A 112766-nucleotide genomic window follows, 5' to 3' on the forward strand; every position below is an offset into this window, starting at 1 on the left:
GGGCTGGGTTGCGCGAAGCGCAATTCCAGCCCCGCCGGCGTTTGAGGCGCGGGGGTCCGGGGGCGGAGCCCCCGGTGCACGGTCCGCGGACGGCTACAGGGCTACGCCCAACAACGCGTCGACCGTGCGGGAGACCAGGCCGGGGGCCGATTCGTCGTCGCCGTCGGAGGCGTTCTGCGCGTCCACCCAGCGGTCGACGGCCGCCAGCGCCGCGGGGGCGTCGAGGTCACGGGACAGGGCCTCGCGGACCTCCTCGACCAGGGCGTCGGCCGGCAGGCCGTCCGGTCGGGACACCGCCGCGCGCCAGCGCTCCAGGCGGGCCTGCGCCTCGGCGAGGACGGAGTCCGTCCACTCCCAGTCGGCCCGGTAGTGGTGCGAGAGCAGTGCGAGGCGGATCGCCGCCGGGTCGACCCCGGCCCGCCGCAGGGCGGAGACGAAGACCAGGTTGCCCTTCGACTTCGACATCTTCTCGCCGTGCAGCGCGACCATGCCCGCGTGCACGTACGCCTTGGCCATGGGGAACTCGCCCGTCAGCACCTGCGCGTGCGACGCGCCCATCTCGTGGTGCGGGAACGCCAGGTCGGAGCCGCCGCCCTGGATGTCGAAGCCCATGCCCAGGTGGTCGAGCGCGATGGCGACGCACTCGATGTGCCAGCCGGGCCGGCCGCGGCCCAGCGAGCCGCCGTCCCAGCTCGGCTCGCCGGGTCGGGCGGCCATCCACAGCATCGGGTCCAGGGGGTTCTTCTTCCCCGGGCGCTCGGGGTCGCCGCCCCGCTCGGCCGACAGGAGCCGCATGGCCTCGACGTCCAGGTTGGAGACCTGGCCGAAGTGGGCGTCGGACTCCACCGAGAAGTAGACGTCACCTTCGAGCTCGTACGCCGCGCCGGCGTCCCGCAGTCGCTCCACCAGGGGCACGATGCCCGGTATGGCCTCGACGGCGCCGATGTAGTGCTGCGGGGGCAGCATCCGCAGGGCGGTCATGTCCTCGCGGAAGAGGGCCGTCTCGCGTTCGGCGAGCTCGGTCCAGTCGTGGCCGTCGCGCAGCGCCCGCTCCAGGAGCGGGTCGTCCACGTCCGTGACGTTCTGGACGTAGTGGACCTGCCGCTTGGTGTCGAGCCACACGCGCTGTACGAGGTCGAACGCGTTGTAGGTCGCCGCGTGACCGATGTGGGTCGCGTCGTACGGGGTGATGCCGCAGACGTAGATACGGGCGACGGGACCGGGGGCGAGGGTGATCGTCCCCTGGGTCGCGGTGTCGTGGATCTGGAGGTCGCGGCCCTTGCCAGGAAGGGCGGGGACCTCAGAAGCGGGCCAGGCATGCATGTGTCGAGCCTAACCGGACGGGTGTTCCGGAAACGAACCGGACCTGCACTGTTGTCTTGATCGGCACTCTTGTGCTCTGGCCGATTCTGTGCGTGTCGTACTGGCCGGTTCAGACCGGCGGCCAGGGGATCGACGGCCACTGCCCCGAGGGCTGCGGGTGGATGCCGGTGCGCAGCAGCCGGTCCACTCGCTCCCGTACGGCGGCCAGCTCGACCACGGTGATCAGTTCGGCCAGCCGGGTGGCGAGGGGGGCTCCCTCGGCCAGTCGGCCGGTCAGCGCGGCCAGCACGTCGCGGGCCTCGTCGGTCAGCGGCTCCCCGGCCCAGCCCCAGAGCAGGGTGCGCAGTTTGTCCTCGGTGTGGAAGCTGACGCCGTGGTCGATGCCGTAGAGCCGTCCGTCGGGCGCGGGCAGCAGGTGGCCGCCCTTGCGGTCGCCGTTGTTGATCACGGCGTCGAGTACGGAGAGCCGGCGCAGTCGCGGGTCGTCGGCGTGTACGAGCAGGGCGGTGCGGCCCTCTCCGACGTCGGCGAAGGCGACGGGCTTCCAGCCCTCCCCGGCCTCCTCGCCGTCGACGAGGGCGAGGAGCCCGGCGGCCGGGTTGTCCTCCTCCGCCGCTTCGATCCACTGCTGGACCATGCCCTCGCCGTACGGTCCGTCGCGCAGCACGGTGGTGGGCACCAGGCCCCAGCCGGTGGCCTCGGAGACCAGGTAGGCGGCGACTTCGCGCTGGGCGAGGTTGCCGTCGGGGAAGTCCCACAGGGGCCGCTCGCCCTTGACGGGCTTGTACACGCAGTCGACGCTCACGCCCTCGTGCGTGACGGTGCACAGCAGGACGGCGTTGGACGCCTCCCGGATCCGGCCGACGACGCTCAGCTCGCCGTTGGCGAGCAGTTCCTCCAGCTCCCCCGTGGTGCTCACGCCTGGCGCCGGTAGCCGTTCTGGCGCGGGCACACGTGGCCCTCCGGGTCCAGCGGCAGACTGCACAGCGGGCACGGCGGGCGGCCTGCGTTGACCACGTCCAGGGCCCGTTTGGCGAAGGCGCGGGCCTGGGCGCCGGTGAGGCGGACCCGCAGCATCGGCGGGCCGTTCTCCTCGTCCTGGAGCAGCCGTTCCTCCGCCTCGGCGAGGTCCTCGTCGGAGTCGGCGTCGAGTTCCACCAGAGCCTGGGCCTCGACGATCATCCGCTGTTCCTCGCCGTCCCAGGCCAGGGCCATGGTGCCGACGCGGAACTCCTCCTCGACGGGGACGTCCAGGGGTGCGGTGTCGGCGGCCTCGGCGGGGGCGACGGCCGGGACGGGTGCGTTGCCCCCGGTGCGCCGTACGACCTCGTCCAGCAGCTCGTCCATCCGCTCGGCCAGTGCCGCGACCTGGGTCTTCTCCAGGGAGACGCTGGTGACGCGGGGGCCGGCGGAGGCCTGCAGGAAGAACGTACGGCGTCCCGGCAGACCGACCGTGCCGGCCACGAAGCGGTCCGGGGGGTCGTAGAGGAACACCTGACGGGGCACGTCCAGTCTCCAAGTCTCGGCGGCAGGGGGAGCTCGGCGCGTGGCTGTGCTCTTTGTTATGGCCAGTCCACCCTACTGCGCCGTTCGATCACGCCGCGCCCGCGCCGCCGCCCACGACGGCGTTCCCGGCGTCCTCGGCGGCCTTGTCGGGCGTAGGGGCCTTCTCGCCGGGCACGAGCGACCCGAAGTCCCCGGTGTCGCCCAGCCGGAACACGAACGGCCGGGTCGGCGTGTACCGGATCGCGGTCACCGAGCAGGGGTCGACGTGGATGCGCTGGAAGAGGTCCAGGTGCATGCCGAGGGCGTCCGCGACAAGGGACTTGATGATGTCGCCGTGCGAGCACATGAGGAAGATCGCGTCGCCGCCGTGCTCCTGCTCGATGCGCGTGTTCCATTCCCGTACGGACTCCACGGCGCGGGCCTGCATGGCGCGCATGGACTCGCCGCCGGGGAAGGCGGCCGCCGACGGATGCTGCTGGACGATCTTCATGAGGGGTTCGTCGGCGAGTTCGGAGAGTTTGCGGCCCGACCAGTCGCCGTAGTGGCATTCGCCGATGCGCTCGTCGGTGTGCAGTTCCAGCTCCGGCCGGGCGGCCATGAGCGGCGCCAGGGTCTCCCGGCAGCGCTGCAGCGGGCTGGTGACGGCGGCGACGAGCGGCACGCCGACGAGCCGTCCGGGCAGCGCGGCGGCCTGCCCGGCGCCGCGCTCGTCGAGGGCCACTCCCGGGGTCCATCCGGCGAGCAGCCCAGCGGTGTTGGCGGTGGACCGCCCGTGTCGTACGAGGATCAGCGTGGCCATGGGGTACAGCCTAGGCTAGGTCGTCTCTTTCGGATCTTGCCGGTCAAGCCGGCGAGACGGCCTGGGCCCCGGCGGGAACGGCGCCGCGCGGTGTCGCCGGAGTGCGGGCGGGGCCCGGGCAGGGAAGAATGCCCCGCGTGATAGTGGACTGCGCGATTTACCGGGACGGCCGCCGCACCGAGGGACCGGAGGACTTCTCCGACGCGCTCGACGAGGCGCGGGCGACCGGTGACGCCTTCCTGTGGGTCGGCATGTACGAGCCGACGGAGAAGGAATTCGACCACGTCCGCCAGGAGTTCGGCCTGCACGCGCTGGCGGTGGAGGACGCGCTGACCGCGCACCAGCGCCCGAAGCTGGAGGTCTACGACGATTCGCTGTTCGTCGTTCTCAAGCCGGTGATGTACGACGACGACACGGACACCGTGACCGCCGGCGAGCTGATGGTGTTCATCGGCGACTCCTTCGTGGTCACGGTCCGGCACGGCGAGGGGGCCCCGCTGGCCGCCGTGCGGCGCCGGCTGGAGCAGGAGCCGGACGTGCTGCGGCACGGTCCGACGGCCGTGCTCTACGCGGTGTCCGACGCGGTGGTGGATCACTACATCGAGGTGGCGGCCGAGCTCCAGGGGGACCTGGAGGAGCTGGAGGCCGAGGTCTTCGCCCCGAACGCCTCGGACACCAAGAACACCGCCGCCCGGATCTACGGTTTCAAGCGGCAGGTGTTGGAGTTCCGCCGGGCGACGAGCCCGCTGCTCCAGCCCATGGACCGGCTGGCGTTCGGGCAGGTGCCCTTCGTCCACGAGCACTCGCAGCCGTTCTTCCGCGATGTCGCGGACCACCTGACCAAGGCCAACGAGTACATCGAGGGGCTGGACCGGCTTCTGTCGGACGCGCTCGCCGCGCATCTTGCGCAGATGGGCGTCCGGCAGAACGACGACATGCGCAAGATCTCGGCCTGGGCGGCGATGGCGGCCGTCCCCACGATGGTGGCGGGGATCTACGGGATGAACTTCGACGAGATGCCCGAGCTGAAGCAGACCTGGGGCTATCCGGCGGTGCTGGTGGTCATGGTGGCGGCGTGTCTGGGCCTGCACCGGATGTTCAAACGCCGGGGCTGGCTGTAGCGGGCCGCCTCCCGGGGCCCGCTCCGGCTAGGCGAATTCGGGTGCGGCGGTCGGTGCGCCGCCGAGTGCGTCGCGCCGTTGCGGCATCTGCAGGCCGACCATCCGGTGCCAGCCGCTGAAGCGCTCGTACGCGTGCATGCCCCGGATGCCCGCGGCGAGTGCGGCCGCCTTGGGCGCGGGCCAGTTCAGCAGGCGTCCCATGTGGGACATGACCGCGAGGCTGACGTCTCGGTACACGCGGATCTCGACGAGCGCGCTCTCCCGCAGCACCTGCTGGATGGTGCGGCCGTGCCCCTCGCGGGCCAGGCGCAGCAACTCCTCGTGGCAGTACGCGAGGTGGTTGTCCTCGTCGTGGCTGATCATGCGGATGGCCTTGCCCAGTTCGGGGTGGTCCCCGAAGTTCTTGACCAGCATGTCCATCTGGTCGGCGGCGCGCTGTTCGGTGACGCGGCTGTGCGAGAGGTAGACGACGATGTCCCGCTCGGTCAGCGGCTCGTCACGGCGCAGCTTCTCGTGGGCGAGGCCGATGCCGGCGCGTTCCAGGAGCATCGTGTAGTCGGTTTCGGGCGGCACGGGGACGGGCGGCAGGCCGCGCTTGCGGAGCAGGGCGTTGAAGATCCGCCCGTGTTTGTCCTCGTCGGCGCCGTGCCGGGTGATCTTGGGCGCGAGGTCGCGCATGCCGTCGGGCACCAGGGCCGCGATACGGCTGTTCTCCCAGCCGCCCTGGGTCTCCCCGCTGGCGGCGATGGAGCAGAACAGCTGAAAGGTGTCGTCGTTGTCGACGATCTCCTGGAACAGGCTGCGGGCAGAGAGCATGCATCGAGTCAAACCCCGGTCGCGCGGGCGGGCAACCGAGGGCTCCCGCTACTCGTCCGAATGAACGAAACGGGGCGATGGCCCGGGGTGCGTAACCCGACGGGCGCCCGGAGCGTTGATGGCGGTGTCGGCCGTGGCGGGGAAGACCCCCCGAGCCCCCACCACGGCCGCAGGCGTTTCAGTCCGGATCAGGCCAGTCCGGCGAGCTCCATGGCCTCGGTGCCGGCGCGCAGGGCCGCGATCCGCTCGTCGAGGGTGAAGCCGGCCGGGGCGAGGGTGAGGGTGGTGACCCCGGCCTCCGCGTAGGCCCGCATCCCGTCCGCGATCCGCTCGACCGGGCCGAGCAGCGTGGTCGAGTCGATCAGCGAGTGCGGGACGGCGGCGGCCGCGCCGGTCTTGTCGCCCGCCAGGTACTTGTCCTGGATCTCGGCGGCTTCCTTCTCGTAGCCCATGCGCTGGGCCAGCTGGTTGTAGAAGTTCTGCTTGCGGCTCCCCATGCCGCCCACGTACAGGGCGGTGTACGGGCGGAACATGTCCGCGAGCGCGTTCACGTCGTCGCCGAGGGCCAGCGGCACGGTCGGGCAGACGTCGAAGCCGTCCATGGTCAGCCCGGCCTTCTCGCGCCCCGCGCGGATGTGGCGCAGGGCGGTCTCCTCCAGGTGCTCGGCGGCCGGGAAGATCAGCAGCGCGCCGTCTGCGATCTCGCCGGTCTGCTCCAGGTTCTTCGGCCCGATCGCGGCGATGTAGAGCGGGATGTGCTCGCGCTCCGGGTGCACGGTCAGCTTGATCGGCTTGCCGGGGCCCCCGGGCAGGGGCAGGGTCCAGTGCTCGCCCTCGTAGCTGAGCCGCTCGCGGCTCATGGCCTTGCGCACGATCTCGACGTACTCACGGGTGCGCGCGAGGGGCTTGTCGAACTTGACGCCGTACCAGCCTTCGGAGACCTGCGGGCCCGAGACGCCGAGGCCGAGGCGGAAGCGGCCCTTGGTGAGGGAGTCGAGGGTGGCCGCGGTCATGGCGGTCATGGCGGGCTGGCGCGCGGGGATCTGCAGGATCGCGGAGCCCACGTCGATGCGCTCGGTCTGGGCGGCGACCCAGGCGAGCACGGTCGGGGCGTCCGATCCGTAGGCCTCGGCGGCCCAGCAGACGTCGTAGCCGAGGCGGTCGGCCTCTTGCGCGACGGCGAGGTTGTCGGCGTCCATGCCCGCACCCCAGTAGCCGAGATTGATGCCGAGCCGCATATGTCGTCCCCTTACCGATTTACCGATCAGTAACGTGCATGTGCGGGGACTGTAGCGCGCCCGGGTCCCATTCGTCAGCGCCCCAGTAGTCTCAGCGCTCATGGAGCAGAGGCATCTCGGCCGCACCGGACTGCGCGTCTCCCGGATCGGCCTCGGCACCCTCACCTGGGGCCGCGATACCGGCGAGGAAGCCGCCGCCGAGCAGATGAAGACCTTCTGGGAGGCGGGCGGCACGCTCGTCGACACGGCGGACGTGTACGGCGGCGGGGAGGCCGAGTACCTCCTCGGGCAGCTGGTGGGCGGGCTGATCCCGCGCCGGGATGTGGTGATCGCGACGAAGGCGGGCAGCGTGCCCGACCCGGACCGGCGCTTCGACGGCTCGCGCGGGCACCTCCTCGCCGCGCTCGACGCCTCGTTGGACCGGCTGGGCACCGATTACGTCGACCTCTGGCAGGTCCACGCCTTCGACCCGGCGACTCCGCTGGAGGAGACCCTGCACGCCGTGGACCTGGCGGTCAGCAGCGGGCGGGCCCGGTACGCCGGGGTGTCCAACTTCAGCGGCTGGCAGCTCGCGAAGGCGGCGACCTGGCAGCTGGCGGCGCCCGGGGCGCGTACCCGGTTGGCGTCGACGCAGATGGAGTACTCCCTCCTCCAGCGGGGCGTGGAACGCGAGGTGCTCCCGGCGGCGCTGGACCTGGGCGTCGGGCTCCTGCCCTCGTCCCCGTTGGGGCGAGGGGTCCTGACGGGCAAGTACCGCTCCGGCATCCCGGCGGACTCCCGGGGCGGGTCGGAGTCCCTGGCCGCCTTCGTGGCCCCGTACCTGGACGACGCGGCGGGCCGCATCGTGGACGCGGTGGCGACGGCCGCGCACGGTCTGGCCGTGACCCCGCTCCAGGTGGCCCTGGCGTGGGTCCGCGACCGGCCGGGGGTGGTCGCGCCGATCGTTGGCGCGCGGACGTCCGCGCAGCTCGCGGCGGCACTGTCGGTGGAGGCGCTTAGTCTTCCGGAGGAGATCTGCCAGGCGCTGGACGACGTTTCGGCGCCCGTGCACCGCTACCCCGATCAGGACTGGAGCACCCTGTGAGTACGGACCGCCAAGCCGAAGCCGCTGACGCGGAAGACCCCGCAGCCGAGCGGCCGCACGTCGGCGGGCCGGACGCCGCGGGCGACGGCACGGCTGAGGACGGCGGGCCACAGGCCGGGCCGGACGGCGAAGCCGCGCACGGCGGACCGCAGGCCGGGGGGCCGGAGGCCGGGGACGGGCCCAACGGCGAAGCCGATGCCGCCGGGCCGGAGGCCGCGGGCGACGGCACGACCGAGAACGGCGGGCCGCGGGCCGAGGACGGCGGCGAAGCCGCAGGGCCGGAGGCCGAAGCCGCTGGGGCTCAGGCCGAGGACGGGGGGCCGGGGGCGGAGCCACCGGTTTCGGGAAGGGGCGGGGTGGGGGAAAGCCCCGCAGGGCCCACCCCCGAGCCCGGCGAGCGGCTCACGGCAGACGCGCCGGAGGGCGCCGACGGAGCCGGGGAGCCGGCCGGGGAGGCGGGCGCCGAGTCCGCGGACGCGGCGGGTCCGGACCCGGAGACCACGGGTGCGGAGCGCGAACCGGGCACCGAGGCGGAGGCCAAGGACCGCGACACCGGTTCCGCGGGCGCGGAGGGGGAAGAGAGCGTGGCCGGCGAGGCGGCAGCGCCCGCTTTGAGCGAGGCGGCAGCCGAGTTGGCCGCGCAGAAGATCGAGCGCGAGCGCATCGCCAAGCGCAAGGCCGAGCGCGGCGGCCCCGTGGAGGCGGGCGCGAAGCTCAGCGGGAAGGCCGCCGACCTGCTGGCCGCCGTACGGGCCGTGGAGAGCGGCGCGAAGCCCCCGGCCGTGTACTTCGACGAGGCCCCCGCCGCAGCCGCCCCGCGCAGGGCGGCCCCCGCACCCGCGCCCACCCCACCGCAGCGGCCCGCACCCGCCGCGGCCGCGGCGACACCCGCGGACGTCGACGCCGTACGGGCCGTGCTGGCCCGCGGCGGCGCCCCGGAGGCACTGGCCGCGCCCGCGGCGACCGCGCTCGGCGACGGCGCGGCCGAGCAGCTCGCCGAGAACCCCTGGCGGCTGCTGGCCGCCCCCACCGTCCGCCCGACCCAGGCCGACGGCTTCGCCCGCGCACTGCTGGGCCCCGAGGCCGGTCCCGGGGACGAGCGCCGCACCACCGCCCTGGTGGGCTGGCTGCTGGCGCAGGCCGGGCTCAAGGGCCACACCGCGTTGGAGGCCCCGGTCCTGGAGAAGGCCCTGGTCCAGTACGGCGTGCCGGATCCGGCCGAGGCCCTGGAGCAGGCCATCGCCGAGGGCTCGGTACTTGTCTTCCACGAGCCGCTGGGCCCGCCCGCGAATGAGGACGAGGAGCCGCCCGTACGCGTGCTCGTCGGCCTGGAGGGTTCCGCCATGGCGGAGGAGAGCCTGGCCGACGGCCTGGCGCGGCTGGCCAACACCTTCGACAGCCCGGCCGATTGGGAAGCGGCCGCCGCCGGCCAGGGCACCGGCGCCGACCTGATCCGTGCCGTCGCGGGCCACGGCCTGGTCACCCACACCGGCGGCGAGGCCGCCCGCGCCGAACCGCTCGCCCTGCTGGCGGCGGCCCGCGAGCTCGGCCTGCGCGCCTGCCTCGCCGCGCACGCGCCCACCCCGCGGGGCGTGACCGTCGCCGGCCTGCTGTCGGGCGCGGAGGGCCCCGGCCGGGACGCGGACGGGCAGTTCGCGCTGGACCTGCTGGTCGTCCTGGACGCCCCGCAGCTGGACGTGGAGACGGCCGCCGCACTGGTGGAGTCCGTCCCGGACGGCGCCCGGCTGGTCCTGTCCGGCGATCCCGGCGTGCTCGGATCGGCCGGGGCCGGGCGGGTGTTCGCCGATCTGCTCGCGGCCCGGGTCTGCCCCCAGGTGGTCTCCCGCGTCCCGGACCCGGGCCCCCTCGGCGAGCTCGTCTCCGGGATCGGCATCGGCGAGCTGGCCCAGGTCGACGCCCCCGGCAAGGAGGTCGTCATCGTCCCGGTGCGCGACGCCGGGGAGGCGGTGCACCGCTCCGTGCAGCTGGTGGCCGAGTCCGTGCCGCGGGCCTTCGGGATCGCGGCCGACGACGTGCAGGTGATCACCCCGGGCCACGGCGGCTCCGCCGGCACCCGTGCGCTGAACGCCGCGCTCAAGGAGCGGTTGAACCCCGGCCCCGGCCGCTTCGGCGGCTTCGACCCCGGCGACCGGGTCGTCCACGTGCCCTCGCCCGGGCGGGCCCTGCCGGCCCGGGTGGTGTCGGCCGACGCGGCGGGACTGCACCTGGACCGCGCCGGCGCGCGGGTCGTCGTACCGAAGGAGCTCGTGGAGTCCCAGGTGCGGCACGGCTGGGCGGTGACGGCGCACCAGGCCGTCGGGGCGCGCTGGCCCGCGGTGGTCGTCGTACTGCCGGGTGATGCGGCACAGGCCCTGTCGCGGGACTGGGTGTACACGGCGTTCGGGCGCGCCGAGCGGCACCTCTCCGTGGTGCACGGCGTCGACCAGGCACTGCCGCGAGCGGTCGCGGAGGTGCTGCCGAAGCCCCGTACGACGCGTCTGACGGGCCTGCTGGCATCGCTCGCGGCGGCGTCGGCGGCGCAGCCGGAGTAGCGGGAACGACCGGAGGCCGCGGCTCCGCCGCTCAGGGCGGGGCCACGGCCTCCGGTACGGATCGAGCGGGGATCAAGCCGGGGTCAGCCCGGGCTCCTCGTCCTCGTCGAACTCGTCGACTTCCTCGTCGAAGACGGAGCTGACGTCGAACCGGTGCAGGACGTCTTCGGGATCGGTGTGTCCGAAGGGCGAGACCAGCCACTCCCCCGGCTCCGCCATCTCCTCCGAGGCCGCGATCCAGAGCGTGGAGTCGCCTTCCTCCAGCCCGAACTCCTTGTAACGGGAGGCGATCTCGTCGGGTTCGTACTCCCCGAAGAGCACGCCCAGCGCGCCGGCGGTGCCGCCGTGGACGAGTTCGGCGTCGCGGTCGTGCGCGGCGACCCGTTCGGCCTGGGCGATCAGCCGCGGCGGTTCGACGACGGCGTAGTCGCGGCGGATGAACACACTGAACGCGGCGGGCTCGGCGGGCCCGCCGTACGGGACGCCGTCCTCGGGGGTCGGGATCTCGAACGGGGTGACCTCGTCGTAGCGGTCGTAGAGGAGTTCGTCGTACTCCTCGGCGGCGGCGGCGAGTTCGTTGAAGGCGGCGTAGACCTCGGGGTCCTCGTCCCCGGTCCTGCGCTCGACCGCGGCGAGGTGACGGTCGAGGGCGGCCTTTACCGCCTCGGCGGCGGCACGTACCTCGGCAACAGTGGGCAGAGCGGCATCAGACATAGAGCAGACGCTATCCGTAGCAGGGCTCTGCCCGCACAATAGATGCGATGCCGGAATACGAATTTGTCGACGTGTACGTGCCTCGCGGGGTGCCCCGCCAGGAGGCGACCCGCCTGCTGACCGATCATGCCGAGTACGGGAACTGGGAGCTCGACCGGCTGACTCTGCACCGGGACGGCAGCCGCCGTGTGCGATTGCGCCGCCGGATCATCCGTCAGGTCCGCGCGACCTGGTGACGTTCGGTGACGCGGGCCCCGGGGTCGGGGCCCGCGTCGCGGACGGTCGTGACCATCCGTCAGGTGGCGTTGCGGGCCCGCCGGTAGAGCACGGACCCGGCCAGCAGCAGTCCCCCGGCGAGCGGGAGGCCGGCCGTGAGGACGTCTCCGGTGCCGGTGGCGGCCAGGCTCGTCCCCGGCGGTGTGGCGGGTGTGACGGAACCATCCGCTACGGCGCCACTGGTGGAGGAGGCGTCGCTACCCGGCGTGCCGGGGTTGGCGGGATGACCGGGCTGGTTCGGGGTCCCGGGGGTGCCCGGGGTGTGACCGCCCGGCGTGCCGGGATTGCCCGGGGTGTGACCGCCCGGCGTACCGGGATTGCCGGGCGTGCCCGGCTGACCGGGCTGACCCGGCTGACTTGGAGTGCCGGGATTCCCCGGGTGGCCCGGCGTCCCCGGGTTCCCCGGCTCGTGGTCGTCGCACGGCGGCTCACCCGGCCCGCCCGGGTGCCCCGGCTTGCCCGGCGCCGGCTTGCCCGGACCCGGCTTGCCTCCCTGGTCCGAGTCGTTGGAACAGTGGTTCCCGAAGGCCGGGTTGAGCAGTCCGATCACGGAGATCGTGTTGCCGCAGACGTTCACCGGTGCGTCCACGGGCGCCTGCACGTTGTTCCCGGACAGCACGCCCGGAGAGTTCCCGGCGTGCCCGGAGGCGCCGGAGTCCGCGTGCGCGTACCCCCCGCCCAGGGCGAGGACACCCCCCGCGGCAGCCATGGTGATCAGGGTCTTCCTGGTGGCCTGTGCCGGTCGTCGTCGCATTTGTACTCGTCCCCTGGTGTGTACGTTTCGGCCAGGCTCCCCTGCCTGTTCGCGCCGAAGATGAGAAGAATCGGGGCCTGAAAGCCCGGTGGCCCCGGAGCGCTGGAACGCGCTCCGGGGCCCAAGACTTCAGACGCGTCAGGCGTTGACGCAGGTGTTGCCGAAGGCCGGGTTCAGCAGGCCGATGACGTTCACCGTGTTACCGCACACGTTCACCGGGATGTGGACCGGAACCTGGAGCACGTTGCCCGACAGGACACCGGGCGAACCGATGGCCGCGCCCTGGGCACCGGCATCGGCGTGGGCCAGGCCCGCACCCGCGAGAACCAGGCCACCGGTGGCAGCCGCAGCGGCGACAACCTTCTTGATCATTGTTCCTCCTAGTAGGCAAATGCGGTCCCAGCCGCGGACCGCAACACCTGTAACGAGGAGGGATCACCGGGGCTACGAGCGTATGAGCGCATTCACTCTTCTCAGTGGAATCCGCACACCTTCCCGATTCTTCGCCGTCAGGCGTTGTCGATGAATCGGTCGAGTACCCGAACACCGAACTTCAGACCGTCCACCGGCACCCGCTCGTCCACGCCGTGGAACATCCCGGCGAAGTCCAGCTCCGGCGGCAGCTGCAGCGGCGCGAAGCCGAAGCAGCGGATGCCGAGGTCGTCGAAGGACTTGGCGTCCGTCCCTCCGGAGAGCATGTACGGGACCGCGCGCGCAATCGGGTCCTCGGCGCGCAGGGCGCCCCGCATGGCGTCCACCAGCTTCCCGTCGAAGTCCGTCTCCAGGGCCTTGTCCCCGTGCACGTCCTCCCGCTTCACGCGCGGGCCGAGGATCCGGTCGAGGTCCGCGAAGAACTCGTCCTCGTAGCCCGGCAGGAAGCGGCCGTCCACGTGCGCGGTGGCCTGGCCGGGGATGACGTTGACCTTGTAGCCGGCGCCGAGCATCGTCGGGGCGGCCGAGTTGCGCAGCGTCGCGCCGACCATCTTGGCGATGCCGCCCAGCTTGGCGAGCGTGGCGTCCATGTCGTCCGGGTCCAGCGGGGTGCCGAGCGCGTCCGAGAGCTCGTCCAGGAAGCTCCGTACGGTCTTGGTCACGCGCACCGGCCACTGGTGGCGGCCGAGCCGCCCCACGGCCTCGCACAGCTCCGTGATGGCGTTGTCGTTGTTGGTCATGGAGCCGTGGCCCGCGGTGCCCTCCACCGTGAGCCGCATCCAGTGCATGCCCTTCTGGGCGGTCTCCACCAGGTACAGGCGCAGGTTCTCGTTCACGGTGAAGGAGAAACCGCCGACCTCGCCGATCGCCTCGGTGACGCCTTCGAACAGCCCCGGGTGCTTGTCGACGAGGTGCCGGGCCCCGTAGATGCCGCCGGCCTCCTCGTCGGCGAGGAAGGCCAGCACGATGTCGCGCGGGGGCTTGCGCCCGCTGCGCATGCGGTCGCGCACGACGGCCAGCGTCATCGCGTCCATGTCCTTCATGTCGACGGCGCCGCGTCCCCACACGCACCCGTCGGCGATCTCGCCGGCGAAGGGGTCGTACGTCCAGTCGGCGGCATTGGCCGGAACCACGTCGGTGTGCCCGTGGATCAGCAGCGCCGGCCGTGAGGGGTCCTCGCCCTCGATCCGCGCGACCGTGGAGGCCCGCCCCTTGTGGGACTCGAAGATCTGGGGCTCCAGGCCGACCTCGGCGAGCTTCTCGGCGACCCACTCCGCCGCTTTGCGCTCGCCGGGGCCGGAGTGGTCCCCGTAGTTGCTGGTGTCGATCCGGATGAGGTCCCGGCAGAGGTCGACGACCTCGTCCTCGCCGGAGACGGTCCTGCCCGCGCTCGACTCGCTCACGCTGCTTCCTCCCACTGATCAGTACCGAACTGCCCCCATCCTCCCGCTCCGGGCCGCTCTGCCCAAGGGAGATCCCCGGCCACGGGGGGTGTGATCGAGGACCCCGGAATGTTTGGTAATGTTTTCCACGTCGGAACGGCCCGCGAGGGACGCGAGACAGACACCTTGTCCGGGTGGCGGAATGGCAGACGCGCTAGCTTGAGGTGCTAGTGCCCTTTATCGGGCGTGGGGGTTCAAGTCCCCCCTCGGACACAAGAGCAAGAACCCCACTTCGGTGGGGTTCTTCGCGTTTACGGCATCATGGCCCCTGATCGGCGGACAGGGGGAAAAGGCGTGGCGCAGGACGGGCCGGGCAACAGCACGGTGATCGGTGGCCGTTACCGGCTTCAGGAGCGGCTGGGCCGGGGTGGCATGGGGACCGTGTGGCGGGCCGTCGACGAGCGGCTCGGGCGGCCGGTGGCCGTGAAGGAGCTCCATCTCGACGCCGGCACGCAGGCCGTGGCCCCCCTGCGGGAGGCGCGGGTCGTCGCGCAGATCAGGCATCCGCACGTCGTGGTCGTGCACGACGCCGTCGAGCACGACGGGGTCCCCTTCATCGTGATGGAGCTCGTCGACGGCGGTTCGCTGGCTGACCGGCTCGCCGCCACCGGGCCGGTGGCCCCTGCCGAGGCCGCCGGGATCGGGCTGGCGCTGCTCGGGGCCCTGAGCGCGGCGCACGCCCGCGGTGTGCTGCACCGGGACGTGAAACCGGCCAATGTGCTCCTGGAGGCGGGGACGGGTCGGGCCGTGCTCACCGATTTCGGGATCGCGCGGCTCGCGGGGGCCACGACCATCAGTGATTCGGGGGCCTTCGTGGGCTCGCCCGAGTACACGGCGCCCGAGCGGATGCAGGGTGCGGAGGCCGGTCCGGCGGCCGATCTGTGGTCGCTCGGCGTCCTGCTGTGCGCGGCCGTGAGCGGTGAGTCTCCGTTCCGCCGCGATTCGATCGGCGGCGTGCTGCACGCGGTCGTCTTCGACGAGATCCGGCCGCCCGCCCGGCTGGGGCCGCTCGGTCCGGTCGTACGAGGTCTGCTGGAACGCGATCCGCAGCGGCGGCTGGACGCGGCGGAGGCGGCGCGGCTGCTGTCCGCCTGCGCGGCGGACGGGGCCGTGGGCGGGGACGGGTCGGCGCCAGCGCCGGCCGGTGGGTACACGCCGACCGAGCGGGCCACCCGGCCGGCCGAGGCGCTGCCCGCGGAGTCCCGGCGGCGCGGGGCGGCGTTCCGGGTGGGGCTGATCGCGGCGCTGCTCGTCGCGGCGGTCGGCGGCACGGTGACCGCTACCTCGCTGCTCGGTGACGACAAGAGGGCGGGTGCGACGGCGGGCGCGACCGGATCGCCGGCCTCGGCTCCGGCGTCCTCGGCCCCGGCCTCGGCCCCGGCCTCGGCCCCGGCGTTGTCGGCCGCGCCCTCCCGGTCCGTGAGGCCCGCGCCCGCCGGGTACCAGGTCGTGTCCGACGCACGGGGCTTCAGCCTGGCCGTACCGGCCGGGTACCGGCGCACCACCGACGAGCAGCGGGTGTTCTACGGGTCGCCGGACGGGGCCGTGCGCATCGGGATCAAGACGGTGACGCCGGCGCCCGCGGGCGGTCCGCTCGCCGTGATGCGGACCGCCGACGGGAACGGCGCGCAGACCAATCCGGGCTACCGGGAGAACAAGGTCGTGCCGACGACCCACGACGGGCAGCCGGCCGCGCTGTGGGAGTTCACCTGGGACGGTTTCACCCGCGCCGAGGGCGCGCGGCACACCTTCGACCTCTGCTGGGAGCAGGGTGGGGTGCTGTACGACGTGTGGGTGTCGGCGCCCGTCGGGCGGGCCGGTGAGGCACGCGGCCACTTCGACGCGGCGCTCGACTCCTTCGTACCGGCGTCAGGCGCGTGACGCGGCGATCTCGGCGACCCGGCGGCGGACCAGGTACCAGCCGCCGACCAGGGCGGCGGCGATGACGGGGACGAAGAGGACCGTGGTGCGGCCCACTCCCCCGTCGCACCACATCAGGATCAGGACCGTGACGAGGAAGGCCAGCGTGACGAGCTGGGTGTACGGGGCCCACGGCAGCCGGTAGGCGGGGCGTTGGACGCGGCCCTGCTTGGCGCGGCGCCAGAAGTGGAGCGAGCAGAGCATGACCATGGCCCAGGTGCCGAGGATGCCGAGCGAGGCGAAGTTGAGGACGATCTCGAAGGCGTCCTTGGGCATGTACTTGTTCAGGGCGACGCCTGCCAGGCCGAAGGCGGCGGTGAACAGGACTCCGCCGTAGGGGACCTTGCCCTTGTTCATGCGGGCGGTGAAGCGGGGCGCGGAGCCGGACATGGCCATGGAGCGCAGGATGCGGCCGGTGGAGTAGAGGCCGGAGTTCAGGCTGGAGAGGGCCGCGGTCAGGACGACCAGGTTCATGATGCCGGCGGCGCCGGGGATGCCGAGCTTGTCGAAGACGGTGACGAAGGGGCTCTGGTCGGAGCTGTATTCGGTGTACGGGAGCAGGAGCGCGAGCAGGACCACGGAGCCGACGTAGAAGAGGCCCACGCGCCACATGATCGAGTTGATCGCCTTCGGCATGATCTTCTCGGGGTTCTCGGTCTCTCCGGCGGCGACTCCGCACAGCTCCACGGAGGCGTAGGCGAAGACGACGCCCTGGATGACCAGGAGCATGGGGAGCATTCCGGCGGGGAAGATGCCGCCGTTGTCGGTGATGGTGGCGAGGCCGGGGGTGTGCCCGCCGATCTCGTGGCTGGTGGCGACGAGCCAGATGCCGACGATCAGGAAGATCACCAGGGCGGCGACCTTGACCAGGGAGAACCAGAACTCCATTTCGCCGAAGTACTTCACCGAGATCAGGTTCGCGGTGAGGACGACGGCGAGGGCGATGAGGGCGAGGACCCACTGGGGGACATCGGTGAACATCGACCAGAAGTGGGCGTAGGTCGCGGCGGCCGTGATGTCGGCGACGGTGGTCGTGGACCAGTTCAGGAAGTACAGCCAGCCGGCCGTGTAGGCGCCCTTCTCCCCCATGAACTCACGGGCGTAGGAGACGAAGGCTCCGGAGGAGGGGCGGTACAGGACGAGCTCACCGAGGGCCCGGACGACGAAGAAGGCGAAGACGCCGCACACCGCGTAGGCGATCGCGAGGGAGGGGCCGGCGCCGGCGAGGCGGCCGCCGGCGCCGAGGAACAGGCCGGTGCCTATCGCTCCGCCGATCGCGATCATGTTGATGTGGCGGGACTTGAGGTCCTTGCTGTAGCCCTCGTCACCGGCGTCGGTGTGACGCGGGGACGGCTCGGCGGGGGCCTCGGCCAGGGTGCGGTCGGTCATGTACGACTTCGCCTTCGTGGGGTGGACAGGCAGCCCGGACCGGCGGGCGGGAGAGCGGGGTGGTGTCCCCTGTACGACGGTCCGGGTGATTTGATCGCCCCAGGAGACCATGAGGGTCCGCCACCCGCCAAAAACGCACCTCTACGCACCGAAGCCCCCGACGACCTTGGAAAGGGACGTCGGGGGCTTCGAAGGCGCTGGAAAGCCAGGCGGCGAGGCTAGTTGCCCGGGGTGGCCTCCGAGGCGGCCTGGTCGAGGCGGAAGGCCTCGTTCCCCAGGCCGATGCGGGCGTGCACCTCGGGGCGGCCGCGGCGCAGCGCCACTCCGTACAGCAGGCCGGTCACGGCTGCCGCGCCGATGATGCCGGGGAGGATCCAGCTGAGCGCGGAGCCCTCCTCGGCGCCGACCAGGACGCCGAAGTCCTTGACGGTCCAGACGGCGATGGCGAGCAGGGCGAGACCGGCGGCGCCGGCCGCCACGAGCCGCCAGACCTGGGCGCCGGCGGTGCCGCGGCGGACGAAGAAGGCGATGACGGCGAACGAGGCGGCGGCCATGAGGAGGGTCACACCGAGGGCGCCGACGCTGCCCATCCAGGTGAAGAGGTGCAGGACGGGCGCGGTGGGGTCGCCGGTCGGCATGTCGTCGGTGACGGCGAAGGCGATCACCACGACGACGGAGACGGCGGTCTGCAGGAGGGAGCCGGTGCCGGGGGCGCCGGTGCCGGCGTTGGTCCGGCCGAAGGCGGCCGGGAGCAGGCCCTCGCGGCCCATGGCGAAGGCGTAGCGGGCCACGACGTTGTGGAAGCTGAGCATGGCCGCGAACATGCCGGTCACGAAGAGGACGTGCAGGACGTCGGTGAAGGCGGTGCCGAGGCGGTCGCCGGTGAGCTGGAAGAGCAGTCCCGGGCCGGCCTCGGCGGAGGTCTTGACGACTTCGGAGGGGCCGGTGGCGACGGTGAGGGCCCAGGCGCTGAGGGCGAAGAAGAGGGCGACGAAGCCGACGGCGAGGAACATCACCCGCGAGACGACGATGTGCGGCCTGCTGGTCTCCTCCGCGTAGACCGGGGACTGCTCGAAGCCGACGAACGCGGCGATGCAGAAGCAGAGCGCGGTGCCGAGGCCGGCGCCGCCGAGGGTCTCGGGGTTGAAGGCGTGGAGCGAGAGGCCTTCAGAGCCGGGCTCGGCGAGGGCGGAGACGTCGAAGATCACGACGAGGGCGCACTCGATGAGGAGGAGGACGCCGAGGACCTTGGCGTTGAGGTCGATCTTGAGCCAGCCGAGGGCGCCGGTGATCGCGACGGCCGCCAGGGCGGGTATCCACCAGGCGAGTTCGATCTCCAGGTAGGTGGCGAAGAGGCCGGACACCTCGAAGCCGAGGATTCCGTAGACGCCGACCTGCATGGCGCTGTACGCGACGAGGGCGACGAGGGAGGCTCCGGCGCCGGCGGTGGGGCCGAGGCCGCGGGCGATGTACGCGTAGAAGGCACCGGCGTTGTGGACGTGCCGGCTCATCTCGGCGTAGCCGATGCTGAAGAGGGCGAGGACGACGCCGAGGATGACGAAGAGCAGGGGCTGACCGACGATGCCCATGACCCCGAAGGTCGTGGGCATGACACCGGCGACGACCATCAGGGGCGCGCTGGCGGCGAGTACGGAGAGCAGCAGGCCGGCGGTACCGAGGCGGTCGGCGCGCAGGGCGCGGTCCGTCCCCTTGTACGTTCTTATCTCGGCCGGGTCCTGGAGCGTGGGGGAGCTGCCCGTCGGCATGGCGGGGTCCTTTCGGAAGGGGGCTTGGCGGGGCGGTCGGGCGGTGCGGTCAGGTGGAGCGGTCGGGCGGGGCCTTCAGGCGGTGCCGAGCGCGGCGCCGCGCGCGGCGAGGAAGGCCTTGTGCGGGTCCCGGTCCGGATAGGACCAGGGGGCGGGGGTCGCGTGGCTCCCGATGCGGTGGAAGAGCGCGGCGGCCTCGGCGGGGCGGCCCTCGCAGAGCTTGGCGTGGGCGAGGAAGTTGAGGTCGACCCGGTTGCGGGGGTGGTCCTCGCGCTCCCATTCCAGCCACCAGTCGAAGGCGGCGCGCAGCACCTGGCGGGCCCGGCGGCCGGACCAGTGCTGAGTGGCGCTGCCGAAGGTGTGGCCGTGCGTGGCGGCGAGCACCCGGTAGCGCTCGGCGTGCGCGATGACGGGCAGGACGGCGAGCGGGGAGTCGGCCGGGGCCTCCTCGGCGGCCCAGGACGCGAAGTCGTAGACCTCGTGGAGCGGGTCGTGGCCGGCGCCGGGGGCGCGTTCGGCGAGCTTGGCGACCATCAGGTGGTGGGCGTGGTGGTGCTCGCGGTGGCGCGCGCGGACCTGGTCGAAGTGGCGGCTGAACTCCTCCTCGGTGCCGAAGACCCGGGAGAGGAGGAGCAGTCCGAGCCAGGGGGTGGGGTCGGCCGGGAGCAGGGCGGCGGCGCGCCGGCACGCCTCCTCGGCGGCGGCCGGGGTGTCCTTGCGGCGCAGGGCGCGGAAGACGGCCGCGCAGGCGAGGAGGGTGGCCGCGTCGGCGCTGCCGGGTTCGGCGAGCAGCCATTCGCGGGCCCAGGCGGTGGCGGCGGGGGTCTCGGCGAGGACGACGACGCGGTGGCCGCGGCGGTCCCAGTCGTCACCGGTGTTGACGAGGAGGGAGCGGGCCTTCGCCCAGCGGCCCTGGGTGAACTGGGTCCGCACGTCGACGAGTTCGGCGTCGCAGAGGGCCGGGTCGAAGAGCTGGGCGTCCCGCTTGCGGGCGCGGCCGAGGGGCGGCGGAGGCGGGGACATCCGCGGTTTTCCCTCCAGGACGCGGGCAGTCGGGGGATCACGCCGGTGAGCGAGCCCGTGATCACGCACAGCAAAGCGGTAGGCCCAGCTCCGCGTCAAGGTCCAGTCCACCGCGTGGCGGGTTTCAACTGCTGTGACGGTGGTGCGAGTTGGGGTGGTTGTGCCGGTTCGGGGACGTCCGTACCGCCCGGTCGTAGGGTGGGCCCATGACGAACTTCGACGATCTCCCGCCGTACGAGCTGGGCTTCCCCGGGCCGCTGCGCGACAAGCTGGTCGCAGCCGTGCTGAGCGGGGCGAAGACCGCCACGACGGGGCTGCTCGCGGCGTACCAAATGGAGGACGAGCCGCTTCCCGAGGTGGGGCAGCGAACGGCCCTGGTGGACTCCGCCGAGTGCCCCGTGGCGGTCCTGGAGGTGACGGACGTACGGGTACTGAGTCTCGGCGAGGTGGACCTGGGGCACGCACTGGCCGAGGGCGAGGGGTACGCCTCGGTGGCCGAATGGCGTGCCTCGCACGAGGAGTTCTGGCACGGCGCGCAGTCGCGCGCGTTCCTCGGCGACCCCGGGTTCACGGTCAACGACGACACGCCGGTCGTGACGGAACGCTTCCGCCTCGTGGAGACGCCCGCCGGGCACTGAGCAGGGGGCCGAATCCGCTGCCGCGGGCACGGCACGGCCCCGCTCGCGGGCACCGGCGCCCAGGCTGCGGGCAGCAGCCCGGGGCGCCACCGGGGCCGGGCCCCCGCCACTCGGGACACGGGGCGGGCCATGGCCCCGCGGGCGGGGGATGGTCAGGCGGTGGCCCGCGCCGCGGCGCGGCCCGCCGCCCGGCCCGAGAACAGGCACCCGCCGAGGAAGGTACCTTCCAGGGCCCGGTAGCCGTGCACCCCGCCGCCGCCGAACCCGGCCGCCTCGCCCGCCGCGTAGAGGCCGGGGAGCGGTTCGCCGGCCCCGGTCAGGACGCGCGAGGAGAGGTCGGTCTGCAGGCCGCCCAGGGACTTGCGGGTCAGGATCGAGAGCCTCACGGCGATCAGCGGGCCGGCCTTGGGGTCCAGGATGCGGTGCGGGGCGGCCGTGCGGATCAGCTTGTCGCCCAGGTACTTGCGGGCTCCGTGGATCGACATGACCTGGAGGTCCTTGGTGAACGGGTTGGCGATCTCCCGGTCGCGGGCCACGATCTGGTCGCGCACGGTGGCCTCGTCGAGGAGGTCCTCCTTGGTCACCGCGTTCATCCCGCGCACCAGGGCCGACAGGTCCCGCTCGACGACGAAGTCGGCGCCGTTGTCCATGAAGGCCTTGACCGGGCCGGGGACGGCCTGGCGGGCGCGGTCGATGACGTCGCGGACCGACTTCCCGGTCAGGTCGGGGTTCTGTTCTGAGCCGGAGAGACCGAACTCCTTGCCGATGATGCGCTGGTTGAGGACGAACCAGGTGTGGTCGTGGCCGGTCTTCATGATGTGGTCGAGGGTGCCGAGGGTGTCGAAGCCCGGGAAGAGCGGTACGGGCAGCCGCTTGCCGGTCGCGTCCAGCCAGAGGGAGGACGGGCCGGGCAGGATGCGGATGCCGTGCCGGGCCCAGATCGGGTTCCAGTTCTCGATGCCCTCGGTGTAGTGCCACATCCGGTCCTTGTTGACGTGACTGGCGCCCGCCGCCTCGGCGATGCCGAGCATCAGGCCGTCCACGTGCGCCGGGACCCCGGAGAGCATCCGGGCCGGCGGGGTGCCGAGCCGGGCGGGCCACTGGGCGCGTACGAGGTCGTGGTTGCCGCCGATGCCACCGCTGGTCACGATCACGGCCTGGGCCCTGAGGGAGAAGGACCCGGCGGTCTCGCGGCTGCTCGCGGCGCCCCGTACGGCGGTGGAGGGTTCCAGGATCTCGCCGGTCACGGTGTCCAGCGCGCCGGCGGTACGGGACAGGCCGGTGACCCGGTGGCGGAACTTCAGGCGGACCAGGCCGCGGGCCACTCCGGCCCGGACCCGGCGCTCGAAGGGCTCGACCAGGCCGGGGCCGGTGCCCCAGGTGATGTGGAAGCGCGGGACGGAGTTCCCGTGGCCGTTGGCGTCGTAGCCGCCGCGCTCCGCCCAGCCGACGACGGGGAAGAAGCGGACGCCCTGGGCGTGCAGCCAGGGGCGCTTCTCGCCGGCCGCGAAGTCCACGTACGCCTCGGCCCAGCGGCGGGCCCAGACGTCCTCCTCGCGGTCGAAGCCGGCGGTGCCCTTCCAGTCCTGGAGGGCGAGGTCGCGGTTGTCCTTGATCCGCATCCGGCGCTGTTCGGGCGAGTCCACGAAGAAGAGGCCGCCGAAGGACCAGTGCGCCTGGCCCCCGATGGACTGCTCCGGCTCCTGGTCGAGCAGGATGACCTTGCGGCCCGCGTCGACGAGCTCCGCGGTTGCCGCGAGGCCCGCGAGCCCGGCTCCGATCACGATCACGTCTGCGTCGTACGTCATGCGTGTACCCGTCCTCCGTCGGTGGTGGGGCAGATCCTTGGCTACGGAGCGGTAACCAGTCAACAGCGGTGGTTGGATGACCCGTGTGAGCGCAGCTGATGAAGTACTGGACGTGGTGGACCGGGACGACCGGGTCGTCGGGCAGGCCCCGCGCGGCGAGGTGTACGCGCGAGGGCTGATCCACCGCTGTGTGTTCGTGCAGGCGACGGACGCGGAGGGCCGGGTCTTCGTGCACCGGCGGACCGCCTCGAAGCTCGTCTTCCCCTCGTACTACGACATGTTCGTGGGCGGGGTGCTGGGCGCCGGCGAGAGCTACGAGGAGGCCGCGCTCCGCGAGGCCGAGGAGGAGCTGGGCGTCCACGGACTGCCGCGGCCGGAGCCGCTGTTCAAGTTCCTCTACGAGGGCCCGGGCGGGGCCTGGTGGTCGTACGTGCACGAGGTGCGCTGCGAGCTGCCGGTGTCCCCGCAGGTCTCGGAGGTGGACTGGCACACGTACCTCTCGCGGGAGGAGCTGGACCGGCGGGTCGAGGACGGCGAGTGGCTCTGGGTGCCGGACGGGCTGGAGGCGTACCGGCGGCTGCGGGAGTTCCGGGGGCTCCCCCAGTAGATTGGGCGGGTGATCGACTTCGTCAAGGACGTGCGCCTCTGGTTCGCACCATCGCGGCTGAGGGACGAGGGCGAGACCCCCGACTACCGCTTCTCCCTGGCCAACGAACGGACCTTCCTGGCCTGGATCCGTACCGCGCTGGCCCTGGTGGGCGGCGGTTTCGCGGTGGACCAGTTCCTGCCTGACCTGCGGTGGGGGGTGCGGATCGGGATGGCCTTCACGCTGCTGGCGGTGGGCGCGGCGTGCGCCCTGCGGGCGGTGAACCACTGGGTGCGGTGCGAGCGGGCGATGCGGCGGGGCGAGGACCTGCCGCTGTCGCGGTTCCCCGTGGTGCTGAGCGTGGGCGTGGGGCTGGTGGCGGTGGCGATGGTGGTGGTCGTGCTGCTGGGCTGGACGTCGGGGCGGTGAGTGCGTGAGCGCGTACGGCGAGGGGCGCGACGCGGGTCTCCAGCCGGAGCGGACCCGGCTCGCGTGGCGGCGTACGACCCTGGCCTCGTCCGTCGTGGTCGTGCTGGCCCTGCGGCAGGCGCTGCGCGGGGCCGGCGCACCGGCCGAGTTGGCGGGGGCGGCGGTGATCGCGCTCGTCTGGCTGCTGTTCCTGTGGGTGGCGCACCGGCGGATCCGGGCGCTGGCGACGGACCGGCCGCGGACGCTCGCACCGCGGGCGGCACTGGCGGCGGTGGCGTGCACGGTGGCGCTCGCGGTCTTCGCGATGGCCGTGATCGTCTAGGACGCTTCCCGTGTGTGCCGGTCCGATCATCCGGCTTCTTCCGCGTCACTGCGACACAACGGGCGATACGGGATGATCCGCACTAGCCTCGGCGCCATGACGACCATGCACCAGGAACACGCCACGCACGAGCACACGCACGGCGCGGGCTGCGGCCACCAAGCGGTCTCGCACGGCGACCACGTCGACTACGCGCACGACGGTCACCTGCACCGGGAGCATTCCGGGCACTGGGACGAGTGCGAGACCACGGGCCACAACACCCACGAAGGCCACGCCCACGCGCACGGCGCGGACTGCGGGCACGAGGCGGTGCGGCACGGGGACCACGTCGACTACCTGCACGACGGCCACCGGCACGCGGAGCCCGACGGCCACTACGACGACCACTGACCGAGGGGCCTGAGGGACACCGAGGGACACCGAGGGGTACCGACCTGGCGGACGGTCGGGAGCGGTACCCGCCCTCCCCCGGCGCGGCGGCTGCCGGCAGGATGCGTGACGTCTGTCAACGCGCCCCGGGGAGACCGCAGATGACCGTCGACGCTCCGTACCTCGTCCAGCCCGCGCCGGGTGTGTACGCCTACGTGCAGCCGGACGGCGGCTGGTGCCTCAACAACGCCGGTTTCGTGAGCGACGGCGGCCGCACCCTCCTCGTCGACACCGCCGCCACCGAGCGCCGTGCCCTGGCCCTGCGCGAGGCGGTCGTGTCGGCCGGGGTGCCGCTCCCCCGCACCGTGGTGAACACCCACCACCACGGCGACCACACGTACGGCAACAGCCTGTTCGCGCCCGACGCGCTGATACTCGGACACGACAACGCGCGGGCCGAGCAGCTCGCCGCCGGGCACCAGCTGGAGATGATCTGGCCCGCGACGGACTTCGGCGCGATAGCCATCACCGCGCCCGACCTGACGTACAGCGACCGGACGACCCTGCACGTCGGCGAGACGGAGGTGCGGATCGTCCACCCCGGCGTCGCGCACACCACCGGGGACTCGATCGTGTGGCTGCCCCGGCAGCGGGTGGTGTTCACCGGTGACCTGGTCTTCGCCGAGGGGACCCCGTTCCTGGCGATGGGCTCCCTGGCCGGCTCGCTGCGGGCGCTGGAGCTGCTGCGCTCGCTGGACGCGGAGACGGTGGTGCCGGGGCACGGCCCGCTGACCGACCCTTCGGCGTACGAGTCCACGGAGCGCTACCTGCGGTACGTGGCCGAGCTGGCCCGGGAGGGCCGGGACAAGGGGCTGACCCCGCTGGAGGCGGCCCGACAGGCCGACCTCGGCGAGTTCGCCGGCTGGCGGGAGAGCGAGCGGCTGGTGGCGAACCTGCACCGGGCGTACGCCGAACTGGCCGGGGAGCCGGAGGGCGTCCCGCTGGACATCCCGGCCGTGCTCAGGGACATGACGGTGATGAACGGCGGGGCGCCGATCCTCTGCCACGCCTGATCGGGCGGGCCGGGGGAGCACTTCCTTCGGCCGCACTCTGGACGGCATACCGACTGGTCGGCATGATGGGCCCCGAACGGCGAACGCCCGAACAACCGAACACCGAACACCGAAGACCTGACGTCAACCCCCGCACGGAGGTGCGCACCATGAGCTCAGCCCCAGCCTCGGCCGAGGCCGATCCGCGAGGCCTGGACCTGGAGCGGCTGCGCGGCCATCTCGACCAGGAGCGCCCGGGACTGGTGGCCGGGGCGCTGCGCGGCCGACTGATCGAAGGCGGCCGCTCGAACCTCACGTACGAGGTCACGGACGGGACCGCCCGCTGGGTGGTGCGCCGGCCCCCGCTCGGGCACGTGCTGGCCACCGCGCACGACATGCGGCGCGAGCACCGGGTCATCGCGGCGCTGCACGGCACGGCCGTGCCGGTGCCCGGGACGGTGCTGCTGTGTGAGGACGAGTCCGTGCTCGGGGCGCCGTTCTACGTGATGGAGTACGTGGACGGGGTGCCGTACCGGACGGCGGGACAGCTCGCCGCGATCGGGCCGGAGCGCACCCGGCGGGCGGTGCTGGGCCTGGTGGACACCCTGGTCGAGCTGCACGCGGTGGACCCGGAGTCGGTGGGTCTGGGCGACTTCGGCCGACCGGAGGGCTTCCTCGACCGGCAGCTGCGCCGCTGGGGCAAGCAGCTCGCGGCCTCGCGGGGACGGGAGCTCGCCGGGATCGACGAGCTGCACACCTCGCTCGGCCGGGCGCTGCCCGACTCCCCCGCGCCGACCGTGGTGCACGGGGACTTCCGGCTGGACAACGTACTGATCGGCGGGCCGGACGACACGATCCGGGCGGTACTGGACTGGGAGATGTCCACGCTCGGGGATCCGCTGACCGATCTCGGACTGCTGGTGATGTACAGCTCGGACCTGGGGCTGACGGAATCTCCGGTCAGCACGACGAGCGGGGCGCCTGGGCATCCGACGCCCGCCGAGCTGATCGAGCGGTACGCCGCCCGCTCCGGCCGGGACACCGGTGCCATCGCCTGGTACACGGCGTTCGCCTGGTTCAAGCTCGCGGTGATCCTCGAAGGCATCCACTACCGCTACACGCTCGGGCAGACCGTCGGGGCGGGCTTCGACCGGATCGGCGAGCTGGTGCCCGTCTTCATCGAGCACGGACTGACCACCCTCCAGGAAGGCTGAGGAGCCGATCAGCATGGACTTCGCATTCGACGCCCGGACCGAGGAACTCCGCGAGCGGCTGCTCGCGTTCATGGAGGAGTACGTCTACCCGGCGGAGCCCGTCGCCGCCGAGCAGCGCGCGCGGCTGGCCTCGCCCTGGGACACCCCGGCCGTGTTCGGTGAACTGAAGGCCGAGGCGCGCCGTCAGGGCCTGTGGAACCTCTTCCTGCCCGATGAGGAGTACGGCGCCGGGCTGACCAACCTCCAGTACGCGCCGCTCGCCGAGATCACCGGCCGCAGTCCGCACCTGGCGCCGATGGCGACCAACTGCGCGGCTCCGGACACCGGGAACATGGAGCTGCTCGCGCAGTTCGGGAACGAGGAGCAGAAGAAGCAGTGGCTGGAGCCGCTGCTGAACGGGGAGATCCGCTCCGCCTTCGCGATGACCGAGCCCGAGGTGGCCTCCTCGGACGCGACGAACGTCGAGACGCGGATCGAGCGCGACGGCGGCGACTACGTGGTCACCGGCCGCAAGTGGTTCATCTCCGGGGCGATGAACCCGGACTGCAAGATCTTCATCGTGATGGGCAAGACCGACCCGGAGGGCGCCGATCCGCGCCGCCAGCAGTCGATGATCCTGGTCCCGCGGGACACCCCGGGGGTCGAGGTGCGCCGGGCCATGACGGTGTACGGGTACGAGGACCACGACCACGGCGGCCACGCCGAGGTGGTGTTCGACGGGGCGCGGGTCCCGGCGGCGAACCTGATCGGCGAGGAGGGCACCGGCTTCGCCATCGCCCAGGCGCGGCTCGGCCCGGGCCGCATCCACCACTGCATGCGGCTGATCGGCATGGCGGAGCGGGCCATCGAGTTGATGTGCCGGCGCGCGGTGGAGCGTACGGCCTTCGGCAAGCCGCTGGCCGCGCAGGGCGTCGTCCAGAACTGGATCGCGGACGCCCGGGTGACGGTGGAGCAGTTGCGGCTGCTGGTGCTGAAGACGGCCTGGCTGATGGACACGGCCGGCAACCGGGGCGCGCACACCGAGATCCAGGCCATCAAGATCGCGACCCCGCGGGCGGTGGTGCGGATCCTGGACGACGCGGTACAGCTGCACGGCGCGGGCGGGGTGAGTCAGGACTTCCCGCTGGCCGAACTGTGGGCGGCCGCCCGCACCCTGCGACTGGCCGACGGCCCGGACGAGGTACACCAGCGCTCACTGGCCCGGCGGGAACTGAAGCGGTACCAGTAGCCTCCGGCGGGGGGCGGCGGCCCGTGCGGCGCGGCTGCCGGGGGCGCTGCCCCCGGACCCTCCCCGGCTACCACTGGGGGTACCCCCAGCCCCTCAAACACCTCGCCGACGTTTGCGGCGCACCCACCCGGCCTCGCCGGCGTTCGAGGCGCGGGGTCCGGGGCGGAGCCCCTGGGAACGGTGGAAGGGCGGGCAGGGGACGGCTCCGCGCGGCGGCCCACGCAGGGGGTTCCGCCGGGGCCGGGCGGGCGCCGAACGTTTCCAGGGGTCGGAGGGCCGAGGGTGGCCCGGTTCGGCGCCCTGCGGGGAGGCCCCGGCACCCACCCGTCCCCGTCGGAACGCGGGCTAAGTGAAGCCACCGGGTGAGGGCCGCGAGGTCCTCCCGCTGGGCTGGCCTCAGGGACGCAGCGCGCGCAGCAGCAGGTCCGCGAGGTGATCGGCGACCTGCTGCGGCGTGAGCGGACCGTCCGCCCGGTACCAGGTGGACAGGTGGTGCACGGAGCCGAAGTGGTAGTCCACCACCAGGTCGGCGGGCGTGGCGGTGGAGAACACGCCCGTGCGCTGGCCCTCCTCCACCAGGGCCCGGAAGCGCTCGTGGTAGCGCCGGCGCTCCGCGCGGACCTGCTTGAACTTCTCCGGGCTGAGCTGGTGCATCGACCGGAAGAAGATCATCGCGTCGTCGAGGTTCTCGATGGTGGTGACCACCACGTCGGCGGCCGCCGCCCGCAGCCGCTCCTCGACCGGCGCGTCGGATTCGGCCACCGCGTCGAGCCGCTGCTGCTGGAGGCGCAGCATGCGCGCGTACACCTCGTGCAGCAGGTCGTCCTTCGACCCGAAGTAGTGGTACAGCGCGCCCTTGGTGACCCCGGCCGCCTCGACGATCTCCTGGACCGACGTACGGTCGTAGCCGCGCTCGGCGAACAGCCGCGTGGCGACGGCCAGCAGCCGCTGCGGTACCGGTGCTTCGTGCGTGCCCTCGGGCTCCGTGGTCTTGGCAGCCGCCATGGCGCTGACCTTCCCTTCGCTGTCCTTCGTACGACCGACCGACTCTTTTCAGCCGTGGCGGTCGCGCAGTTCCCGTCGCAGGATCTTGCCACTGGTCGTCTTCGGAAGGACAGGCAGGATCTCCACCTGGCGCGGGTACTTGTACGCGGCCAGCCGCGCGGCGCAGTGGGCGGACAGTTCCCCCGGTTCGACCGAGGCCCCTGGGCGCAGGCTCACGTACGCCTTCACGCTCTCCCCGCGGTACGCGTCCGGGACGCCGACCACGGCCGCCTCGCGGACGGCGGGGTGGGTGTAGAGCACGTCCTCGACCTCGCGCGGCCAGACCTTGAAACCGGAGGCGTTGATCATGTCCTTCTTGCGGTCGACGACGTAGAGCCAGCCGTCCGCGTCCATGAACCCGACGTCGCCGGTGCGCAGCTCTCCCTCGGGGAAGGCCTCCGCCGTCTCGGCGGGCAGGCCCCAGTAGCCGGGCACGACCTGGGGGCCGCGGACGGCTATCTCCCCGGTCTCGCCGAAGGGGACCTCCGCGCCCTGCTCGTCCAGGACGCGGACGACGGTGTCGGCGCCGGGCAGGCCCACGGAGAGGGTGCCGGAGGCCGGGTCGACGGGGGCTTCGAGGTGCGTGGGCACGGAGGCGGAGGCGGCGGTGGTCTCCGTGAGGCCGTAGCCGTTGCGGAGGTAGAACCCGAAGGCGCCGCGCAGGCGGCCCACGAGCGCGGGCGGGAGGGGGGCGCCGCCGGAGGAGATCACCTGGAAGGAGGCGAAGTGGTCCCGGGTGACTCCGGGGTGGGCGGCCAGGGCCATGAATGCGGTGGCGGGGCCGACGGTGTAGGCGGGGCGGTGTTCGAGGAAGGCGTCGAGGACGGCTCCGGCTTCGAAGCGGTGGGCGAGCGCGAGGGTGCCGGCGTTGGCGAAGCAGGCGGAGAGCTCGCACACCATGCCGGTGATGTGGAAGAGGGGCGCGAGGGCGAAGTAGGTGGCGCCCTCGGGGATGGGGTGGCCGGTGACCTGGCGCACGGCGTTGTGGGTGAGCGCGCCGTGCGGGTTCATCGCGCCCTTGGGGGTGCCGCTGGTGCCGGAGGTGTAGCTGATGAGGGCGGTGTCGGCGGCGGTGAGCAGCGGGTCGGGCGGCACGGGGTGGCCCTGGCGGGCCACGGTGAGCAGGTCCAGCGCCGCCGGCGCCTCGGCCGACCCCGGCGTCCGAGGCACCCCCGCCCCTGGCGCCGCCGGCTCCGCGCAGCGGGAACCGGGGCCGGCGGCCGGGCCGGGGAAGACCCTGGGGTCGTTCCGGGTCTGGAAGTCCTGGTCCCGCGCGGTCAGCACGACCCGCACACCGGTCCCCCGCACCGCCTCCCCCACGTACGCCTCCCACGCCCCGCCCTCGCAGACCACGGCGCCCGCGCCCGAGTCGCGCAGGATGTGCCCGACCTCGCCGGACTTGTACATCGGGTTGAGCGGGACGACCACCGCCCCGGCCTTCCAGGCGCCGAGGACGGCGAGCACGAAGTGCGGGGTGTTCTGGAGCATGACCGCGACCCGGTCCCCTCGGCGGATGCCCCGCGCAGCGAGGTGGCCGGCGACCGAGTCGGATAGCGCGTCGGCCTGCGCGTAGCCGATCCGGCCGTCGAAGTAGGCCAATGCGGTGCGCTCGGGGGCCCGGGCGACGGCTTCCCGGAAGGCGTGCAGCACGGTGGGCGGTGGCGCGAGGGGGGCGCGCTGCGCCGGGCTGAGCAGCCCGAGCCAGGGTTTGGCCGCGTAGCGGGAGCTCACCTGGCTTCCCATTTCCGCTGGAGGTGGTTCATACCGCTCAGCCAGTGATCCGGGTCGGTGGCGCGGGCCGCGTAGTAGTCCGCCACCTCGGGGTGCGGGAGGATCAAGAACCGGCCCTTCTCCATGCCGTCGAACAGCGCGTCCGCGACCGCGTCCGGCTCGATCGCGGTCGGCGCGAGGACGAGATCGCCCGCCGAGCCCGCGGCGGTCAACATGTCGGTGCGCACTCCCTGCGGGCAGATGGCGTGGACCTGGACACCGCGGTGGCGGTAGGTCAGCGAGAGCCATTCGGCGAAGGCGAGCGCACCGTGCTTGGTGACACTGTACGGGGCCGCTCCGATCATGGTCAGCAGCCCCGCTGCCGAGACGGTGGACACGAAGCGGCCGCTGCCCCGCTCCAGCCAGTGGGGCAGCAGCAGCCGGGCGGCGCGGACGTGTGCCATGACGTTGGTGTCCCAGGCCGCCTCCCAGACGGCTTCGTCGGCGAAGGCGTCGCCGCCGGAGGCGAGTCCGGCGTTGGCGCAGTAGATGTCGACCGTCCCGCCCAGTGCCTCCCGGGCTTCGGCGACGATCGCCGAGGCGTCGCCGGGTACCGCGATCGCCCGGGCGCCGATCGCGCCGGCCACCGCGGCGGCCTTGGCGGGGTCGAGGTCGTTGACCACCACGGTGGCGCCCTCGGACGCGAAACGGTGGGCGAGGGCGGCTCCGATGCCGCCGCCCGCTCCGGTGACGACGACTCGCTGGTCCTGGTACGCGCTCACGGGATCACCCTTCGGGGACGGATCTCGACTGCCGGTCCCGGGCAGACTAACCAGTCGGTATGTCGAGGCGGAAGGGGGACGACGCCTAGCGTGGCCCGATGAGTCTGTCGCGACGGGGGTTGCTGGGACTGGCGGGGACGGTGGGGACGGCGGGAGCCGTGGGGACGATCGGTGCGGCCGCGATCGGTGCGGCGGCGCCCAGTGCGGAGCGCGTGCGCACCGGTTTCGAGCGGCTCGCCGCGGACGGGTACGCGGAGCTGGCCGGGCAGAAGGTGGGGGTGGTCACCAATCCCACCGGGATCACCGCCGACGCCCGCCACCTGGTCGACGTACTGCACGCGGACGAACGGGTGGACCTCGTCGCGGTGTTCGGGCCCGAGCACGGGTTCCGGGGGACGGCCCAGGCGGGCGGTTCGGAGGGAGCCGGGCGCGATCCGGCGACCGGGCTGCCGGTGTACGACACGTACGACAAGAGCGGGCAGCGGCTCGCGGACGTGTTCACGACGGCCGGGGTGGACGCCGTCGTCTTCGACATCCAGGACGTCGGCGCGCGCTTCTACACCTACATCTGGACCCTGTACGACTGCATGCGCGCGGCCGCCCTCGCCGGCAAGACGATGGTGGTGCTGGACCGGCCCAATCCGGTGGGCGGTCGGCGGGCGGCGGGGCCCGTGTTGGAACGGCCGTACGCGAGCTTCGTCGGCCGGGAGCCGATCGCGCTCGCGCACGGGATGACGGCGGCCGAGCTGGCGCGGCTGTTCAACGGGGAGTTCCTGGCGGCCGATCCGGTCAGGCTGCGGACGGTGGCGATGACCGGCTGGCGCCGGGAGTCGTTCTTCGGGGAGACCGGGCTGCCCTGGGTGCCGCCGAGCCCGAACATGCCGACCCCGGACACGGCCCTCGCGTACGCCGGCACCTGTCTGTTCGAGGGGACGAACCTCTCCGAAGGACGCGGGACGACCACGCCCTTCGAGGTGGTGGGCGCGGAGGGGATCGACCGACGGTGGGCGGAGGCGGCGAACGCGCTGGGGTTGCCGGGGGTGTGGTTCCGGGAGGCGTACTTCACCCCGACGTTCTCCAAGCACGTGGGGAAGGTGTGCGGCGGGGTCCGGCTGATCGTGCACGACCGGGAGGCCTTCGAGCCGGTCCGGGCCGGGATCGGGCTGCTGGTGACCGCGCGCCGGGTGTGGAGCGGCTTCGGCTGGCGCGCGGACCACTGGATCGACCGGCTGACCGGCTCGGACCGGGTGCGGACGATGGTGGACGCGGGGGCCGGGGTGGAGGAGATCGCGGGCGACTGGGCGGCGGGGCTGGCGCGGTTCGAGGCGGCGCGCGGGGAGTACCTGCTCTACGGGTGAGCCGGTGGCGTCGCGGGTCTGGCCGGGCGGGGGCGGCCGCAGGATGCTGGCTCCACGGGATGCACGGGTGCACGGAATGGAGGGGGACCTCATGGCGGAGAGCGTGGCCGGGATCGGCGTCGGGCCGTACGCGGAACTGACCTTCGACTCCGAAGGGGACGTGGACCGGGCCACGTACGGGCCGGTGGAGCGGATGGAGGCCACGGACCTGCTGGTCTTCGCGCACGGCTGGAACAGCGATCGCTCCACCTCGACCCGGCTCTACGACCGGTTCTTCGCCCCCTTCCCGGGTCTGGTGGGGCCGGGGGTACGGCTGGGGTACGTGGGGGTCGTATGGCCTTCGATCCGGTTCGCGGACGAGCCGATACCGGACTTCGACTCGCCGGGCGCGCTCGCGGAGCCCGGCTTCGGCGCGGCGCTCGACCCCGCCACGCGGCGTGCCCTCGGGGAGTTCTGGCCGGGCCGCGAGCCGGAACTGGACCGGGCGGCGGAACTGCTGGAGGAGCGACCCGAGTCGGAGGCCGCCTTCGCCGAATTCGGTGCGCTCGTACGGCGGCTGGCCGGGGTGGACGGGCTGTCCGCGGCGGCGGCTCCGGAGGTTCCCGCCCTCTTCACGGAGGAGGTCGTGGAGGTGTGCCGGAGGCTCGCCCTCGCGCTGGTCGAGGCGGGCGCCCCGCCCGTGGACGGCTTCGGCGGGGACGAGCGGGGCCTCGCCGTCGGCGGCGGGCTGCGCGGCCTGTGGGGCGGCGCGAAGGAACTGCTGCGGCAGGCCTCGTACTACCAGATGAAGAAGCGGGCCGGGGTGGTCGGCGAGCGCGGCCTGGGCCCCGTACTGGCGGAGCTGGCGGCGCGCCGCCCCGCCCTGCGGATCCACTTGATCGGGCACAGCTTCGGGGCCCGCCTGGTCTCCTTCTCGCTGTGCGCGGTGCCGGACGGGGCGCGGTACACCAAATCGCTGACGCTGCTCCAGGGCGCCTTCTCCCACTACGCGTTCTGCGACCGGTTGCCGCACGACAAGGGGCACGGGGGCGCCCTGCGCGGCCTGCAGCGCCGGGTCGACGGACCGGTGGTCGCCTGCCATTCCCCGCACGACTCGGCCCTGAAGGTGTTCTACCCGCTGGCCTCGCGGATGGCCCGGGATTCGGCCGGTCTGCTCGGTTTCGACGAGCGGTGGGGCGCCATCGGCCACGACGGGGTGCAGGCGGTGCCGGGCGCGCCGCGACTGGGGCTGGACGCGGCGCTTCGCGAGGGGGTGCCGGCATCGGGATGTGTCAGTGTGGACGCCGGGTCCGTGGTGCGGCGCGGCGGGGCTCCGTCGGGGGCGCACAGCGACATCTGCCACGCCGAACTGGCCGAACTCGTGGTCTCCGCGGGGCGCATGGGGCGCTGAGTTCCGGCCATGTGCCACCCGCACGCCTCGTCCGCCCCGCATGCGCCTGCCGCGGGCAGGGCATGTTGGGCACGTCGGCGCAGGTGGAGGTGAAGGTGTGATGGCGGGTTTCCGGAGTCTGGCCTACCAGGTGCGCGACGCGCGCAACGACCGGGCCCTGCGGCGCCATTCGCTGCGCCGCTGCCTGGAGCGATTCGCTCCGTACGGGCACCGGGCCACGTGGTGGCACCTGTGCGACCGGCACGGGATCGCCCCCGAGGACCGGGGGGCCGATCCGCTGCGGCTGGTGGCCGCGTTGGAGGAGCTGGAGGACGCGCGGGCGGTGTGGCTGGAGTACGAGCGGCAGTTCGCGGAGCGGCGGCGCCGGGAGAAGCACCACGGGCTGCGCCGGCCGGAGTGGGCGTGGGGCGGCAGCGGGGACGCGGTGGTGCGGTGCGCGGATCCGGGGGTACGGCCCGAGGGGACGCTGGGTGAGGTGCTGCGGCGGCTGGTGAACGCGCTGGAGTCGGAGCCGGGGACGGGGTGCCCGGTCTGCGGGGAGAGCGAGCTGCGGTGGCCGGCTGCGCTCCGGGGCCGGGCGGTCGGCGCCTGGGAAGGAGCGTGGGCGTGGGACGGACCGGTGTGCGCGGGCTGCGGGATCGTGGTGCCCAGACCGGCCCTGGCGGAGGCCCCCTCGGCTTCGGTGCGGGCGGGGGCGGCGTGAGGGCGACGCCGGTGGCGGCAGGGGCTGCGTGAGGCCGGCTCCGGTGGCGACGGGGGCGCATGAGGGCGACGCCGGTGGCGGTGGGGCCGCATGAGGGCGGCTCCGTTGGCGGCGGGGGCGGCGCGGTTGCGGGCTGGGGCTGCGTGGGGCCGGCGCCGATGCCCGGCGGGAGCCGCGTGAAGCCGGCGCCGTTGCCCGGCGGGGGCCGCGTGAGGCCGGGGCCGGTGCTGTCGGCTTCGCTGAACGGTGCCCGGAGCGCCGCCGACGGCCCGGCCGTGCCCATGTCCCCGGCGGATCTGGCCGACTCGGCTGTGGCGGCGGTCGCCGCGGGGGCCGGGGAGGTGCTGGTCCACCCGCGCACCCCGTGCGGGCGGGAGAGCCTGTCGCCCCGGGTGGTCGGGCCGCTGCTGGAGGCGCTGCGGGGCGCGGGGGTCGGCGTACCCCTCGCGGTGTCGGTGAGCGTCGGGGCCGAGCCCGATCCGGCTGGGCGGCTGGAGCGGGTGCGCTCGTGGACGGTGCTGCCGGACCGGGCGGCCGTGCACTTCGCGGAGCCGGGGGCCGAGGAGCTGGCGCGGGCGCTGCTGGGGCGAGGGGTGGCGGTGGACGCGGTGGTGCCGCTGGGCGGCCCGGCCGGGCCGGATCCGATGGCTCGGTTCCTGGCCTGGCCGGTGCGCGAACCGGGCCGGGTCCGGCTCGTGGCCGAGCTCGCCTCGGCCGATCCGGCCCTGGTGGCCGGGTTGCGCGGACTGCCTCCGGTCGCGGTGTTGCTGTTCGGGCGGGAGGCGGCCGCGTGGCCGGTGCTGCGGCTGGCCGCGCGGTGCGGGACGAGCGCGCGGACCGGCGTGGGGGACGTACTGCACCTGCCGGACGGGCGGCGGGCACGGTCGAACGCCGAACTGGTGGCGGCGGCGCGGGAGGCGGTACGGAAGGCGGCGGCAGCGGCTACAGCCGGGAGCCGGTGACCCGTTCGCCGATGAAGTCGTCCGGATTGGACAGCGCGCAGGTCTCCATCGACAGGCAGCCGCATCCGATGCAGTCCGTCAGATGGTCGCGCAGGCGGCCGAGTCGACTGATCCGCTCGTCGAGCTCCTTGCGCCAGGCCTCCGATAGCCGGGCCCAGTCCTCGCGGTTGGGGGTGCGTTCCTCGGGGAGTTGCGCCAGTGCGTCACGGATGCTGGCGAGCGGGATGCCCACGCGCTGGGCGGCGCGCACGAAGGCGACCCGGCGCAGGGCGTCTCGGGTGTAGCGGCGCTGGTTTCCGGCGGTGCGGCGGCTGCTGATCAGGCCCTTGGCCTCGTAGAAGTGGAGCGCGGAGACGGCCGCGCCACTACGGGCGGACAGCTGGCCGACGGTGAGTTCGTGGACGTTCTCGGGAATCTGCGGCACCCGGCCGAGGGTAGTCGGAGGTCCGTTGACATACACATACGAGCCCCAGCATGCTGAGCAAACGCTTATTCGTCTGTTCATGTGCACGATTCACCGCGAGGTAGGAGCAGGGCATGGTCGAGCCGAGGGTCTTCACGTCCGCCGAGGAGCTGCGCGCCGGGATCGGCGAGCCGCTCGGCCCGAGCGGGTGGCTGGAGGTGGACCAGAAGCGGATCGACCTCTTCGCGGACGCCACCGGCGATCACCAGTGGATCCACGTGGACCCGGTGCGGGCGGCGGACGGCCCCTTCGGCTCCACCATCGCGCACGGCTATCTGACCCTGTCGCTGCTGCCCAGTCTGGTGCCCCAGATCATGCGGGTCGAGGGCATGAGGATGGGCATCAACTACGGGACGAACAAGGTGCGTTTCCCGGCGCCGGTGCCCGTCGGCTCGCGGCTGCGCTCCACCGCCGTGATCACGGAGGTCACGGAGGCGGGTGGCGGCGTACAGGTCACGGCGACCGTCACGGTCGAGCGGGAGGGCGGCGACAAGCCGGTGTGCGTGGCGGAGTCGGTGTCCCGCTACTACTTCTGAGGGGTGGGCCCGGGGCGCGCCCCCACCATGCGGAGCACGAGGTCGGCGTAGAGCGCGCCGACCTCGTCGGGGGTGCGGTGCCCGGTCACGCTGAACCAGCGGGCGACGTCGATGCAGAGCGACAGGACGGCGAGGGTGGTGCCCGGCACGTCGGGGACGTCGAACTCCCCCGCCGCGACCCCGTCGGCCAGGATGCGGCGGACGGCGGCGTCGCTCTGCCGGCGCAGTGTCACGATTTCGGAGCGGTGCTCCGGAGCGAGAGCGTCGAGCTCGTACTGGACCACGCGCGCGGTCGTGTGGTGCGCGGCGTGCCATCCCACGAAGGACCGTACGGCGGCGTCGAGCCGCTCCGCGGCGGAGCCGGAGCCGTCGGCGGCCGAGGTCAGGATTTCGAGGGCCTTGTCGTGGCCGATCCGGCTGATCCGGTGGAGCAGCTCTTCCTTGGTCTTGTAGTGGATGTAGAGCGCGGCCGGGCTCATGCCCGCGCGGCCCGCGATGTCACGCGTGGTGGTGGCGTGGTAGCCGCGCTCGGCGAAGGCGTCGACGGCGGCCACGAGGAGCCGCCTCGCGGCGTCGGGGGTGACCTCCGACCACGGCCGGTAGCCTCCGGTCTCCGCGCTGTCCATCGCTCGCTCACCCTCTTCGCCTTGTAGGAATGAACACCTTACCGGAGGGTGAGCAAGCGCTTAGGGCTTCGGTTGGTACGGGTCGTACTCGGCCAGGATCTTCTCCATCCGGGCCTGGTCCACCCGGCTCACGATCTGGCCCGCCTCCTGCCGGTCGCGGACCACCTTGGCGAGGGTGAAGGCCGAGGTGGTCAGGTACAGCACCGCGATGCCGAGGAAGGCGCGGACCCAGCCGTTGGTGTCCAGGTTGTAGATCCCCAGCGCCACGGCGGCGATGGCGATGCCGAAGGAGGCGACGGCCTGGCCGTAGTAGGCCCCCGTGTTCTGCTGCTTGACCGGTGTCTCGTTCATGGGTCCAGCATCGGTCCGGGCGGCCGCGGCCACATGGGCGCGCGTACTCACGCACGTACTCAGAAATCAGAGGTCGGGGGTTGGGGGTTGGGGGTCGGGGGGCGGGGGGCGGGGGTCAGAAGGCGGAAACTCCCGTGCGGGCACGGCCGATGAGCAGCTTCTGGATCTGGCTCGTGCCCTCGTACAGGGTCATCACGCGGGCGTCGCGCAGCAGTTTCCCGGCCGGGTACTCGTCGATGTAGCCGTAACCGCCGTGGACCTGGAGGGCGTTGCTCGCGGCACGCACGGCGGCCTCGGAGGCGAAGAGCTTGGCGGTGGAGGACTCGGTGGCGAAGGGTTTCCCCCGGTCGATGAGGTCGGCGACGCGCCAGGTCAGCAGGCGGGCCGCGTCCACGTCGACGGAGATGTCGGCGATCAGCTCCTGGACCAGCTGGTGGTGGGCGATGGGCTTGCCGAACTGCTCGCGCTGGGCGGCGTAGGAGACGGCGGCGTCGAGGGCCGCCTGGGCGATGCCGACGCAGCCGGCGGCGACCGACATCCGACCCTTGGCCAGCGCGGACATCGCGACCGAGAAGCCCTTGCCCTCGGGGCCGAGCATCGAGGAGGCGGGGACGCGGACGCCGTCGAGGGTGAGTTCGGCGGTGGCCTGGCCGCGCAGACCGAGCTTGCCGTGGATCTCGCGGCGGGTGAGGCCGGGGGTGTCGGTGGGCACGAGGAAGGCGGAGATGCCGCGGTGGCCGGGCTGGTCGTTGGTGCGGGCGAAGAGCAGCGCCACGTCGGCCCAGGTGCCGTTGGTGATGAACGTCTTGCCGCCGGTGACGACGTACGAGTCCCCCTCGCGCACGGCGCGGGTGGTGAGGTTGCCGGCGTCGGAACCGGTGCCGGGCTCGGTCAGGCCGAAGCAGCCGAGCGCCTCGCCGGAGCACAGTCGGGGCAGCCAGTCGTTCTTCTGATCCTCGGTCCCCCAGGCGGCGATGGTCTTGGCGACCAGGCCGAGGGATACGGAGACGATGCCGCGCACGGCGGAGTCGCCGCGGCCGAGCTCCTCGGTGACCAGGGCGTAGGCGAGGTGGTCGCCGCCGGAGCCGCCGTACTCCTCGGGAACGGTCAGGCCGAGGAAGCCGAGGGCGCCGAGCTTCTTCACGATGGCCCGGTCCACGCTCTCGGCGCGGTCCCAGTCGGCGGCGTACGGGGCGACCTCGCGCTCGGTGAACTCGCGGGCGAGCCTGCGTACGGCGGTCTGCTCCTCGCTCAGCTCCATGTTCACCGGGCACCTCCGGGCGTCTCGTCCGGGGCTTTAACTAGCACCGGTAGTTTATGGCGGGCAGGCCCTACTATGTGGCGCATGGCCAGACCGCGCAAGCCCCTCCTCAGCAGATCCGGCATCGTCGAGGCGGCGGGTGCGCTGGTGGACGCGGAGGGACTGGAGGCGGTGTCGACTCGGCGCCTGGCCGCGGCGCTCGGGGTCAGCGGGCCCTCCCTCTACAACCACTTCCGCACCAAGGACGAGATCCTGGAGGCGGTGGCGGACGCGGTCAGCGCGCGGGTCGACTTGTCGATGTTCGAGCCGGAGGCGGGCCTGGACTGGCGGGGAGCGCTGCACGCGTGGGCGCACTCGTACCGGGACGCCCTGTCCGACCATCCGAACATCGTCCCGGTGCTGGCGCGGGGCCCGGGCCGCCGCCCGGCGGGCCTGCGGCTGGCGGACGCGGTGTTCGGCGCGATGACGGAGGCGGGCTGGCCACCGGCCCACGCGACCCGGATCGGCGCCCTGATGCGGTACTTCATCCTGGGCTCGGCGGTGGCCTCCTTCGCCGGAGGTTTCGTGGACGACGAGACGGCGTACGACCCGTCGGACTACCCCCACCTGGGCCAGGCCCACCTCCTGGCGGAGCGCCGGCGCGAAGTGGACGAGGGCGCCTTCGAAACGGGCCTGACGGCCCTCCTGGACGGACTGACCCTGCAGTACGAGGCGTTGAAGGAGACGGCGTGATCGACGAACCCGCGCTGATCACCGCGGTCCGGGCGGGTGACGCGGCGCGCGTACGGGCGCTTCTTCTGAACACCGACGCCGATCCGGACGTCCTGGGCGCGGACGGGCGCTCGGCGCTGGACATGGCGGTGGCCATGGCCTCGTACGAGATGACCGGCGCCCTCATCGACCACGGGGCGAAAGTCGACCGCCGGAGCACCGACGGCTGGACCCCGCTGCTGCGGGCGGTCGACGCGGGGGCCTACTCGATCGCCTGGCGTCTCCTGTCCGCCTCCGCTCCGACCTGGCCAACGGGTCCCGACGGGCGGACCGCCCTGGAACTGGCCCGGCACTGGCACGAGTCGGGTGCCGAGAACGAGCTGCGGCGCCGGACGGGTTCCACCGGGCCGGCGGAGCTCAGCCGCGTCGCGGACGGCGAGTTCAGCTCCACCACCGGACTGTTGCGGCTGGGGGACGCACAGGTGCGTACCGGGCACACGGCGATCCTGTGCGACCTGGAAGAAGCTCACCGGATACGAACCCCCTTCGCGGAGCTGCTGGCTCGGGCCGAGGCCGAGGAAGATCTCCGGCATGTGACGCGCTCGGCAGCCGTGGACGTGCTGTACCGACGCGCGGACCGGGAGACCTGGGAGGCGGCCGCGGCCTTGCGGACCCATCCACGGGCCTCCGTACGACACTTCGGCGCGGATGTGATCCGGTGCATCGCCTTCTTCGACGGGTGCGGCGGCAGCGAGGGCTGCGTGGAAGCGCCCGGCTGCCCGGCGCCGCCCTCGCGGGAGCTGTTCCTCGGATGGCTCGCCGAGGAGACGGACCCCGAAGTGCTCGCGATGGTGATCGACGGGCTGTCCCACACCGTCCGGTCGGGGATCCTGGACCTCGTACTCCCCCACCGCGGGCATCCGTCGGCCGTGGTCAGGCGAGCCGTCGTGGTGACGTTCCGCGGGCAGCCGGAGAACCCCGTCGTCGGCGATCGGCTGCGACCGGTGCTGCTCGCCTGTCTCCGGGACTCCGACGCGTTCGTACGGCAACGGGCCTGCGAGATCCTGGCGGAGCGCAAGGAGCGGTCCGCGGAGGTGCGGGACGCCGTGGCCCGCCTGCTCGACGATCCGGAGGAGCCCGTCCGGGTGGAGGCCATGAGTACGTTGACCCTCCTCGATGACCCGAGGGGCGAGGAGGCGTTGGAGCGTTTCCCTCATCCGTACGACGAGGACGCGCCCTACTTCGGGCAGCTCTACCTCGCGCGCAACCACCTCTGGCGGCGGAGGGCGGCGGCAGGCCGCGCGGCCGACTGAGGTCGGCCGCGCCGGGCCTGACCCGGTTTTGGCTAGAACACGATCAGCGAGCGGCCGCCCTTGCCCGCCAGCATCGCGTCGAAGGCCGCCGGGATGCCGTCGAGGGTGATGCGGTCGGTGACGAGGGCGCCGAGGTCGAGGCGGCCGGCGCGGACGTGTTCGGCGATCACCGGGAGGTCGCGGGCGGGGTCGCTGTTGCCGTAGACGCAGCCGGTGAGGGTGCGGGCGAAGTGGAAGATCTCCAGGGCGTGGAAGGTGACCTGCTGCTCCTTGCCGCCGATGCCGACGACCGTGGTGCGACCGCCGCGCCGGGTGGACTCCCAGGCTCCCCGAATGGTCTCGGCCCGGCCGACGCACTCCACGGCGACGTCCGCGCCCCGTCCTCCGGTGAGGCCGCGGATCTCCTTCGCGGTGGTGTCTGAGGCGAGTACGAACTCGGTGGCCCCGGCCGCCCGCGCCAGCTCCTCCTTCGCCGGGGAGACGTCCACGGCCACGATCGGGCCCGCCTCGGCGATGCGCGCGGCCTGGAGGGCGGCCAGGCCGACCCCGCCGACACCGAAGACGGCGACGGACTCGCCCGGGCGGACCTGGGCGCTGTGGTGGACGGCGCCGTAGCCCGTGAGCACCGCGCAGCCGAGCAGGGCGGCCTCGGCGAGCGGGATCCCGGCGGGCGCGGGCAGCACGCAGTTGGCCGCGACCACGGTCTCCTCCGCGAAGGCGGCCACGTTCAGCCCGGGGTGCAGCGGGGCGCCCTGCGCGTCGTGCGCGTAGACGGCTCCGACCCCGGTGAGCGCGTTGACGCAGAGCCACACCTCGCCGATGGCGCAGTGGTGGCACTCGCCGCAGGAGGGGGCCCAGTTGAGCACGACCCCGTCGCCGGGGGCGACGTGGGTGACGCCCTCGCCGACCGCGAGGACCGTGCCCGCGCCCTCGTGCCCGAGGACGGCGGGGACGGGGACCCGCATGGTGCCGTTGGTGAGGGAGAGGTCGGAGTGGCAGACCCCGGCTGCGGTGAGCCGTACCCGGACCTGCCCGGGGCCGGGATCGGGCAGGACGATCTCCCGTATCTCCAGCGGAGCTCCGACGGCGGGCAGGATGGCGGCGCGGACCATGATCTTCGTCTCCGTCTTCAGAACTGCAGGGACTTGGTCTGGAGGTACTCCGCCAGGCCGTGCGGGCCCAGCTCGCGGCCCACGCCCGACTGCTTGTAGCCGCCGAAGGGCGCGAGCACGTTGAAGCGGCCTCCGTTGATGTCCACCTGCCCGGTGTCCATGCGGCGGGCGAACGCCACGGCCGTCTCGTCGTCCTCGGCCCAGACTGCGCCGCCGAGGCCGTAGACGGTGCCATTGGCGATGCGCAGGGCCTCCTCCTCGTCCTCGTACGCGAGGATCGACAGCACGGGGCCGAAGATCTCCTCCTGGGCGATGGTCATGTCGGGCGTGACGTCGGCGAACACGGTCGGGGCGACGAAGTACCCCTGCTCGTGCGGGGCGTCGGGGCCACCGGCGACGAGGCGGGCGCCTTCCTCGATGCCCTTGGCGATGTAGCCGCGGACGCGTTCGTGCTGCTTGGCGTTGACCACCGGGCCGAGGCGGGTGTCCGGCGTACGGGGGTCGCCGGTGGGGTACTTGGCGACGGCGTCGGCCGCGAGCGAGACGGCCAGTTCGTAGTGGTCCCGGTGGACGAGCATCCGGGTGAGCGCGTTGCAGCTCTGGCCGGCGTTGTTCATGACGTGGCCCACGCCTGCCGCGACGGCCTTGGCCAGGTCGGCCCCGGGCAGGATGACATTGGCCGATTTGCCGCCCAGTTCGAGGGCGACCCGCTTGACGGCCGCGCCGGCCGTGGCGCCGATCTTCCTGCCGACGGCGGTGGAGCCGGTGAAGGAGACGAGGTCGACGTCCTCGTGCGCGGCCAGGGCCTGACCGGCGACCGGGCCCGTGCCGGTCACCAGGTTGAAGACTCCGGCCGGGATGCCCGCCTCGTGCACGGCTTCGGCGAAGAGCTGTGCGGTCAGCGGGGTGTCCTCGGCCGGCTTGAGGACGAGGGTGCAGCCGGCGGCGAGAGCGGGTGCCACCTTTGCAACGACTTGGTGCAGCGGGTAGTTCCAGGGCGTGATGGCGCCGACCACCCCGACCGGCTCCATCAACACCGTGGAGTTCCCGATCCGCTCCTCGAAGGCGTACGAGGCCCCGAGCTCGGCGTAGGAGGAGGCCACGGCGATCGGCGACCCGACGTGGACCATCTCCGCGAAGCCGAGCGGGGAGCCCAGTTCGGCGGTGATGGTCTCGGCGATCTCGCTCTTGCGGGCGAGCAGTACGTCGCGCAGCGCGCCGATCAGGGCGGCCCGCTCGGCCGCGGGCGTGGCCGCCCAGCCGGGGAGGGCCGCGCGGGCCGCGCGCACGGCCGCGTCCACGTCCTCCTCGGTGCCGGCCGGCACCGAGGCGATGACCTGCTCGTCGGCCGGGTTGACGACCTCGATGCGGTCGCTTCCGGCGGCGGGCCGCCACGCGCCGCCGATGTACATCCCGTCGTGGGCCTTCATGTCATTCCTCCCGAGCACGCACGAGCGCGTAGACCAGACCTCGCGGACACCCTACAAACTAGCGCCGGTAGTTTTCTGCGCGCCAGGGGCGGAGGGGATCAGATGATGCCGAAAAGCATCCCCGCCCCGAGGACGACCAGGGAGGTCAGGGCCGCCCATTTCACGGTGAAACGGGTGTGGTCACCGAACTCGACCTTCGCCATGCCGACGAGGACGTAGACGGCCGGAACCAGCGGGCTGGACATGTGCAGGGCCTGGCCGACGAGGGAGGCGCGGGCGATTTCGAGCGGGGAGACCCCGTGGGCGGCGCCCGCTTCGGCGAGGACGGGCAGGACGCCGAAGTAGAAGCCGTCATTGGACATGAAGTAGGTGAGCGGCAGGCTCAGCAGGCCGGTGACCAGCGCCATGTGCGGGCCCATTCCCTCGGGGATGGCGCCGACGAGCCAGTCCGCCATGTGCTTGACCATGCCGGTGCCGGTGAGGACCCCGGTGAAGACGGCGGCGGCGAAGACCATGCCGGCGACGTTCAGGACGTTGTCGGCGTGGGCGGCGATGCGAGCCTTCTGGTCGGGCATGTGCGGGAAGTTCACGGTGAGCGCGAGGGCGGCCCCGAGCAGGAACAGCACCGGGATGGGCAGCAGCTCCATGATCATCGCGGTGAGGAGGGCGACGGTGAGGCCGGCGTTGAACCAGTACAGGCGCGGTCGCAGGGTGGGGCGCTGGGGGTCGAGGCCCTGGAAACCGTCCTCGGGGGCGGCGCCGCCCGAAGCGGCCGATGTCCCGGCGGAGCCGCCGGAGGCAGCGGTGCCGGCCGAGCCGGCGGAGGCAGCGGTCGCGGCCGAGCCGGCGGTGCGTGCGGTGGAGCCGGTGACAGGCGCCGCCGCCGTCCCCTGACCGGAGGCGGCCGAGACCAGCTCCTCCTGCCCCTCCTCCTCGTCTCCCGGCAGCGAGAGGAGCCCGACCCGGCGGCGTTCCTTCAGACCCAGCACGTACGCGAGGACGAAGACGAAGAGCAGTCCCACCGCGAGGGCGGGGATCATCGGGACGAAGATGTCGGCGGCGTCGAGCTTCAGGGCCGTGGCGGCGCGGGCCGTGGGGCCACCCCAGGGCAGGGTGTTCATGACCCCGTTCGCGGTCGCCGCGACGCCGGTCATGACCACCAGGCTCAGGCCGAGTCGCTTGTAGAGCGGGTACATGGCCGAGACGGTGATCATGAAGGTGGTCGACCCGTCGCCGTCGAGCGAGACGATCGCCGCGAGGACGGCGGTGCCGACCACCACCCGTACGGGGTCGGCCTTGCAGAAGCGCAGGATGCCCCGGACGATCGGGTCGAAGAGGCCGACGTCGATCATCACGCCGAAGTAGACGATGGCGAACATCAGCATGGCGGCGGTCGGGGCGAGCTTCCCGACCCCTTCGATGACGTAGTCGCCGAGATGTGCGCCCTGTCCGGCGAAGACGCAGAACAGCGCGGGGATGAGGACGAGCGCCGCGATGGGCGACATTTTCTTCATCATGATCAGGACCAGGAAGGTCGCGATCATGGCGAAGCCGAGGAAGGTCAGCATGGGGGGAAGGTAGGTGCCGCCTCCTTACGCCAACAAGACGTCCAGCCGTGAGCAATACGAGCAAAACCCCAGCTCAGGGCAGTGGTGTGAGTGCGACGGGGAATCCGTTGAGCACTGCCGTGCCGGACAGCGGGTCGAGCCGGGTGCCGTCGAGCAGCTGGTTGACGTTGACGCCGGGCACGGCGGAGGCCACCGAGAGCCGGGCACCGGCCCGGTCGTGCCCCCAACCGTGCGGGAGGCTCACCACTCCGGTGCGGACGGCGTCGGTGATCTCGACGGGAACCTCCAGGCTCCCGCCGTCGGCGGTGATCCGGGCCCGGCCCCCGTCGGTGAGGCCGAGCCGGCCCGCGTCCTCCGGATGGACCTGGAGGGTGCAGCGGTTGGAACCTCCGGTGAGGGCCGGAACGTTGTGCAACCAGCTGTTGTTGGACCGCAGGTGGCGGCGGCCCACGAGCACGAGGGCGGCGGGTCGGTCGGCGAGCGCCGCGCGCAGCCTGGGGAGCTCGGCCGCGATCGGGTCCGGGAGCAGCTCGATCCTGCCGCTGCGGGTCCTCAGCACGCCCGGGAGCCTGGGGCGCAGCGGGCCCAGGTCGATGCCGTGCGGGTGCGCGAGCAGCCGCTCCAGGCTGAGCCCCTCCCCCTCGGTAGCGGCGCCGAACCGCTCTCCGTACGGGCCGAGTCGGAGCATCAGGTCGAGCCGGCGCTCGGGGCCGCTCTCGCCGGTGAGCAGGCCGGCGAGGCGGGCCGGGTCCTGCCCGTGCAGCGGCGAGTGCGGGTCGGAGGTCTCCCTGGCGAGGGCGCCCTGGATGGCGAGTTCGTCGACGGCTTCCGGGCCGGCGGCGCCGTGCATGCCGGAGACGGCGAGGACGAGGCGCGCGTGGATCTCGCACTCGTTGAGACGGCCCGCGTCGAGGGGGACGGCGGCGCGGGTGTACCGCGCCTGGTTGCGGATGGCGAAGCCGTTGAAGGCGAAGTCGTGGTGCGCGCTCTGCGAGGGCGGCGGCGGGGGCAGCACCACGTGCGCGTGGCGTGAGGTCTCGTTCAGGTACGGGTCGATCGAGACCATGAAGTCGAGGCCGGCCAGCGCCCGGTCGAGCCGGTCGCCGTCGGGTGCGGACAGCACCGGATTCGCCGCGATGGCGATCAGGGCGCGGATGCGTCCCTCCCCCGGCGTCTCGATCTCCTCGGCCAGGGCGGCGGTGGGCAGTTCGCTCTTGACCTCGGGGTGGCCGCTGACCCGGCTGTGCCAGCGGCCGAGCGCGAAGCCCTTGCCCGGCCCGGCGGGGCGCGGCCGCGGGCCGGCGGCCGGGAGCGGGAAGAGGGCTCCGCCCGGCCGGTCCAGGTTGCCGGTGAGGATGTTGAGTACGTCGACCAGCCAGCTGGCGAGGGTGCCGTACTCGACGGTGCAACTGCCGATGCGCCCGTAGACGGCTGCGGTGGGCGCGGCCGCGAGCTCGCGGGCGAGGGTGCGGATCTCGTCGGCCGGGAGGTCGCACGCGGGTGCCACGGCCTCAGGAGTGAAACTCCCGAGCGCTGCCGCGAGTTCCCCGAGTCCCTCGATCCGTTCCGCCGGCTCGCCGGGGGTGGCGAGTTTCTCCGCGAGCAGGGTGTGTGCGAGGGCGGCGAGGAGCAGGGCGTCGCTGCCCGGCCGCGGCGCGAGGTGGCGGTCGGCGAGGGCGGCGGTGCGGGTGCGGCGCGGATCGACGACGACGAGAGTTCCACCGCGGGCGCGCAGCGCTTTGAGCCGGCCGGGGAAGTCGGGGGCGGTGCACAGGGAGCCGTTGGACTCCACCGGGTTGGCGCCCAGGAGCAGCAGGAAGTCGGTCCGGTCGAGGTCGGGGACCGGGATGGCGAACGGGTCGCCGTAGAGCAGACCGCTGGAGACGTGTTTGGGCATCTGGTCGAGCGTGCTGGCGGTGAAGAGGTTGCGCGTGCCGAGGGCCTTGAGGAGCAGCGGCGGGTAGAGGGCGCCGGCCATGGTGTGGACGTTCGGGTTGCCGAGGACCACACCGACCGACTGGGCCCCGTACTCCTGGACGAGTGCGGGGACGGCGGCGGCGATGGCGTCGAACGCCTCCTCCCAGGTGGCCTCCTGGAGTCGGCCGTCGCGGCGGACGAGGGGGCCGCGCAGCCGGTCGGGGTCGGCGTCGAGCTGTCCGAAGGCGGCGCCCTTGGGGCAGATGAAACCGCGGCTGAAGACGTCCGCGCGGTCACCTCGGGTGCCGGTGACGGCGGTTCCCTCGATGGTGAGGGTGAGCCCGCAGGTGGCTTCACAGAGGGGACAGATGCGCAGGGCGGTGCGGGGCATGGGCCCTCCAGGGCGGCAGGCTGCGGCACGGACACGCGGGCGCACCGAGCATACCGACCGGTTGGGACGGTGGGGAGGGTCCTGCGGGATCGAACCCGCACCGCGATGGGCCGAGCGCGTCAGTCCAGTACGCGGGCCAGGTAGGCGTGCATCATCGCGCGGGTCTCGGCCACGATGGCGGGGTCCCCCGCCGGGTCGGTGCGGAAGGCCAGTTGGATCAGCGCGTCCGTGGCTTCGACGGCGACGAGGACCGCTCGCTCCAGGGCCGCGCCGGGGGTCAGGCCGAGGTGCGCGCAGAGCAGTTCGGTGAGGCGGGCGGCGACCAGGTGGTTGGGGTCGGCGCCCGGGCCCTCGGCGGCGGGCGCGGGCACGCCGAAGTCGACGAGCGCGAAACCGGGGACGGTGCGCTTCATGGCGAGGTACTCGTCCAGCACGGCGTCGACTACTGGGCGCCAGTGGGTGGCGGGGAGCTCGGCGAGGCGGTCCGCGATGCCGTCGACGTAGGTGTCGAGGTTGCGGTGGGCGAGGGCCGTGGCCATGGCCCGCTTGTTGCCGAAGAAGCGGTAGACCGAGCCGATGGGCACGCCGGCGCGCAGGGCGACGGCCCGGGTGCTGAGGTTCTCGTACCCGGTCTCGTCCAGGAGTTCCGCGCAGGCGTCGAGGATCCGGGCGAGCCGGTCGGCGCTGCGCTGCTGGATCGGCGTACGGCGCATGGGGTGGGCAGGAGGCACGGGGTCCATCATGCCGCTCCTCGCTTCTCGGTTCGGCGGGGGCCCGGACTCGCTCGTCCGTCTGGTCCGGTCACAGCACTAGTTCAGCAGGAGACTGAGCCCGCCGATGGTGTACGTGATCATCAGCGCGAGCAGCGGGAGTTGTCCGGCGACGGCTTTCGCGGGCGGGAAGAGGCGTACGGAGCGGTCGTGGGCGGCGACGACGCCGAGCACGTGGCCGGTGACGACGGCGATGACCTGGAGGGCGGCGAGGCCGCCGGAACCCAGTGGCGGCAAGGGTTCGGGGGCGTTGTCAGTGCCGAGTGCCATGCTTACTGTGCGTGGTCCTTCGACTACCAGGAGGGAGAAGTAGTGGGCGATGAGATAGCCGAGGGCGATCGGCACGAGTGAGTGCGCGAAGGCGGTCAGCGGGCCGGGGTGCGGGCCGCTGACGAGGCGGGTGGCCGCCGCGCACAGGCAGTACAGGGTGGCGACGAGGGCGATGGAAGCGAGTAGTCCGAGTGTGGCCGTGGGGGTGCGGCCGAGGGGGGAGGTCTGCAGGGTGTCGATCCACGAGGGGTTGTCGGAGTAGCCGTCGTAGGCGGTCGAGCCGAGGAGGACGCAGACGGTGGCGACGAGTCCGGGCCGCTCGGGTGTCGCGTCGAGTCCGTGGAAGGGGTTGCGCAGGACGAGGCGGCCGTCGTTGCGGCGGCCGAGGGGGGAGAGCCGGGCCAGGAGGGCGGAGTACGCCTCGAAGGCGTCTCCGTCGTCGAACCAGCGCTCGCCGAAGCGGGCGGCGAGCAGCAGCTGGACCGTGGTGTAGAGGGCGAGGGCGATCAGGAGGGTGGTGGTCGATGCGGGATCGGGAGCGACGAGTTCGAGCCAGGTGAAGGCGAACAGCCCGGCGACGGCCGGCCATTGGCCCAGCCGGGCGGGGAGGGGGCGGTCGGGTGCGTGACGGCGCAGGGCCCGGGAGAGCAGGCGGTGCAGGGTGCGGAGCGGGTTGAGGGGGCGCCAGACGGGCCCGAGGAGGAGGGAGGCGGGGACGAGTCCGACCCAGAGAAGTACGTAGACGGCGCCGGGAGCGGGGTTGTGCGCGGGGTCGTCGGGACCGAGAAGGAGGTGGAGAAGGACGGCGAGCGCGGCGGCCAGGCCGAGTGCGCGCAGGGCGGTGCGGGTTCCGGGTGCGTCGACGGCCCGCTGGAGGCCGGCGGGGAGGGCGAGCCCCGACCGGTCCCCGCGGAAGCGGGAGGTCGACCACAGCAGGCCGAGTGCGAGGAAGGAGACGAAGAGCGCGGCGAAGGCGCCCGCGAAGGCATAGAAGGGCGAGATCGGCAGGTCGTGCCGGGAACCGATCCCGTGCGCGAGCGCGGTGAGCGGATCGGCCGGGTGAAGGACCACGCCCTGGCCGGCGCCGCCACCGCCCGCTCCCGGGGCGGGCCCCGGCCCGACGGGGCTCACCACCGGCCGGCCGGGGTCGGTGTCCCGCCGTCGGCGCGCCCTGACTTCCCGGACTCGGGCCCGAGTCCGGGCAGCGGGACGGCGGCGACGGACTGCTGCGGCGTGTGCGGCGGCTGCGGGTGCGGCTGCGGCTCCTGGTGCGGCTGTGGCCGGGTCATCGGACGAGGAGCTGGGTCAGGACGAGGCCGGACTCGTGGGTCTCGACCTCGAAGAGGCCCCTACGGTCGACCGTCAGGATCAGGGTGGCCTCCTGGCCTGCGGGCAGGGTGAGTTCCTTGTCGTAGCCGTGGACGTGCAGGGTGTCCGCGCGGTCGCTGGTGACGCGCAGGGCGACTCGCTCGCCGCGCCGCAACTCGGTGCGGGCGGGGGCGGGGCTGACCTTGCCGTCCCGGACGGTGACGGTGACGGTGCGGTCGGCCTCCGGCGCCGCCGGTGCCGCCGGTGCCGTCTGGGACGGCGCCTGGGTGTGGCTGTGGCCGCCGGGCCCGCCCGGGGCGGCGGCGGTGAGCTGGAGCGTGCCCTCGACCGGCTTGCCGGACACCGCCCAGGCGGTGTGGTCGTCCGCGTAGAGGCGGACGGTCAGCGTGTGCGCGCCCTCGGGGACCTGTGCGGCGGGCAGGTGGAACCACGGGCCGTACAGCCGGGCGAGTTTGCGTCCGTCGAGCTCCAGGTGTGCGTGGCCGGCGCCCGGGAGGGCTGCGCCGCCGGTGCTGTCGGGGGTGAAGCGGTAGTTCTTCACGGTCAGTTGGAGGTTCCAGCCGTCCTCGGAGTCCGGGCGGGCGGCGAGCTGAACCTCCGGCGCGCCCTCGGCAGGGACCTCTCGGAGGCGGTGGCCCGCGCCGTCGTCGGTGGTGAGCAGGGTGCCCACGCTGCCGGAGGCCTGCTCGTGGCTGGTGCCGGGCTTGTGGTGGGTGGTTGCCCGCCCGCCGCAGCCCGTCACCGCGCCGCCGGCCAGGAGCAGCACGAGGGCGAGCAGGGCCGCGGTCCGGGCTGTCCGGCCGCGCCTGCGAAGCCCTCCGGGCCCGCCGGGCGGGGCCGCGCAGACGTCGCACCGGATCCGCTCGGCGGAAGGATCGTCGCTCACCTCGTCCCTCCCCGGGCACGGAGGGCGTGGGCCGTCGCGGTCCCGTGGGCGCCGCCGGTCGGCAGGGTGGTGCGCCGGGCATCCGCGAGCGCCGGGGCGCGTCGGGACGCGCGCGCCGAGCATGCCGTCGCGGCCGGGTCGGCCCGAACGGCCCGAACGGCCCGGTCGGCACCGCCAGCCCGGTCGGCCCGTTCGGCACCGCCGGCCCAACCGGCCAGTCCGGCCCGGCCGGCCCCGCCGGCACCGCCCGGCGGGCGGGCGGTGCTCCTGGCTTCGGCGGCCTCCAGGGCGGGGCGGGGCGCTCGGGCGGGGGTGGGGGCTGTCCATGCGGGGTGGGGGGTCATGCGGTGGCCTCCGGGGTGGACCGGGGTTCGGGGGCTGCCTCGGTCAGGGACGGGGAGGGGCCGGCCGGGACCGGCGCGCGGTCGCCGGCCGGGTCTCCTCCCGGGCCGGAGGGGCGGGCCGGGGTGCCGGGGCGGGCGGAGGCGACGACTGCCCACAGGACCCAGACCACGGCCACCAGGGCCCGCACCCAGGCGGGGCTCAGGGGGGTCCAGGGGATCATCAGGACCACCTTGTCGAAGGCGTCCAGCAGGGTCAGGCCGGCCAGCAGCAGGGTCAGGCGGGCAAGCCAGGGGCGGGTGGGGCGCAGGGCGATGCCCACGCCCGTCCACCACAGGCCGAGCAGGAGGAGGGCCAGGGCGGGGACGAACGTCGCGGTGAGGGACATGGTGGAGCCGGCCACGTCGAGGGCAAGGCCCGCCAGGCCCGACAGCGAGGCCACCGTGCCCAGGCGGGAGCCCCGCAGGCGGCGCCACCACAGCACCCCGCCGACCAGGAGCAGCACCACGGCCACGGCCAGCGCGATCTGGGTCTCGACCCGCTCCAGACCGCGTGCGCCGTACCAGTCGCAGCCGGCCGGGAGTTTGCGGGCCTGGACGCTGTAGTCCGCGCAGACGAGGAGCTGGACCAGCTTGACCGGTTCGCCGACCAGGCGGGCCGAGGCCCCCGAGACGTCGCCGCGCGCTCCACCGCACTGCGGGACAGTGGCCGGGGTGGAGCCGTCGGGTCCGTCCTGCCAGCAGTTGCCGCGGCCCTGGCCGTCCCACCACACGTCCATGCCGTTGGGGCGGGCGGCGCCGGACTTGTCCTTGCCCATGACGTTCCCGGCGTACCGGTTGTGGTGGGAGGTGTCCGCCTGCTTGGACCACTCCTCCTCGCCCCGGATGAAGGCGGGGACGGCGCTGAGGAAGAAGCCCGCGCGCTTGTGCCCGTACACCCAGTTGTTCTCGTAGAGGTTCCAGTTGCCGCCCGCGGTGATGATGCCCGTGCCCGGGGGCATGGAGATCTGCGGGCAGACCACGCCCCGCTCGTAGCCGCGCTCGATCGGCGGTTTGGCGCAGGTGCCGTCGGCGACGTAGCCGTAGTAGTCCTGGTTGTTGTCGTGGATCAGGTTCCGTTCGAACTTGGCGTGGTTCTGCGGGAGTCCGGGGTGGCCGGGGAAGGCGCTGTCCATCGAGGCGCCGCCCATGTTCTGGTCGAACTCGTTGTCGTGCACCCACACCGAGTCGCCCGCGGTGCCGGAGTAGCCGACCATGTTGTGGTGGCTGTGGCAGCCGGTGATCTCGATCGAGTACCGGGGGACGTCGTAGCCGCGGCCGTCGTTGATGTTGGAGGCGCTGCCGGGGTAGATGCCGGAGTCGCCGTTCCCGTACGACTCGCAGTTCTTGTAGAGCCCGTGGTCGCTGGCGAAGGTCAGGAAGCCGTACTCGTCGTTCCAGCGGGTCAGCACGTCGTCGATGACGAAGCCGTCGCCCGCGAGGACGTACAGCGAGTTGAAGGTGGTGCGCTGGGCGGTGAAGTTGCGGAAGTAGATGCCGTTGGACTTGTCGGCGCGGATGCCGTTGAGCTTCTGGTACTTGGCGTCGATGACGACGTCCATGCGGGAGGCGCCGGTGCCCTCGATCTGCAGGTTCGTCTTGCCGAGGATGGCGACGAGGTTCTGGTTGTGGCGGCAGGCCAGCTGCTGCTCGTAGCTGAGGATCTGGTAGCCGAGCGAGGAGTTCGGGGCCTTGAGCGCGGCGCACTCCCCCGTCGGCTTCCCCAGTGAGGGCTCTTCCTCGTACAGGCCGGGAAGGATCGCGATGTTCACCCCCGGCCGGTCGACGGCGTCGACGGCCTCCTGGAGGTGGCGGTAGCCGCTCTTCTCGCAGCGCTCGAACAGGGCGAGGTTGCGCTGCTTGAGCTCCTGCGGGAAGCCCGATATCCGGCGTTCGAAGTCGGGCCGGTCGGTCTTGCAGACCACCAGGTCGGGCTCCGCCTTGCGGTATTCCGGCACGGATCCTTTGCCGTCGGGGAAGGTGACGGGGCGCTCCTCGTGCGCGCTCGCGGTGGGCGCGGCGACGAGGAGGGACAGGAGAGCGAGGAGGGCGGCGAGGAGCGCCGCCGGCACGGCAGGAAACCTGCGGGTCCACGACATGCGCGTGAGAGTAGAGCATTGTTCATCTTTTGGGAGCCCCCTCCGCACGAATCCGATCAACGTCCGCGCGAATGCGATCCGCAGCCGATCACCGTTGACGAGCGGGCCGCGGAATCCTACTGTCGACCATAGGATTCCTTCGACGGAGCGGGAGCAGCAGATGAGCGAGCAGGCCAGGAAGACGGCGGAGGCACTGGAGTACCTCACCGGCTTCGGGAACGAGCACAGCTCGGAGGCCGTGCCCGGCGCACTGCCGCACGGCCGGAACTCGCCCCAGCAGGCCCCGCTCGGCCTATACGCCGAGCAGCTCAGCGGCAGTGCCTTCACCGAGCCCCGCACCCACAACCGCCGCTCCTGGCTCTACCGGATCCGCCCCTCGGCCGCGCACCCGCCGTTCACCCGCGTCGACAACGGGGCCCTGCGCACCGCCCCCTTCACGGAGGCCGTCCCGGACCCCAACCGGCTGCGCTGGAACCCCCTGCCCGACCCGGCCCCCGGCACCGACTTCCTGGCCGGGCTGTGGACCCTGGGCGGCAACGGCGACGCCACCCAGCGCACCGGCATGGCCGTCCACCTCTACTCCGCCAACGCCGACATGACCGACCGGGTGTTCAGCGACTCCGACGGCGAGCTGCTGATCGTCCCGGAGCGCGGCGGCCTGCTCCTGCGCACCGAGCTCGGACTGCTCAGCGCCGGCCCCGGCGAGATGGCCCTGATCCCCCGCGGCGTCCGCTTCCGCGTCGAGCTCCTCGGGGACGACGCCCGCGGCTACGTCTGCGAGAACTACGGCCAGCCCTTCGAGCTGCCGAACCTGGGCCCGATCGGCGCCAACGGCCTCGCCGCCGCACGGGACTTCCGGGCGCCGGTGGCTTCGTACGAGGACGTCGAGCGCCCGACCGAGGTGGTCAACAAGTTCTGCGGCAACCTCTGGTCGGCCACCTACGACCACTCCCCGCTGGACGTCGTGGCCTGGCACGGCACCCACGTCCCGTACGTCTACGACCTGCGCCGTTTCAATGTGATCGGGTCCATCAGCTACGACCACCCGGACCCGTCGATCTTCACCGTGCTGACCGCGCCCACCGACACCCCCGGGCTCGCGGGCGTGGACTTCGTGGTCTTCGCCCCGCGCTGGCTGGTCGGCGAGGACACCTTCCGCCCGCCCTACTTCCACCGCAACGTGATGAGCGAGTACATGGGCCTGATCGAGGGCGCCTACGACGCCAAGGCCGAGGGCTTCGTCCCCGGCGGCGGCTCGCTCCACAACATGATGTCCGCGCACGGTCCGGACCGTGAGACCTTCGACCGGGCGAGCGCCGCCGAGCTGAAGCCGCAGAAGATCGACGACGGCCTGGCCTTCATGTTCGAGACCCGCTGGCCGATCACCGCCACCGCCCAGGCGGCCGGCGCGGACCACCTCCAGCGCGCATACGACGACGTCTGGCAGGGGCTCCAGCGCCACTTCCGCGCCTAATATGCGCAGGACGCCGCCCCTGTCAGCCCTACGGAGACCCCACCCGTGACCGCCTTCGCCCCCGACTCACTGGTCCTGAACCGGAAGCTGCCGCTCTGGTACCAGGTGTCACAGTCCCTGCGCGCCTCGATACTCGGGCGCACGCCGGACGCCTCGCTGCGGCTGCCCACCGAGGAGCAGCTCGCCGAGCACTACGGGGTGAGCGTGCTCACCATGCGGCAGGCGCTCAAGGAGCTGGAGGGCGAGGGGCTGATCAGCCGGCACCGGCGGCGCGGCACCTTCATCGAGCCGGGGGCCCGGCGGGCGGCCCCGGTGCGGCTGCTGGGCTCGGTCGACGCGATCGTGGCCCAGCAGTCGGGCGAGCGGACGACGATCCTCGGACACGGCCGGACGACGGTGTCCGGGGAACTGCTGGAGCACTTCCCGGACACCGCCGAGGTGGTCACGTACCGCAGGCTGCGCCACGACCGCGAGAGCGGCGAGCCGAGCAACTGGGTGGAGAACGCGGTCCTTCCGGAGTTCGCCGAGTCCGTGGAGCTCGCCGATCTCGAACGGTGGCCGATGACGAAGGTGCTGCGGGACGTCGTCGGAGTGCGCATCAGCCGGATCACGGACACGGTCGAGGCCCGGCTCGCGGACCCGGAGACGGCCGAGCTGCTCCAGGTCCCGCTGCTCAGCCCGATCCTGCACTACACGGGCGTGACGTACGACGAGGACGGCCGGGTGGTGGACGTGGCGCGGATCCGCTACCGCGGCGACCGGTTCTCCTTCACGGTGACGGTCGACGCGCACTGAGCACGACGCCGGTCGCCACCGGTGGTAGCGCTACCGCTTCTCGTCGTCCTCCGCGGACCGCTCGCCCTCGGCCTGGGAGGGCGTGGTGCGCATCGTCTGCGGGTGGTGCGTCTGCTTCATCTGGCTCTCGTCCATGTCCTCGTCGAGCCGCTCCCCCTCGGCCTGCGACGGAGTCGAGTATTCGTCGTACTGACTCATGACGTCTCCTCGGTCGATTCAGCACATACACGCCATACGCGTACATAAGGAGCGTAGCTCTTCGGCCTGGGCGCAGCCCGGCCGCCGGGTCCCGTCGCTACCATCGGCGGCGTGAGCGAAGACGTACCGCTGCTGGACGATCTGATGCCCTGGTCCGTGGGCGGCCTGCGCCTGGGCCGGGACTGGGTGGCCGCGCCCGATCCGGCCGCCCTGCGCACCCGATGGGCGGCCCTGACCGGCGCCGAAGACGCCGAGCGGGAGCGGCTGTTCCGGCCGAGCCGGCTGCGCACGCCCGCCGCCGGGGCGGCCGCGCTGCCGGGGCAGCGCTCGGCGGCGACGGCCCGTTTCGCGGACGAGCCGGGTTCTTGCCCCGAGCCCGTACGGGTGCTCCGCGAGCCCTTCGACGAGCAGTGGCTCCTGCCCGACCAGCGACTGATCGACTCGGCCCGCCCCGAGCTGTGGCGGGTCCTGGACGAGCACCAGCTGTTCGTCGTCGAGATCCCCGAACTGCTGGTCACCGCGCACCTCCCGGCCGGCCGGCTCGGGCGGATCCGCCCCCTCCACCGGCGCCCCGGCGGCGCGGAGCCCAATGTCGCCCCGGGCCTGCTCCCCCTGCTCGGCGAACGCTACGGCGGCTGGGTCACCCCCGAGGACCTGCTGTGCTGGGTCCTCGCGGCCGGCCGCCCCGGGCCGCAGGGGTACGAGGTCCCCCTCGCGGCCGACCCCGACCGGTGGCGGGCCGGGCTCGAGCTGGGGCACCGGCTGCTCACCGTCCAGCTGCGCGGGGCCCGCGGCGGCGAACCGCCCCGGCTGCCCGGCGGGCGCCGGCCGTACGTCCGCTCGGCGGTCGGGGCGTGGCCGCACGAGCTCTCGTACGACGCGGAGAGCGAGACCCTCGGCCTCGGTACCGGCACCGTCTCGCCCGTGCCCGCCGGGGCCTGGGAGTACGAGGCGCAGGGCGTCCGGGTGCTGGAGGCCTGGTTCGCGGCACGCACCCGGCACCGCGCCCCGGATGCCGACGGGCTGGCGGCGCTGGGGCCGGCCGAGTGGCCACAGGCCTGGACCTCGGAGCTGCTGGCGCTGGTGACGACCTTGGCCCTGCTGGCCGCCCTGGCGCCGGAGCGGGCGGCCTTCGAGCCGGGCCCGGGCCCGTCCGCGGCCGAGCTGCGAGCGGCCGGAGTGCTGCCGCCACCGCGCTGGGCCCGGCGCCCGGCCTCGGTGCTGGACCACCAGGAGGAGGGCCCGGGCGGGCAGTTCGCGCTGCTCTAGGAACGGGTTGCGTACCCCCGATCACCCCCCATTCCCCCCCCATTCCCCCCGATTACGCCCCCGGTTACGAGCCCCAGGCCCCCAGCAGCCGGGACACCGACCGGTCGAACACGGCGGCCATGTCCAGCCCCGCGTCCGGTACGGGCGGAGCGCCGCCCGCGAGCGCCGCGGCCAACCTCGGGTACTGCCCGGTGGCCAGCCGAGAGCCGAGCCAGGAGGCCCGGACGCCCGCTTCGGCGGCCTCGCTCCAGGGCAGCGAGCGGGCGCGCTCGGCCAGTGCCAGCTCGCCCGCCACGTACGTGGACACCATGCCGTTGATCGCCGCGATGAGCTCCAGCTTCTCGCCGTCCGGAGCGTCCAGCGGGGCCAGGCAGTCCAGGTTGTGCTCCAGGTACGCCAGGGCGTTCGGGCTGAACCCGTGGACGGGGCTGAGAAGCCGCGGCAGCCACGGGTGGCGGTGCATGAGCGCCCGCGTCTGGCGGGCCAGCGCGAGCAGGTCGGCCCGCCAGTCGCCGGTCGGCCGCGTGAACTCGTACTCGCCGCCGACCGCGTCGACCATCAGCTCGTACAGGTCGTCCTTGCGCGGCACGTAGTTGTACAGGGACATCGTCCCGGCGCCGATCCCGGCGGCGACGCGCCGCATGGAGACGGCCTCGATCCCCTCCTCGTCGGCGATGCGCACCGCTTCGGCGGCGATCGACTCGCGGCTGTGCGCGGGTCGGGGGCCTCGACCGGCCCGCTGCGGGCGGGACCAGATCACTTCGGGTTCAGCGGGTCGCCCGCCGGCTGTCATCGCTCGGATCACCTCGTCGTCTCGCACACCATCTTAGTTACGTACGCCGTACGTAGTGGGGTAGGGTGCCGCACATGACTACTACGTACGCTGTACTTAGTGAGGGTTTGGAGAAGACCTACGGGGAGGTACACGCCCTGCGCGGCCTCGATCTCGCCGTGCCCGAGGGCGCGGTCTGCGGTCTCCTCGGCCCCAACGGCGCGGGCAAGACCACCGCCGTGCGGATCCTGACCACCCTCACCACGCCCACCGGCGGCCGCGCCCTCGTCGCGGGCCACGACGTCACCCGCGAGCCCGCCGCCGTCCGCCGCGCCATCGGGGTCACCGGTCAGTACGCCTCCGTCGACGGGGACCTGACCGGCCGCGAGAACCTCCGGCTCTTCGCCCGCCTCGCCGGACTGCGCGGCTCCGCCGGCCGGGCCCGCGCCGACGAGCTGCTGGAGCGCTTCGCGCTCGACGAGGCCGCGGACCGGGTGGCGTCCGGCTGGTCCGGCGGAATGCGCAGGCGCCTCGACCTGGCCGCCGGGCTGATCACCCACCCCCGCGTGCTGTTCCTCGACGAGCCCACCACCGGCCTGGATCCGTCGGCCCGCGAGCGGATCTGGACCGCCGTTCGAGAACTCGCCGACGAGGGCACCACGGTGCTGCTCACCACCCAGTACCTGGAGGAGGCCGACCGGCTCGCCGACGACATCGTGGTCGTCGACCGCGGCCGCGCCGTCGCGAACGGCGCCCCCGCCGAACTCAAGGCCCGGATCGGCTCCTACGCCGAGGTCACCGTCGCCGAGCCGGCGGCCCTCGCGGGCGCGGCCGTCGTACTGGACCAGCTCACCGGCGGCCGGCCCGCGCTCGACGAGGACCGCCTCACCGTCGGGGTGACCGTCCTCGACACCGGGCTGACCCTGCCTCGGATCATCCGCGAGCTCGACACCGCCGCGGTACCCGTCACCGACGCGAGCCTGCGCCCGCCCACCCTCGACGAGGTGTTCCTGCGCCTCACCCGCACCCCCGTGACCCAGAAGGAGAACGCGGCATGAGCACCCTGCTGTCCGACGGCGGCGCCATCCTGACCCGGCAGCTCCAGAAGGCCCGGCACGCCCCGACGCTGCTGATCCTCACGCAGACCATGCCGATCACGATGCTGCTGTTCTTCGGCTACGTCTTCGGCAGCGCGCTGGCGATGCCGGGCGCCGAGTACCGCGAGTTCCTGGTCCCGGGGCTGCTCGCCGCCACCGCCGCGAACGGCCTGATGACCGGCCTGTTCACGGCCGCGCAGGACGCCCATCGCGGGGTGACGGACCGCTTCCGGACCCTGCCGATGAGCCGCGCCGCCGTCCCGCTCGGGCAGACCGCCGCCGACCTCCTCACCACCGCCGCCTCGATGGTGCCGTTGATGCTGGTGGGGCTCGCGATGGGCTGGCGGGTCGAGACCGGCCTGCCGGGCGCGCTGGGGGCCCTGGGCGTGCTCCTGCTGTTCCGCTTCGCGAGCGCGTGGGTCGGCACTTACCTCGGCCTGCTGAGCAAGAGCGAGGAGGCGGCGGGGCAACTCGGTGGCGCCACCTTCGTGCTGCCGATGCTGTCGAGCGCGTACCTGCCGACGGCCGGGCTGCCCGGGTGGCTGCGCACGCTCGCCGAGTGGAACCCGATCAGCGCCGTCGCCACCGCCGTGCGCGAGTTGTGCGGAAACACCGGGGGCGCGGCCGGCGAGGCCGCGGCGGGCGCCGCCTGGCCGGCCGCGCACCCCGTGGCGGGGGCCGTCGTCTGGTCCCTGGTCCTGCTGGCACTGTTCGCGCCGGCGGCCACGCGCCGGTTCGCGCGCGGCCAGGGCTGAGGACGTTCCGCGGCGGGCACGACCCGGGAGGGTGACAGATCCCGGTCCGACCGGGTAGGCAGGGGCCCATGACCACCGAACCGCTCCCGTTGGACGGCATCACCGTCGTCGCCGTCGAACAGGCCGTCTCGGCCCCCTTCGCCACCCGCCAGCTCGCCGACCTCGGCGCGCGGGTGGTCAAGGTCGAGCGCCCCGACGGCGGCGACTTCGCGCGCGCCTACGACACCACCGCGCAGGGCCTCGCCTCGCACTTCGTGTGGGCCAACCGCGGCAAGGAGTCGATCGCGCTCGACCTGAAGGATCCGCGCGGCCTGGAGATCCTGCACGGGCTGCTCGCCGGCGCGGACGTATTCGTACAGAACCTCGCGCAGGGGGCCGCCGCCCGGCTCGGCATCGACTCGGCCGCACTGTGCGCGCGCTACCCGCAGCTGGTCGCCGTGGACGTCTCCGGCTACGGCGCGGAGGGCCCGTACGCCCACAAGCGCGCCTACGACATGCTCGTGCAGTGCGAGGCGGGGCTGGTCTCGGTGACCGGCACCCCGGAGCAGCCCGTCAAGGCGGGCATCCCGGCGGCGGACATCGCGGCGGCCATGTACGCCTTCTCCGGGGTGCTCGCGGCCCTGCTGCGCCGCGGAGTCACCGGGCGCGGGGGCAGGGTGGAGGTTTCCATGCTCGACGCGCTCGCCGAGTGGATGGGGCATCCGCTGCACCACACCATGCACGGCGGGGAACAGCCCGTACGGACCGGACTCGCGCACGCCGTGATCGCGCCCTACGACGCCTACGCGACGGCCGACGGGGACCGGGTGCTGCTTTCCGTGCAGAACGACCGCGAATGGCGGCGGCTGGCCGAGCAGGTGCTGGAGCGGCCCGAGTTGGCCGAGGACCCGGCGTACGCGACGAACGCGGCGCGCACCGGGAACCGGGAGAAGACCGACGCGGTGGTGGCCGAAGCGCTGGGCCGGCTGGGCGCGGACGCGGCGATCGGGCGGCTGGAGGCGGCGGGCATCGCCTGCGCGCGGCTGAACTCGGTGGCCCAGCTGGCCGGGCATCCGCAGTTGGCGGCCCGGGACCGCTGGCGGGAGGTGGAGTCGCCGGCCGGTCCGCTACGGGCCCTGTTGCCGCCGATCGGGCTGCCGGGCGGCGCGGCACCGCACATGGGTGCGGTGCCCGCGCTGGGCGAACACACCGAGGCCCTGCTGCGCGCCCTGGGGATGGCGGACGCACAGATCTCGGAACTGCGCCGGGACGGCGTGGTCGGCGTGCTCGCGTAGGTGCTCGCGTCGAGCGGGCCCGGGTGGGGCCTGCTCGTGTAGGGCCGGGGAACCGGACGCCGGGACGGCGAACGGCTGCGGTGCGGGGACGGTGGGGGCAGTTACGAGCGGCGGCTGCCGAAGAGCGTGCGACGCAGACGGCGCAGCGGCGCGAAGAGCGAGACGCGCGCGCTCCGGCTCCGCAGACGATGCGTGTGGTCGCGCGAGGTGAGCTCGCGCATCAGCAGGGTCGCCTCGGCGGTCTCCCGGTGCGGGACGGCGGGTCCGCCCAGCACGGCGAGGTGACGGTCGAGGCGCGAGCTGGTCGCGCTACTGCCGCAGGTGATGGCAGGCACGCGTGGCGGCCTGCTGCGCATTGCTATCTGTTCCATGATCTCTCCCCACCCGTACGAGGGCACCCGGCCCGGGCAGGTTAACCCTATCGTCCCCGCGTCGCCCTCGGGTATCCCGGTGGTGTGAATTACCCCTGTGGCGACGGGGAGTTGACGATTACTCAGCGGAGTCGACAGTCACTCTCCGCACAGGCTCGCCGAGTTCGGAGGGGTCCGCCGCGAGTCACGTCACGACAGGGGTCACCTGGCAGGCTCTGCGCTAACTTGGAGTGATCGCCTGATGACGCATGGGAGGCTCGCGTGAGTGGGAACGTGGGTGAATTGGGTGACGGGGGTGGGGAATCGCACTCCGATCGTGTCATCTCCGGTCGCTACCGGCTGCTGGAGCCCATCGGCCGCGGCGGGATGGGCATCGTGTGGCGGGCCCGGGACGAGGTGCTGGCCCGCGACGTCGCCGTCAAGGAGGTGCTGGCGCCGGCCTGGATGGAGGCCGGCGAACTCGCCCGGATGTACCGGCGCCTGGAGCGGGAGGCCTGGGCTGCGGCCCGCGTCGCGCACCGCGGGGTCGTCACCGTCTACGACGTGGCCTCCGAGGACGGCCGGCCCTGGATCGTGATGGAGCTGGTGCGCGGCCTCTCGCTGGCCGACGTACTGGAGGCCGAGGGGCCGGTGTCCCCGCAGCGCGCCGCGCACGTCGGGGAGCAGGTGCTGGCGGCGCTGCGCTCGGCGCACGAGGCGGGGGTGCTGCACCGGGACGTCAAGCCGGGCAACGTGCTGATCGCCAATGACGGCCGGGTGGTGCTGAGCGATTTCGGGATCGCGAGCCTGGAGGGCTCCTCGGCGATCACGATGCCGGGCGAGGTGGTGGGGTCCCCCGAGTACCTGGCCCCGGAACGGGCGCTCGGGCGCGAACCCGGCCCCGAGTCGGACCTGTGGTCGCTCGGGGTCATGCTGTACGCGGCCGTCGAGGGGGTTCCCCCGTTCCGGGGCGAGACCCCGCTGGACACCCTGCGGGCCGTGGTGGACGGGGAGTTGCCGCCGCCGCGCCGGGCGGGGCCGCTGGAGCCCGTACTGGAAGGGCTGCTGCGCAAGGACCCGGCCGGCCGGCTGCCCGCGGCGGAGGCGGCCCGGATGCTGCGGGTGGTGGGTGCGGGTGGGACCGTACGGGCCTCGGGCGGGCCGGTGTCGGGGCCGGACTCGCCTACGGCCGTAACGCACCATCACGACGACCGCGCCGACCACCGAGCCGCCCCTCACGACCGCCCGCACCAGCCGCCGCCGGCGCCCCTGCCCGAGCCGGAAGCGGCGCCGCGCAGCGGTGCCGGCGCGGTGCTGACCGCCGGGATCGTGGTGCTGCTGGCGGCGCTCGCCCTGTTGGCGTGGCTGGTGCTGAAGGACCGCGAGGGTTCGGGCGGCGGCGACAGCGGGGGCGTGGGCCCGACGGCTTCGGCGACCAGCACGCGGACCGCCACGACGACGCCCTCGACGGGGCCGTCCGCATCGGGTTCCGCGTCCGCGTCGGCGTCGCCTTCGGGCCCGGCGGGCCAACAGGTGCTCGCGTACGTGGACACCGTGCGCTCCACCTACACCGGCCCCTGCCCGCCGCCTTCGGAGCGGGCACCCGCCTTCACCGCCACGGTCGAGGTGGAGCGCACCCCGGTGACGCTGGAGTACCGGTGGGCCACGCGGAGCGGGACGAGTTCCGGCCCCGGTTGGCAGTCCCTCACGTACGAGGAGGGTGGGCCGAGGAGCCGACGGCTGGAGCACACCGAGCTCACGTACGCACCGGACGCGGACCGGGACGACGCCGTGCGGCTGGAGGTGCGGGGGCCGGCGGAGGTGGCCACGCAGTGGGTGGACATCTCCGTGACGTGCGAGAAGGAGACCCCGACGAGCGGGGCCTCCTCCCCCGTTCCGAGCCCGTCGCCGGTGTCACCGGGTCCGACGGCGAGCCCTCGGGCCGCCGATCAGGCCGCGTTGGTGAACACGGGCAGGTAGCCGCTGGACTGCCCGGCGGCGGTCGGGTGGTACGACTCGCCGATGTTCAGCCAGTTGACGCTGTGCAGCCACGCGCTGCCCGAGCAGATCTCGTGGCCCGTGAAGGCACCGGCGACCGAGGCGAAGGTGAAGCCGTGGTCGGCGGCGCGTTTGGCGATGGCGGCGTTGAGGTAGTCGGCCGCGCCGTTGATGGCGGAGCGTTCGCCCTCGCTCAGCCCGGCGGTGCAGGTGCCGTTCAGCTTGTAGAAGCGGGGGTAGCCGAGGACGACGACGCGCGCGGCGGGCGCGCGACCGGAGATGGCGTTGTAGACCTGGTCGAGCTGGCCGGGGAGGGTGGAGTCCACGTACGCCTTGGCCTGGTTGACGCGGGCGACGCAGGTGGCCTCGGACTGGAGCACACAGGTCGTCATGACGTCGGAGAATCCGGCGTCGTTGCCGCCGATGGTGATGCTGACCAGGTCGGTGCCGGAGTTGAGGGGGGCGAGCTGGCCGGACAGGACGTCTCCCGTACGAGCGCCCGAGCACGCGGCGAAGGAGAAGGTCTGCGGGGCGTGGGCGGCCGCCCACAGGGCCGGGTAGGCGCGGGTGGTGCGCTTGCAGTTGCCGCTCGCGCTGTCGTAGTTGCCGGCGCCGACACCGGAGGAGTACGAGTCGCCGAGGGCGACGTAGCCGAAGTCGGCCTGGGCGGCGGACGCCTGGCCGGCCCCGAACAGGGCGGCGCCCGCGGCGAGTAACAGCGAGGACGTCAAGGCGGCGAAACGCGTCATTCTCTTGCTCATGGGGGTGCGGCTCCTTGTGGGGGTTACTCCGGGGTTACTCCGGAGTTACTGCTGAGTCCGTGGTACAAGGAGCCGAGGTCCACTGGAAGTGTTCATGCCAAGAATTTTCGGAGCAGAGTTGCGGGCCGAATCTTCACCTCCGATGCGTTTGAAGAGGGAACTTGGGCACCCGAACCGGGGAAACACGGGTGCACGAGGGCACGGTGTGCCGGATCATGGGCGCCATGCCAGCCAACCCGTATGACGCGCTGCCGATCCGGCTCAATGTCGACGACAGCGATTCGCCGTCGGATGTCGTGGACGCGTTGTTCCTCGGTCGGTTCGCGTCCGGCGAACAGCCGTACTCGCACAGCCTGTCGATCGACCGGGTGAAGGCGGAGGCCACCCTGCTGCCGCCCGGCGCCGCCGTCCTGCGCTCGGCGCGCGACAGCGACCGCAGCGCCACGCTCGCGGAGGGCGAGGGCTGGACCGTGCTCGTCTCCCGCTGGAGCCGCGGCGCGGACGTCACGGTGACGGCGGTCAGCGACGAGCTCGCGCAGAGCGTGCTGGGCAAGGCCACGGAGGACGCGCAGGACGAGCCCGAACCGCAGCCGGACAACGTCACGATGGGCTTTTGGTACGTGTCCCCGCGCCGCGGCCCGTACCGGACGACCCGCCAGATCGCCGCCGGGACCTGGGCGGAGGTGCGGGCGAACTACACGGCGCCGGTGGCCGGGGCGATGGACCGGCTGATGAAGGTGACCCCGGACGACATCGCGGGCCGGCTGCTGCTGCTCCACGGGCCGCCCGGGACGGGCAAGACCTCGGCGCTCCGCACCCTCGCCCGGTCCTGGCGGGACTGGTGCCAGGTGGACTGCGTACTGGACCCGGAGCGGCTGTTCAACGACGTCGGCTACCTGATGGACATCGCGATCGGGGAGGACGAGGGCACGGCGAAGGGCCGTTGGCGGCTGCTGCTGCTGGAGGACTGCGACGAGCTGATCCGCGGCGAGGCCCGCCACACGGCGGGGCAGGCCCTGTCCCGGCTCCTGAACCTGACGGACGGACTGCTGGGGCAGGGCCGCAACGTCCTGGTCGGGGTCACGACCAACGAGGACCTCGAGCGCCTCCACCCGGCGGTGGTCCGCCCGGGCCGCTGCCTGGCCCGCATCGAAGTCGGCCGGCTGACGCACCGCGAGGCGGTGGACTGGCTGGGCACGGACGAGGGCGTGTCCCGCGAGGGGGCGAGCCTGGCGGAACTCTTCGCCCTGCGCCGCGGGACGGGCCCGGCCATGCTGCCGCCGCAGGCCCACTCGGAGGCGGGGCTGTACCTCTAGCCTCCGGCGGGCGGGCTGAAAGATCCAGCCCCGCCGGCGTTTGAGGCGCGGGGGTTCGGGGGCGTAGCCCCCGCAACGGCGCCGCGCCGGCGAGCGCTGCGGGGGCTACTGGGCGTACCGGGCCCGGAGGGCTTCGGTGGCGGCGGCCACCGCCTCGGCCTCGGTCAGGCCCAGCCTCCGCACCCGTTCCGCATACGCCTGCGCGGCGGCCGCGGCCTCGCGGGAGGCGCCCTCCCCCGCCGCCGCGACGAAGGTCCCGTTCCGTCCCCGCGTCTCGATCACCCCGTCCGCCTCCAGCGCCCGGTACGCCTTCGCGACGGTGTTCGCGGCCAGCCCCAGTTCCTCCGCCAGCCCCCGCACGGTCGGCAGTTTGAATCCCGCCGGCAGTTTCCCGGACCGGGCACGGTCGGCGATCTGCGCGCGCAGTTGCTCGTACGGGGCGGCCGAGCCGGTCCGGCCGTCGATGGTGATCTTCAGGTTCGTCGAGGTCACGGGGGCGATTGTCCCCCATCGCCGGTTAATTGGGGGGCGCTCGGCCCGGGCCCGCGCGTAGCGTCGGCCACATGACCGTTTTGATCCGCGACCTCCGTCCCGGCGACCCTGCGGACGCGGAGTCCGTCGTACGGGTACGCCGGCGCGCGCTGCCCTTCCTGCTGCACACCGCCGAGGGCGTGGCCTTCGAGCTCGCCTCCGCCCCTCCCGCCCAGCGGTACCGGATCCTCGTCGCGGAGACCGCCGACGGCCTCGTCATCGGCGCCGCCCAGGTCGGCATCGCCCATGACAGCCCCGAGCCAGGCCAGTCGAAGGTCAACCTCTACGTCGACCCCGCCCACCGCGGTCTCGGCGCGGGCACCCGGCTGCTGCGCACGGCCGAGGAGTACCTCGCCGCCGAGGGCGCGCTGGAGACGTACGCCTGGGTGTTGGACGAGCCCGTCCACCGCGCCTTCGCCGAGCGCCGCGGCTACCGCCCGAGCCGCTCCTCGCACTTCCTGAGCCTGGACCTGGCCGCGGCCACGCTGCCGCCGCTCCCGCAGGTGCTCCCGGCCGGCGTCGAGGTCCGCCCGGCTTCCGCTTTCGCCGCGGACCCGCGTCCGCTCTTCCTCGCCGACGCGGAGACCACCTCCGACGAGCCGAGCGACGTGGGCGTGGAGTTCGACGACTACGAGGAATGGCTCGGGCACACCTGGAACAACCCGGCGCTCGACAAGGAGCTGACCACCGTCGTCCTGGTCGACGGCGCGGTGGCCGCCTTCACGGCCGCCAACACCGACGGCACCACCCGCTACTCCTCGGGCATGACCGGCACCCTGCGGGCCTTCCGCGGCCGCGGGCTGGCCACGCTCGCCAAGATCATCTCCCTGCACCGGGCCCGCGCGGCGGGGTACACGGAGGCGATCACCGGCAACGACGCCGACAACACCCCGATGCTCGCCGTCAACAGGCGGCTGGGATACGAGATCCGCGTGACCGAGACGCGCTACGCGAAGAAATTGGAGGCAGTGTGAACGTGCAGGAGCTGACCGTGGCCCTGGTCAAGGCAGGCCGCGTGAAGATCCGCTACCCGGCCGCGCAGGTGGCCGACGACGGCGACCGGATCTCCGTACGCGCCCCCTGGGCGGCCGAGGGCGTGCGCGACTTCGGCTTCGTGCGCTTCGAGCCGGGCGACGTGTTCGTCGAGCACTTCTGGCGCACCCGCTGGTACGCGGTCAAGGAGGTGTGGACCGGCGACGGCGTCCTCAAGGGCTGGTACTGCGACGTCACGCGCCCGGCCGTGGTGCAGGGCGGGGAGATCACCGTGGAGGACCTGGACCTCGACCTGTGGGTCTCGGCGGACGGGACCTCGGTACTGCGCCTGGACGAGGACGAGTTCGCCGAGAGCGGCCTCGCCACCACCGACCCGGAGGCGGCGGCCCAGGCCGTCCGCGCCCTCGACGCCCTGGACCACCAGGCCCGCACCCCGGCCGGCCTGCCCGCGCTGCTCGTCTGAGCGGGGCCCGAAGCCGACCTGCGGCCGGCCCTCCCTTGGCCCCCGCTTACCGCTTCCTCAAGCACGACCCCAACCGGGCAGGACACCGGCCGGCCAAAGCCTCTCCGCCGACCTCATGGCCGACCAGCCGAACCGGCGGCAGTGGCGATTCGTTCGGTCGAGCCTCCGTGGCAAGAGCAAGAACCGACTTGAGGATTCTCCTACTGGATCACCCCAGCCACGCACGTCCGGCAGCGATACCCGGCCGGAGCACGAGACCCGCCAACCGTCCCGGGAGATGCGCATGCACACCACCCGGGACGAGTGCACCCATGTTCCCGAGCGACGTGAGAATACGAAGTCGAAGCGGGCACGTCAGTTGCGGCGCGCATGGGTGGTCGGGGCCCTGGCCGCACTGTGCACCGCACTGCTGCCCAGCGTTACCCCGCATGCCTCGGAAAACGAGTACCCGGGCCGGCAGCGCGACACCGCCTACGTGACCAACGCCGGCGACGACACCGTGTCGGTGATCGACACCAACAACGACAACAACCAAGTGATCGCCACCCCCATCGTCGGCAACAACCCGTACGGAGTCGCCGCCTTCTGACAGCCGCGGCAGAATCCACGACGAATCGCCCCCAGCAGAGCAAGACGAGGCTCTGCTGGGGGCGAATCATTTGCGTCTCGGCGACGGCAGGTCGCTGACATCAACGACGCCGGCCCTGGTGACGCCGAGAGGATTGCGGCACCGCTTGGGGAGCCGATCAGGGAGCCACCGGAGGTGCGGCGCATCCCGGATCTGCCTGGACTGCACGGACTCTCAGGAGCCGGAACCCTTGGGCTGTGAGGGCTCCGCAACGCCGATTCCTTGGCCCTCTCTTACCGCTTCCTTAAGCGGAGCCTAAGGATCAGCCCGTGCGGGCCGACGGCGGCGAAAGCGGTGGTGCGGGCGGTTAGTTTGGCTGGGCCAGGGAGGGCCGGAGTGGCGCCGTCGGGGGGCGGCGCCGCACTGCCCGGGTCCTTCTCCTCGGCTCGCCCCTGCCTTGCGCCCTAAGGAGATCCACCATGCCCGCACACCGCCCCCGCAGCGTGATCCGCATCGCGAGCGTCGCCCTCGCCCCGCTCGCGGTGGCCGCGTACGCCGCCGCTCCCGCGGCCGCGCACGGCTCGATGACGGACCCGGTCAGCCGGGTGGCGGCGTGCTACGCGGAGGGGCCGGAGTCCCCGAGGTCGGCGGCGTGCAAGGCGGCCGTCGCGGCGAGCGGGGCGCAGGCCTTCTACGACTGGAACGCGGTGAACATCGCCAACGCGGCGGGCAACCACCGGGCGTTGATCCCGAACGGCCAGCTGTGCTCCGCGGGCAACGACAAGTACCAGGGCCTGGACCTGGCGCGCGCCGACTGGCCGGCGAGCCCGATGACGGCGGGCGCACACACCTTCCGCTACAAGGGGACCGCCCCGCACAAGGGTTCCTTCGAGCTGTACGTGACGAAGGACGGGTACGACCCGTCGCAGCCGCTGAAGTGGTCCGACCTGGAACCGGCTCCGTTCGCGAAGGCCACCGACCCCGGCATGCAGAACGGCGACTACGTGTTCTCGGGCACCGTCCCGCAGAAGTCCGGCCGCCACCTGATCTACAGCATCTGGCAGCGCTCGGACAGCCCGGAGGCCTTCTACACCTGCTCGGACGTGGTCTTCGGCAAGGACAGCGGCAGCACGGCCAGTGCCCAGCCCACCACCAAGGCCACGGCCACCGCCAAGGCCGGTGCCGGGGCCGGTGCCGGCACGGCCCCCTCGGCGCCGACGGACAAGCAGATCGCCGACGGGGCGGACAAGTCCACGGTGGAGCACAACGGCCACGGCGACAACGACCCGAAGACGAACGGGAACTCGAGCACGGTCCCCACGACCACCACCGCCACCGCCGCCCCGGCCCCGACGCGCGGCACGAACAACCTCGCGGAGACCGGCGGCAACAGCGCCACCCCGACGATCGCGATCGCCGGGGCCGGTGTCCTCGCCGTGGGTGCGGCCGTGCTGTTCGGACTGGCCCGCCGCCGTACGTCGACGACGGGCCGCCACGGGCGCTAGCCCCTGGCCGTCAGTCGAAGACCGAGGCGCAGGTGGTCCGTTCGGCGTGTGCCGGGTCGAGGGCGTTGAGCGCCTCGTGCCACGCGATCCGGTCGGTGAGTCCGATGGCGACGTGCTCCGAGAGGTCCAGGACGCAGAGGTCCTGGAGTACGACGTTGCGGACGTTCGGGCCGTCGAGGAAGGCGCTCCGGTACGGGGTCACCACCTCGTCGTACTTGGTCGCGATCACCGTGTACTTCACACCGGGCACGGTGTCCCCGCCCGCGTTCAGCTTCTGCTGGAAGGCGGATCCGGCGATCTGGTCGGCGAGGCCCGGCGTCGCGGTGCTGATCAGGTGCTCGGCGCCGGGGAAGTACGGGAGGAGTTTGGTGAAGCCGAGCAGGTCGGTGCCGTGGTTGTCGGGGGCGAGCCCCACCAGGGCGTTGACCTTCTCGGCTCCGCCGAGGAACTTCAGGTAGTAGCGGGGCATCATGCCGCCCTGCGAGTGCCCGATGATGTCGGTCTTGGCGGAGCCGGTGGCGGCGAGCACCTTGTCGACGAAGACGTCGAGCTGTTCGGCGGACTTGTCGATGGGGCCGAGCCCGTTGAAGAGGGGCACGCCGGGCAGTTGCCCGTAGTCGAGCGAGTAGACGCAGTAGCCGCGGTGCACGAGGTACGGGGCGAGGCCGAGCCAGTTGTCCCACGAGTTGCCGAAGGTGCCGTGCACGAGCACGACGGGGCGCGGGTGCGCGGCGGACGGCTTGCAGGACCAGTTGTTCCAGCCGCTGGTGGGGGCGGTCTGGGCCTGTGCGACGCCGGTGGGGGCGACGAGCGCGGCGGCGGTGAGGGTGAGGACGGCCAGCTGGCGGAGCAGTCGTCTCCAGGGCAGCATCGTGTGATCTCCTTGCGGGTCGACTCAAGGGGATGGGGCGTGGGGGTTCGTCCCGTGATCCGGATCACAAGGGGGCGCTGCTGCCGCTAAATTACGGGCGGGTAGCAAGACTTGGAAGTTACGCGTCGGTAAAAATTCGCGTGTCGTGCGGGCGCGCGGCCCGGTGGCCCTCCGCGGGCGCGCCCTCAGGCCGCGAGCGTGCCCCGCGCGATGACGTGCGGCCCGAAGCGTGCACGGACCCGGTCCGTGACGGCCTCCAGCCTGCGAGCCTTCTCGTCGTCGGGGTCGAGGCTGAGCTGCCGCGCGGCCCCTTCGGCCGGGCCCAGGTCCTCGGCCCGCAGGGACAGCGCGCGGACCCTGGCCCGCTGGAGGCCGAGGCCCTCGTACAGGGCGTAGGCCGTGGCGGTCAGGGTGGGGGTGTGCGCGGTGGGTTCGCCGAGCGTGCGGGTCCGCGTGAGGGTGGTGCGGTCGGCGCAGCGCACGGTGAGCGAGAGGGTGCGGCAGACCTGGCCCCGGCCCTGTTCTCGTGTACGAAGCCGCGCGCCGAGTTCCTCGGTCAGCGAGAGCAGCGCCCGCCGGTGCCGTGCCGGATCCAGCTCGTCCAGGTCGAAGGCCCGCTCGGCGGCGATGGTCCGGGCGGCGGCTCCCGGCCGGACGGGGGTCCGGTCGATGCCCAGGGCGCGTTCGTGCACCTCACGGCCGAGCCGGGCACCGAGGATCCGCCGCAGCGCCGCGGGCGGTGCGGCGGCGACCCGGCCGACGGAGTCGAGACCGTAGGAGCACAGTGTGCGGGCGGCCTTGGGGCCGACCCCGTCGAGGGCGCCGACGGGTTTCCCGGCGAGGAACTCCCGTACCGCGGCGGGTTCGTCGGGGACCAGCAAGGTCCCCCCGGGCCGGGCCTCGCGGGCCGCCGCCTGGGCCAGCATGGGGTTGCCGGCCACGCCGACGGCGGCGTCCACCCCATACAGGGCGAGGGCCCGCACCCGGATCACGGCGGCCAGTTGGACGGCGTCACAACCGAAGTACCGCAGCGCGCCCCGGACATCGGCGAGGGCGGCGTCGGGCGGCAGTGCCTGCACGGCCGGGGTCAGTCCGCCGAGCAGCCCGAGCACCCCGGCGTACGCCTCGGCCCCGAGCGGCCCCCCGCCGACGGGGTACAGCCGCAGGCACATCACGGCCCGGCCGACCGCCGCCCGCGGGGAAGCCGGGGGGACCACGGATGCGGCCGGGCCGGGGGGCGCGGCTGCGGGGTCCGGCCCCCGCAGACCACCGGCAGCGCCCGCTCCCGCGGTTGCGTCTGCCGCTGCCACCACCCCTGCGACCGCGCCGGACCCGCCCCGCGCGTCCCTGCCCCGGCCGGTGGTCATCCCGCGCTCCCCGGGCTGGAGTGCCACAGCTTGCGGCCGGTCGCGGGGCCCTCGCCCGGCGGCTGGAGGTCGGCCCAGGGGTTCATCTCGTACCCCGTGGACATGCGGATCCGGCGGCCGGGGCCCTGCGCGCCCGCCGTACCGTCGCCGTCACTCCCGCCGGAGGCGCCGTCGCCCTCGCCGGTGGCGGCCAGCCGGGCCGCCACCGCGTCCAGGCCGCCCGCGGCCCGCAGTTCCACCAGCTCCGCCAGGTTCCACGCCGCCGCCCCGACCACGCTCAGGCTCTGCGGGCCTCGCCGCTGCACGACACCCCGGACCAGCAGCAGGAAGGAGTGGAAGACGGTGTGCGCGCAGCGCTCGTGGCTGTCGTCGAAGAAGGCCAGGTCGACCAGGCCCGTCCCGTCGTCCAGGGTCGTGAAGATGACCCGCTTCCCGGACCGGATCGGTGGGGTCTGGGTGGCCGCCTTGGCGCCCGCGACCAGTACGGTCTGCCCGTGCCGGGTGTCCCGCAGCCGCCGCGCCGGGATCGCTCCCAGTTCGGCCAGGAAGGCGTGGTGGTCCGCCATCAGGTGCCGCGAGGCGTCCATGCCGAGGACGCCCAGCTCGGCGCTGAGCCGTTCCGCGTCGGAGAGATCCGGCAGCCCGACGGAGGCCGTGGACCGACCGCCCTCCAGCGGGAGTTGGGCACTGCCCCGGCCGCCTCCGCGCACCCCGGCCGCCCGCTGCGCACCGTGCAGTTCCGTCAAGTGCAGCAGCAGGTCGCGGCGGTTGGCCCCGAAGGCGTCCAACGCCCCGACCTGTGCGAGCCGTTCGGCGATCGGGCGTCCCGGGTGCGCCCGGTCCCAGAAGTCGCGCAGGGAGGCGTACGGCTGCCCGGCCTCGATCCGGTCCGCCTCGGCGCCGCTGATGCCGTGGACGTCGGACAGGCCGAGGCGCAGCCCCCACACCGCCCGGGGCACTCCGTCGGACACCAGTTCGATGCGATGGGCGACCGCGGACCGGTTCACGTCCAGCGGCAGCACCGGCACGCCCCGCCGCCGCGCGTCCGCCAGCAGCAGCCGCTTCGGGTACATCCCCGGGTCGTGCGTGAGCAGCCCGGCGTAGAAGGCCGCCGGGTGGTGCGCCTTGAGCCATGCAGACTGGTAGGTGGGCACCGCGAAGGCCACCGCGTGCGCCTTGCAGAAACCGTACGAGCCGAAGGCCTCCACGATCTCCCAGGTCCGGGCGATCACCTCCGGCGGGTAGCCGCGTTCCCGCGCCGTCCCCGCGAACCAGGCCTTGATCCGCCCCTGCGACTCGGGGTCGGACAGCCCGCGCCGCACGCGGTCCGCCTCGTCCCGCCCGCAGTCGGTCATGACGTGCACGATCTCGATGATCTGCTCGTGGAAGACCACGACCCCGTACGTCTCGCGCAGCGCGTCCGCGAGGTCCGGGTGCGGGAAGCGCACCGGCGCCCGCCCGTGCCGGGCCTCGATGAACGGCCGCACCATGTCGGCGGCCACCGGTCCCGGCCGGAAGAGCGAGATGTCCACGACCAGGTCGTGGAAGGTCGACGGCTGGAGCCGCCCCACCAGGTCACGTTGGCCCGGGGACTCGATCTGGAAGCAGCCCAGCGTCTCGGCCGAGCGGATCAGCTCGTACGTGGCCCGGTCGCCCGGCGGGACCTGCGCCGGGTCGTCCAGGTCGAGCTCCTGCCCCGTGCCGCGCCGGATCTCGGCGACCGCGTGCGCCATCGCCGACTGCATCCGCACGCCCAGCACGTCGAGTTTGAGCAGCCCGAGCTCCTCCACGTCGTCCTTGTCGAACTGGGACATGGGGAAGCCCTCGCCGCTGGTGGGCAACACGGGCGTGCGGGCGAGCAGGGAGGCGTCGGAGAGCAGCACCCCGCACGGGTGCATGGCGATCCCGCGCGGCAGCGCGTCCAGCGATTCGACGAGCTCCCACAGCCGGCCGTACGACTCCCCCCGTACGTCGCGCAGTTCGGGGAGCTCCTGCAGTGCGGCGCGGGCGTCGCGGGCCCGGATGTGCGGGAAGGCCTTGGCGAGCCGGTCGACGGCGGCCGGGTCCATGGACAGAGCGGCGCCGACGTCGCGGATGGCGTGCCGAACCCGGTAGGTCTCGGGCATGGAGACGGTGGCGACGCGCTCGGCGCCGAACCGGCCGATGATCCGCCGGTAGACCTCCAGCCGGCGGGCGGACTCCACGTCGATGTCGATGTCGGGCAGGACGCGGCGGCGTTTGGACAGGAAGCGTTCCATCAGCAGTCCGTTCGCGACGGGGTCCGCGTGCGCGATGCCGAGGAGGTGGTTGACGAGGGAGCCGGCGCCGGAGCCGCGGGCGGCCACCCGGATGCCCATCTCCCTGACGTCGTCGACGACTTGGGCGACCGTCAGGAAGTACGAGGCGTAGCCGTGGTGGGCGATGATGTCGAGCTCGTGGTGCATCCGCTCCCAGTACGCGGGGTCGTCCGCGTAGCCGCGCAGCACCATGCCGGCCGAGGCGCGGGAGGCGAGGACCCGCTGGGCGGTGCGGTGGGCCGCACCGACGAGCCGGGCCTCGGGGAAGCGCACGGAGCCCATGCCGAGGTCGTCCTCGGGGTCCACGGAGCAGGACCCGGCGGTGCGCAGCGTCTCCGCGATCAGGCGGCGCGCGTCGGCGGGGCGCTGGCCGGCGGCCTGCGCGATCCGGTCGGCGGCCTCGGCCATGGCGGCGGGGGCCTTGAGCCACCGCTCGCCGGTGTCGAGGGGCCCCCGGGGGTCGATGGGGACGAGCCGGCGGGCGGCGTCGAGGATGTCGGCGACCGGCCCCTGGCCGGGGTCGGCATAACGCACGGCGTTGGTCAGCACGGCCGGGACGCCCTGCTCGGCGGCGAAGCCGACGGTACGGGCGGCCAGTCGCAGGGAGCCGGAGCCGGTGCCGGTGCGGCCGTGGTGGACGGCCTCCAGGCGGACCGCGTCCCCGAACACCTCCCGCCAGGGCGCGAGCAGCCGCGCGGCCCGGTCGGGCCGCCCCGCGGCGAGCGCCCGCCCCACGTCGGACCCGGGCCCGAGCAGCACGAAGAGTCCCTCCCCGCGCAGCACCTCCCAGGGCACCACGGGCTGTCGCCCCGCGTCCCCGACGGGGGCCGCGTGGGCGGCGGTGATCATCCGGCACAGCTCGGCCCATCCGGCGGCCCCGTCGCGGGCGAGGAAGACGGCCCGCGCGGCGGACTCGTCGACGAAGGCCCCGCCCTTGACGGGGGTGCGCCGCCGGTACGAGGCCTCGCCGGCGCCGGCCGAGCCCCCCGACCCGGCCGACCCCGCCGGAGGCGACACGGCCAGGTCGGCACCGAACAACGGCCGGATGCCCTCCTTCGCGCACGCCTTCGCGAACCGCACCGCGCCCGCCAGGGTGTCGCGGTCGGTCAGGGCGAGGGCGTCCATGCCCCGCTCGGCGGCACGTTCCGCCAGCCGTTCCGGGTGCGAGCCTCCGTAGCGCATGGAGAACCCCGAAACGGTGTGCAGATGCGTAAAACCAGGCACCCGCGGCCTCCTGCTTCGATCGACTGAACACCTCCCCCAGCTCCACCATAGAGCAATTCGAATATCCGTGCGAAACACTTGTTCGACCACACAACAGGAGGTCATCCATTCGGCCCACCCCTGCTGCGCCCGTCCCCCGCCCCGCCGAGCGTGGGGGCATGACCCAGCGCACCGAGAGCACCGACGCAGGCGGGTCCGGCGGCTTCCTCGCCGAGATCAAGGACGCCGTGACCACCCGGGCAGCCCTGCTGGTCCTGGGGGTGCTGGCCCTCCAGCTCGCCTTCATCACCTCGTACATCGGGGCCTTCCACCACCCGAAGCCCAGCGAGATCCCGATCGCCGTGGCCGCCCCCGTCGAGCAGCTCACCGAGCGGACCGTGCGGCAGCTCGACGCCCTGCCCGGCAAGCCACTCGACCCCCGCGCGGCCCAGGACAGGGCCGCCGCGATCGAGCGGATCGAGAACCGGGACGTGGACGGCGCGCTGATCGTCAACCCGGCCGGCACCACCGACGAGCTGCTGGTCGCCTCCGGCGCCGGCGCCTCGCTCTCCCAGGCCCTGGAGCAGATCGTGGGCCTCGCCGAGAAGGCCCAGGGACGCACGCTCCAGGTCACCGACGTGGCCCCGGCCGACGCGGGCGACAGCCGCGGCCTGAGCTCCTTCTACCTGGTCGTCGGCTGGTGCGTGGGCGGCTACCTGTGCGCCGCGATCCTCGCGATCAGCGCCGGCGCCCGGCCCGCGAACTCCGCCCGCGCCGTCATCCGGCTCGGCGCGCTGCTCCTGTACGCGATCGCCGCGGGCCTGCTCGGCGCGGTCATCGCCGGCCCGGTCCTGGGCGCGCTGCCCGGCAGCATCATGGGCCTGTGGGGACTCGGCACCCTGGTCGTCTTCGCGGTCGGCGCGATCACCCTCGCCTTCCAGGGGCTGGCGGGCGTGGTCGGCATCGGCCTCGCGATCCTGCTGGTCGTGGTGTTCGGCAACCCGAGCGCGGGCGGTGCCTACCCGTACCCGCTGCTGCCACCGTTCTGGAAGGCCATCGGCCCGGCCCTGCCACCGGGCGCCGGTACGTACGCCGCGCGCTCCATCGCGTACTTCAAGGGCAACGACGCGGGCGGCGCGATGCTGGTGCTGGCCGGCTGGGCGGTGCTCGGCTCGGCGGTCACCCTGGCCTGCGCGGTCTTCCGCAAGGGCCGCCCGGGAGCCGCGGTGGGCAGCGGCCTCCCCGACGACGCCCCCTCCGTCCCCCGCTTCGCGGACGAGGGCACGGACGCCCGCTGACCACCGGGTGGCGCCTCAAAGATCCGGGGCTCCGCCCCGTACCCCGCGCCTCAAACGCCGGCGAGGCTGGATTTTGCCCGGCCCGGGACTGGATGGTGCGGGGAAGCCGGTTGTCTCCCAGGACGGGGACGGGGCGGGGTGTTGTCCGGGACGTAAAACGTGATTTGTGGCGCGCACCCACCCGCACCAACGAAGACACGTCCAGGCGCCATAAATCATGAGTCCCGGACAACACCCCACCCCGGCCCCGGCCCCCACACGCAGCCCCGCCAGGGACACCGCCCCGCCAGGGGACACCGCCCCGCCCGGCCGAGCCCCCGGCACGGGAGCCGGCCGAGCCCCCGGCAGGGTCAGGCCCGGTGGACGATCTCGCCCGCCACCACCACCGTTTCCGCGACCGTGCCCAGGATCTGCTCCGCCGGGACGGCGAGGATGTCCCGGGACAGGACCACGAAGTCCGCCGCCTTGCCCACCGTCAGTGAACCCCGCTCGCCCTCCAGGAAGTTGGCGTAGGCCGAGCCCATCGTGTAGCCGTGCACGGCCGTCTCCACGTCCACCGTCTCCCCCGGCTGCCACGGCTCGCCACCGGACAGGGACCGCCGCGTCACGGCCGTGTAGATGCCGACCATCGGGTCCATCTCCGCCACGTTCCAGTCGCTGGAGAACGCCAGCACCGCCCCCGCCCCGTGCAGGCTCCGCATCGGCCACGCCTTGTGCCAGCGGTCCTCGCCCACGTTCTCCGCCCAGTCCTGGCCCGGCCCCGCGATCTCCGGTGCGCAGTGCCTCGGCTGCATGCAGGCCACCACGCCCAGGTCCCGGAAGCGCGGTACGTCCGCCGGGTCCAGGCACTCCACGTGCACGACCTGGTGGCGGGCGTCGCGCGGGCCGTTGACCGCCCGCGCGTGTTCCACCGCGTCCAGGACGGTCCGGATGCCCCGGTCCCCGGTGGCGTGCACGAAGCACTGGAAGCCCCGCGCGTCCAGCTTCGCCAGCAGCTCCGCGAACTCCTCGGCCGGGTAGAAGGTCTCGCCCCGGTGCGCGCCGCACCCGGCGTACGGTTCCAGCAGCGCGGCCGTCCGCGGCTCCACCACGTCGTCGATGTACAGCTTGAGCGGGCCGACCCGCAGCCGGTCGCCGGAGAACCGGCGGGCGGCGTCCTCGAAGTCGGCCAGGTCGGCGTCGCCCGTCCCCCGGGGGTGGAACAGCGCGGCGACGATCCGCGAGCGCAACCGCCCCTCCGCCCGGGCACGTTCGTACAGTTCCAGGTCGTCGAGGGAGTTCTGCGGCTCCACCACCGTGGTGATGCCGAAGCCGATCGCGTCGTCGAGGCTCTTGGCGAGCCGCCCGTACTGCCGCTCCGGCGAGGCCCACGGCACGCCCAGTTCGCGCAGCGCCCGGTGGCCGTCGCGCGAGAGGCCCTTGACGGCGAAGTCCTTGACGAATCCGGTGGGTTCGCCGGTCTCCGGGTCCACCGCCGCCGTTCCGAAGGGCAGGTCCGTACGGTCCCGGGTGACGCCGAGGCGCCGCATCGCCGTCGTGTTCAGCCAGGCCGTGTGGACGTCGTACGAGAGCACGAGCGCGGGCGTGTCCCCGGTGACCGGGTCCAGGTCGGCGGCGGTCGGCATCCGGCCGTCCGGGACCGCCGAGTAGTCGAAGGCCTCGGCCTCGATCCACTCGGCGTCCGGGTTGGCCTCCCGCCAGGCCAGGATCCGCTCGCGGATGCCCTCCAGCGTGCGCACCCCGGCGAGCTGCACGCAGGCGTCGTCGGAGCCGAGCCGGACGTGGTTGTGCGCGTCGACGAAGCCGGGCAGCACCAGCTTGCCGCCCGCGTCGATCCGCTCGGTGTCCGGGCCGGCCCAGGCGGCGGCTTCGGAGTCGGGGCCGACCCAGACGATCACCCCGTCGCGGACGGCGAGGGCTTCGGCCTCCGGCAGGTCCGGGTCCACGGTGTGGATCCGGGCGCCGGTGAGCAGCAGGTCGGCGGGGAGGGGGCGTGACATGTGGGTGTGCTCCATTGCGTGTGGCGTGCGGCCGCGCATGACGTACGGCCGCACGTGGCGTGCGGCGGGCGGCGTGAGGTTCAGACGGCGGCGGCGTACGCCGGGACCCGGCGCCGGGCCAGTGCCCAGTAGGTGAGCCCGGAGACGACCGAGCCGAGCAGCGTGAGGTCGGCGCCGCCGAGCGGCGCCACGAGCGGCCCGGTCCACAGCGCGGAGTCGCAGGTCAGGGCGGCGAAGACCATGCCCGCGAGGAGGGCGGCCATGCCGGCCGGGTGGTAGCCGGCGCGGTACCAGTAGGCGCCCGCGCTCCCCGCGTGCAGCGCGTCGGCGTCGTAGTGGCAGCGGCGCAGCAGCATGTCGGCGAGGAAGACCCCGCCCCAGGGGGCGAAGACGATGATCAGGAGGGAGAGGAAGGAGAGCAGGGAGGTGGTGAAGTCGGTGAGGAAGAGCGCGGCGAGCGAGCCGACCGCGGTGACGGCGGCGCTGATGGCGAGGGCGCGGGCGCGGCTCCACGGGATGCCGAGGACCTGGAGGTTCAGGCTGGAGGAGTAGAGGGTGATGATCGAGTTGGTGACGGAGCCGCCGAGCACGAGGGCCAGGAACAGCGGCTGGAACCAACCGGGGAGCAGGCCCTGCGCTCCCGCGACCGCGTCGGTCATGTCGGTCTGGGTGGCGGCGGCGACGCCCGCGACACCGAGGGCGACGGAGGAGAGGAAGCCGCCGAGGGCGCCCGTCCAGGTGATGGACCGCAGCGAGGTGGTGCGGGGCAGGTAGCGGGTGTAGTCGGCGGGCATGGGCAGGTACGAGAACGGCCCGGCGAGCATGACCACGAAGGCCAGGCTCCAGCCGGAGAGCCCGGGAGCCGCGGCCGGGGCGGAGGTGTCGGCGCCGGGCAGGACGAGGACGAGGAGCGCGCCGAAGCCGGCGGCGAGGACGTACGCCGCCCAGCGCTCGGCGAACTGCACGGTGGCGTGGCCCCACATGGCGACGGCGAAGGTCAGCGCGAGGGTGATCGCGAGGGCGAGGGCGCGGGCCGGCTTGCCGTCCGCCAGGCCGGTCTGGGCGAGGATCAGCTCCAGCGCCAGGGTGCCCACGACGGTGTTGACGATGGTGTAGCCGATGCTCACCACCCAGTTGAGCACCCCGGCGGGGAAGTTGCCCCGGACTCCGAAGGCGGCGCGGGAGATGACCAGGGTGGCGGTGCCGGTGCGGATGCCGCTGAGCCCGGCGGCGCTGACGGCGAAGAACGACAGTCCGCTGATCACGACCACGGCGGTGGCCTGCCAGAACGAGAGCCCGAAGGCCACGGCCAGGGCGCCGTTGATCACGTAGGTGAAGGTGAGGTTGGACCCGAACCAGAGCCAGAAGAGGTCCTTGGCGCTGCCGTGCCGTTCCTCGTCCGGGATCGGGTCGATGCCGTGCGTTTCGACTCTGAAGACCTCGTCGCTCATCCGCGTACACCCCTGACTGATCTTGAACGGCGTTCTAAGTTCTTGAATGGCATTCAAGATGAGGGGTGCACCGCCCGGCCGTCAAGACCCCGGCCGGGATAAGGTCGGGCCGGGACGGACGAAGGGCGGGAGCGTGGCGGGAGCGGCACGGCGGCGCGACGGGCAGATCGCCCAGGAGCGGATGCTGGAAGAGGCCATGGCGGCGATCGCCGAGGACGGGCTCGCGGCGCTGACCATGTCCAAGCTGGCCGAGCGGCTCGGCACCAGCGGCGGCCACATCCTGTACTACTACGGCAGCAAGGACCGGCTGCTGCTGGAGGCGCTGCGCTGGAGCGAGGAGCGGCTGTCCGAGGAGCGCCGGGAGCTGCTGGGGCGCCGGGTGGCGGCGACCCGCAAGCTCGACCTGTTCCTGGAGCTCTACCTCCCCCTGGGGCCGCGCGACCCGCGCTGGACGCTGTGGATCGAGCTGTGGGCCCGTACGGCCTCCAACGAGCCGCTGAAGGCCGCCCAGGAGGAGATCGACGAGGGCTGGCAGCGGGACCTGGAGGCGCTGCTGGCCAAGGGCGTGGACCAGGGCCGGTTCGCGGCCATGGACGTGCCCGCGCGGGCCTCGGGGCTCCTCGCCCTCCTGGACGGGCTGAGCACCCGCGTGGTGCTGGGCCAGCGCGGCGCGGACCGGTCCCGGGCCCTGGAGCAGGCCCGCTCGGCGGCGGCCCTGCTGGTCCCCCGCGCATAGCCGGAAGGGCCCGCCGGGCAAGAAGCGCCGGGCGGGCCCTTCGGTCGTGCGGTCGGGTCACTCCTCCTCGGCGGCGGCCTTCTCGGCGGCGGCCTCCCCGGCGGCGGCCTTCTCGGCCGGCGCGCCCTCGGCGTTGCCGTAGTACGCCTGGCGCATCAGCCGCTTCATGTCGTCGATCATCGGCATCCGCGGGTTGGCCGGGGCGCACTGGTCGGCGTAGGCGTTCGCGGCCTGGGTCGGCAGGGCCTCGATGAAGGCCCGCTCCTCGACGCCCTCCTCGGCGAAGGAGGCGGGGATCCCGCACCTGGTGCGAAGTTCCTCGACGGCCTTGGCGTAGGACTCGACGCCCTCGGCGGCGGTGGCGGCCGGCAGGCCCAGCATCTTCGCGATCTCCTGGAAGCGCTCCGGGGCCCGGTAGACCTCGGCCTTCGGCCACGGGGTGGCCTTGTGGGTGACCGTGCCGTTGTGGCGGATCACGTGCGGCAGCAGGATCGCGTTGGTGCGGCCGTGGGCGACGTGGAAGGTGTTGCCCAGGGTGTGCGCCATGGCGTGCACCAGGCCGAGGAAGGCGTTGGCGAAGGCCATGCCCGCGACCGCCCCGGCGTTGTGCATCTTCTCGCGGGCCTCGGGGTCGTTCGGCCCGTCGACCACGCACCGCTGCAGGTTCTCGAAGATCAGCTTGATCGCCTGGAGGCAGAGGCCGTCCGTGTAGTCGTTGGAGTACGCGGACACGTACGCCTCGGTGGCGTGCGTCAGGGCGTCGAAGCCGGAGTCGGCGGTCACCTTGGGCGGGAGGCCCATCGGCAGCACCGGGTCGACGATGGCCACGTTCGGGGTCAGCGCGTAGTCGGCGAGCGGGTACTTCTGGGCCGCGGCCGGGTCGGAGATGACGGCGAACGGGGTGACCTCGGAGCCGGTGCCCGACGTGGTCGGGATGGCGACCATCCTGGCCTTCTCGCCGAGCGAGGGGAACGTGTAGGCGCGCTTGCGGACGTCGAAGAACTTCTCCTTGGTGTCCGCGAACTCCACCTCGGGGCGCTCGTACAACAGCCACATGATCTTCGCGGCGTCCATCGGGGAACCGCCGCCGAGGCCGATGATCGTGTCGGGCTTGAAGTCGCGCATCATCGCGGCGCCGGCCCGCACGGTCGACAGCTCCGGGTTGGGCTCGACGTTGTCGATGACCTGGACCGCCACGGCGCCTTCGCGGGCCTGGAGGATGTCGGTGACCTTCCGCACGAAGCCGAGGGCGACCATCGTCTTGTCGGTGACGATCGAGACGCGGCTGATGCCGTCCATCTCGCCGAGGTAGCGGATGGAGTTCCGCTCGAAGTAGATCTTCGGCGGGACCTTGAACCACTGCATGTTGTTGCCCCGCCGTCCGATCCGCTTGACGTTGATCAGGTTCACCGCGGTGACGTTGTTCGACACCGAGTTGTGGCCGTAGGAGCCGCACCCGAGGGTCAGGGAGGGGAGGAAGGCGTTGTAGACGTCGCCGATGCCGCCGAAGGTGGACGGCGAGTTGGCGATGACGCGGACCGCCTTGACCTTCCTGCCGAACTCCTCGACGAGCCGCTCGTCCTCGGCGTGGATGGCTGCGCTGTGGCCCAGTCCGTGGAACTCGACCATCGCGGCGGCCAGTTCGAGGCCGTGCTCGGTGTCGGAGGCCTTCAGAGCGGCCAGTACCGGGGAGAGCTTCTCGCGGGTCAGCGGCTCGCCGTCGCCGACCTCGTCGCACTCGGCGAGGAGGATGGAGGTGCCTTCGGGGACGGTGAAGCCCGCCTGTTCGGCTATCCACTGCGGGGACTTGCCGACGACCGCCGGGTTCAGCTTGGCGCCGGAGGCGTCGGCCGCGTAGGCCGTCGTACCGAAGACGAACTGCTCCAGCTTGGTCTTCTCGGCGGCGGAGACCACATGGGCGCCGAGCCGCTTGAACTCGGCCAGGCCCTGCTCGTAGATCTCGGCGTCCAGGATGACGGCCTGCTCGGAGGCGCAGATCATGCCGTTGTCGAAGGCCTTGGAGAGCACGATGTCGTGGATCGCGCGGCCGAGCTTGGCGCTCTTGTGGACGTACGCCGGGACGTTGCCGGCGCCGACGCCGAGGGCCGGCTTCCCGCAGGAGTAGGCCGCCTTGACCATGGCGTTGCCGCCGGTCGCGAGGATGGTGGAGACGCCCGGGTGGTTCATCAGGGCTCCGGTGGCCTCCATGGAGGGTGCGGTCACCCACTGCACGCAGTTCTCCGGGGCGCCGGCGGCGACGGCGGCGTCGCGCACGATGCGGGCGGCCTCGGCGGAGCAGTTCTGCGCGGAGGGGTGGAAGGCGAAGACGATCGGGTTGCGGGTCTTCAGCGCGATCAGCGCCTTGAAGATCGTGGTCGAGGTCGGGTTGGTGACGGGGGTCATCGCGCAGACGACGCCGACGGGTTCGGCCATCTCGGTGATGCCGTTGAGTTCGTCGCGGCCGATGACGCCGGCGGTCTTCAGGCCGCGCATCGAGTTGACGACGTGCTCGCAGGCGAAGAGGTTCTTGACGGCCTTGTCCTCGAAGAGGCCGCGGCCGGTCTCCTCGACGGCGAGCCCGGCGAGTTCGCCGTGTGCGCTCAGGGCGGCCAGGGAAGCCTTCTTGACGATGTGGTCGACCTGCTCCTGATTGAACGACTCGAACCGGTCGAGGGCCTTGAGCGCGCCCTGGACCAGCCCGTCCACCATCTCGTTGGCCTGCATGGCGGGAACTCCTTCATTTCGAACCCGGCCCGAACCGGCGACCGGCTGCTTTTCCTGATGACTCGACCTGATGACTCGACCTGATGCCTCAATTCGACACCCGAAAGCGGAAGCAGCGGCGCCGATAAAGCCCTTTCCCGGCAGGCCGAAGGGCAGTTCACACCCGTTCACGCCCCCGGGATTGCCAGCTTGACCTGGGCATATGCGGGAGGACTAAAGACCCCTGTCCCCTTGTGAAAACTTTCACAAGAATTTCGCGCGAAGTGCGCCCTACCGCGCTCCTCCCCCAGCGAGCACAATCACCGTGACCAGTTCGCGTCGACCGTGAGGGAGGGAGTGCGTGCGCAATCAGGTGCGCGCCACGGACGGACGGGCGCTCTCGGTGGAGCGCTGGGGCGATCCGGACGGCAAACCGGTGTTCCTGCTCCACGGCATGCCCGGCAGCAGACTCGGGCCGGCCCCTCGGGGCATGGTCCTCTACCAGCGCCGCATGCAGCTCATCGCCTACGACCGGCCCGGCTACGGCGGCTCCGACCGCCACCCGGGCCGCACCGTCGCCGACGTCGCCCAGGACGTGGCCGACATCGCCGACACCCTCGGCATCGACAAATTCGCCGTGGCGGGCCGCTCCGGCGGCGCGGCCGGCGCCCTGGCCTGCGCGGCCCTGCTCCCGGACCGGGTCACCCGGACGGCGGCCCTGGTCCCCCTCGCCCCCCGGGACGCGGAGGACCTGGACTGGTTCGCCGGCATGGCCGCCTCGAACGTACGGGAGTACACCACCGCCACCGCCGACCCCGAGGAGCTCTCGGCCCGGCTCATCCCCCGCGCCGACGGTATCCGCAAGGACCCCGGACGGCTCTTGGAGGAGCTGCGCCGGGAGCTGACCGCCAGCGACCGCATGATCGTCTCCGACGCCGGGCTGCGGTCGATGCTGCTGCGCAACTACAGCGAGGGCCTGCGCCGATCGGCGTACGGCTGGATCGACGACATGCTCGCCTTCAGCCGCCCCTGGGGCTTCGACCCGGCGGACATCGGCTGCCCCGTGCTGATCTGGCACGGGGAGCTCGACGTGTTCTCCCCCGTGGGGCACTCCCGCTGGCTGGCGAGCCGCATCCCGGACGCCACCACCACCATCGACCCGGCCGCCGCGCACTTCGCGGCCCTGCGCGCGCTGCCGGACGTACTGACCTGGCTCCTGCGCGACCTGCCCACGCCCCCACTCAGCGAACAGCAGCCCGCCTAGGGCGGGCCCAGCCCAGGCTCTACGAGCCCACCAGCAGCCCCAGCACCTCGCCGAGCCGTGCCCGTACCGCCGGGTCGGCGAGGGTCCCGTCGGGGCCGGTCTGCTGCCCGGACACCGGGATCCGTACGCAGGCCTCCTCCACCACTGCGGCGCCCGTGTAGCCGAGGACCGTGCGCAGCGTGGCCTCGGCGCCGCCACCGCGGCCCGGGGCGGCGGCGTTCACCCAGGCCACGGGCTTGTCGCCGATCTCGGTGCCGCCGACCGTCCAGTCCAGGAGGTTCTTGAAGGAGCCCGGCAGGGTGCCCGCGTACTCCGGCGTGCAGACCAGGAGCGCGTCGGCCCCGGCGATCGCCGCGCGCAGTTCGGCGACCGGGGCGGGCAGGGGGTCGGTGTCGTGGTCGGGGTTGAAGTGCGGGAGCTCCCCGAGGCCTTCGTAGAGCGCCGTGCGTACGCCCCCGGCGGACTCGGCGGCCACGGCGTGCGCGGTGCGCAGCACCGCCTCGTTGGAGGAACCGGCACGCAGACTTCCGGACAACAGCAGGATCAGTGGCTCAGTGGTCATCCGGCCAACCTACCGACCGGGTCCGGCGCAGGTCAGGCCCGTCTCACGGCCGGCTCACGACCGCGCCGACGCCTCCGGGAAGAGAAATGGATCTTGCCGTGATGCGAACGGACGAATAGCCGACCTCGGGTAATGCCGCACGCTTTCTATAGAACGGTTGATCAGGCGTCATGTCTCGGTCGCTCAATGGGGTGTGGCCGAGTAAAGTCCACGCTTGACAGCAGCGCGTCGCTGCTGCCATTCACATGCCCATTCAACGTGGCTTCCCCAAGGACGGTGTCGTGAACACTTCCGCAACCCCCCCGACCAGCACGGTCAAGGCCGACCGGGTCCCCCTCGACCGGATCGACGTCCGCAGCGCGTCCGCGACCGCCGCACTCGGCCGCGTGCTGCAGACGGAATCCCGCCGCTCCGTCCAGGCCCCCATCTTCAACTCCGCACTCTGACGGTGGAGTAAGCGCTCTAGACTGGTGGAATGACCGGCCTGATCGCTTTTCGCGAGATCGTCCTGAAAGTTCACAGCAGATGCGATCTTGCTTGTGATCATTGCTATGTCTACGAACACGCAGATCAGAGCTGGCGAGCCCGGCCGAAAGTGATCTCCCCCGAGGTTATTTCACAGACCGCGTCGCGGCTCGCCGAACATGCCCGTGACCATGCACTCCCCTCCGTCACGGTGATCCTCCATGGAGGGGAACCCCTGTTGGCGGGCACGGCCCGACTCCGCCTCGTGTGCGAGGAATTCACCCGGGCACTCGCCGGAATCGCCGACCTCGACCTGCGGATCCACACCAACGGGCTCCAGCTCAGCACCCGTTACCTCGATCTCTTCGACGAGTACGACGTGCGGGTCGGCATCTCCCTCGACGGGGACCGTGCCGCCAACGACCGCCACCGCCGCTTCGCGGACGGCCGTACGAGCCACCCGCTGGTCCTGGCCGCCGTCGCCCTGCTCCGCTCCGCGCCGTACCGCCACCTCTACCAGGGCCTGCTCTGCACCGTGGACGTGGCCAACGACCCCGTCGCCGTACTGGACGCGCTCGTCGAACTGGAGCCGCCGCGCGTCGACTTCCTGCTCCCCCACGCCACCTGGGAGGCCCCGCCGGCCCGCCCCGACGGCGCGTCCGACGCGTACGCCCGCTGGCTCCTGCGGATCTTCGACCACTGGGAGCGCCGCGAACGGCCGGTCCCCGTACGGCTCTTCGAGTCGCTGCTGTCCACCCTGCGCGGCGGTCCCAGCCTGACCGAGTCCCTCGGCCTCGCGCCCACCGACCTCGTCGTGGTCGAGACCGACGGGAGCCTGGAGCAGGTGGACTCCCTCAAGAGCGCCTTCGAGGGCGCCGCCGCCACCGGGTTCAACGTCTTCGACCACGCATTTGACCAGGTCGCGGCCCATCCCGGGGTCCGCGCCAGGCAGCTGGGCCTCGCGGGCGTCAGCGACGCGTGCCGCCGGTGCCCCGTCGTACGTTCGTGCGGCGGAGGGCTCTACACCCACCGCTACCGGGAGTCGAACGGCTTCGACAACCCCTCCGTGTACTGCACCGATCTGCGCGAGCTCGTGGACGGGGTCGAGGGCCGCACCGCCGCCCGGGAGACCGCGCCGCAGCTCACCGATCCCGCCCGGCTGGCCCGCTCCCAGGAGGAGTTGACCCGGGTCCTGCTGGCCCGCCTGCACACCGACCTGGCCGCCGAGCCCGGCTGGGCGCGGGCCTGGGAGCTGCTCGGCGCCGTGGAGCGGGCCGGGGACGCCGGCGTGCGGGCGCTGGACGCCGTACTGGACCACCCGTTCACCCGGACCTGGGTGCTGGCGGCCCTGGACGGCGGCGGCGCCCCGGACGGCCCCGAGGCCGCGCGCAGGCTGACCGCGCTCGCGGCGGCGGCCGTGCTGCGGGGCGGGCTGGACCTGCCGGCCGAGGTGGCCTTCCGGGACGGCGAGGTGTACCTGCCGACGCTCGGGCTGCTGCGGCTCGGGGAGCCCGGCACGGAGGGCCGGGCCGTGCTGCGCGTCACCGAGGAGGGGTACGCAGCACGCGACGGCCGCACCGAGCACCGCTTCGGCCCGGCGGCGGGGGACGCGCGCTGGCAGCCCGTACGGACCTGGTCGCCCGGGCCGGACGAGGCCCCGGTGGCGCTGGAGGACCTCGACCCGTACCGCAACTGCTTCGCCCGCCCGCCCAGGCTGCGGCTCGGCGCCGGGGAGGCCGAGGAGTGGCGGGGCCGCCTCGACGCGGCGTGGGCGCTGCTGCGCTCGGCCGTACCGGAGTTCGCCCCGGCGGCGGCCGGCGGGCTGACCACCCTGACCCCGCTCGCGGGCGGCCCCCGGGCCGGCGACTGGGGCGAGGCGGGCCGGCACGGGCCGGGGGCGCTCGGGGTGCCGTACGAGGCGGGGGTCCCGGAGACGGCGCTGGCGCTGCTCACCGGGCGGCGCCGGGCCCGGCTGCGGGCGCTGACCGAGGTGACCGACCTGTACGCGCTGGACGGGCAGTGGCAGCACCCCTCGCCGTGGCGTTCCCGCCCGGTCCCGGTTTCCCGGCTGCTGGCCGACGTACACGAGCGGGTCGCGGTGGAGGCCTACCGGCGGGCCACGCGGTCGCCCGAACCGGGCGGCTCGGACCGCATCCACCAGGCCCTGGACCGCCTCTCGGAGGCGGCCGAGCTGACCACCACCGGCAAGCGCCTGGTCGCGGAACTCCGCTGGGAACTGAAGGCGGTCGACGCGTGAGCGCCTCCGGCCGGGACAACGCCGTCCCTGCCGCAGTCGCAGCCGCAGCCGCAGCCGCACCGTCAGGCGAAGACCTGTTCCCCGCCCCGCGGGGCCGGACCGCGGACCTTCGACCGGCCGGGGCGGCCCGGGGCCCGGTCCGCGCCGCCGCGGCACGGACCCCCGCGGGCGAGCCGCGAGGCGTACTCGCGCTCGCGGTGCACCTGCGGCTGCTCGGGGTGCGGCCGGGGATGCGGCTGCTGGTGCACGCCTCGCTCGGGGGTACCGGGTTGGCCCCGGTGCCGCTGCGGGACGCCCTGCTGGGTGTGCTCGGGCCGCGCGGGACCCTGATGGTCCCCACGTTCACCCCGGAGAACTCCACCACCTCCAGCGCCCACCTGGCGCGTGTCGCGGGCCTGACCGAGCCCGAGGTGCGGGCCTTCCGGGAGCGGATGCCCGCCTTCGACCCGGCGAGCACCCCCAGCCAGGGCATGGGCGCCCTCGCCGAGGCCGTCCGTACCTCGCCCGGCGCCGCGCGCAGCTCCCACCCGCAGACCTCCTTCGCCGCCCTCGGCGAGGACGCGCGGCGGCTTTGCTCCGGTCACCGCCTGGAAAGCCACATGGGCGAGGAGTCCCCCTTGGGAAAGATGTGCTGGGAGGGGGCCCAGGTACTCATGATCAATGTGGGATTTTCCGTCTGCTCCGCATTCCACCTCGCGGAGTATCGAATTCCGAAGCCCCCCTTGCGCATGTACGAGTGTGTGGTGAAGGTGAACCTTCCAGGGGGCGGGCAGGGGTACCCGCAAGACCGGCAGGGGTACCTGCAAGAGGGGGAGTGGACCGCGTACGAGGACGTCGCGCTGGACGACAGCGATTTCGCCGAGATCGGCGGCGCGTTCCCGGATGCCCGGGTGCGCAGGGGACGGGTGGGAGGGGCGTCGGCCATGCTCTTCTCCCTCCCGGATGCCGTTGATCACGCGCTTGAGTGGATGACCGAAAACAGACGCTGATTGACTGAACGATGAGGGGATGCGGCGAAGCAGCTCCGGAATGATGTTTCTTCGCTCGCAATCTTCGGGACGGGGGTCGTGTGCCCGCAAAAAAAGGGGAGCCGTACTTTTTTCTCAGCTACGCGCATACGCCGAGATTCGGAGCGGGGGGACCCGACCCGGACATGTGGGTGGAGCGCCTCTTCCGCGATCTCTGCGGCCACGTCATGGCGATGACGGACCTGCCCGCCGGCTTCCCGGTCGGCTTCATGGACCGGGACATACGCAGCGGTGAGGGCTGGTCGGAACGGCTCGCCGAGGCGCTCGCCAACTGCCGCGTCTTCGTTCCCCTGTTCTCACCGCGGTACTTCAAGAGCCAGATGTGCGGGAAGGAGTGGTACGCCTTCGCCCAGCGCGCCATTCACCACGGCGCGGTCAGCCCCGGCGGCGAGCCGCCCGAGGCCATCGTGCCCGCGTTATGGGTGCCGGTGCCGCCCGCCCAACTGCCCGGTCCCGCCGAGCGGTTGCAGTTCAACCACAACACCTTCGGCGAGCGTTACGTCACCGACGGGCTGTACGGGCTGATCAAGCTGCGCGGTTACGCCGAGCAGTACGAGAAGGCCGTGTACGAGCTCGCCCGGCGCATCGTCCACGTCGGCAAGAACATCGACCTCGCCCCCGTCCGGCCGGTGGACTACCGGGTGGTCCCGAGCGCCTTCGGCACCACCGAAAGCCCCGCCGGGGGCCTTTCCCGCACCCTCCACGTGACGGTGGCGGCCGCTTCCCGGCACGACCTGCCGGAGGGGCGCAGCCCCGAGTACTACGGGGACAGCGCGCTGGAGTGGAACCCGTACCATCCGGTCGCCCAGCGGCCCATCGCGTACGTCGCCGAGGACCTGGTCAAGAACCTCAACTACCAGACCACCGTGGCCTCCTTCGACGACGAGGCCGGGCACTTCGACAGCAAGCAGCCGCCGACCCGGCCGGAGATCCTGATCGTCGACCGGTGGGCGGTGGAGGACGAGCACCGGCGCCGTCGGCTGGCCGCCTTCGACCAGGAGCACCGCCCGTGGATCAACGTGGTCGTGCCGTGGAACCGCTACGACAGCCAGAGCCGCGCGAAGGAGGCCGAGTTGACCCGGCGGCTGGAGGAGACCCTGCCCGTCAAGATGAGACAGGGTCGGGCCGCCTGTCGGGCCGCCGCCAACGGCGTGGCGAGCATGGAGACCCTCGGCCAGATCCTCCCGCAGGTGGTCGAGGCGGCCGCCCAGCAGTTCCTCAGACACGCCCAGGTGTACCTGCCGGCCGGCAACGCCCAGATCGAACGGCCGCGGCTGCTGGGGCCCATGGGGATGAGCGGACCGCCCGCCCCGCCGAGGGTCCCCTTCCCGACGGACGCGCACGACGACGGTCACACCGCCGAGAGCGAAGACGGCGACGGCGACGGCACCGAGGACAGCACCGACGACACAGACCGGGGGGACGCGGATGACAGCGAGTCGTGACAGCGAAGACAGCCGTGACGGACGCATCGTCACCTTCTACTCGTACAAGGGCGGCACGGGCCGCACCATGGCGCTGGCCAACACCGCCTGGATCCTCGCGGCCAACGGCAAGCGGGTCCTCGCCGTGGACTGGGACCTGGAGGCCCCTGGCCTGCACCGCTTCTTCCACCCCTTCCTGGACCCCTCCACCCTGGGGGCCACCACCGGGGTCATCGATCTGATCAGCGAGTACGCGTGGGCCGCCACCAGCCCGGTGCAGCGCGCCGACGACTGGCACAGGGACTACGCGCGGATCCAGCCGCACGCGGTCTCCCTCACCCCCGAGACCCTCGGCTGGGAGTTCCCGGACGGCGGCACCCTCGACTTCGTGTCGGCGGGCCGGCAGAACCGCGAGTACTCCGCGACCGTCTCCACCTTCGACTGGGACAACTTCTACGACCGGCTCGGCGGTGGTCTCTTCTTCGACGCCTTACGCGAGGACATGAAGAGGAACTACGACTACGTCCTGATCGACAGCCGGACCGGCCTGTCCGACATCGCGGACATCTGCACCGTCCACCTCCCGGACGTCCTGGTCGACTGCTTCACCCTCTCCGACCAGTCCATCGACGGCGCCGCCGCGGTGGCCCGGCAGATCGACGAGCGGTTCGGCGACCGGGGCATCAAGATCTACCCCGTTCCGATGCGCATCGACGAGGGCGAGAAGGAGAAGGCGGACGCGGGCCGGGCGCTGGCCCGGATCAAGTTCGACCGCTTCCCCAACGGACTCGTCGGGGACGAACTCACCTCCTACTGGGGCGCGGTGGAGATTCCGTACCGCCCCTACTACGCCTACGAGGAGACCCTGGCCACCTTCGGGGACGAGGCGGGGCTCACCAACTCCCTGCTCTCCGCCTTCGAGCGGCTCACCACCGTGGTCACCGAGGGCGCCATCACCTCGATGCCGGTCATCGGCGAGGAGGTGCGCCTGCGCATCCGGGACGCCTTCACCCGGCGCCGCCCGGCGCTCCCCGCCGACCTGTTCCTCTCCTACGTCGCCGAGAACCGGATGTGGGCCGACTGGATCGAGTCGGTGCTCACCCGGGCCGGTTTCCGCGTCGTCCCCAGGGACGTGTCCGCCGAGCGGGTGGCCGGGTCGGATTCCGGGGACACCATCGGCGGGGCGGGCATCAGCGTCGACAATGCCGCCCGGACGGTGGTGCTGCTCTCCAGCGCCTACCTCAAGTCCGCCCGGGCCGTGGACGTGTGGGAGCGGGCGGCCGCCGAGGACCCGACCGGGGGCCGGCGCCATCTGGTGGCGCTGCGGGTGGGCGACGTACGCCTGGCGACGCCCTACATCGACCGCAATCCGGTGGACCTCTTCCGGCTCGACGAGGTGCACGCGACCACCGCCCTGCTGCGCGCGGTGGAGCGGCCGATGGCCCTGAACGACACCGTGGCCAGTGCTTCCCAGCCCGGCCCGCGCTTCCCGGGGACCGTTCCGAAGATCTGGAACGCGCCGCCCCGCAATCCCGGCTTCACCGGGCGCTCGATGGTGCTGGAGCGGATGCGCGACCAGCTCGGCGGCGGGATTTCCGTGGTGCTGCCGCAGCCGCAGACCCTGTTCGGTCTCGGCGGCGTCGGCAAGACCCAGGTGGCGCTGGAGTACGTCCACCGCTTCATGGCCGACTACGACCTGGTGTGGTGGATCTCCTCGGAACAGACCGACGACGTGGTCGCGGCCCTCGCGGAGCTGGCCGTACGCCTCGGCGCGCAGACCGGCGAGGACATGGCGGCCGCCTCGCAGGAGGCGATCGACCTGCTGCGGCGCGGGGTGCCGTCCTCGCGCTGGCTGCTGGTCTTCGACAACGCGGACGATCCCGAGACGCTCAAGCGGTACTTCCCGCCGGGCGGCCCGGGCCACGTGCTGGTGACCTCCCGCAACCAGTCCTGGTCGCAGTACGGTGACGCGCTGCCCGTGGACGTGTTCCTGCGCGAGGAGTCCATCGAGCACCTGCAGCGCCGGGCTCCCGGGCTCAGCAAGGAGGACGCCGAGCAGGTGGCGATAGCGGTGGGCGACCTGCCGCTCGCCGTCGAGCAGGCGGGCGCGTGGATCGCGGAGACCGCGACCCCGGTGTCCGCGTACATCGAGCAGCTGGCCCAGCAGGCCGCCCGGGTGCTGGGTCTGAACCAGCCGCCGGGATATCCGGAGCCGGTGGCCGCCACCTGGAACATCTCCATCGAGCGGCTGCAGTCCCGCTCCCCCGCCGCCGTGCGGCTGCTCCAGCTCTGCGCCTTCCTGGCGCCGGAGCCGATCTCGGCGAACCTGCTCTACAGCAAGGAGATGATCGACGCGCTCAAGCCGTACGACTCCTCGCTGCAGGAGAAGCTGGTGCTGGGCCGGGTGATCCGGGAGATCGGCCGGTTCGCGCTGGCCAAGGTCGACCAGGTCAGCAACAGCATCCAGGTGCACCGTCTGGTCCAGGCCGTGATCCGGTCCCAGATGACGGAGGAGGAGCAGCGGGAGGCCCGGCACTCCGTCCACCGGATCCTGGCGGGCGCCCGGCCGGACGACGACGAGCCGATCGACAACCCGGAGACCTGGCCGCGGTTCAACACGATCTGGTCGCACCTGACCCCGTCGGAGGCCCGGTTCTGCAAGGAGCCGGAAACGCGCAGGCTGCTGATCGACCGGGTCCGCTACCTGTGGAAGCGCGGTGACTTCAAGGCGGCGTACGCGCTCGGCGAGGAGCTGCGGGAGTCCTGGAAGGAGATGCTGGGCAACGACGACCTCCAGTACCTGTACCTGCGCTTCCACTTGTCGAACATCCTGCGCTCGCAGGGCCGGTTCGTGGAGGCGAAGGAACTGGACGAGGTCACGCTGGAGCGGCAGAAGGCCGTGCTCGGCCCCTCGCACCCGCACACGTACATGACCATGAGCGGTCTCGCCAACACCCTGGGCGCCCTGGGCCAGTACGGCGAGGCGATGGAGCTGGCGACCGACGCGCACGAGGGCTTCAGCCAGATCTTCCACGAGGCACACCCGCGCACGCTGGCCGCCGCGAACAACCTGGCGCTGAACCTGCGGCTGGTCGGGCAGTACACCAGAGCCCGCGAGATCGACCAGGAGGTGCACGACCTGCGCACCGAGGTGCTCGGGCCGGAGCACCCGTACACCCTGTCCTCCGCGCAGAACCTCGCCCGTGACCTGCGCGAGGTGGGCCGGTACGAGGATTCGGTGCAGCTGCTCGGCCGGACGTACGAGAGCTACAAGCGCACGCTGGGCCGGGCCTTCCCGGGCACCCTGGCGGCCGCGAAGAACCTCGCGGTGTCGCTGCGCCGGGCGGGCCAGCTGGAGGACGCCCTCCGGCTGACCACGGCCACCCGGGCCCGCTACCGGGCCAAGTACACCTCGGTCAACCCGGACCTGCTGTCCTGCGAGCTGAACCTGGCCTCGGACATGTTCGCGACCGGGGACCCGGGCGGGGCGCGGGACCTGGCGCAGGAGGTGGTGGACGAGTACATGAAGGTGCCGGGCGAGCGGCACCCGTACACCCTGGCGGCCGTGAACAACCTGGCGGTGTTCCACTGGGGCACGGGCGCGGCGGAGACGGCGGAGAAGATGCTGCGGCAGACGATCCGGCTGATGCGGGACGTGCTCGGCGACAACCACCCGCACACCGTCTTCGCCAACCTCAACCTGGCCAACACCCGGGCCGACCTGGGCGATCCGGAGGGCGCCCTGGAGTTGGAGCGGCTCGCGGTGATGCGGCTGCGCGAGGCGCTCGGGGCGCACCATCCCGAGACGCTGGCGAGCGCCTCCAACATGGCGGTCAGCCTGGACTCGATGGGCCGCAAGGAGGAGGCGGCCCGGCTGCGGGCGGAGGCGGTCGCCGAGCTGACGCGGCTCCTCGGCGAGGACCACGGGCTGACCCGGTACGCCCGTGACGAGCGGCGGGTCCACCGCGACCTGGAGCCGCTCGCCGTGTGATCCGAAGGAGGGCGGCGGGGGGCCGCACCGGCCCCCCGCCGCCCGCCATTTCGACAGCAGGGGGGCGCTGTGCCCGACAGCATGACCTTTCGAAACGAGGACCTGCCGGCCCTCTTCCACCACACCGACCAGGCGGCGATCTCCCGGCAGCGGGAGTCCACCCAGGCGACGCGCGCCCAGCTGCTGCTGCTCGTCGCGGCCGCGGCGGCCGCCGCCTTGCCCACCGGTCCCCAGCTGGGCTCCCTGTACCCGATCGGGCTGCTGAGCGTGCTCGCGTACGCCGGGGTGCTGGGCGTGGGCATGCGGGCGACCAGGCGCCGGGCCCGCCCGCAGTGGCAGCTCAACCGGAGCGCCGCCGAGTTCATCAAGTCCCTGGCGTGGCGGTACGCCGTGCACGGGGCGCCGTTCGGCAGCGAGGTCGCGGGGGCGGAGGCCACGTACCGGACGCGGCTGGAGGCTGGTCTGGACGAGCTGAAGAAGATGGGCTGGGAGGATCCGCGGGCCTCCGGGACGGTGCCGGAGGGCGGGGAGATCACCGGCGCGATGTTCAGGCTGCGCGGGCTGGACTACCAGGTGCGGCGCGAGACGTACGTTCGGGACCGGCTGATCGAGCAGCGCAACTGGTACCAGCGCAAGACGGAGGTGTCCCGGCGTGCGACCGCCCTGTGGTCGTGGACGATCGTGCTGCTGACCTGCCTGGCCCTGTTGTTCGCCGTGTTCGGGGCGTTCGGCTCGGGTCCGGGGCCGAAGCTGACCGGGCTGCTGAGCGCGGCGGCGGCGGCCGGCATCGCCTGGAACGAGGTGCGCCGCCACCATCCGCTGATCGAGGCGCACACGCTGATCGAGCAGGACCTGGCGGCGATGATGGTCGTGATGCAGACGACCATCACCGAGTCCCAGTGGCCTTCGGCGGTGTACGAGACCGAGCGGTACGTCTCCCCGCAGCACACGGACTGGCTGGCCCGGCACAGCAGTTGAGGCTGGTTGTCCGAGGGCGTGGCTCAGTCCCGGGTCACGCCCTCGCGCCAGATCACGGTGACCGGTTTGCCCAGGGAGCGGGCGTAGGCGACGATCTCGGCGGTGCCGCCGTGCCCGCGCGCGGGCAGCCCGTCCCAGACGGCGACGAGCCGGTCGCAGGAGTCGGCGATGTAGGTGCCGGCGGCGTAGTAGGCCTCGTCGGTGGAGCGGGGGAAGTCCATCCGGATCTCCTGCGAAGCCCGCAGCTTGAGTCCGCGGTAGCGGGCGAGGGACTCGGCGTCTTCGAAGGCGTCCTCGTAGTCCCCGCTGGGGATCACCACGGTGAGGCCCGCGCCGTATTCCAGCGCGATGGCGGCGAACAGCTGGTCCGCTCCCTCGGCGAGGCTGGACAGCGCCTCCAACGGCCCCTCGTGGCCCCCCAGTACGGCGCGCAGGCCGCTCTCCACGTGGGCGAGCACCTCGCCCGGAATGGACCGGTGCCCGGTCACGCCGATTCGCTTCATTCGGAACCCTGCCTCCCCCGTGGACACGGACACCCTGGACATCCTCCCAGATGGCGGGAGGACGTCCAGGGGTGCGGCGGGGGCGCGTGGGTCACCGTCAGTAGACGCTGACCCCGTAGGCGTTGAGGGCCTCGACCACGGGCTGGAAGTAGGTGGTGCCGCCCGAGGAGCAGTTGCCGCTGCCGCCCGAGGTGAGGCCGACCGCGCGGGTGCCCGAGTAGAGCGGGCCTCCGCTGTCGCCGGGCTCGGCGCAGACGTTGGTCTTGATCATGCCGTAGACGATGTCGCCGCCGCCGTAGTTGACGGTGGCGTTGAGGCCGGTCACCGAGCCGCTGTGGGTGCCGGTGGTGGAGCCGCGACGGGTGACGGACATGCCGACGGTGGCGTTGACCGCGCTGGTGATGTCCTGGCTGCCGACCGTGCCGGGGTGGGCGAGCGAGGTGTTGCTGTAGCGGATCAGGCCGTAGTCGTTGGTGGGGAAGCTGGAGCCGACCGTCGGGCCGATGGTGGTGGTGCGGGAGGAGTTGGTCCACCAGGTGCCCGCGCCGTCGGTGCAGTGCCCGGCGGTCAGGACGTAGTACGTGGTGCCGCTGCGCACGTTGAAGCCGAGCGAGCAGCGCCAGCTGGACGCGTAGATGGCGTCGCCGCCGGAGATCAGCTTGGACAGCTTGCCGGGCGTGCGCTCGATGCGCAGCGCCCCGGCCTCGGCTCCGGCCTCGCGCTTGATTCTCGCGATGTCGGCGGCGGAGACCGTGGAGTCCGCGGTGACGACGAGGGTGCCGGTGGCGGGGTCGGTGTGCCAGGCGGTGCCCGCGACGTCGGCGCGCAGGACGGATGCCCCGGCGGAGGCGAGCCGTGCCTCGCTGAAACCACTGTCCTGGGGCTCGGCGCTCGCCACAGTGGGGGCCGCGAGCGCCGCCACGGCGGCCAGGCCGGTGGCCACCGCGAGCAGCTTGGTACGGGTGATGCGCTTGATCCTCACTTCTCGTCCTCCTGGAGAGGGTTCGGGGGCCCGGCGGCTGTGGGGGTGCCGGCGCCCGTGAGGCGCAGTCGGGGGCATGACCGGCGCGTGAATTTTGGCCGTGCCCCTGACAAGCGCTGTCGGGAGTGTCCTGTCGTCAGATACCGGTCGCAAGGGCGCCTTTCAGCCGCCGCTCGCCGGCCGCCACCTCGAAGGGCAGCGTGTTCCCAGGGGGTGGGAAGGGGCAGATGAAGTGGTCCGCGAAGGCGCAGGGCGGCAGCAGGGCCCGGTTGAGGTCGACGGTGACCGCGCCGTCCTCCCCCGGGACGCCGGGCTTCAGGAAGCGGAACCGGTAGCTGGAGCGCCCGCCGGTGGCATCGCCGAAGACGGCCCAGAGGCTGCCGTCGTCCTCGTCGACGGCGACCTGGAGGGTGTGCTCGGCGTCGGCGAAGCGGAAGCTCAACTCACCGCCGATGCCGAGTCCGCGTTCCCGCCCGTCGGCGTTGTCCACCTGGACGGTCCGCTGCTCGGCGTACGGCTTGAACCGCCCGGGCAGCGCGAATGCGGGATCGTACGGGGTCGCCTCGATGCCGCCGAAGGCCCGGCGGGCCTCGGAGTCGGGGTCGAAGACGCGTACCGCCCACTCCCCTTCGCGCCGGATCACGACGAGTCGCAGATCCCCCGTGGTGAGCCGGGAGCGCGAGGGCGGGCCCTCGTCGGCGGCGAGTACCGCGTCACCGGTGAAGGGCTCGCCGTCGAGCTGAAGGGAATCCTCGGGGGCGGCCCTCAGCGCCACCCCGTCGTCGATCGCGCTCCAGCGCCCCGGAACGGCCGGAATTCGACCTTCCGGGTAGTCGGCGAGCCAGTGGGTGCCGATCAGCGCGAGGGGACCGTAGGGGGCGGACACGGTGGCCACCCGATGCTCGTGCCAGGCGTACCAGGCGGCCTGCGGATCATTTGCGTCATCGCTCATGCCGCTCAACCCTTCCACACCGGTCCGGACGGGAACCCCAGGTGAAGCCGGGGTACGCCGTCCGGACGCGTGGAATCCGAAAGGGGCTCAGCAGCCGCAGTCGCAGCCGCAGTCACAGCCGTCGCAGCAACCGCCGTCGCCGCAGCAGTTGCAGCCGTCACAGTTGCAGTTGCCGCAGTCGCAGTTGTTGCACCAGGGCTCCTTCTTCTCCCGGGACCACGGAGAATCGTGCTCGGCACAGCACAGCTGGCAGGTGCAGAACAGCCCGATGGCCACCGCGCAGCCGGCGAGCAGCCCGCGCCGCGGCTTCTGCGGGGGCAGGCCGCCACCACCGTGACCGCCGCCGCCCCAGCCGGGGCCGCCCGGGCCCGGCCCCATGGGCGGGGCCGTGCCGGGACCGCTCGGCGCGTAGGGGTTGGAGGCGTAGGGGTCGGAGGCGTAGGGGCTCCCGCCCGACTGGGGGCTGCCCGCGTAAGGATTCGCGACGTACGGGCCGCCGCCCTGCCCTGTGGAGTTCGTCGCCGCGTGCCCGTGCCCGCAGCTGCTGGTGCCGAAGGCCCGGTCCACCGACGTGCGCAGCTCGTGCACCAGCAGCCGGTGGGCGAGCCCCGCGTCCGCGAACTCGACCTCGCGCAGCGCGAGCCGGATGCCGTGCAGCGCGTCGTCGCACAGCCGGCGGGCCTCGGTGAGCGAGGTGCCGGTGGCCGTGAGCGGGTTCCAGGCGCCCGCGGCGGCGTCGGCGGCCTGGTCCTCCACGGCGTCGAGCAGGTGGGCGAGCCGCCCGAAGTAGCGGCCGGCCTCGGCGAGCGCGGGGGCGTTGCCTGGCCGTCCGGCGAGCTGCGCGGTATGGGCGAAGGCGGCGGCGGTCGCGGTCTCCGTCGGCTCCGTCACGACGAGCACGGACGTGCCGAGCCCGGCCAGCGTCTCGATGCCCGCCTGCCGGTCCACGGCGTCGACGAGCACCGCCGTGTCGAAACCGAGCGAGGCTCCGGTGCGCGCACCGGCCCGGTCCCAGCCGCGGGCCACCTTGCGGGCGGCCATGGCGATGGGGGCGCGGGCCAACAGCCCGTCCCGGTCGGCCACGTGGTCCCGTACCTTCGCGGAGGCCAGGACGAGCGAGACGGCCGCGGCGAGCCGCGCGCCCTCGCCGTTGGCCACGGAGGCGGTCCGCATCCCGCGCAGCGGGCAGGGGCCCGCGGTGCGCCGGGCGCCGGCGGCGGGACCGGACTGAGCATCCGTCAGAACGGAGACGAGCAGCCCGTCGTAGTTGGTGACGATCCTCGCGAACTGGCCGTGGTCGCCCCGAAGTGCCAGGCACAGCCCGCACAGATGGGCCATCCACTCCGCCTTGAACCGCTCCCCCAGCCGGTGCGTGCATGGTCTGACGATGCCGAACAAAAGTGCTTCCCCCGTGTGTCGTACGCGTGCCTGCCGGGCATCGTACCGACCCCCGGCCCTCACCCGTACGCCGCAATCGCTCACCCGTACGGCGGCAGCAGTCGTATTTTCACTCAGACAGCAGTGGTAGCTGCCAGGATCCTTGACCGTGCAACGGATGTTCTGCACCAGTACCGTCACGAAACCCCTGCGCGGCGACTATCCACTTGGCGCGTTGTCAGCATCATGGACGAGCATAGGGGCAGCGGAGAGAAGACAGACTGACCGCGATGAAAGGAGGCAGTCCATGGGTTCGGTGCGCAAGGCGAGTGCCTGGCTGGGTCTCGTGGAGGACAGCGACGACGAGCGTTACTACGACGACGACTACGAGTCGGCGGTGGAGCGCCAGAACGGCCCGGTTTCCGGCCCCGGCGACCAGTGGGTCACCGACCCCCGGGTCAAGGTGGCGTCCGAGTCGGCGGTGGAGCACGGCCGTCGGATCGCGACGGTCACCCCGGACGGCTTCCGTGACGCGCGTGGCATCGGCGAGCTGTTCCGCGACGGCGTCCCGGTCATCGTGAACCTGTCCTCGATGGACCCGGGCGACGCGAAGCGCGTCGTCGACTTCGCGGCCGGACTGACCTTCGGGCTGCGCGGTTCGATCGAGCGGGTGGCGACCAGGGTCTTCCTCCTGACCCCGGCCGACACCCAGATCGTGAGCGGCGAGCCCGCCGGCCGCTCGCGCGACTTCTTCAACCAGAGCTAGGCAGGGCCCTCACCGGAACGCGTCGAGCCCGGTGAGCGCCTTGCCCAGCACCAGTTGGTGCATCTCGACGGTGCCCTCGTAGGTGAGGACCGATTCGAGGTTGGTGGCGTGCCGCATGACGGGGTATTCGAGGGAGATCCCGTTGGCACCGAGGATGGTCCGCGCGGTGCGACAGATATCGATGGCCTCGCGGACGTTGTTGAGCTTGCCGAAGCTGATCTGCTCCGGCCGCAGGGTGCCCGCGTCCATCCGCCGGCCCAGGTGGTGGGCGAGCAGGATGCCCTTGTGGAGTTCGAGGGCCATGTCCGCGAGTTTCGCCTGCGTGAGCTGGAAGCCCCCGATCGGCTTCCCGAACTGCTCCCGCGTCCTGGCGTAGTCGAGCGCGGACTCGAAACTGGCGCGCGCCGCGCCCATGGAACCCCAGATGATCCCGTACCGCGCGTGGCTGAGGCAGCCGAGCGGACCCTTGAGCCCGGTCACTCCCGGCAGCACCGCATCGGCCGGCAGCCGAACGTCGTCCATGACCAGCTCACTGGTCACCGATGCCCGCAGGGACCACTTGTGCTTGATCTCCGGCGCGGAGAACCCCGGAGCATCCGTCGGGACGGCGAATCCGCGGATCCCCTCGTCGGTCTGCGCCCACACCACGGCGACCGCCGCGACGGACCCGTTGGTGATCCACATCTTTCGCCCGTTGAGCACCCAGTCGCTGCCCTCGCGCTTGGCATGGGTCCGCATCGCGGCGGGGTCCGACCCCACATCGGGCTCGGTCAGACCGAAGCAGCCGATCAGCTCACCGGCCGCCATGCCGGGCAGCCAGCGCTGCTTCTGCTCCTCGGAGCCGTACTTCCAGATCGCGTACATGGCCAGCGAGCCCTGTACGGAGACCAGCGAACGGATGCCGGAGTCGGCGGCCTCCAGCTCCAGGCAGGCGAGCCCGTACTGAACGGCGCTGGCGCCGGCGCACCCGTAGCCGGTGAGGGACATCCCGAGCGCCCCGATGGAACCGAGCTCGCGAGCCAGCTCCCGGATCCCGGGCAGCTCACCGCTCTCGTACCACTGGGCGACGTACGGCAGCACCCGGTCGGCGGCCCAGCCGCGCACGGTGTCCCGGATCGCGAGGTCCTCGGGCCCGAGGAGCTCGTCGAGCCCGAGCGGATCGGTGGGTACGAAGGACACGGGGCCTCCCGGCGGCCTGGGCGGCCTGAAGGCCGCGTGGTGCCGGGGGCCGCGGGCGCGACCGGCCCGGCCGATGGAACCTAGCAGCGCAAGTTTTGCGCGGTGCCGCTGACGCTAGTCACTCTGCCCGGACAAAATCCACCCCCAGCCGAACCAATCCGGCTCCGCCGAGAAGAATCCGGCCTCGCCGGCGTTTGAGGCACGCCGGTCAGCCGACACCAGCCAAATCCAGCCCCGCCGGCGATGAGACGCGGGGACCGGGGGCGGAGCCTGAGCCGCGCCGGTCCGGCGGCACCGGCCAAATCCAGCCCCGCCAGCGATGAGACGCGGAGACCGGGGGCGGAGCCTGAGCCGCGCCGGTCAGCCGACACCAGCCAAATCCAGCCCCGCCGGCGATGAGACGCGGAGACCGGGGGCGGAGCCTGAGCCGCGCCGGTCCGGCGGCATCGGCCAAATCCAGCCCCGCCGGCGTTTGAGGCGCGGGGACCGGGGCAGCGCCCCGGCGGCGGCGCCGCACCCGACGGTCAGCCCGCGTGCTCCACCGGAGCCGGGCACGGCTCGGCCTTCGCCTGCGCCGGCAAACGCACCGGCTCGGCCGACACCTCGACCCCACACTCCATGACCTTCGGCAGCTTCAGCGCCATCACGGCCCCCGCGAACAGCAACCCCGCGCTCACCACGAGAGTGACGTGCAGCCCGTGCACGAACGACTGTCGCGCCGCCTCGTACAGGGCGGCCCCCGCCGGCCCCCCGAGGTGCGCGGCGATCGCGTAGGCCTCGCCCAGAGAATTGGCCGCGCCCGCCGAGTCCGCCGCCGAAATCCCCGGTACGCCCACCAGCCCCGGCCGGTACGCCGCGTTCATCACGCTGCCCAGCAGCGCGATGCCCATGCCGGCACCCAACTGGTAGGAGGTCTCGCCGATGGAGGCCGCGCCGCCGGCCGTCGCCGCCGGGGCCTCGCTCAGCATCGACTCGTACGCCGCGAACAGCGTGGTCTGCAGCCCGAAGCCGAGCAGGACGAAGCCGACCGTCAGCAGCACCGGCCGGTCGTGCTGGCCCATCAGCGTCAGCAGCAGCACCGCGAGGGCGGTGAGGACGAAGCCCAGCGAGACCATCGTGCGCGGCCCGATCCGGGCCAGCGTGTACGAGCCGGTGGCGCCCGCGGCCATGGCGGCGAAGGTGAGCGGCAGCAGCCGCAGGCCGGTCTCCAGCGGGCTGAGGTGCAGTACCAGCTGGAGGTACTGCACGGCGATCAGCTCCAGGCCGACCAGCGCCAGCATGGCCAGCACGATGCAGCCGACCGAGGTCGTGAAGGCGGCCCGGGAGAACATCCGCATGTCGATCAGTGGGTGCGTACGCCGCTTCTGCCGCCGTACGAAGAGCACCAGCAGCACCACGCCGAGCGCGAGCGGCACCAGCGCCTGCGCGTCGAACAGCTGCCGTTCCGCGCCGAGCCGTTTGATCCCGAGGACCGCCCCGAGCACACCGGCGGCGGCCATCAGCGCGCCCAGTACGTCCCACGGCCCGTCCGCCGCCCCGCGCGATTCGGGCAGCAGCCGGCGTCCGAGCGGCAGGATCAGCGCCATCAGCGGGATGTTGATGAGGAAGACGGAGCCCCACCAGTAGTGCTGGACGAGGAATCCGCCGAGCACCGGCCCGCTCGCGGCGCCGATCGCGGCGACGGCGGTCCAGATGCCGATGGCCAGTGCCCGCTCGCGCCGGTCGGGGAAGACCTGTCGGAGTATCGAGAGGGTGGCGGGCATGATCATCGCCCCGCCGATGCCGAGCAGGGCGCGCGCGGCGATGAGGACCTGGGCGTTGTCGGCGAGGGCCGCGATGGCGGAGGCCACGCCAAAGAGTCCGTATCCGAGGAGGAGGATGCGGCGGCGGCCGACCCGGTCGCCGAGGGTGCCGAAGAGGATCAGCAGTGCGGCGCAGACCAGCGGGTAGGCGTCGACGATCCAGAGGAGCTCGATGGAGCCCGGGCGCAGGTCCTCGGTGACCGAGGGCACGGCGACGTGCAGGATCGTCGCGTCGAGGGCGACGAGGACCAGGCTGACGCAGAGGACGGCCAGGACGACCCAGCGGTTGCTTCCGCCGGAGGCCGCGCTCAGCCGCTGCCAGGGGGAAGGGGCCTTGACCCCGGCCGCGTTCGTCCCCGCCATGCATGTACCTCCCAGGTGATCCCTCGGGCTCGGCGGACCAGCGTCTTGTGGAGCCACGGGGGGTGGTGCGCTGTGCGGCGTCCAACGGGGTCCGGCATCGACACGCGAGTGAACGATCAGCGTACGCGAGTTCGCCTGCCCGGCACGTGGCCAAGCTCTCATCCCGGCGGCGCCCTCCGTGTGGCGTGTGCCACTCCCCCCACCCCCGGCCCTCCCCCGCGTACACGCGCGCTCACGGCCCGTGGTTCTGACCGGGGTCACCGCCCGCCGCCACCGATAATCATGCCCGTGAAAGATCTTGGATTTCGCCGGGCCGCGCCCGCGCTCGCCGTCTTCGCGGCCGTCCGGCTGCTGGGACTGGCGGTGCTCGCGGTGTGGTGCTCGGCGGCCGGCAGCAGCCCGCACACCCTGCTGTCGGCCCGTTGGGACTCGCTCTGGTACGCCCGCATCGCCGCCGAGGGGTACGGGTACGAGGTGGTCCTCCCGAACGGCGACGTCCACTCGAACCTGGCCTTCTTCCCGCTGCTGCCCTGGTTGGAGCGGCTGGTGTCGGCACCGACCGGGCTCGGTCACGGCTCCGCCGGCCTGGTGGTGTCGGTGGTCGCGGGGCTAGCCGCGGCCTGGGGGATCTTCGCGGTCGCCGACCTCCTCCACGGCCGCCGCGCCGGGGTGTTCGCCGTCGGGGTGTGGGCGGCGCTGCCCGTCGGGATCGTGCAGTCGATGGCGTACAGCGAGCCGCTGTTCACCGCACTGGCCGCCTGGGCGTTGTACGGGGCCCTGCGCGGCCGGTGGCTCACGGCGGGCCTGCTCGCGGCGGCGGCCGGTCTGACCCGCCCGGTCGGGGCGGCGGTGGTCGCGGCGGTGTGGGTGACCGCGGTACTGGCCTGGCGGCGCGGGGAGCGCTCCTGGCGCATGGCGGTCGGCGGGGCGCTGGCCCCGATGGGCGCGGCGGCGTACGTGCTGTGGGTCGGGGCGCGTACCGGGGGCGGGCTGTTCGGATACCTGGACGTGCAGGGCGGCTGGGGCAACGGCTTCGACGGCGGCTGGGCCTTCGCCCGGTTCATCGGCGGGAAGCTGGCCTCCTCCGCCTTCCTCGCCGGGGTGGGGCTGATCGCGGGGGTCGTGCTGGTGCTGTGGCTGTACGGGAAGTGCGTGCGGCAGGGGCAGCCGGCGCCGCTGCTCGTGTACTGCGGGATCCTCGTGGCGCTGGCGCTGTGCGCGTCCGGATACTTCGGCTCCAAGCCCCGGCTGCTGCTTCCCGCCTTCCCCCTGCTGCTGCCCGTGGCCTTGGCCCTGGCCCGGTGGCGGACCCTGCGGGCGGGCGTGGTGTTGGGCGCGGGGGCCCTGGCCTCGGCGGTCTACGGGGCGTTCTGGCTGAACGGGTCGGGGCCCCCGTAGGCCCGGCCCATGGAGAACCCGGCCCATAGAGAATGGAAAGGGCCTGCGTTGATAAAGCTCGGGTAAGCGCGTGAATCAATTACCGGTATGCGGATCGAGGCCGCGCCAACCGCTGTCGAAATACCCGCAATTAAGTCCCGCGTGAGACCAACTCCACATCACATGGTCATCACAAAGCCCGCGATTCGCCCGGGCTGAGCATCAACGCGCGGTAACGTCGATTGAGTGCGTACCGACCAAATCCTGACCCGTCTGGAGCGGGTGTTCGCCCGGCTGGACCGGGAACCAGAGCGACCGGCTCATCTGCAAACCCCGCAGATGAGCCGGCACCGCGTCGTACTCCTGGGATCGACCCTCGCCTTCTACCTCGCGATCGTGGTGGCCGTACTGACCACGTCCTGGCTCGTCCGCCTGGACTGGCAGATCATGTTCTTCCGGCCCTACGAGCAGTGGCCGCAGCTGCACGCCTTCCTCGACTACCTCGTCGTGCTCGGCCAGCGCGGGCCCACCGCGGTCATGGTCGCCGCCTGGCTCGGCTGGCGCTCCTGGCGGCAGCACACCCTCCGACCGATGATCACCCTCGGTGTGGCACTGCTGCTGCTCAACGTCACCGTCGGGGCCGTCAAGCTCGGCCTCGGCCGGCTCGGCCCGCACTACGCCACCGAGATCGGCTCGGCCGAACTCTTCGCGGGCGGCGATATATTTCCTTCCGGCCACACCGCCAATGCCGTCGTGACCTGGGGGATCCTGGCCTATCTGGCCTCCACCGTGGTCACCCGGCGGGTGCTGTCCGTGGTGTCCGCGGTCGTCTCCCTGAGCGTCGGCGCCACCACCGTGTACCTCGGCACGCACTGGGTCAGCGACGTGCTGCTCGGCTGGTCCGCGGGGCTGCTGATCCTGTTGGCGCTCCCCTGGTTCGAGCCGCTGATCGCCCGGGTCGAGGCCTACGTCTTCGAGCTGCGCGAGCTGCTGCGCCGTCGCGCGGAGACCGGGCGGATGCCCGCTCCGGTCGTCACCGCGCTCACCCCGCTCCTGTCCGCGGGCGGGAAGTGGCAGCTCCGGCCCGTCGCCGACCCGGTCCCGGAGCTGGCGGCGGCGCCGGCCGCGCAGCCGGCCACGGCCGGTGCGGTCACCGCGGTCGCCGCGCACTCCCCGGCGCCCCGGCCGGCCGCGCACGTGTCCGGCCGGCAGCACGTGATCCGCTCGGAGCGGACGCCCGTCACCCCGGTCGGCAGCCGCCGCCCGGCGCACGGCGAGCGGGCCGCCGCCCGGGGGGCCGCGGCGGCCCGGCCGGTGGCCGGCGGCTGAGCAACCCACCGCGGGGGCGGTACGCACCACCCCACCCCGCGACGAGCCCCGCGACATGAAGGCGGGCCGGGTCACCGACCCGGCCCGCCTTCGTCGTCCGTCAGCGCCACGCCCGGACGTTCGTCCGTCCCGGGTCACGCTTGTGTCACAGAATATCTACAACCGCCAATTGTTTTGCGGCCCGCGACACGCCCGCCGTGCAGACTCTTTGGAATTTCCCCCGAGAACGCTGGTATTTCCCTCGGGGATTGCCGGCGTCCTGTTGGACCAGACCAACTGAATACCCCTCAGGACCGCTACATTTCCTTCACTTCTCCGGCCCCACGGCCCGTCCGAGGAGATCCCGCGCGGCCCTGATCCGGTCGGTCAGCTCGGGCGGCTCGACCACCTCGAACTCACAGCCGAGCAGCATGATGTGAATCACCAGAACGTCCAGGTTCACCGCCCCGGTGCGCAGCAGACAACCGGTCGCGTCGACCGGTTCCAGGGCTCCGTCGCTCGGCCCGATGATCCGCGCCGCCTCTTCGGCCGAAACCTTCAGCCGCACCACCGCGCGGGCCGCGTACACCCGCTGGGACACGCCTTGGGAGACGTACGCGGCCAAGTCCTCTGCGGGCGGCGGGCGCGGGGTGAACCTCGGTCCGTGCGGGGGCCTGGGCTCGATCCGGTCGGCGCGGAAGGTCCGCCAGTCCTCCCGGTCCACGTCCCAGGCGACCAGGTACCAGCGCCGCTCGGTGCACACCAGCCGGTGCGGCTCGACCGTGCGGCGGGTGGCGTTGCCCCCGTGGTCCGAGTACTCGAAGCGCAGCCGCTCGCCGTCCCGGCAGACGGCGGCGAGCTCGGCCAGCACCGAGGGGTCCACGGTGGACCGCTCGGCGCCGCGCAGCATCGGCACGGTGAACTCGTTGAGCGCGGAGACGCGGCGCCGCAACCGCGAGGGCAGCACCTGCTCCAGTTTGGCCAGGGCCCGTACGGAGGCCTCCCCGATGCCCTCGACCCCGTTGCCGGCGGCGGTGCGCAGCCCGACGGCCACGGCCACGGCCTCGTCGTCGTCCAGCAGCAGCGGCGGCAGCTCGGCACCGGCGCCGAGCTGGTAGCCGCCGCCGGTCCCGGGGCTCGCGTTCACCGGGTACCCGAGCTCGCGCAGCCGGTCCACGTCCCGCCGAACCGTCCGCGGTGTCACCCCGAGCCGGTCCGCGAGGTCGGCCCCGGTCCATTCGCGGTGGGCCTGCAACAGGGACAGCAGGCGCAGCAGTCGTGCGGAGGTTTCGAGCATGCCCAAGAGTCTGCCGGCGGGGCGCGGCGCCAAGGTCCGGGGCGGTTCAGGGCCGGTAGGGCAGCTGGGGCACCACGAAACAGGTGCGGGTCATGTCCCCGCCCTGGGTCACCCAGCCCTTGCCGTCCTGCCAGCGGGCCACGGACAGGCAGGTCCTGCGTTCGGCCGGCGGGACCGGCGAGGGCACGAAGGAGACGGGCAGCAGCAGCCCGCGCGCGGTGTAGGGCTCCGGGCGGCCCATGAACCGTTCGACACACGGACGGGTGAGGTCGGGCAGGCAGGAGCGGGCCGCGTCGGTGAACCACATGGCGGCGGCCCAGCCTTCGAGCTGCCACTGGGACAGCGCCTTCCCCGCCAGCGCGGCGCGGAACTCCGCGACGGCCGGGGCTGCGGCGTCGGCGTGGTTGCGACTCGACCCGGTCACCCAGAGGGAGTTGCGGCAGCCGCTCGCGTCCTTGAACTCGGCGGGCACCCGGTCGTCCCAGTTCTGCACGTTGGTGACCTTGGCCGTGACCCGTACCCCGGCGGCGTCCATCGCCTCGCAGAGCCGGGCGTTGCCGTGGGTGTCGAGCGCGTCGAACACCAGGTCCGTGCCGCGCGCCTTCAGGTCGGCGGCGACGGCCCGGAAGTTGGGCAGGGCGAAGTCGACCTGCTCGGGCACCACCTCGTACCCCTCGGCGCGCAGCCCCTGGGTGATCTGGCGGGCGTAACCGGCGGAGGCGGCCTGGTTGTAGGCGACCACGGCGGCGCTGCGGGCGCCCTGCTCGTGCTTGAAGTACCGGTAGACCTCGGTGCCGCCGTAGAGGGTGCCGCCCCAGCCGGGGGCCTTGCCGTCGCGGGGAGCCTGGCTGCCGTAGATCCCGTACAGGTGCGGGTACGTGTCGTACGCCGTCCCGATGGGCTGTCCGCCGATGTCGGGCACGCCGGCCCGGCTGACCCGCGGAGCGCCCGCGTACGAGAGGGAGGTCGTCGCGACGAGCGCGAACACCTTCTCCTCGTCGAGGAGTCGGCGCACGCACGCGTTGTTGCCGATCCCGCTGCCGCCGTCGTCGCAGCCGACCACCTCGACCGGGCGGCCGCCGAGCCCGCCGCGGGCGTTCAGTACGTCGAACCAGGCTCGGGCGCCCTCACCGGGGCCGGTGAAGGCGTCTCCGCCGACGGGGCTGGTGGCGCTGGCGATGATGCCGACCTTCACCGGCTCGGCGACCGGGCGCGTGCCTTCGCGGAAGGCGCTCTCGGGGAGCCGGCTCCCGCAGGCGGCGCTCGCCGTCAGGAGCGCCGCGCACAACAGGGTTTCAGCACGGCGCCGGCGCCGCATTGCCGCTGAGCCCGATCAGCCCGCACAGGGTCTTCATCGAAACCTTCCAGACCCCGTCGTCGAGCACCGAGACGCCCTTGCTGTCGGACAGTGCCGGGGAGCCGTCGACCAGCAGGTCGTAGGTCACGGTCGCCTCGGTGGGCGAGGTGAAGGTGACGTTCGTGACCTTCACGGAAGTCTTGTCCGCGTTGGGGAGGTGCGCGAGACCGGCCAGCAGCGGTTCCATCAGGTCGCCGTGCTCCAGCACCTCGGCCTTGTCCTCCGTGGTGACCTTCGGATCGAAGAAGAGGACCCAGTTCTTCTCGATCTTCGCCTTGGCCGCCGCGGGGTCGGCCGGGCCGTCCGCGGTCGGTGTGGCGGGGGCTCCGGCGGAGGGCGGGCTCGACGCCGCGTTGCCTCCCGCGGTCGCGTCCGAATCCGAATCCGAGGAACATCCCGCGAGGGCCGGCACGACCAGCAGTACTGCGGCCGCCGCCCAGGCCGCGGCACGTGGGTGTCTGCTCTGGACCATCTGGCTCACCACCGGTGTCCGAGCGAGCCGTTCGGCTCGATGCTTCCAGGGTCAGTGTCTTCACGGCATCCCGCAACGCGCGGACCGAGCGGACGGGGGGGCGGTGTGCGAACGGTGTGGCCGGGCCTGGGCGCTGTGGCGTGCGGGGCGCTGTTGTGCCTGGCGGGCTGGTACGGCGTGTCCGGCGAGCGGTTCGCGGAGCGGCAGATCCCCTGGCTGGCCTCCTGTACGGTGCCGGGCGCCGCCCTGATCGTGGCAGGTGCGGGGCTGCTGGCCCGGTGGCGGCCGGCGCCCCCGACGGCGCCGGCGGAGGAGCCCCCGCCGCCGGGCCCCTCCTCCACCGGACCCCCGGTCAGGGTTCCCGGCGGCACCCTCGCCCACCGGCCGGACTGCCCGCTGGTGGACGGCCGCCCCGAGGTGTTCCCGGCGGACCCGGCGGACGGGCTGACCCCGTGTCCGGTGTGTGAGCCGCCGTGGCCTCTCTGACGTACGAACTCACCCTGGCGGGCCTCGCGGTCGGCAGCGCCGCCGCGCTGACCGGCATCGGGCTGATCGTCACGTACCGGGCCACCGGCGTGCTGAACCTGGCGCACGGCGCGGTGGCCATGGTGTGCGCGTACGTCATGCGGGAGCTGGTGGTGCGGTGGTCCGTGCCGACGGGGGTGGCGGCCGCGCTCACCGTCCTGGTCTTCGCCCCCTGCCTCGGGATGCTGCTCGACCGGCTGCTCTCCGCCCGGCCCCGGGACCGGGTACGGGACCTGACGATCACGATCGGCGTGTTCGTCCTCCTGATCGGGGTGGCGGTGGCCGTCTGGGGACCGGGCGCACGGGCGGACGCGCCGGTGCTCTTCGGCTCCGAGCCGTGGCCACAGCTCGGAGCCGTGCTGGTGTCGGCCCTCCTGGTCGCCTGGACGACCCGCCGTACGGCCTTCGGCCGCGATCTGCGCGCGGTGGTCGACAACCGCGCCCTGGCGGAACTGGGCGGCATCGACACCGCCCGGGTCGCGGCGGCCGGCTGGGCGTTCGGCGCCGCCACGGCAGGGCTGACGGGCATCCTGCTGGCCCCGTACCTCCGGCTGGACCCGTACGGGCTCCCGCTGCTGGTCCTGGAAGTGCTCGCGGTGGCCGTCGCCGCCCGGCTGCGCAGCCTCCCGGTGGCCGTCGGCGTCGCCCTCGCGATCGGCGTGGCCCAGGCGCAGCTCACCCGCTTCCACCCGGAGGGTTGGCCCGCGCCCTTCCTCCAGTCCCTCGCCGCCAACCTCTTCGCGGTCGCCCTGCTGGTGGCGGCCCTCCTCCCGGCGTCCCGCTCGGCGGCGGCGCGGGCGGCGCCGGACCTCGGCCCGGCCCGAGGCGGCGGTCTCCCCGCTCCCCTACGGACCCTCGCCTGGGCGGTGCTGGCCGGGCTGCTGCTCCTCCCGTTGCGCTTCGGCGGGGCCGGGCTGGACGCCGCGCTGCGGATCCCCGCGCTCGCCGTGATCCTGCTGTCCCTGGTCCTCGTCACGGGCCGCGGCGGGCAGCTCTCCCTGGGCCAGGCCGCGTACGCGGGGCTCGGCGCGCTCCTCACCGCCCACCTGGCCGGCGCGGGCGTACCGGAGCTGGTGGCCCTCGGGCTCGCCGTCCTCCTCGTCGCCCCGCTCGGGCTGCTGACCGGCGCCCCCGCGATCCGGCGGCGCGGCCTGGCCCTCGCCCTGGTCACCCTGGCCGTCGGCGTCATGGTCAGTCGGTTCGTGTTCGCGCAGCCGTACGCGACGGCAGGCCTGACGCCGTCCCGCCCGGCGGGCTTCGCCGACGACCGCGCGTACTACGTGCTGGAGCTGGCGCTCCTGGCCGCCGCGCTGCTCGCGGTACGGGCCCTGCGCCGGGGCCGCCCGGGCCGGGCCTTCGCGGCGCTCCGGGACCACGAGGCCGGGGCCTCGGCCGCGGGGATCCCGGTCCCGCGGCTGAAGCTCCTCGCCTTCGCCGTCGGAGCGGCGCTGGCCGCGCTGGGCGGGGGGATGCTGGTCATGGCGGTACGGGCCTTCGACCCCGAGGCCTTCGACCCGATCCGCGGCCTCCTCTGGTTCGCGGCGGTAACGGCCCTGGGCGCGGACAGCACCCTCACGGCGGTGGCCGCGGCCACCCTCCTGACCACCCTCGACACCACCACCCCAACCGCCCTCCCCGCCCTGACCATCGGCCTCCTCACCCTCACCACCGCAACCCTGCTGACCCGCAGCACCACCCCGGCCCCACCGGGGAACCATCCAGCCCCGCCGGCGTTTGAGGCGCGGGGCCTGGGGCGGAGCCCCAGCAGAACGCCGCCCACGCCCCCGACCCCGCCCGGCACACACCCAGCCCCACCGGCACTCAAGGCGCGGGGCCCGGGGCAGCGCCCCAGCACGCCGCCGAGCGCCAATTCAGCCCCGCCGGCGTTTGAGGCGCGGGGCCCGGGGCAGCGCCCCGGCAACGGCGCCGCGCCGAGAACCGAGCCGCCGCTGCTGCAAGCGCGAGGCCTCCACGTTCGCTACCCCGGCGGCGAGCCACTCCGCGGGCTCGACCTGAACGCCCACGCCGCCCACATCACCGGCATCGTCGGCGAGAACGGCGCCGGCAAGACCACCCTCCTGCACTGCCTGGCCGGCACGCTCCGGCCGAGCGACGGCCGGGTCCTCCTCGACGGGCGGGACATCACCCGCCTCCCCCCACACGCCCGGGCCCGGCTCGGGCTCGCCCGGACCTTCCAGCAGCCCGCCGTCTTCCCCACCCTCACCGTCGAGGAGAACGTCCGCGTCGGCGAGGACCAAGGCCACCCGCACCCCGCGCACCCCACGCACCCGCACCCCACACACCCGCCACGACCCACCGCCCAAACCCTCCGCCTCCTCGACCTCCTCCCCCACCGCCACACCCCCGCCGCCCTCCTCCCCACCGGGATCCTCCGCCGCACCGAGCTCGCCCGGGCCCTGGCAGCCGACCCCCGGATGCTGCTCCTCGACGAGCCCACCGCCGGGCTGGACACCGCGGAGGTCGCCGCCCTCGCCCGCGTGCTGCGGGCCCTGGCCGCCGACGGGATGGGCCTCGTGGTCATCGAGCACGACCTGGACCTGCTCGCCACCCTCACGGACACGGTCCACACCCTCAGGGACGGGCGCCTCCATGCCCCTTGAGATGGCCCTGCACGCCGCCCGCGTCCGCTACGGCCCGCTGGAGGCCCTGCACGGCGTCGACCTGCCGGTGCCCGCCGCCACCCTCACCGTGCTGCTCGGCCGCAACGGCTCCGGCCGTACCACCGTCCTGCGCGCCCTCGCCGGAGCCGTACGGCTCGGTTCCGGCGCCGTGTCCTGGCGTACGGCCGACGTCACCCGCCTACCGGCCCACGAACGGGCCCACCGCGGGCTGTGCTTCGTACCGGACCGGCAAGCGGTGTACCCGTCGCTGACCGTCGAGGAGAACCTCCTGCTCACCGCCCCGCACCCCGGGCCCGCGCTCGCCGCCTACCCCGCGCTGGCCGCCCTCCTCGCCCGGCCCGCCGGCACCCTCTCCGGCGGGGAGCAGCGGATGCTGGCCCTGTCCCGGGCCCTGCTCAGCGCCCCCGGGACGGTCCTGTTGCTGGACGAGCCCACCCAGGGCATGTCGACCGCCGTCGCGGCCCGTACGTACGAACTACTCGCCGCCCGGGCCGCCGAGGGCTCCGCCGTGGTCCTCGCCGAACAGAGCCTGCCCCCGGCACTCGCCCGCCCCGGGGTCCTGGTCCACGAACTGCGCCGCGGCGCGGTGGTGTTCAGCGGCGAGGCGACGGAGGAACGGCCTCCGGCAACGGCACCGGCTTCGCCTCCGGCAACGGCTTCGCCACCGGCACCCCCGCACCCACC

99 protein-coding genes and 1 tRNA gene (2 of these 100 only partly in view) are annotated in these 112766 nt (G+C 72.9%); 48 read left to right on the top strand and 52 right to left on the bottom strand.

Going from position 1 to position 112766, the window contains the following annotated elements:
- Positions 1 to 93: 93 nt before the first annotated feature.
- The 4 genes from mshC to ACFV9H_RS06880 all read right to left on the bottom strand — a co-directional run bounded on the left by mshC (position 94) and on the right by ACFV9H_RS06880 (position 3628).
- Positions 94 to 1323 (bottom strand): cysteine--1-D-myo-inosityl 2-amino-2-deoxy-alpha-D-glucopyranoside ligase, encoded by a 1230-nt coding sequence (gene mshC, locus ACFV9H_RS06865; RefSeq protein WP_385394325.1) that lies wholly within the window; start codon positions 1321 to 1323, stop codon positions 94 to 96.
- A gap of 109 nt (positions 1324 to 1432) precedes the next feature.
- Positions 1433 to 2275, bottom strand: a complete 843-nt coding sequence (locus ACFV9H_RS06870) for an SCO1664 family protein (protein ID WP_385394327.1) — start codon at positions 2273 to 2275, stop codon at positions 1433 to 1435.
- Positions 2239 to 2829, bottom strand: coding sequence for a DUF3090 domain-containing protein (locus ACFV9H_RS06875; RefSeq protein ID WP_384753110.1), 591 nt, complete (start codon positions 2827 to 2829; stop codon positions 2239 to 2241). Before ACFV9H_RS06875 ends, ACFV9H_RS06870 begins: the two co-directional genes overlap by 37 nt.
- Before the next feature lie 88 nt (positions 2830 to 2917).
- Entirely contained in the window at positions 2918 to 3628 is a 711-nt protein-coding gene (locus ACFV9H_RS06880) for a histidine phosphatase family protein (protein ID WP_385394330.1), read from the bottom strand.
- 128 nt (positions 3629 to 3756) lie between these two features.
- On the opposite strand from ACFV9H_RS06880, the gene corA reads away from it, so the two are divergent.
- The gene (gene corA, locus ACFV9H_RS06885; protein WP_385394333.1) at positions 3757 to 4749 is read left to right on the top strand and encodes a magnesium/cobalt transporter CorA; all 993 of its coding nucleotides are present in this window, start codon (positions 3757 to 3759) and stop codon (positions 4747 to 4749) included.
- A gap of 27 nt (positions 4750 to 4776) precedes the next feature.
- Here corA and ACFV9H_RS06890 read toward each other — a convergent pair whose 3' ends face one another.
- Together ACFV9H_RS06890 and ACFV9H_RS06895 are read right to left on the bottom strand one after the other, a co-directional pair.
- The gene (locus tag ACFV9H_RS06890; protein WP_385394335.1) at positions 4777 to 5565 is read right to left on the bottom strand and encodes a ferritin-like domain-containing protein; all 789 of its coding nucleotides are present in this window, start codon (positions 5563 to 5565) and stop codon (positions 4777 to 4779) included.
- Positions 5566 to 5753: 188 nt separating this feature from the next.
- A complete protein-coding gene (locus ACFV9H_RS06895; protein ID WP_385394338.1) occupies positions 5754 to 6803 on the bottom strand; it encodes an LLM class F420-dependent oxidoreductase in 1050 nt (349 codons plus the stop codon).
- Between the two features lie 100 nt (positions 6804 to 6903).
- Here ACFV9H_RS06895 and ACFV9H_RS06900 point away from each other — a divergent pair, with 100 nt between their 5' ends.
- Both ACFV9H_RS06900 and ACFV9H_RS06905 read left to right on the top strand, forming a co-directional pair.
- Positions 6904 to 7887, top strand: coding sequence for an aldo/keto reductase (locus ACFV9H_RS06900; protein WP_385394341.1), 984 nt, complete (start codon positions 6904 to 6906; stop codon positions 7885 to 7887).
- 356 nt (positions 7888 to 8243) lie between these two features.
- Positions 8244 to 10439: an ATP-binding domain-containing protein gene (locus tag ACFV9H_RS06905; RefSeq protein WP_385394625.1), complete on the top strand. Its 2196-nt coding sequence runs from the start codon at positions 8244 to 8246 to the stop codon at positions 10437 to 10439.
- A 72-nt stretch (positions 10440 to 10511) separates the two neighbouring features.
- Here ACFV9H_RS06905 and ACFV9H_RS06910 read toward each other — a convergent pair whose 3' ends face one another.
- Positions 10512 to 11153 carry a hypothetical protein gene (locus tag ACFV9H_RS06910; RefSeq protein WP_385394343.1) on the bottom strand — a complete coding sequence of 214 codons (642 nt, stop codon included), beginning with the start codon at positions 11151 to 11153 and terminating at the stop codon, positions 10512 to 10514.
- Between the two features lie 47 nt (positions 11154 to 11200).
- Here ACFV9H_RS06910 and ACFV9H_RS06915 point away from each other — a divergent pair, with 47 nt between their 5' ends.
- On the top strand, positions 11201 to 11389 hold the full coding sequence (locus ACFV9H_RS06915; protein ID WP_385394346.1) for a DUF5703 family protein: 189 nt from the start codon (positions 11201 to 11203) through the stop codon (positions 11387 to 11389).
- Between the two features lie 59 nt (positions 11390 to 11448).
- Here the strand turns inward: ACFV9H_RS06915 and ACFV9H_RS06920 are convergent, their stop codons facing one another.
- The 3 genes from ACFV9H_RS06920 to ACFV9H_RS06930 form a co-directional block, all read right to left on the bottom strand.
- A complete protein-coding gene (locus ACFV9H_RS06920; RefSeq protein ID WP_385394348.1) occupies positions 11449 to 12183 on the bottom strand; it encodes a chaplin family protein in 735 nt (244 codons plus the stop codon).
- A gap of 138 nt (positions 12184 to 12321) precedes the next feature.
- The gene (locus ACFV9H_RS06925; protein WP_376679469.1) at positions 12322 to 12555 is read right to left on the bottom strand and encodes a chaplin; all 234 of its coding nucleotides are present in this window, start codon (positions 12553 to 12555) and stop codon (positions 12322 to 12324) included.
- Positions 12556 to 12692: 137 nt separating this feature from the next.
- The gene (locus tag ACFV9H_RS06930; protein ID WP_385394351.1) at positions 12693 to 14018 is read right to left on the bottom strand and encodes a M20/M25/M40 family metallo-hydrolase; all 1326 of its coding nucleotides are present in this window, start codon (positions 14016 to 14018) and stop codon (positions 12693 to 12695) included.
- Between the two features lie 167 nt (positions 14019 to 14185).
- Here ACFV9H_RS06930 and ACFV9H_RS06935 point away from each other — a divergent pair.
- Positions 14186 to 14270, top strand: a tRNA-Leu gene (locus ACFV9H_RS06935).
- A 159-nt stretch (positions 14271 to 14429) separates the two neighbouring features.
- A complete protein-coding gene (locus tag ACFV9H_RS06940) occupies positions 14430 to 15938 on the top strand; it encodes a serine/threonine-protein kinase (RefSeq protein ID WP_385394628.1) in 1509 nt (502 codons plus the stop codon).
- On the opposite strand, the gene ACFV9H_RS06945 is transcribed toward ACFV9H_RS06940, so the two are convergent.
- From ACFV9H_RS06945 to ACFV9H_RS06955, 3 genes are all read right to left on the bottom strand, one after another.
- Positions 15927 to 17366, bottom strand: coding sequence for an amino acid permease (locus ACFV9H_RS06945; RefSeq protein WP_385394353.1), 1440 nt, complete (start codon positions 17364 to 17366; stop codon positions 15927 to 15929). The genes ACFV9H_RS06940 and ACFV9H_RS06945 overlap by 12 nt on opposite strands.
- Positions 17367 to 17584: 218 nt before the next feature.
- Complete coding sequence (locus ACFV9H_RS06950) at positions 17585 to 19132, bottom strand: APC family permease (protein ID WP_385394356.1); 1548 nt, start codon at positions 19130 to 19132, stop codon at positions 17585 to 17587.
- Between the two features lie 75 nt (positions 19133 to 19207).
- Positions 19208 to 20155 (bottom strand): hypothetical protein, encoded by a 948-nt coding sequence (locus ACFV9H_RS06955; RefSeq protein ID WP_385394358.1) that lies wholly within the window; start codon positions 20153 to 20155, stop codon positions 19208 to 19210.
- Positions 20156 to 20361: 206 nt separating this feature from the next.
- Here ACFV9H_RS06955 and ACFV9H_RS06960 point away from each other — a divergent pair, with 206 nt between their 5' ends.
- Positions 20362 to 20793, top strand: a complete 432-nt coding sequence (locus ACFV9H_RS06960; RefSeq protein WP_385394360.1) for an ASCH domain-containing protein — start codon at positions 20362 to 20364, stop codon at positions 20791 to 20793.
- Positions 20794 to 20945: 152 nt separating this feature from the next.
- On the opposite strand, the gene ACFV9H_RS06965 is transcribed toward ACFV9H_RS06960, so the two are convergent.
- Positions 20946 to 22601, bottom strand: a complete 1656-nt coding sequence (locus ACFV9H_RS06965) for an FAD-binding dehydrogenase (RefSeq protein ID WP_385394362.1) — start codon at positions 22599 to 22601, stop codon at positions 20946 to 20948.
- Positions 22602 to 22677: 76 nt separating this feature from the next.
- Between ACFV9H_RS06965 and ACFV9H_RS06970 the strand changes: the two genes are divergently transcribed.
- The 7 genes from ACFV9H_RS06970 to ACFV9H_RS07000 all read left to right on the top strand — a co-directional run bounded on the left by ACFV9H_RS06970 (position 22678) and on the right by ACFV9H_RS07000 (position 27804).
- Positions 22678 to 23208: an NUDIX domain-containing protein gene (locus ACFV9H_RS06970; RefSeq protein WP_385394365.1), complete on the top strand. Its 531-nt coding sequence runs from the start codon at positions 22678 to 22680 to the stop codon at positions 23206 to 23208.
- 9 nt (positions 23209 to 23217) lie between these two features.
- On the top strand, positions 23218 to 23616 hold the full coding sequence (locus ACFV9H_RS06975; protein ID WP_385394366.1) for a YidH family protein: 399 nt from the start codon (positions 23218 to 23220) through the stop codon (positions 23614 to 23616).
- 4 nt (positions 23617 to 23620) lie between these two features.
- Positions 23621 to 23938, top strand: a complete 318-nt coding sequence (locus ACFV9H_RS06980) for a DUF202 domain-containing protein (RefSeq protein WP_385394368.1) — start codon at positions 23621 to 23623, stop codon at positions 23936 to 23938.
- Positions 23939 to 24034: 96 nt separating this feature from the next.
- The gene (locus tag ACFV9H_RS06985; RefSeq protein ID WP_385394370.1) at positions 24035 to 24331 is read left to right on the top strand and encodes a hypothetical protein; all 297 of its coding nucleotides are present in this window, start codon (positions 24035 to 24037) and stop codon (positions 24329 to 24331) included.
- A 140-nt stretch (positions 24332 to 24471) separates the two neighbouring features.
- Positions 24472 to 25383 (top strand): MBL fold metallo-hydrolase, encoded by a 912-nt coding sequence (locus ACFV9H_RS06990; protein WP_385394372.1) that lies wholly within the window; start codon positions 24472 to 24474, stop codon positions 25381 to 25383.
- Positions 25384 to 25532: 149 nt separating this feature from the next.
- Positions 25533 to 26576: a phosphotransferase family protein gene (locus ACFV9H_RS06995; protein WP_385394375.1), complete on the top strand. Its 1044-nt coding sequence runs from the start codon at positions 25533 to 25535 to the stop codon at positions 26574 to 26576.
- A gap of 13 nt (positions 26577 to 26589) precedes the next feature.
- Entirely contained in the window at positions 26590 to 27804 is a 1215-nt protein-coding gene (locus ACFV9H_RS07000; protein ID WP_385394377.1) for an acyl-CoA dehydrogenase family protein, read from the top strand.
- Positions 27805 to 28200: 396 nt separating this feature from the next.
- Here ACFV9H_RS07000 and ACFV9H_RS07005 read toward each other — a convergent pair whose 3' ends face one another.
- From ACFV9H_RS07005 to ACFV9H_RS07015, 3 genes are read right to left on the bottom strand one after another with little or no spacing between them, the layout of a single operon-like run.
- A complete protein-coding gene (locus ACFV9H_RS07005) occupies positions 28201 to 28809 on the bottom strand; it encodes a TetR/AcrR family transcriptional regulator (RefSeq protein WP_385394379.1) in 609 nt (202 codons plus the stop codon).
- Positions 28810 to 28857: 48 nt separating this feature from the next.
- The gene (locus ACFV9H_RS07010; protein ID WP_385394381.1) at positions 28858 to 30591 is read right to left on the bottom strand and encodes a class I adenylate-forming enzyme family protein; all 1734 of its coding nucleotides are present in this window, start codon (positions 30589 to 30591) and stop codon (positions 28858 to 28860) included.
- Complete coding sequence (locus ACFV9H_RS07015) at positions 30576 to 31340, bottom strand: SDR family oxidoreductase (protein WP_385394384.1); 765 nt, start codon at positions 31338 to 31340, stop codon at positions 30576 to 30578. The genes ACFV9H_RS07010 and ACFV9H_RS07015 overlap by 16 nt, the downstream gene beginning before the upstream one ends.
- Before the next feature lie 98 nt (positions 31341 to 31438).
- Here ACFV9H_RS07015 and ACFV9H_RS07020 point away from each other — a divergent pair, with 98 nt between their 5' ends.
- From ACFV9H_RS07020 to ACFV9H_RS07035, 4 genes are all read left to right on the top strand, one after another.
- Positions 31439 to 32698 (top strand): exo-beta-N-acetylmuramidase NamZ domain-containing protein, encoded by a 1260-nt coding sequence (locus ACFV9H_RS07020; RefSeq protein ID WP_385394386.1) that lies wholly within the window; start codon positions 31439 to 31441, stop codon positions 32696 to 32698.
- 91 nt (positions 32699 to 32789) lie between these two features.
- A complete protein-coding gene (locus tag ACFV9H_RS07025) occupies positions 32790 to 34088 on the top strand; it encodes a serine-threonine protein kinase (protein ID WP_385394388.1) in 1299 nt (432 codons plus the stop codon).
- A 100-nt stretch (positions 34089 to 34188) separates the two neighbouring features.
- Positions 34189 to 34791, top strand: a complete 603-nt coding sequence (locus ACFV9H_RS07030) for a hypothetical protein (protein WP_385394391.1) — start codon at positions 34189 to 34191, stop codon at positions 34789 to 34791.
- Positions 34792 to 35000: 209 nt separating this feature from the next.
- Positions 35001 to 35753: a 3-keto-5-aminohexanoate cleavage protein gene (locus tag ACFV9H_RS07035; protein WP_385394394.1), complete on the top strand. Its 753-nt coding sequence runs from the start codon at positions 35001 to 35003 to the stop codon at positions 35751 to 35753.
- Here ACFV9H_RS07035 and soxR read toward each other — a convergent pair.
- Positions 35734 to 36177 (bottom strand): redox-sensitive transcriptional activator SoxR, encoded by a 444-nt coding sequence (gene soxR, locus ACFV9H_RS07040; RefSeq protein ID WP_385394396.1) that lies wholly within the window; start codon positions 36175 to 36177, stop codon positions 35734 to 35736. The two genes, ACFV9H_RS07035 and soxR, sit on opposite strands and share 20 nt — an antisense overlap.
- A gap of 113 nt (positions 36178 to 36290) precedes the next feature.
- Here soxR and ACFV9H_RS07045 point away from each other — a divergent pair, with 113 nt between their 5' ends.
- Positions 36291 to 36752 carry a MaoC family dehydratase gene (locus ACFV9H_RS07045; protein WP_385394398.1) on the top strand — a complete coding sequence of 154 codons (462 nt, stop codon included), beginning with the start codon at positions 36291 to 36293 and terminating at the stop codon, positions 36750 to 36752.
- Here the strand turns inward: ACFV9H_RS07045 and ACFV9H_RS07050 are convergent.
- The 3 genes from ACFV9H_RS07050 to ACFV9H_RS07060 all read right to left on the bottom strand — a co-directional run bounded on the left by ACFV9H_RS07050 (position 36743) and on the right by ACFV9H_RS07060 (position 38996).
- The gene (locus ACFV9H_RS07050; protein WP_385394400.1) at positions 36743 to 37378 is read right to left on the bottom strand and encodes a TetR/AcrR family transcriptional regulator; all 636 of its coding nucleotides are present in this window, start codon (positions 37376 to 37378) and stop codon (positions 36743 to 36745) included. The genes ACFV9H_RS07045 and ACFV9H_RS07050 overlap by 10 nt on opposite strands.
- A 60-nt stretch (positions 37379 to 37438) precedes the next feature.
- Positions 37439 to 37729: a YiaA/YiaB family inner membrane protein gene (locus tag ACFV9H_RS07055; protein WP_385394402.1), complete on the bottom strand. Its 291-nt coding sequence runs from the start codon at positions 37727 to 37729 to the stop codon at positions 37439 to 37441.
- A gap of 115 nt (positions 37730 to 37844) precedes the next feature.
- On the bottom strand, positions 37845 to 38996 hold the full coding sequence (locus tag ACFV9H_RS07060; RefSeq protein WP_385394404.1) for an acyl-CoA dehydrogenase family protein: 1152 nt from the start codon (positions 38994 to 38996) through the stop codon (positions 37845 to 37847).
- 78 nt (positions 38997 to 39074) lie between these two features.
- Between ACFV9H_RS07060 and ACFV9H_RS07065 the strand changes: the two genes are divergently transcribed.
- Positions 39075 to 39722, top strand: a complete 648-nt coding sequence (locus tag ACFV9H_RS07065; RefSeq protein ID WP_385394406.1) for a TetR/AcrR family transcriptional regulator — start codon at positions 39075 to 39077, stop codon at positions 39720 to 39722.
- Positions 39719 to 41014, top strand: coding sequence for an ankyrin repeat domain-containing protein (locus tag ACFV9H_RS07070; protein WP_385394408.1), 1296 nt, complete (start codon positions 39719 to 39721; stop codon positions 41012 to 41014). Before ACFV9H_RS07065 ends, ACFV9H_RS07070 begins: the two co-directional genes overlap by 4 nt.
- A 32-nt stretch (positions 41015 to 41046) precedes the next feature.
- Here the strand turns inward: ACFV9H_RS07070 and ACFV9H_RS07075 are convergent, their stop codons facing one another.
- The 9 genes from ACFV9H_RS07075 to ACFV9H_RS07115 form a co-directional block, all read right to left on the bottom strand.
- On the bottom strand, positions 41047 to 42126 hold the full coding sequence (locus ACFV9H_RS07075) for a Zn-dependent alcohol dehydrogenase (protein WP_385394411.1): 1080 nt from the start codon (positions 42124 to 42126) through the stop codon (positions 41047 to 41049).
- Between the two features lie 17 nt (positions 42127 to 42143).
- Positions 42144 to 43556, bottom strand: a complete 1413-nt coding sequence (locus ACFV9H_RS07080; protein WP_385394413.1) for an aldehyde dehydrogenase family protein — start codon at positions 43554 to 43556, stop codon at positions 42144 to 42146.
- A gap of 98 nt (positions 43557 to 43654) precedes the next feature.
- On the bottom strand, positions 43655 to 45124 hold the full coding sequence (locus ACFV9H_RS07085) for a CitMHS family transporter (RefSeq protein WP_385394416.1): 1470 nt from the start codon (positions 45122 to 45124) through the stop codon (positions 43655 to 43657).
- 73 nt (positions 45125 to 45197) lie between these two features.
- Positions 45198 to 47432 carry a molybdopterin oxidoreductase family protein gene (locus ACFV9H_RS07090; protein ID WP_385394418.1) on the bottom strand — a complete coding sequence of 745 codons (2235 nt, stop codon included), beginning with the start codon at positions 47430 to 47432 and terminating at the stop codon, positions 45198 to 45200.
- Between the two features lie 119 nt (positions 47433 to 47551).
- Positions 47552 to 48172, bottom strand: coding sequence for a TetR family transcriptional regulator (locus ACFV9H_RS07095; protein ID WP_385394630.1), 621 nt, complete (start codon positions 48170 to 48172; stop codon positions 47552 to 47554).
- A 69-nt stretch (positions 48173 to 48241) separates the two neighbouring features.
- On the bottom strand, positions 48242 to 49543 hold the full coding sequence (locus ACFV9H_RS07100; RefSeq protein WP_385394420.1) for a hypothetical protein: 1302 nt from the start codon (positions 49541 to 49543) through the stop codon (positions 48242 to 48244).
- Positions 49544 to 49599: 56 nt separating this feature from the next.
- Positions 49600 to 49761, bottom strand: a complete 162-nt coding sequence (locus ACFV9H_RS07105; RefSeq protein WP_385394423.1) for a hypothetical protein — start codon at positions 49759 to 49761, stop codon at positions 49600 to 49602.
- Entirely contained in the window at positions 49758 to 50579 is an 822-nt protein-coding gene (locus ACFV9H_RS07110; protein WP_385394633.1) for a hypothetical protein, read from the bottom strand. The genes ACFV9H_RS07105 and ACFV9H_RS07110 overlap by 4 nt, the downstream gene beginning before the upstream one ends.
- 448 nt (positions 50580 to 51027) lie before the next feature.
- Positions 51028 to 53166, bottom strand: a complete 2139-nt coding sequence (locus ACFV9H_RS07115; protein WP_385394425.1) for a right-handed parallel beta-helix repeat-containing protein — start codon at positions 53164 to 53166, stop codon at positions 51028 to 51030.
- 160 nt (positions 53167 to 53326) lie between these two features.
- On the opposite strand from ACFV9H_RS07115, the gene hmgA reads away from it, so the two are divergent.
- Both hmgA and ACFV9H_RS07125 read left to right on the top strand, forming a co-directional pair.
- Positions 53327 to 54640 carry a homogentisate 1,2-dioxygenase gene (gene hmgA / locus ACFV9H_RS07120; RefSeq protein WP_385394427.1) on the top strand — a complete coding sequence of 438 codons (1314 nt, stop codon included), beginning with the start codon at positions 53327 to 53329 and terminating at the stop codon, positions 54638 to 54640.
- A 45-nt stretch (positions 54641 to 54685) separates the two neighbouring features.
- On the top strand, positions 54686 to 55435 hold the full coding sequence (locus ACFV9H_RS07125; protein WP_385394429.1) for a GntR family transcriptional regulator: 750 nt from the start codon (positions 54686 to 54688) through the stop codon (positions 55433 to 55435).
- 30 nt (positions 55436 to 55465) lie between these two features.
- Here ACFV9H_RS07125 and ACFV9H_RS07130 read toward each other — a convergent pair whose 3' ends face one another.
- Positions 55466 to 55633, bottom strand: a complete 168-nt coding sequence (locus ACFV9H_RS07130; RefSeq protein ID WP_385394431.1) for a hypothetical protein — start codon at positions 55631 to 55633, stop codon at positions 55466 to 55468.
- A gap of 144 nt (positions 55634 to 55777) precedes the next feature.
- On the opposite strand from ACFV9H_RS07130, the gene ACFV9H_RS07135 reads away from it, so the two are divergent.
- Positions 55778 to 56902 carry a type ISP restriction/modification enzyme gene (locus tag ACFV9H_RS07135; RefSeq protein ID WP_385394635.1) on the top strand — a complete coding sequence of 375 codons (1125 nt, stop codon included), beginning with the start codon at positions 55778 to 55780 and terminating at the stop codon, positions 56900 to 56902.
- Positions 56903 to 56966: 64 nt separating this feature from the next.
- Here ACFV9H_RS07135 and ACFV9H_RS07140 read toward each other — a convergent pair whose 3' ends face one another.
- Positions 56967 to 57695, bottom strand: a complete 729-nt coding sequence (locus ACFV9H_RS07140) for a TetR/AcrR family transcriptional regulator (RefSeq protein WP_385394434.1) — start codon at positions 57693 to 57695, stop codon at positions 56967 to 56969.
- Positions 57696 to 57769: 74 nt separating this feature from the next.
- Between ACFV9H_RS07140 and ACFV9H_RS07145 the strand changes: the two genes are divergently transcribed.
- From ACFV9H_RS07145 to ACFV9H_RS07155, 3 genes are all read left to right on the top strand, one after another.
- A complete protein-coding gene (locus ACFV9H_RS07145) occupies positions 57770 to 58732 on the top strand; it encodes an ATP-binding cassette domain-containing protein (RefSeq protein WP_385394436.1) in 963 nt (320 codons plus the stop codon).
- Positions 58729 to 59526, top strand: coding sequence for an ABC transporter permease (locus tag ACFV9H_RS07150; protein WP_385394438.1), 798 nt, complete (start codon positions 58729 to 58731; stop codon positions 59524 to 59526). The genes ACFV9H_RS07145 and ACFV9H_RS07150 overlap by 4 nt, the downstream gene beginning before the upstream one ends.
- A 68-nt stretch (positions 59527 to 59594) precedes the next feature.
- Positions 59595 to 60800 carry a CaiB/BaiF CoA transferase family protein gene (locus ACFV9H_RS07155; RefSeq protein ID WP_385394440.1) on the top strand — a complete coding sequence of 402 codons (1206 nt, stop codon included), beginning with the start codon at positions 59595 to 59597 and terminating at the stop codon, positions 60798 to 60800.
- A 101-nt stretch (positions 60801 to 60901) separates the two neighbouring features.
- On the opposite strand, the gene ACFV9H_RS07160 is transcribed toward ACFV9H_RS07155, so the two are convergent.
- On the bottom strand, positions 60902 to 61171 hold the full coding sequence (locus ACFV9H_RS07160; RefSeq protein WP_076046471.1) for a hypothetical protein: 270 nt from the start codon (positions 61169 to 61171) through the stop codon (positions 60902 to 60904).
- A gap of 366 nt (positions 61172 to 61537) precedes the next feature.
- Between ACFV9H_RS07160 and ACFV9H_RS07165 the strand changes: the two genes are divergently transcribed.
- Positions 61538 to 63130: a serine/threonine-protein kinase gene (locus ACFV9H_RS07165; RefSeq protein WP_385394638.1), complete on the top strand. Its 1593-nt coding sequence runs from the start codon at positions 61538 to 61540 to the stop codon at positions 63128 to 63130.
- Here the strand turns inward: ACFV9H_RS07165 and ACFV9H_RS07170 are convergent.
- Complete coding sequence (locus ACFV9H_RS07170) at positions 63100 to 63909, bottom strand: SGNH/GDSL hydrolase family protein (protein WP_385394442.1); 810 nt, start codon at positions 63907 to 63909, stop codon at positions 63100 to 63102. The genes ACFV9H_RS07165 and ACFV9H_RS07170 overlap by 31 nt on opposite strands.
- Positions 63910 to 64133: 224 nt before the next feature.
- Here ACFV9H_RS07170 and ACFV9H_RS07175 point away from each other — a divergent pair, with 224 nt between their 5' ends.
- Positions 64134 to 65225, top strand: coding sequence for a DUF5925 domain-containing protein (locus tag ACFV9H_RS07175; RefSeq protein WP_385394445.1), 1092 nt, complete (start codon positions 64134 to 64136; stop codon positions 65223 to 65225).
- Positions 65226 to 65330: 105 nt separating this feature from the next.
- On the opposite strand, the gene ACFV9H_RS07180 is transcribed toward ACFV9H_RS07175, so the two are convergent.
- Positions 65331 to 65717 (bottom strand): GntR family transcriptional regulator, encoded by a 387-nt coding sequence (locus ACFV9H_RS07180; RefSeq protein ID WP_385394448.1) that lies wholly within the window; start codon positions 65715 to 65717, stop codon positions 65331 to 65333.
- Between the two features lie 71 nt (positions 65718 to 65788).
- On the opposite strand from ACFV9H_RS07180, the gene ACFV9H_RS07185 reads away from it, so the two are divergent.
- The 4 genes from ACFV9H_RS07185 (at position 65789) to ACFV9H_RS07200 (ending at position 69285) form a co-directional block, all read left to right on the top strand.
- On the top strand, positions 65789 to 66730 hold the full coding sequence (locus ACFV9H_RS07185; protein WP_385394450.1) for a GNAT family N-acetyltransferase: 942 nt from the start codon (positions 65789 to 65791) through the stop codon (positions 66728 to 66730).
- Positions 66727 to 67212, top strand: coding sequence for a DUF402 domain-containing protein (locus ACFV9H_RS07190; RefSeq protein ID WP_385394452.1), 486 nt, complete (start codon positions 66727 to 66729; stop codon positions 67210 to 67212). Before ACFV9H_RS07185 ends, ACFV9H_RS07190 begins: the two co-directional genes overlap by 4 nt.
- Before the next feature lie 283 nt (positions 67213 to 67495).
- Positions 67496 to 67801: a hypothetical protein gene (locus ACFV9H_RS07195; protein ID WP_385394454.1), complete on the top strand. Its 306-nt coding sequence runs from the start codon at positions 67496 to 67498 to the stop codon at positions 67799 to 67801.
- 458 nt (positions 67802 to 68259) lie between these two features.
- A complete protein-coding gene (locus tag ACFV9H_RS07200; protein WP_385394457.1) occupies positions 68260 to 69285 on the top strand; it encodes a lytic polysaccharide monooxygenase in 1026 nt (341 codons plus the stop codon).
- A gap of 10 nt (positions 69286 to 69295) precedes the next feature.
- Here ACFV9H_RS07200 and ACFV9H_RS07205 read toward each other — a convergent pair whose 3' ends face one another.
- The 3 genes from ACFV9H_RS07205 to ACFV9H_RS07215 all read right to left on the bottom strand — a co-directional run bounded on the left by ACFV9H_RS07205 (position 69296) and on the right by ACFV9H_RS07215 (position 75002).
- A complete protein-coding gene (locus ACFV9H_RS07205) occupies positions 69296 to 70156 on the bottom strand; it encodes an esterase/lipase family protein (protein ID WP_385394459.1) in 861 nt (286 codons plus the stop codon).
- Between the two features lie 185 nt (positions 70157 to 70341).
- Positions 70342 to 71328 carry a hypothetical protein gene (locus ACFV9H_RS07210; protein ID WP_385394641.1) on the bottom strand — a complete coding sequence of 329 codons (987 nt, stop codon included), beginning with the start codon at positions 71326 to 71328 and terminating at the stop codon, positions 70342 to 70344.
- Between the two features lie 191 nt (positions 71329 to 71519).
- The gene (locus ACFV9H_RS07215; protein ID WP_385394461.1) at positions 71520 to 75002 is read right to left on the bottom strand and encodes a DNA polymerase III subunit alpha; all 3483 of its coding nucleotides are present in this window, start codon (positions 75000 to 75002) and stop codon (positions 71520 to 71522) included.
- Positions 75003 to 75202: 200 nt separating this feature from the next.
- Here ACFV9H_RS07215 and ACFV9H_RS07220 point away from each other — a divergent pair, with 200 nt between their 5' ends.
- Entirely contained in the window at positions 75203 to 76321 is a 1119-nt protein-coding gene (locus ACFV9H_RS07220; RefSeq protein WP_385394464.1) for a DUF3533 domain-containing protein, read from the top strand.
- 350 nt (positions 76322 to 76671) lie between these two features.
- Here the strand turns inward: ACFV9H_RS07220 and ACFV9H_RS07225 are convergent, their stop codons facing one another.
- Positions 76672 to 78321, bottom strand: coding sequence for an amidohydrolase (locus tag ACFV9H_RS07225; protein WP_385394467.1), 1650 nt, complete (start codon positions 78319 to 78321; stop codon positions 76672 to 76674).
- An 80-nt stretch (positions 78322 to 78401) separates the two neighbouring features.
- Positions 78402 to 79772 (bottom strand): purine-cytosine permease family protein, encoded by a 1371-nt coding sequence (locus ACFV9H_RS07230; RefSeq protein ID WP_385394469.1) that lies wholly within the window; start codon positions 79770 to 79772, stop codon positions 78402 to 78404.
- Between the two features lie 133 nt (positions 79773 to 79905).
- Between ACFV9H_RS07230 and ACFV9H_RS07235 the strand changes: the two genes are divergently transcribed.
- The gene (locus ACFV9H_RS07235) at positions 79906 to 80508 is read left to right on the top strand and encodes a TetR/AcrR family transcriptional regulator (RefSeq protein ID WP_385394472.1); all 603 of its coding nucleotides are present in this window, start codon (positions 79906 to 79908) and stop codon (positions 80506 to 80508) included.
- Positions 80509 to 80565: 57 nt separating this feature from the next.
- Here the strand turns inward: ACFV9H_RS07235 and adhE are convergent, their stop codons facing one another.
- Positions 80566 to 83232 carry a bifunctional acetaldehyde-CoA/alcohol dehydrogenase gene (gene adhE / locus ACFV9H_RS07240; RefSeq protein WP_385394475.1) on the bottom strand — a complete coding sequence of 889 codons (2667 nt, stop codon included), beginning with the start codon at positions 83230 to 83232 and terminating at the stop codon, positions 80566 to 80568.
- A 340-nt stretch (positions 83233 to 83572) separates the two neighbouring features.
- Between adhE and ACFV9H_RS07245 the strand changes: the two genes are divergently transcribed.
- Positions 83573 to 84475 carry an alpha/beta fold hydrolase gene (locus ACFV9H_RS07245; protein WP_385394477.1) on the top strand — a complete coding sequence of 301 codons (903 nt, stop codon included), beginning with the start codon at positions 83573 to 83575 and terminating at the stop codon, positions 84473 to 84475.
- 19 nt (positions 84476 to 84494) lie between these two features.
- Here the strand turns inward: ACFV9H_RS07245 and ACFV9H_RS07250 are convergent, their stop codons facing one another.
- A complete protein-coding gene (locus tag ACFV9H_RS07250; RefSeq protein ID WP_385394479.1) occupies positions 84495 to 85037 on the bottom strand; it encodes an NADPH-dependent FMN reductase in 543 nt (180 codons plus the stop codon).
- 281 nt (positions 85038 to 85318) lie between these two features.
- Here ACFV9H_RS07250 and fxsA point away from each other — a divergent pair, with 281 nt between their 5' ends.
- The 6 genes from fxsA to ACFV9H_RS07280 all read left to right on the top strand — a co-directional run bounded on the left by fxsA (position 85319) and on the right by ACFV9H_RS07280 (position 95180).
- A complete protein-coding gene (gene fxsA, locus ACFV9H_RS07255) occupies positions 85319 to 85483 on the top strand; it encodes an FxSxx-COOH cyclophane-containing RiPP peptide (RefSeq protein ID WP_385394482.1) in 165 nt (54 codons plus the stop codon).
- 29 nt (positions 85484 to 85512) lie between these two features.
- Positions 85513 to 87759 (top strand): radical SAM/SPASM protein FxsBH, inactivated beta-hydroxylase extension form, encoded by a 2247-nt coding sequence (fxsBH, locus tag ACFV9H_RS07260; protein WP_385394484.1) that lies wholly within the window; start codon positions 85513 to 85515, stop codon positions 87757 to 87759.
- A 230-nt stretch (positions 87760 to 87989) separates the two neighbouring features.
- Entirely contained in the window at positions 87990 to 88748 is a 759-nt protein-coding gene (locus tag ACFV9H_RS07265) for an aminoglycoside N(3)-acetyltransferase (RefSeq protein WP_385394644.1), read from the top strand.
- Positions 88749 to 88828: 80 nt separating this feature from the next.
- Complete coding sequence (locus tag ACFV9H_RS07270; protein WP_385394487.1) at positions 88829 to 90232, top strand: TIR-like protein FxsC; 1404 nt, start codon at positions 88829 to 88831, stop codon at positions 90230 to 90232.
- Positions 90216 to 94202 carry an FxSxx-COOH system tetratricopeptide repeat protein gene (fxsT, locus tag ACFV9H_RS07275; RefSeq protein ID WP_385394489.1) on the top strand — a complete coding sequence of 1329 codons (3987 nt, stop codon included), beginning with the start codon at positions 90216 to 90218 and terminating at the stop codon, positions 94200 to 94202. Before ACFV9H_RS07270 ends, fxsT begins: the two co-directional genes overlap by 17 nt.
- Positions 94203 to 94283: 81 nt before the next feature.
- Positions 94284 to 95180, top strand: a complete 897-nt coding sequence (locus ACFV9H_RS07280) for a DUF4231 domain-containing protein (RefSeq protein WP_385394491.1) — start codon at positions 94284 to 94286, stop codon at positions 95178 to 95180.
- A gap of 23 nt (positions 95181 to 95203) precedes the next feature.
- On the opposite strand, the gene ACFV9H_RS07285 is transcribed toward ACFV9H_RS07280, so the two are convergent.
- The 4 genes from ACFV9H_RS07285 to ACFV9H_RS07300 all read right to left on the bottom strand — a co-directional run bounded on the left by ACFV9H_RS07285 (position 95204) and on the right by ACFV9H_RS07300 (position 99015).
- Positions 95204 to 95683 (bottom strand): hypothetical protein, encoded by a 480-nt coding sequence (locus ACFV9H_RS07285; protein WP_385394492.1) that lies wholly within the window; start codon positions 95681 to 95683, stop codon positions 95204 to 95206.
- A gap of 97 nt (positions 95684 to 95780) precedes the next feature.
- Positions 95781 to 96665 carry a S1 family peptidase gene (locus ACFV9H_RS07290; protein WP_385394495.1) on the bottom strand — a complete coding sequence of 295 codons (885 nt, stop codon included), beginning with the start codon at positions 96663 to 96665 and terminating at the stop codon, positions 95781 to 95783.
- Positions 96666 to 96801: 136 nt separating this feature from the next.
- Positions 96802 to 97617: a DUF1684 domain-containing protein gene (locus ACFV9H_RS07295; protein ID WP_385394498.1), complete on the bottom strand. Its 816-nt coding sequence runs from the start codon at positions 97615 to 97617 to the stop codon at positions 96802 to 96804.
- An 87-nt stretch (positions 97618 to 97704) separates the two neighbouring features.
- Positions 97705 to 99015 (bottom strand): DUF5685 family protein, encoded by a 1311-nt coding sequence (locus ACFV9H_RS07300; protein ID WP_385394500.1) that lies wholly within the window; start codon positions 99013 to 99015, stop codon positions 97705 to 97707.
- A 286-nt stretch (positions 99016 to 99301) separates the two neighbouring features.
- On the opposite strand from ACFV9H_RS07300, the gene ACFV9H_RS07305 reads away from it, so the two are divergent.
- Complete coding sequence (locus tag ACFV9H_RS07305) at positions 99302 to 99760, top strand: cell division protein SepF (protein ID WP_385394502.1); 459 nt, start codon at positions 99302 to 99304, stop codon at positions 99758 to 99760.
- Between the two features lie 9 nt (positions 99761 to 99769).
- Here the strand turns inward: ACFV9H_RS07305 and ACFV9H_RS07310 are convergent, their stop codons facing one another.
- Positions 99770 to 100939 carry an acyl-CoA dehydrogenase family protein gene (locus ACFV9H_RS07310; protein WP_385394505.1) on the bottom strand — a complete coding sequence of 390 codons (1170 nt, stop codon included), beginning with the start codon at positions 100937 to 100939 and terminating at the stop codon, positions 99770 to 99772.
- 524 nt (positions 100940 to 101463) lie between these two features.
- Positions 101464 to 103104 (bottom strand): MFS transporter, encoded by a 1641-nt coding sequence (locus ACFV9H_RS07315; RefSeq protein ID WP_385394508.1) that lies wholly within the window; start codon positions 103102 to 103104, stop codon positions 101464 to 101466.
- Positions 103105 to 103386: 282 nt separating this feature from the next.
- On the opposite strand from ACFV9H_RS07315, the gene ACFV9H_RS07320 reads away from it, so the two are divergent.
- Positions 103387 to 104502, top strand: coding sequence for a hypothetical protein (locus tag ACFV9H_RS07320; RefSeq protein WP_385394510.1), 1116 nt, complete (start codon positions 103387 to 103389; stop codon positions 104500 to 104502).
- A 225-nt stretch (positions 104503 to 104727) separates the two neighbouring features.
- On the top strand, positions 104728 to 105810 hold the full coding sequence (locus ACFV9H_RS07325) for a phosphatase PAP2 family protein (RefSeq protein WP_385394513.1): 1083 nt from the start codon (positions 104728 to 104730) through the stop codon (positions 105808 to 105810).
- 307 nt (positions 105811 to 106117) lie between these two features.
- Here the strand turns inward: ACFV9H_RS07325 and ACFV9H_RS07330 are convergent, their stop codons facing one another.
- Genes ACFV9H_RS07330 through ACFV9H_RS07340 form a run of 3 tightly spaced genes read right to left on the bottom strand, consistent with a single transcriptional unit; the run spans position 106118 to position 108915 of the window.
- Positions 106118 to 107086, bottom strand: a complete 969-nt coding sequence (locus tag ACFV9H_RS07330; protein WP_385394515.1) for a helix-turn-helix transcriptional regulator — start codon at positions 107084 to 107086, stop codon at positions 106118 to 106120.
- 46 nt (positions 107087 to 107132) lie between these two features.
- On the bottom strand, positions 107133 to 108404 hold the full coding sequence (locus ACFV9H_RS07335; RefSeq protein ID WP_385394518.1) for an ABC transporter substrate-binding protein: 1272 nt from the start codon (positions 108402 to 108404) through the stop codon (positions 107133 to 107135).
- Positions 108382 to 108915 (bottom strand): hypothetical protein, encoded by a 534-nt coding sequence (locus ACFV9H_RS07340; protein ID WP_385394520.1) that lies wholly within the window; start codon positions 108913 to 108915, stop codon positions 108382 to 108384. The genes ACFV9H_RS07335 and ACFV9H_RS07340 overlap by 23 nt, the downstream gene beginning before the upstream one ends.
- 105 nt (positions 108916 to 109020) lie before the next feature.
- On the opposite strand from ACFV9H_RS07340, the gene ACFV9H_RS07345 reads away from it, so the two are divergent.
- The 3 genes in view from ACFV9H_RS07345 to ACFV9H_RS07355 are tightly spaced (each overlapping or abutting the next) and all read left to right on the top strand, a layout consistent with a single transcriptional unit that may run on beyond the window.
- A complete protein-coding gene (locus tag ACFV9H_RS07345) occupies positions 109021 to 109401 on the top strand; it encodes a hypothetical protein (RefSeq protein ID WP_385394523.1) in 381 nt (126 codons plus the stop codon).
- Complete coding sequence (locus ACFV9H_RS07350; protein WP_385394526.1) at positions 109389 to 112061, top strand: ATP-binding cassette domain-containing protein; 2673 nt, start codon at positions 109389 to 109391, stop codon at positions 112059 to 112061. Before ACFV9H_RS07345 ends, ACFV9H_RS07350 begins: the two co-directional genes overlap by 13 nt.
- Positions 112051 to 112766, top strand: partial view of an ATP-binding cassette domain-containing protein gene (locus ACFV9H_RS07355; protein WP_385394528.1) — the 5' portion only. It continues 19 nt past the right edge of the window; the window shows 716 of its 735 coding nt (coding positions 1-716); its start codon is at positions 112051 to 112053; the stop codon falls past the right edge of the window. The genes ACFV9H_RS07350 and ACFV9H_RS07355 overlap by 11 nt, the downstream gene beginning before the upstream one ends.
- A protein-coding gene (locus ACFV9H_RS07360) for a transglycosylase family protein (protein WP_385394531.1) crosses the window boundary here: on the bottom strand, positions 112676 to 112766 show its end. It continues 614 nt past the right edge of the window; 91 of the gene's 705 nt are visible here — the last part of the coding sequence; its start codon lies off the right edge, out of view; the stop codon is at positions 112676 to 112678. The genes ACFV9H_RS07355 and ACFV9H_RS07360 overlap by 110 nt on opposite strands.

Origin of the sequence: Streptomyces sp. NPDC059874 (assembly GCF_042731135.1) — a bacterium.
In the GTDB taxonomy this organism is placed as follows: Bacteria; Actinomycetota; Actinomycetes; order Streptomycetales; family Streptomycetaceae; genus Streptomyces.

Bases quoted from the DNA above. Each gene is read 5' to 3' on its own strand.
- mshC (WP_385394325.1), bottom strand. From the start codon at position 1,323: ATGCATGCCTGGCCCGCTTCTGAGGTCCCCGCCCTTCCTGGCAAGGGC.
- ACFV9H_RS06880 (WP_385394330.1), bottom strand. From the start codon at position 3,628: ATGGCCACGCTGATCCTCGTACGACACGGGCGGTCCACCGCCAACACC.
- corA (WP_385394333.1), top strand. From the start codon at position 3,757: ATGCCCCGCGTGATAGTGGACTGCGCGATTTACCGGGACGGCCGCCGC.
- ACFV9H_RS06890 (WP_385394335.1), bottom strand. From the start codon at position 5,565: ATGCTCTCTGCCCGCAGCCTGTTCCAGGAGATCGTCGACAACGACGAC.
- ACFV9H_RS06895 (WP_385394338.1), bottom strand. From the start codon at position 6,803: ATGCGGCTCGGCATCAATCTCGGCTACTGGGGTGCGGGCATGGACGCC.
- ACFV9H_RS06900 (WP_385394341.1), top strand. From the start codon at position 6,904: ATGGAGCAGAGGCATCTCGGCCGCACCGGACTGCGCGTCTCCCGGATC.
- ACFV9H_RS06910 (WP_385394343.1), bottom strand. From the start codon at position 11,153: ATGTCTGATGCCGCTCTGCCCACTGTTGCCGAGGTACGTGCCGCCGCC.
- ACFV9H_RS06915 (WP_385394346.1), top strand. From the start codon at position 11,201: ATGCCGGAATACGAATTTGTCGACGTGTACGTGCCTCGCGGGGTGCCC.
- ACFV9H_RS06920 (WP_385394348.1), bottom strand. From the start codon at position 12,183: ATGCGACGACGACCGGCACAGGCCACCAGGAAGACCCTGATCACCATG.
- ACFV9H_RS06925 (WP_376679469.1), bottom strand. From the start codon at position 12,555: ATGATCAAGAAGGTTGTCGCCGCTGCGGCTGCCACCGGTGGCCTGGTT.
- ACFV9H_RS06940 (WP_385394628.1), top strand. From the start codon at position 14,430: ATGGGGACCGTGTGGCGGGCCGTCGACGAGCGGCTCGGGCGGCCGGTG.
- ACFV9H_RS06945 (WP_385394353.1), bottom strand. From the start codon at position 17,366: ATGACCGACCGCACCCTGGCCGAGGCCCCCGCCGAGCCGTCCCCGCGT.
- ACFV9H_RS06950 (WP_385394356.1), bottom strand. From the start codon at position 19,132: ATGCCGACGGGCAGCTCCCCCACGCTCCAGGACCCGGCCGAGATAAGA.
- ACFV9H_RS06955 (WP_385394358.1), bottom strand. From the start codon at position 20,155: ATGTCCCCGCCTCCGCCGCCCCTCGGCCGCGCCCGCAAGCGGGACGCC.
- ACFV9H_RS06960 (WP_385394360.1), top strand. From the start codon at position 20,362: ATGACGAACTTCGACGATCTCCCGCCGTACGAGCTGGGCTTCCCCGGG.
- ACFV9H_RS06965 (WP_385394362.1), bottom strand. From the start codon at position 22,601: ATGACGTACGACGCAGACGTGATCGTGATCGGAGCCGGGCTCGCGGGC.
- ACFV9H_RS06970 (WP_385394365.1), top strand. From the start codon at position 22,678: ATGACCCGTGTGAGCGCAGCTGATGAAGTACTGGACGTGGTGGACCGG.
- ACFV9H_RS06985 (WP_385394370.1), top strand. From the start codon at position 24,035: ATGACGACCATGCACCAGGAACACGCCACGCACGAGCACACGCACGGC.
- ACFV9H_RS06990 (WP_385394372.1), top strand. From the start codon at position 24,472: ATGACCGTCGACGCTCCGTACCTCGTCCAGCCCGCGCCGGGTGTGTAC.
- ACFV9H_RS06995 (WP_385394375.1), top strand. From the start codon at position 25,533: ATGAGCTCAGCCCCAGCCTCGGCCGAGGCCGATCCGCGAGGCCTGGAC.
- ACFV9H_RS07000 (WP_385394377.1), top strand. From the start codon at position 26,590: ATGGACTTCGCATTCGACGCCCGGACCGAGGAACTCCGCGAGCGGCTG.
- ACFV9H_RS07005 (WP_385394379.1), bottom strand. From the start codon at position 28,809: ATGGCGGCTGCCAAGACCACGGAGCCCGAGGGCACGCACGAAGCACCG.
- ACFV9H_RS07010 (WP_385394381.1), bottom strand. From the start codon at position 30,591: ATGGGAAGCCAGGTGAGCTCCCGCTACGCGGCCAAACCCTGGCTCGGG.
- ACFV9H_RS07020 (WP_385394386.1), top strand. From the start codon at position 31,439: ATGAGTCTGTCGCGACGGGGGTTGCTGGGACTGGCGGGGACGGTGGGG.
- ACFV9H_RS07025 (WP_385394388.1), top strand. From the start codon at position 32,790: ATGGCGGAGAGCGTGGCCGGGATCGGCGTCGGGCCGTACGCGGAACTG.
- ACFV9H_RS07030 (WP_385394391.1), top strand. From the start codon at position 34,189: ATGGCGGGTTTCCGGAGTCTGGCCTACCAGGTGCGCGACGCGCGCAAC.
- ACFV9H_RS07045 (WP_385394398.1), top strand. From the start codon at position 36,291: ATGGTCGAGCCGAGGGTCTTCACGTCCGCCGAGGAGCTGCGCGCCGGG.
- ACFV9H_RS07050 (WP_385394400.1), bottom strand. From the start codon at position 37,378: ATGGACAGCGCGGAGACCGGAGGCTACCGGCCGTGGTCGGAGGTCACC.
- ACFV9H_RS07055 (WP_385394402.1), bottom strand. From the start codon at position 37,729: ATGAACGAGACACCGGTCAAGCAGCAGAACACGGGGGCCTACTACGGC.
- ACFV9H_RS07065 (WP_385394406.1), top strand. From the start codon at position 39,075: ATGGCCAGACCGCGCAAGCCCCTCCTCAGCAGATCCGGCATCGTCGAG.
- ACFV9H_RS07075 (WP_385394411.1), bottom strand. From the start codon at position 42,126: ATGGTCCGCGCCGCCATCCTGCCCGCCGTCGGAGCTCCGCTGGAGATA.
- ACFV9H_RS07080 (WP_385394413.1), bottom strand. From the start codon at position 43,556: ATGAAGGCCCACGACGGGATGTACATCGGCGGCGCGTGGCGGCCCGCC.
- ACFV9H_RS07085 (WP_385394416.1), bottom strand. From the start codon at position 45,124: ATGCTGACCTTCCTCGGCTTCGCCATGATCGCGACCTTCCTGGTCCTG.
- ACFV9H_RS07090 (WP_385394418.1), bottom strand. From the start codon at position 47,432: ATGCCCCGCACCGCCCTGCGCATCTGTCCCCTCTGTGAAGCCACCTGC.
- ACFV9H_RS07095 (WP_385394630.1), bottom strand. From the start codon at position 48,172: ATGGACCCCGTGCCTCCTGCCCACCCCATGCGCCGTACGCCGATCCAG.
- ACFV9H_RS07105 (WP_385394423.1), bottom strand. From the start codon at position 49,761: ATGACCCGGCCACAGCCGCACCAGGAGCCGCAGCCGCACCCGCAGCCG.
- ACFV9H_RS07115 (WP_385394425.1), bottom strand. From the start codon at position 53,166: ATGTCGTGGACCCGCAGGTTTCCTGCCGTGCCGGCGGCGCTCCTCGCC.
- hmgA (WP_385394427.1), top strand. From the start codon at position 53,327: ATGAGCGAGCAGGCCAGGAAGACGGCGGAGGCACTGGAGTACCTCACC.
- ACFV9H_RS07130 (WP_385394431.1), bottom strand. From the start codon at position 55,633: ATGAGTCAGTACGACGAATACTCGACTCCGTCGCAGGCCGAGGGGGAG.
- ACFV9H_RS07135 (WP_385394635.1), top strand. From the start codon at position 55,778: ATGCCCTGGTCCGTGGGCGGCCTGCGCCTGGGCCGGGACTGGGTGGCC.
- ACFV9H_RS07140 (WP_385394434.1), bottom strand. From the start codon at position 57,695: ATGACAGCCGGCGGGCGACCCGCTGAACCCGAAGTGATCTGGTCCCGC.
- ACFV9H_RS07145 (WP_385394436.1), top strand. From the start codon at position 57,770: ATGACTACTACGTACGCTGTACTTAGTGAGGGTTTGGAGAAGACCTAC.
- ACFV9H_RS07150 (WP_385394438.1), top strand. From the start codon at position 58,729: ATGAGCACCCTGCTGTCCGACGGCGGCGCCATCCTGACCCGGCAGCTC.
- ACFV9H_RS07155 (WP_385394440.1), top strand. From the start codon at position 59,595: ATGACCACCGAACCGCTCCCGTTGGACGGCATCACCGTCGTCGCCGTC.
- ACFV9H_RS07160 (WP_076046471.1), bottom strand. From the start codon at position 61,171: ATGGAACAGATAGCAATGCGCAGCAGGCCGCCACGCGTGCCTGCCATC.
- ACFV9H_RS07165 (WP_385394638.1), top strand. From the start codon at position 61,538: ATGGGCATCGTGTGGCGGGCCCGGGACGAGGTGCTGGCCCGCGACGTC.
- ACFV9H_RS07170 (WP_385394442.1), bottom strand. From the start codon at position 63,909: ATGAGCAAGAGAATGACGCGTTTCGCCGCCTTGACGTCCTCGCTGTTA.
- ACFV9H_RS07175 (WP_385394445.1), top strand. From the start codon at position 64,134: ATGCCAGCCAACCCGTATGACGCGCTGCCGATCCGGCTCAATGTCGAC.
- ACFV9H_RS07185 (WP_385394450.1), top strand. From the start codon at position 65,789: ATGACCGTTTTGATCCGCGACCTCCGTCCCGGCGACCCTGCGGACGCG.
- ACFV9H_RS07195 (WP_385394454.1), top strand. From the start codon at position 67,496: ATGCACACCACCCGGGACGAGTGCACCCATGTTCCCGAGCGACGTGAG.
- ACFV9H_RS07200 (WP_385394457.1), top strand. From the start codon at position 68,260: ATGCCCGCACACCGCCCCCGCAGCGTGATCCGCATCGCGAGCGTCGCC.
- ACFV9H_RS07205 (WP_385394459.1), bottom strand. From the start codon at position 70,156: ATGCTGCCCTGGAGACGACTGCTCCGCCAGCTGGCCGTCCTCACCCTC.
- ACFV9H_RS07210 (WP_385394641.1), bottom strand. From the start codon at position 71,328: ATGTGCCTGCGGCTGTACCCCGTCGGCGGGGGGCCGCTCGGGGCCGAG.
- ACFV9H_RS07215 (WP_385394461.1), bottom strand. From the start codon at position 75,002: ATGCGCTACGGAGGCTCGCACCCGGAACGGCTGGCGGAACGTGCCGCC.
- ACFV9H_RS07220 (WP_385394464.1), top strand. From the start codon at position 75,203: ATGACCCAGCGCACCGAGAGCACCGACGCAGGCGGGTCCGGCGGCTTC.
- ACFV9H_RS07225 (WP_385394467.1), bottom strand. From the start codon at position 78,321: ATGTCACGCCCCCTCCCCGCCGACCTGCTGCTCACCGGCGCCCGGATC.
- ACFV9H_RS07230 (WP_385394469.1), bottom strand. From the start codon at position 79,772: ATGAGCGACGAGGTCTTCAGAGTCGAAACGCACGGCATCGACCCGATC.
- adhE (WP_385394475.1), bottom strand. From the start codon at position 83,232: ATGCAGGCCAACGAGATGGTGGACGGGCTGGTCCAGGGCGCGCTCAAG.
- ACFV9H_RS07250 (WP_385394479.1), bottom strand. From the start codon at position 85,037: ATGACCACTGAGCCACTGATCCTGCTGTTGTCCGGAAGTCTGCGTGCC.
- fxsBH (WP_385394484.1), top strand. From the start codon at position 85,513: ATGACCGGCCTGATCGCTTTTCGCGAGATCGTCCTGAAAGTTCACAGC.
- ACFV9H_RS07265 (WP_385394644.1), top strand. From the start codon at position 87,990: ATGCGGCTGCTGGTGCACGCCTCGCTCGGGGGTACCGGGTTGGCCCCG.
- fxsT (WP_385394489.1), top strand. From the start codon at position 90,216: ATGACAGCGAGTCGTGACAGCGAAGACAGCCGTGACGGACGCATCGTC.
- ACFV9H_RS07280 (WP_385394491.1), top strand. From the start codon at position 94,284: ATGACCTTTCGAAACGAGGACCTGCCGGCCCTCTTCCACCACACCGAC.
- ACFV9H_RS07285 (WP_385394492.1), bottom strand. From the start codon at position 95,683: ATGAAGCGAATCGGCGTGACCGGGCACCGGTCCATTCCGGGCGAGGTG.
- ACFV9H_RS07295 (WP_385394498.1), bottom strand. From the start codon at position 97,617: ATGAGCGATGACGCAAATGATCCGCAGGCCGCCTGGTACGCCTGGCAC.
- ACFV9H_RS07305 (WP_385394502.1), top strand. From the start codon at position 99,302: ATGGGTTCGGTGCGCAAGGCGAGTGCCTGGCTGGGTCTCGTGGAGGAC.
- ACFV9H_RS07315 (WP_385394508.1), bottom strand. From the start codon at position 103,104: ATGGCGGGGACGAACGCGGCCGGGGTCAAGGCCCCTTCCCCCTGGCAG.
- ACFV9H_RS07320 (WP_385394510.1), top strand. From the start codon at position 103,387: ATGCCCGTGAAAGATCTTGGATTTCGCCGGGCCGCGCCCGCGCTCGCC.
- ACFV9H_RS07330 (WP_385394515.1), bottom strand. From the start codon at position 107,086: ATGCTCGAAACCTCCGCACGACTGCTGCGCCTGCTGTCCCTGTTGCAG.
- ACFV9H_RS07335 (WP_385394518.1), bottom strand. From the start codon at position 108,404: ATGCGGCGCCGGCGCCGTGCTGAAACCCTGTTGTGCGCGGCGCTCCTG.
- ACFV9H_RS07340 (WP_385394520.1), bottom strand. From the start codon at position 108,915: ATGGTCCAGAGCAGACACCCACGTGCCGCGGCCTGGGCGGCGGCCGCA.